A 91,562-nucleotide genomic window follows, 5' to 3' on the forward strand; every position below is an offset into this window, starting at 1 on the left:
GCTGGGGGGCTGGGTGGATGCGACCCGTGACCGTCCTGTCGTAGGGGGCAGTCGGGAGCGCGACGAGGTGTGAACGACCGAGTGCACAAGCTCGGGCCGCTCACGGCCGCGAAGGTGACACGAGACGTTCCCTGCAGCCGGCAGGGGCTCCGGCCCCGATCACGACGTGCGCGTACAGCTCCTCGGAGACGGCCAGTCGGGTGGTCAGGCCGGCGCGGATGAAGGCGTCGACGGCCGAGGGGGCCTGGCGCTCGCTCGTCTCGATCAGCAGGCAGCCGCCGGGCGCGAGCCACCGGACCGCCCCGGCGGCGACCCGGCGCAGCACCTCGAGTCCGTCGGCGCCCCCGTCGAGGGCGACCAGCGGCTCGTGGTCGCGGGCCTCGGCCGGCAGCAGGCCGACCTCGGCGGTGGGGACGTAGGGCACGTTGGCGGCGAGGATGTCGACGCGGCCTCGCAGCTCGCCGGGGAGGGCCTCGAACAGGTCGCCCTCATGGACCCGGCCGCCGTGACCGGCGATGTTGCGGCGGGCGCAGCGCACCGCGGCCGGGTCGATGTCGGCGGCGTGCAGTTCGACCCGGCCGAGAGCGGCGGCGAGGGCGGCGCCCACGGCGCCCGAGCCGCAGCACAGGTCGACGACGACGGCCGCGTCCGGAGCCTGGGCGACGGCCTGGTCGACGAGGAACTCGGTGCGGCGGCGGGGCACGAAGACGCCGGGTTCGACGGCGATCCGCAGCCCCTTGAACTCGGCCCAGCCCAGGACGAGTTCAAGGGGCAGTCCGGCACGGCGGCGGTCCACCATGGCGGCGGCCTCGGCCGGGGTGCGGGCGGCGCCGAGGATCAGCTCCGCTTCGTCCTCGGCGAAGACGCAGCCCGCGGCACGCAGCGCGGCGACGACGGAGGAACGGGAGGGGCGGGACGGCGAAGCGGAAGGAGGAGCGGGCATGAAGCCGAGAGCCTTTCGGAAGCCGAAGGGCGCTCTCACGGTCACCTAGAGCCGGTGATCCGCGCTGTCGTGAGGGGAGAGCACCCGACCTGACACAGCAGTAATGGGTCTCACCTCCTCGGCCTCGCAACGGCCGGGACCACCCACAGCCGGACGGCCACCCTACCCGAAGGGCCGGACGCTCACCGCGTACGGTGGTCCGCGTACACACCGATCACGCTCTACGGCGGGCCGCCGCGCAGGCGGCCTGGAGGCACCACCCGCATGAACGTCACCCGAGGCTTCACCGGGCGCCCGCGCGTCGACAACCCGGGGCTGCCGCCCGGGCAGTACGACGCGGGCGACGACTGGCCCGTCCTGTCCGCCGAGGTCACGCCCGACCTCACGGCCGCCGACTGGACCTTCCGCATCGACGGTCTCGTCGAGGAGCCGCTCACCTGGGACTGGGATGCGGCACACGCGCTGCCGGCGTCGGTGTACGAGGGCGACATCCACTGCGTGACCAGCTGGTCGAAGTTCGGGGTGCGGTTCGGGGGTGTGTCCCTGGACGCGTTCCTGGAGCAGGTGCGGCCGCTGCCGTCCGCCACCCACGCGGTGGCGTACGCGCACACCGGGTACACCACGAACCTCCCGCTCGCCGACCTCACCGGCTCACGTGCCTGGATCGCATGGGAGTACGACGGCCGGCCGCTCACGCCCGAGCACGGCGGTCCGGCGCGGCTGCTCGTGCCGCACCTGTATTTCTGGAAGAGCGCCAAGTGGATTGCGGGCCTGCGGCTGCTCGACCACGACGAGCCCGGCTTCTGGGAGCAGCACGGCTACCACGCGCGCGGCAACCCCTGGGAGGAGCAGCGGTACTCCGGTGACTGAGATCTTCACTCCCCCGACCCGGTTCGCCGTCCCCGGCCGCATCGCCGTCGGCGACGGGACCGCGAACCGCTGGCAGACCGCCACGCTCACCGAGATCCGCCGCGAGACCCCGCGTGCCGCCACCTTCCGGTTCGCGGTGCCCGCCTGGGCGGGGCACCTGCCGGGCCAGCACCTGATGCTGCGGCTGACCGCCGCGGACGGCTACACGGCCCAGCGCCACTACTCGATCGCGTCCGCGCCGGACGACTCGGGGCACATCGAGCTGACCTTGGACCATGTCGACGGCGGCGAGGTCTCCGGCTGGTTCCACGCCGAGGCCCGGCCGGGCGACCGGGTCGAGGTGCGCGGTCCGCTGAGCGGCTTCTTCGCCTGGCCGGGAGACCGGGCGGCGCTGCTGATCGGCGCGGGCTCCGGGGTCGTACCGCTGATGTCGATGGTGCGCCACCACCGGGCACGGGACCTGTCCGTGCCGCTGCGGCTGCTGGTGTCCGCGCGCGGTCCCGAGCAGCTCATCTACGCGGCGGAGTACGGCCCGGAGACGACGCCCGTGTTCACGCGGAGCGCCCCGCCGGGTCTGCCCGTGGGACGCCTGACGACCGCCCATGTGGCGCCGCTCCTGGCCGAGCGGCCTCCCGGTGGGTGGGAGGCCTATGTGTGCGGCTCCAACGCCTTCGCCGAGCATGCCTCGCGTCTGCTCGTCGCGGCCGGCCAGCCGGTGGACCGTATCCGGATCGAACGCTTCGGCTGAGCCCCGGCGCCCCGGCTCGTCCCGCACGGCGGCCGTTCCTCGTGAACGAAGTCCCCTGGACGGGGTACGAGATCCATGTGGCACTCGCACGCATACGTGGCGGCCCGAGGGAGCGAGGGTACGGCTCCCGGGGCCTCCGGTGACGGCGAGGAGGCGGGCATGGGAACCCGGGTGCGCGGCTGGCGCTGGCGACGCAATCCGCTGCGACGCCGCTCGGACGTCGTCGAGGCGTGGACGACGCTGGCCGTCGCCGTCCTGCTGTTGCTGGGCGCTCCACTGGCCGGGGCGGTCGCGGCCTGGTGGGCCCACGACGAGGCACGGTCGACCGCGGTGGCCCAGCGGGCCGAGCGCAGGCATGTCCGTGCCGAGGTCCTGGGCAGGAGTCCCGCCGGTGTGCCCGCCCTGGAGGGCGGCCGGGAGTACACGTACCGGGCGACCGTGCGGTGGACGGAGCCGGGCGACGGTCCCCGCACGGCCTCCGCACAGGTCCCGGCGGGCACGCGGCCCGGTGAGAAGGTCGACGTGTGGTTCGACACGCGGGGCCGCAGTGTGCCGCCGCCGCCGGACGACGCGACGGTCTGGCAGCACACCTTCGCCATCGGCATCTGCGCCACGGCCGGCACGGCCGGCGTGGTGCTCCTCGGCCGTGCGGTCGTACGCCGGGTGGCCACCGGTCACCGGATGGCCGAGTGGGAGCGCGAGTGGGCCCGTACGGAACCGGAGTGGACCGGGCGGCGGGCCTGACCGGGCGTTCATGAGTGCTCCGACCACCAGGCGGTCTGTCTCCCCTTCCCCGTCCATGCCCCGGTCGAGGACGAGAAGACCTGGCGAGTGGTCCGACCACCCGCGTACGGTGTGATCATCAACGTCCTCTTCACCCAAGGCGGTCCTACATGGCGCTGTTCGACCTCCCCCTCGACGAACTCCGCGAGTACCACAGCTCCTCCACCGAGCCCGAGGACTTCGACGCCTTCTGGTCCAAGACCCTGCAGGAGGCGCGCGAGTACGACCTGGACGCCCGGTTCGAACCGGTCGACACGGGACTGTCGACGGTGACGGTGTACGACGTGACCTTCGCCGGATTCGGCGGGCACCCGGTGAAGGGGTGGCTGACACTGCCCGCCGCGGCGGAGGAACCACTGCCGCTGGTCGTGGAGTTCATCGGCTACGGGGGCGGCCGCGGCCTGCCGCACGAGCACCTGCTGTGGGCGTCCACGGGCCGCGCGCACTTCGTGATGGACACCCGCGGCCAGGGCAGCGCCTGGGGCGGCGGTGGCGGCACCCCCGATCCGGTCGGCGGCGCGCCCGCGTACCCCGGTTTCATGACCCGCGGCATCGACGCGCCGGAGAACTACTACTACCGCCGGGTGTTCACGGACGCGGTGCGCGCCGTCGAGGCGGCCCGCTCGCATCCGCTCACCGATGCGGCCCGGACCATGGCGCTCGGCGCCAGCCAGGGCGGCGGGATCACCATCGCCGTCGGCGGTCTGGTCCCCGACCTGGTCGCGGTCGCGCCGGACGTGCCGTTCCTGTGCGACTACCCGCGGGCGGCGACGCTGACGGACCGTCACCCGTACCGCGAGATCGGCCTGTACCTCAAGACCCACCGCGGCCGCGGCGAGGACGCCCTGCGCACGCTCTCCTACTTCGACGGCGTGCACTTCGCCGCCCGCGGCCGGGCCCCCGCGCTGTTCTCGGCGGCGCTGGAGGACCAGACCTGCCCGCCGTCCACCGTCTTCGCCGCCTTCAACGCCTGGGCGCACGAGGACAAGGCGATCGAGGTGTACGAGTTCAACGACCACGAGGGCGGCGGCCCGTACCAGGAGGCCGCCAAGGTGCGCTGGCTGCGGTCGTACGCCTGAGCGGACCGCCACTTCCCTCCGGTCCGACCAGTCGGTACGTTCGGGGAGCCCGGGCCGCAGGGCCGCGGACCGGGCTTCCGACGGACGACGGAGGGGCCATGCCCGAGCGCACGCCAGACATCCACGGTCACTGCGACACCCGCTTCGCCGCGGTGCGGACGGCGTTCGAGGAGAACTTCCGGGAGCGGGGCGAGCTCGGCGCCGCGGTCGCCGTCTCGGTCGACGGCGTGAGCGTGGTCGACCTGTGGGGCGGCTGGGCCGACGCGGCCCGCACCCGGGGCTGGGAACGCGACACGCTGGTCAACGTCTGGTCGACGTCCAAGGGTCCGGTGGCGCTGTGCGCGCACATTCTCGCCGACCGGGGCCTGCTCGACCTCGACGCCCCGGTGGCCGCGTACTGGCCGGAGTTCGCCGCGGCCGGCAAGGAGGAGATCCTCGTACGGCATCTGCTGTCGCACCGCGCCGGACTCTCCGGCCCGCGCGAGCCGCACACCTTCGCCGATCTGTGCGACTGGGAGGTGACGACGGGCCGGCTGGCGGCGATGGAGCCGTGGTGGGAACCGGGGACGCGGTCCGGGTACCACGCGCTGACGTACGGCCACCTGGTCGGCGAGGTCGTCCGGCGGGTGTCGGGGCTGCTGCCGGGCGCGTTCCTGGAGCGTGAGGTGACCGGGCCGCTCGGGCTCGACTTCACCATCGGCCTGCCGGAGAAGGAGGCCGGGCGGGCGGCGGAGCTGGTGCATCCGCGGGTCGCGCCGAGCAGCGAACAGGCGGCGATCTTCAGCCAGTTGGCGCCCGCCGCGATTGCCGCGCTGACCAATCCCGCGGTGGGCGCGGCCGAGGCCAACACGCCCGAGTGGCGGGCCGCCGAGATCCCCGCCGCGAACGGCCACGGCACCGCGCGGGCCGTCGCCGCCCTGTACGGGATCTTCTCGGGCCGGGGTACGTACGACGGCCACCGAATCCTGTCCCCCGAGGCGGCCGAGCGGGTGCGCGAGGGTCAGGGCGCCTGCCGGGACCTGGTGCTGGGTGCCGGGTTCGACGGGGAGACGGAGGCCGGGCTGGGACTGTGGCTGAGCGGGCCGCACGGCTCGTACGGGCCCAATCCGCGGGCCTTCGGGCACGACGGTTTCGGCGGGTCCTGCGGGCTGGCGGATCCGGAGGCGGGAGTGTCGCTGGGCTACGTGATGAACCGCATGGGGCCGCACATCGCGAACGACCCACGCAAGATGGCGCTGGTCGACGCCTTGTACAGCGCCCTGTGACAGCCGCGTGACCCGTACTGCTCCGGTCGAACCGCCGGACCGGCATTCCCTGAGTTCACTCTTCCGGCGGCGGTCCGAGACCGGGCTCCCGGCCGGGCAGGTCCCGCCGCCGCTCCGGCGGGGTCACGCCGGGGTTCGAGGCCGACATGAAGATCACGGCCTGTCTCCGTAGGCTGGAGACCCTCTCAAGAGAGGCATTCTGCGCATGAGCATCCATAACGCCGCGCAGATCGACCGTGCCACAGGGAGCTCGACATGACCATGTTCACCACGTCCGACGGCACCGAGATCTTCTACAAGGACTGGGGCAGCGGCCGGCCCGTGGTGTTCAGCCACGGCTGGCCGCTCAACGCGGACGCCTGGGACGGGCAGGCCCGCCTCGTCGCCGACAACGGCTTCCGCGCGATCGCCCACGACCGCCGCGGCCACGGCCGCTCGGGGCAGCCCTGGCAGGGCAACCACATGGACCAGTACGCCGACGACCTGGCCGAGTTGATCGAGAAGCTCGACCTCAACGACGTGATCCTGGTCGGCCATTCGACCGGCGGCGGAGAAGTGGCCCGCTACCTCGGGCGGCACGGCAGCGGGCGGGTCGCCAAGGCCGTGCTGCTGGGTGCCGTCCCGCCGCTGATGCTCAGGACGGACACCAACCCGGAGGGTACGCCGCTGGAGGTCTTCGACGGGATCCGGGCCGGAGTCGAGGCGGATCGCTCGCAGTTCTACTGGGACCTGAGCGCGAGCTTCTACGGCTACAACCGGCCCGGCGCCACCGAGTCCGAGGGCGTGCGCCGCGCGTTCTGGATGTGGAGCATGCAGGCCGGCCTCAAGGGCGCGTACGACTGCATCGAGCAGTTCTCGGCGACCGACTTCACCCAGGACCTGCAGAGCATCGACGTACCGACGCTGGTCGCGCACGGCGACGACGACCAGATCGTGCCGATCGGCGCCGCCGCCCTGAAGACGGCCGAAATCGTCAAGGACGCCACCCTCAAGGTGTATCCGGGCGCCCCGCACGGCCTGGCCGGCGACTACGAGCGGACGTTCAACGCCGATCTGCTCGAGTTCATCCGGAGCTGAGCTCCTACCGGGGCCGTCCGGCCGCGACCATGCGGACGCGCGGACTGCCGTCGCCGCGCTGCCCGAACTCGGGCAGCGCATGGAGATCCACCCGGAAACCGGCACGGTCCAGCTCCCGCAGGACGTCACCGAACCGGACGGCCCGGTAGTACATGACGAAGGGCGGCCGCCACACGGCGTTGCGGACCCGCATCACCGCGTCGAAGCCCTCCAGCATCCAGTAGGCGGTGGATCCCGGGCGGGGCGGGGCGACGACGGGGAAGGCGAAGCACCCGCCCGGCCGCAGGACGGAGTGGACCTGCTCGAACAGTCCCGGCAGCTCGCCCGGGAGGAAGTGCCCGAACGCGCCGAAGCTGGCCACGAGGTCGAACGCGGGCCGGAACGGCAGGGCGCGGGCGTCGGCACGCACCCAGGAGACCCGCGGCCCGACGGCCCGGCCACGCTCCCGCGCGACGGCGAGCATGCCCGCACTGAAGTCGACCCCCGTGACACTCCGCCGGCACACACCCGTCAGCACATCCACGCCCGCGCCGGTGCCGCAGCACAGGTCGAGCCCGTCCTCGAACGGCCCGATCCGCCGCAGTGCCGCCGCGGTGGCCTCCAGCACCGCGTCCGGCGTGCGGAAGGGTGTGTGGTCGAACTTCGGGGCGAGCAGGTCGTAGCCGCGCTCGACGGAGGACAGCGCCTGTACGGCGAGTTCGCGGAGGCTGGGACCTTCGGGGCTGAACATCGACATCAGCTTAGTCACGCCTGGACAGCAGGAACGGCGTCGCCGGTATCAGGAGCCCGGCGAGGCCGTACCGCCAGGGCGCGAACCCGAGCGGGACCAGCATGAGCACGGCGAGCAGCGGCACGCCGATCCGGCCCTCGGCCGGGATACTGAGGCGTACGTCACAGTGGTAGTCGCGGATCGGGTGGTACGGTGCAGTGAGCACCTGTGTACGCCCCGATGTGGCGCCGGTGCAGTTTCCTTCCTCAGTCTGCCGAACCGCCCGCCGTAATCCCGGTCGGATCAGCGGCTTCTCAGCACCACCTCATCAGCAGACCTTGCGGTCCGTCGCCGAGGTGCTGTTCTCCGCCGCCCGGAGGCACGTACGTACGCCCTCCCCTGCGGCTCTCCCCTCCCTTGCTCCCGCTTGCCTGTGTCCCAGGCCCTCCGTCCGTGAAAGGACCGACCACCATGACCGCCACTCTCGAACACCCTCCCCTCCAGCAACAGGCCCAGGCCGTCACCGGTGTCGTCGACATCGACGCGGGCGGCAAGGCACACCTGCGCGCCGCGAACTGCCTTCCGACGTCCGCCGATCCGCAGGTCCCGGCCGCGCTGATCCGCCGGTACGGACTGCGCAAGGGCGACCTCGTCGAAGGCGTACACGGCTCCCAGCGCACCCTGACCGAGGTCGCGCACGTGAACGGCCGCACGCCCGAAGAGGTCCGCGGTCGCCGTCACTTCCGCGACCTCACGCCCCTCCACCCGCGCGAACGACTCCGCCTCGAACACCCGGCGTCCGGTCTCGCCGGACGCGTCGTCGACCTGCTCTCGCCCGTCGGCAAGGGGCAGCGCGGGCTCCTCGTGGCCCCGCCCAAGACCGGCAAGACTGTGCTGCTCCAGCAGATCGCGGCCGCCGTCGCCGGCAACCACCCCGAATGCCGGCTGATGGTGGTGCTGCTCGACGAACGCCCCGAGGAAGTCACGGACATGCGGCGCTCGGTGCGGGGCGAGGTGTACGCCTCGACCTTCGACCGGACGCCCAGGCAGCACATCGCGCTCGCCGAGCTGGTGATCGAGCGGGCCAAGCGGCTCGTCGAGGCCGGCGAGGACGTCGTGATCCTCCTCGACTCGCTGACCCGGCTGTGCCGGGCGCACAACAACGCGGCCGCCTCCGGTGGCCGCACCCTCAGCGGTGGCGTCGACGCGGCCGCGCTGCACGGCCCCAAGCGCTTCTTCGGCGCCGCGCGCCTGGCCGAGGAGGGCGGATCGCTGACCATCCTCGCCACCGCCCTGGTCGAGACCGGCTCCCGCGCCGACGACTACTTCTTCGAGGAGCTCAAGAGCACCGGCAACATGGAGCTCCGGCTGAGCCGCGAACCGGCCTCCCGCCGGGTCTTCCCGGCCGTCGACATCACGGGCTCCGGTACCCGCCGCGAGGAACTCCTCCTGTCCCCGCCCGAGTTGACCGCCGTGCACGGGCTGCGGCGCGCCCTGCGCACCCGCGACGGCGAGGCGAGCCTGGAGACCCTGCTGGAGCGGATGCGCGCGACCCCCGACAACGCGACGTTCCTGCGCCGGATCCAGCCGACGCTGCCCGCCCGCCGGGGAGACTGACGGCGGTTCACACGCGTCCCTCCGGTGCGGCATCCGGGTGCACGCCTGCCGCATTCGGCCCTGACAGCGCGGCGTGGCCAGGACTTCGTTCCTACGTTGATCATATGAAGATCGGATTCCCTTCCAGGGTGGCCGTGCCGACCTGCGGTCTCTGCGTCGCCGGCATCCTGGCGCTCGCCCCCGTCGCGGCGGCCGCTCCGACAGAGCCGGACCCCGGTGCACCGGGCGCGCCGCGGGGGACAGCCCCGGTGTCGACCCTGCTGTACCGCTCCGGCACGCAGGCGCTGCCGCGCCCCGGAGCACCGCAGGTCCCGGACGTCTCCGCCCTGTCGTGGCTGGTGGCCGACGCCGACACCGGCGAGGTGCTCGCCGCGCACGACGCCCACCGCAAACTGCCGCCCGCCAGCACCCTGAAGACCCTGTTCGCCCTCACGGTGCTGCCGGCGCTGCCCGGAGGGCTCCGGCACCGGGTCACGGACGAGGAGCTGGCGGGCATCGGGTCGGGCAGCAGCCTGGTCGGGGTCGAGGAGGGAGGCGCGTACCGCGTCACCGACCTGTGGCGCGGCGTGTTCCTCAGCTCCGGCAACGACGCCGTGCGTGTCCTGGCCGGGCTCAACGGGGGTTGGCACACCACGGCCGCGCGTATGGAGGCCAAGGCCCGCACCCTGGGTGCGCACGACACCCGTGTCCGGTCGCCCGACGGATACGACGCGCCCGGCCAGGTGTCGTCGGCCTACGACCTGGCCGTGTTCGGCCGCGCGGGGCTGCGCAACGCCGACTTCGCGCGGTACTGCGCGACGGCCGAGGCCAAGTTCCCGGAGGTCGACGGCTCGGTGTACGACATCCACAACACCAACCGGCTGCTCACCGGGGAGGACGGTGTGGCGCCCTACCCGGGCCTGATCGGCATCAAGAACGGCTACACCAGCAACGCCGGCCACACTCTGATCGCCGCCGCCCGCCGCGACGGACGCACCCTCGTCGTCTCGGTGATGAACCCTCAGTCGGGCGACGCCTTCACCGTCTACGAGGAGGCGCGGTCGTTGCTCGACTGGGGTTTCGAAGCCGCCGGCCGGGTCGATCCGGTGGGCTCGCTGGACGCCCTGCGCAGCAGACCGCGGCCCGGGCCTCCCGCCCTGCCCGTGGCCGCGCCGGACACACCGGACACCGGGCCGGGCTGGCCGGCGACGGCGGCGATCGCGGCCGCAGCCTGTCTGGGCGCGGGGGCGGTCGAGCTGGCGCTGCGGCTCATGGGCGTCCGCTCGGCGCCGGAGTGACCGACCGGCAGCCACACCAGCAGCCCGAGGGTGATCCAGGCATAGGTGTTGCTGCCGAGAAACCCGTCGACGCCGGACGCGTCGTCGAACCACAGCCACACCACGCTGGTGCACAGCACCGCGTACAGCGCGGCCGCGATCCGCGGCTGCCCGGCCCGGACCAGCACCACGAAGGACGGCAGCAGCCACACGAGGTGGTGCACCCAGGTGATCGGGCTGACCAGACACGCCGTCAGCCCGGTCAGGGCGAACGCGGCGTACCAGTCCCCCGCCGCCACGGCCTTGCGGGCACGCCAGGCCCACACGCCCATCACCAGCAGCACCACCACCGCCCAGACGGACTTGCCCTCCAGGTCGAGGCGGGCCAGGAGGCCCTGCAGGGACTGGTTCGAGACGTAGTCCAGCCGGCCCACCCGGGTGGTGTCCCACAGCGCATGCGTCCAGTAGAAACGCGACGCGTCCGGCGTCACCCACGCCGCCAGCCCCGTCGCCCCCGCGGCGACGACCGTCGCGACGGCCGCAGCCCGCCACCGCCGGGCGAGCAGCAGCAGCGCGATGAAGATCGCGGGCGTCAGCTTGATCGCCGCCGCGAGTCCGATGCCGACACCGGCCCAGCGTCCCCGCCCGGTGGCGAGCAACCAGGCGTCGACCAGCACGAGCGCCAGGAGCAGCAGGTTGACCTGGCCGAAGCTGAACGTGTCGCGGAGCGGTTCGTACAGCGCGAGCGCACCGGCGGCCAGGGAGCAGCCGTACCAGCCGTAGCGCCGCCATGCCTTGCCGGTCAGCACCCGCAGCGACACGCCCAGGGCGGTCAGATTGAGCAGCAGGGCGATCGCGACCGCGGTGTGCAGGCCGACGAGGGCCATCGGCAGCATCACGACCGCGGCGAACGGCGGATAGGTGAAGCCGTACGTGGTCCCCGGCACCCGGTAGTCGTAGATGCGTCCGCCGTCGTGGATCCAGCTGTGGATGGTCCCGTGGTAGACGCGCAGGTCGAACCAGTCCCGCAGCAGCGGCACCGTCGCGGTGAAGACGGTCACGGCGGCGGCGAGGACGAGCACGAGCAGCAGTCGCCCGCGGTCGGTGCGGGGCGCCCTCATGCCGTGCGTCCCAGGACCGGGGCCTGCGCGGCCTGGTGGGCCTGCCACAGCACGACCACCGCGAGGACCCCGCCGGAGACGGCCAGCAGCAGCTGCCCGAGGTCCGCCGGGCCGCCGCTGGGCAGTACGGCGAGCGCGAGGACGCAGGTGACGGCCGCCACCCGGTGCCGTACCCAGGTGGTGGGCGCCGCGGCGGCGATGAGGAACAGACCCCACAGCGCGTACCAGGGCCGGATCGCCGGGCCGAAGGCCGCGACCGCCGCCAGGCTGAGCCCCAGCGCGTACACCGGGCGGGGGCGCAGCCGCAGCCATATGACGAGCAGGGCGATCGCGGTGATCGCCAGGCCGGCCGCGTGCCACACCGGGACGGCGAGCGGCGCCAGATCGCTGCCCAGCCGTTCCAGCAGGGCGCCGGTGGCACGGCCGAGCAGGCTGGTGAGCGCCCAGTTGTGCGGCGAGACGGGCGTGTTGAGGGCGGCGATCCAGCCGTACCCGGTACCGGCCACGGCCGTCGCGGCGACCGTCGTGGCCGCGGACGCGGCGGCGGTCGTCAGCACCGCCCGCGCCGGGTGGCGGCCCGCGCGCATCTGCAGCACGACGACCGCGGCGAGTCCGAGCACGGCGGGCGCCTTCACCAGCGCGGCCAGGGTGATGAGTACGGCGCCCAGGACCGGCCTGCGGCCGAGTGCGGCGACCAGGCCGACGCCGAGCAGGCCGAGCATCATGGCGTCGTTGTGCGCGCCGGCCACGAGGTGCAGCAGTACCAGCGGGTTGAGGGCACCGAGCCACAGCGCGGCGGCCGGGTCGGCGCCGCTGTGCCGGGCGAGGCGGGGCAGCGCGGCCGCCATCAGGGCCACGCCCAGCAGCGCCAGGAGCCGCATCCCCATGAGGCCAGCGGGCAGTTCGCCACTGGTCAGGCCGGACAGCGCGGAGGCGGCGGCGAGGAACACCGGGCCGTAGGGTGCCGCGGTGTGCTGCCATACCGGGGACACCTCCTCGGCGAGCGGGCCGCCGAGACGGGACGGTCCGTGCGCGTACACGTCGATCTGGGCGTCCACCATGGCCCCTTGGGCGAGGTAGCTGTAGACGTCCCGGCTGAACAGCGGCGGGGCCAGCAGCAGCGGGGCCGCCCAGACGGCGAGGACCAGCAACAGCGCGCGCGGCGTGGGTGGTTCGGGACTGCGGATCAGCCGGCCGAGCAGGGCCCAGGCCGCGATCAGCAGGACGACGCCGAAGTACACGCCGACCAGCCCGAGAGCGGCGCCGGCCGAGGAGGGCGACAACAGCTCGCGGACGGGAAGGGCTCCGGCCGTCTCACCGCCCAGTGCGAGAAAGGCGGTACCGGCCAGGCCGAGTACCTGACAGCGGCGGAGATCGACGGAGGAAGCCATGGCCAACACTCGGTCAGCGTGTCAACGCCGGGTGGCCGGAAAACGACGTCCCCCCTTCCGGTGGGAGACCTGCGCATGACCTCCGTGTGATCAGAACACCGACAGTCCGGTGAGCGTCGTGAAACGGTCCAGGGCAGCGACCCCGGCGACCGAGTTGCCGCGCTCGTCCAGCCCCGGGCTCCACACGCACAACGTGCAGCGTCCCGGCACGACGGCGACGATTCCTCCGCCGACGCCGCTCTTGCCGGGCAGGCCGACGCGGTAGGCGAAGTCGCCGGCCGCGTCGTACGTTCCGCAAGTCAGCATCACCGCGTTGACCTGCTTGGCCTGGCTGCGCGTGAACAGCCGCGAGCCGTCGGCGCGGACGCCGTGCCGGGCCAGGAAGGCGGTGGCGAGGGCGAGGTCGGCGCAGGAGGCCCGGACGGAGCACTGCCTGAAGTACTGGTCGAGCAGCAGCGGCACCGGGTTGTCGATGTTGCCGTACGAGGCCATGAAGTGGGCCAGGGCGGCGTTGCGGTCGCCGTGCGCGGCTTCGGAGGCGGCGACCTCGTGGTCGAAGTCCAGGCCGGGGTTGCCGCTCTCGGTGCGCAGGAAGTCGAGGAGGGTGCCCGCCGCGTCGCCGGTACGGGTCTGGAGGCGGTCGGTGACGACCAGCGCACCGGCGTTGATGAACGGGTTGCGCGGAATTCCGTTCTCGTACTCCAACTGGACCAGGGAGTTGAAGGGGTTGCCGGACGGCTCGCGGCCGACGTGTTCCCAGAGTTCGTCGCCCTCGCGGGCCAGGTCGAGGGCGAGGGTGAAGACCTTGGTGACGGACTGCGTGGAGAACGGCTCACGCCAGTCCCCCACGCCGTACACCGTGCCGTCCAGCTCCGCGACGGCCATGCCGAAGCGGCGCGGGTCGCAGGCGGCGAGCGCCGGGATGTAGTCGGCGGGCCGGCCACGTCCGGGCGTGTGCTCGATCTCCTCGGCGATGCGCTTCAGGACCGGTTCGAAGGTCAGCGACGACGTCATGATCAACAGTGTGCCTCCGCGTCAGGTCCTGGCGCGCATCCGCAGTTCAGACGACGGGCGAGCCGCTGCCCGCGACGACCTCCGGCCGCAACAGCGCGGCCAGCCGTTCGGCCGGCAACAGGCCTCTCTCCAGGACGAGTTCGGCAACCCCGCGGCCGGTGGCCAGGGCCTCCTTGGCGATGTCGGTGGCGGCCGTGTACCCGATGTGCGGGTTGAGCGCGGTCACCAGGCCGATGGAGTTCTCCACGCTTGCGCGCAGCGCCTCGGTGTTGGCGGTGATGCCGTCCACGCAGCGCTCGGCGAGGGTGCGGCAGGCGCTCTCGAGATGGGTGATGCTCTCCGACAGGGAGTGCAGGATGACCGGCTCGAAGGCGTTCAGCTGAAGCTGTCCGGCCTCGGCGGCCATGGTGATGGTGACGTCGTTGCCGATCACCTCGAAGGCGACCTGGTTGACCACCTCGGGGATCACCGGGTTGACCTTGCCGGGCATGATGCTGGAACCGGCCTGCACGGGCGGCAGGTTGATCTCACCGAGGCCCGCGCGCGGCCCGGAGGACAGCAGGCGCAGGTCGTTGCAGCTCTTCGACAGCTTGACGGCGATCCGCTTGAGCACGCCGGACATCTGCACGAACGCGCCGCAGTCCTGGGTCGCCTCGACCAGGTTCGCGGCGGTGACCAGGGGCAGCCCGGTGATGTCGGCGAGATGGCGGCGGGCGGCTTCCGCGTACCCGGCGGGGGCGTTCAGCCCTGTCCCGATCGCGGTGGCGCCCAGGTTGATCTCGTGGATCAGCTCGACGGCCTCGGCGAGCCGGCTGCGGTCCTCGTCGAGCATGACGGCGTACGCGGAGAACTCCTGCCCCAGCGTCATGGGCACCGCGTCCTGCAGCTGGGTGCGCCCCATCTTGAGTACACCGCGGAACTCGACGGCCTTGCGGGCGAAGGCGTCCTGCAGCACGGACATCGCCTTGAGCAGACCGCGCACCGCGAACACCGTCGCGATCTTGACGGCGGTCGGATAGACGTCGTTGGTGGACTGGCCGAGGTTGACGTCCTCGTTGGGGTGCAGATACCGGTACCGGCCCCTGGCGTGGCCCAACAGCTCCAACGCCCGGTTGGCGACAACCTCGTTGGCGTTCATGTTGGTGGAGGTGCCGGCACCGCCCTGGATGACGTCGACGACGAACTGGTCGTGCAGCTTGCCGGAGCGTATCTCCCGGCAGGCGGCGACGATGGCGTCCGCCTTGTCCGAAGAGAGCAGGCCGAGTTCCTCGTTCGCGAGGGCGGCGGCCTCCTTGACGGCGGCGAGGGCGTCGATCAGGTGCGGGTAGGCGGAGATCGGCGTGCCCGTGATGGGGAAGTTCTCCGTGGCGCGCAGGGTGTGGATGCCCCAGTACGCCTCGGCGGGGACGTCGCGGTCTCCGAGCAGATCGTGTTCGCTGCGGGTGGCGGCGGTCATGAAGGTCCTCTGTGGTGTCGGAGGGGTGCGAGTCAGGCGTACGAGGCGGAGGGCAGCGGATCGAGCGCGCGCACCGGCCGGACGCTGCCGACCGGCTGTCCGCCGCCGAGCAGCGGCTCGCCCGCGAACTCGGCGAGCAGCGCCGGGTCGACGCCGGCCCGGGCCAGCGCCGCGGCGGCGACCGGGATGCGGGCGCGGTCGGCACCGTCGGCGATCTTCACGGCGACGGTCCGGCCGTCCGGGAGTGCGGCGACCTGCACGCCTTCGAAGCCGTCCTTGGCGAGCAGTCCGGGCACGGCCCGCATCAGCGCGGCCACGTCCCGGCCGGAGCCGGAGGCCATCTCGGCGTGCTCGCGCATCGCGTCGGCGACCCGCGCCTCGGGGGTGCCGGAAGCGGCGGTGGTGATACGGGCGGCGGCCCGCGCAAGGCCGTGCAGGGAAACGGCGAACAGGGGTGCGCCGCAGCCGTCGACGGTCACCCTGGCGATGCGCCGGCCGGTGAGGTCCTCGACGATCTCGGCGATGGCCTGCTGGAGGGGATGGGCGGGGTCGAGGTAGTCGTCGAGGGACCAGCCGTTGAGCTTGGCCGTGTAGAGCATGGCGGCGTGCTTGCCGGAGCAGTTCTGGGCGAGCCGGGAGGGCATACGGCCCTCACGCACCCAGGCGTCCCGGACGACCGGGCCGAACGGCAGGTCGGGGACGTTGCGCAGATCGTCCTCGGCGAGTCCGGCGATGTCGAGGATGCGCCGGGTGCCGGCGAGATGGCGCTCCTCCCCGGAGTGGCTGGCGGCGGCGAGCGAGAGCAGCTCGCCGTCGAGCGGAAGTCCGGCCCGCACCATGGCGACGGCCTGGACGGGCTTGAGTGCCGACCGGGGGTAGAAGGCGGCCTCGATGTCGCCGAGCTGGAGCTGGACCTCGCCGTCCGCACCGAGGACGACGACGGAGCCGTAGTGGATGCCTTCGACCATCCCGCCGCGTATGAGATGGGCGACGGGGGCGTGGAGGGGCTCACGGACCAAGGGGGCGTCCGCGACGGAACTGCTGTACATCACTGCCTGGTTCATCGGTGAGGTGTCGTCGGCCGGGGCGTGGTTCACGCGTCGGCCCTGGTGGAGGTGGTGCGTATCCGGCCGCGCATGCCGTCCCGGCCCGCGACCAGCGCCGCGACGATCAGCGGCAGGCACAGCACGTCTCCGGCATCGACACGGCCGGAACGTTTCTGCACAGCGTCGTGCAGGGACTGCTCGCTCACGCCTCGGGTCCGCCTTCCGTGGGGGTGTCCGTGCGCACGGAGCGCACGATGTCGGTGAGGGTGGTCTCGACCCGGTCGAGGTGGTGGGACATGGCCTCGAGCGCGTCGTGCTCGGAACCGTCGATCAGCGCCTCGACGATCGCCCGGTGCTCACGGTTGGACTGCTCCCGGCGTCCGCCCAGCTCGTTCAGGAACGCCGACTGGCGGGCCAGCGCGTCCCGGATCTCCTCGATGACCCGGCGGAACACCGGGTTCTGCGCGGCCTCGGCCACGGCCAGGTGGAAGAGGGTGTCCATCGCGACCCACGCGGTGGTGTCCGTCTCCCGCTCCATACGGTCCAGCAGGTGGGCGAGGTGGTCGAGGTTCTCCGGGGTGCGGCGCAGCGCCGCGTACCCGGCGACCGGGATCTCGACGTGCCGGCGCACCTCCAAGAGGTCGCCGGCCGAGTAGTCGCCGAACGTGGGCTCCTCGACGCTGCTCGCGACGACGAAGGTGCCCTTGCCGGTCTTGGCCACGGTCAGCCCCATCGTCTGCAGGGCACGCAGGGCCTCCCGCAGCACGGGCCGGGAGACCTCGAGCGTGCGGCAGAGCTCCGCCTCGGAGGGGAGCTTGTCGCCGATCGCGTACTCGCCGCGCTCGATGGCGCCGCGGAGGTGGGTGAGCACCGCTTCCATCGCGCTGACGCGCCGCGGGCCCACTCCACCTGTCTGGCTGTCTGACAGGTTCACAGGGGTGATACTCCGGGTGGCCGGCGGGTGATGTCAAGCGGGCCGAGCGCGCCGCAAACCGGTGGACCCCCCGTTCCGGCAGTGGGGCTACCCGCACCCCACCTGGGGGGAAGACGTCATTCTGCTGCCGGGAAATGGTTCACATACTGAAGCGCATGACCAATCCGATGGTGCTCCCGGGGAACTCGTCCACGCGCGAAGAACAAGGCGCACAGCAAAGGGGAAGCGACTTTTCCGAACTGTCGCGCCGCATAACCGAAGCCGGGCTTCTGCGGCGTCGGCCGTTGTATTACACCGTGCGTTTCGGGGCGGTGACCCTCGCTCTTGCGGGAGGCATCGGGGCGTTTCTCGCGCTGGGGGACAGCTGGAGCCAGCTGATCGTCGCCGCTTTCCTGGCCGTGATCTTCGGCCAGCTCGCGCTGGCGGCCCACGACCTCGCCCACCGGCAGGTCTTCTCCCGTCGGCGCCCCAGCGAGGCCGGCGGTCTGCTGGTCGCCGATCTGCTGCTGGGCATGAGCTACGGCTGGTGGATGAACAAACACACCCGGCACCATGCGAATCCGAATCACGAGGGAAAGGATCCCGACGTCTCTCCCGACATTCTGGTGTGGTCACAGCGGCAGGCACGCAAGGCAAAGGGGCTGCCCCGTTTCATCGGAAAGCACCAGGCCATGCTCTTCTTTCCACTGCTCACCCTGGAAGGGCTGAATCTGAGTTTCGCCAGCTTCAAGGCGCTGGGGAACGCGTCGATGAAACGGCCGGTGCTGGAGGGGACGCTGCTCGTCGTCCATTTCGTCGTGTACTTCGGTGCCCTGTTCACCGTGCTCTCCCCTGCCAGGGCGCTCGCCTTCGTCGCCGTCCACCAGGGCCTGTTCGGGATCTGTCTCGGCTCGGTGTTCGCCCCCAACCACAAGGGGATGCCGATGATCGAGGAGGGGATGCGGCTGGACTTCCTGCGTCGCCAGGTCCTCACCTCGCGCAACGTCAGGGGCGGTGCGCTCATCGATGTCTTCATGGGCGGGCTCAACTACCAGATCGAGCACCACCTCTTCCCCAGCATGCCGACGCCGGCGCTCCGCAGGGCCCAGGTCATCACCGAGCGGTACTGCGCCGAGCTGGGTATCCCGTACCACCAGACCGGGCTGCTCGCCTCGCACCGAGAGGCGCTGCGCCACCTCAGGAGCGTCGGAGAGCCGCTGCGGGACGCGGGCGACTGACTCGAAACCGCTGGGCGCCGGTGCCCGGGGCGGGGTCTTCGCACCCGCGCCCGTCACGACCACACGACCTCGGCGATCGACACCCCCGCGAACGCCGCGCCGAGGCCCGCGCTCACGCTGGCCACGACGTTGACGGCGGCATAGAGCCCGGCCCCCGTCTCGGCCAGCCGCAGTGTCTCGTACGAGAAGGTCGAGTACGTGGTCAGGGCGCCGCACAGGCCGGTGCCGAGCAGCAGCTGAAGGTGGGAGTCCGCGGCGCCCGCCGCTGCCGCGCCCGCCAGCAGGCCGAGGACCGCACAGCCGACGACGTTGACCGCGAAGGTGCCCCACGGGAAGACGGAGTCGTGCCGGGACTGCACCGCCCGGTCGGCGAGGTAGCGGAGCGGGGCGCCGATCATGGCGCCCGCGACGACCAGCAGCCAGTTCACGACGGCTTCTCCCCCTGCGTGCCCGATGCGCCCCGGCCGCCCTCCCGGCCGACGTACCTGATGACCTCGCAGCCCTCGAGGATCACGAGTCCCTCGGTGACCAGTTCGTCGAGCTGCGGCAGGAAGGCCCGGACACGCTCCTCGGTGTCGACGATCACGACAGCCACCGGCAGGTTCTCGCTCAGGGACAGCAGCCGGGAGGTGTGGATCACGGACGAGGCACCGAAGCCCTCGATGCCCTTGAAGATGCTGGCGCCCGCCAGCCCCGCCGCGCGGGCCCGGTGCACGATCTCGGAGCAGAGGGGTCTGTGGTGCCAGGTGTCGTTCTCACCGACGAAGACGGTCACGCGCGTGGCGTTGCCGGTCAGCCGGGTCATCGCTGCCTCCATGTCAGGAAACGGCGGATCGCGGTCGCGCCGAGCCACACCGCGGCGAGCGCCGCCGCCACGGTCGCGGCCAGATACGCCAGGGCGGTGCGCGGGTGGCCGGCGTCGACCAGCTGCTGAATGTCGACGGCGTACGTCGAGAAGGTCGTGAAGCCGCCGAGCACTCCGGTGCCGACGAAGGGGCGGACCAGACGGTGGGCGACCCGGACGTCGGTGATGATCACCATGAACACGCCGATCACGGCGCAGCCGATGACATTGACCCAGAAGGTCGGCCAGGGGAACCCGCCCGGCTGCGCGGGCCACCACACCGAGGCCGCATACCGGGCCGTCGCGCCGATCGCCCCGCCGACGGCGACCACCGCGACGACGGGCACCTGGGCGCGCCAGGCGCGCCGCCGTGGGGGACGCGTGTCCAGGGGGAGGCTCTCGGTCTCCGGGGCTGTCATGACGGTACGTCTCCTACTCGCCGGGGCCCTGACTGCGGGCGCCTGTCGTCGCAAGTAGGGACCGTTGGCGGCACCGACGCCGCGGTTCGGGTACGGCGGGCCCCACCGCCGCGCCGCGCGGGAACGCGGCTCACGCCAGACTAGCTCCGGGGCCGCGCACCCGTCACTTCGAGGCCGGTGCCTCGCACACCGCGACGCCGCGCTCCCGGACACTGCCCAGGATCAGCAGGTCGCCCCCTGCACAGACCCTGGTGATCATGCGGAAGCCGCGGCCGGAGGGCGGACGGGGGCGTGCCCCTCGGGTGGGTACCCGCCGCGGCCGCCTCCCTACCAGCCCTTCTCGAACATCCGGGCCACCTCGGCGATCCGGACCTCGTCGCGGCGGTAGTAGGTGCGGCGCCGGACACGCTTGGCGCGCAGCATGCCGAGGTCCGTGAGGAGGGTGAGGTGGGTGTGGGCCACCGCGCGGCGGACGCCAAGCTTCGCGGCGACGGCGTCGGCGGAGACCCCGTCCGCCACGAGGTCGGTGTGCCGTCGGCGGGGGAAGTGAGCGACCGGATCCTTCAGCCACTCCAGGATGCGCAGGCGGGTGTCGTTGGCGGGAGTCCTCAGCATCACGTCCCCCTTGGTCCGGGCCCTCTATGTGCGGCTTGCCCACTGTGGCGCCGGGCAAGCCACCGTGCTCGGCACACCGCCGGACTTGACCGGGATCGAACGGACCTTCGACTCAATGTCGCGGAACAGCGAGGACCCGGCCGTGGAGGTACGCCCTCGCACGGCCGGGTCCTCGGGTCCTGTGATCCGCCTGGGAGCAACGCGACGGGGGCCTCACCTCAGCCCAGCCGACCCCCTGGCGAATCCCCGCCGAATCCCCTCAGCGGTGGCTGAACCACGCCATCGCCGGCAGCGCCCTGTCGTCGTAGCCGAACAGGGCCTGGTTCTCCCAGCCGTTGCCGGAGGAGGCGTCGGTCGGGTCCCAGCCGTTGCCGTTGACGGCGGTCCAGGTCGCCTCCCAGTAGAAGACGCCGAGGCCGCGGCCGTTCGGGACGGCTTCCACGATGCTGGCGATGTCCTTCATCCACTGCGTCTGCCCGGCCGTCGAGGCCGCGTAACCGGACACGAGCTCGCCGGAGAGGTCGATGATGTTCTCGTGCGCGTCCTCGCTGTCCAGACGGAAGGGGTAGGCCGTCTCGGCGACGAAGACCGGCTTGCCGTAGCGGGACGCCGCGTCGTCCAGCGTGGTCTGGAAGTCGTGGAGCGTGCCGTGCCAGTAGCCGTAGTACGACAGACCGATGGCGTCGAACTTCACGCCATCGGCCACCGCGCTGTCGAACCACCAGCGGGTGCCGGACAGGTCACCGCCCTTGGCGAGATGAAGCGCGACGGTGGTGGACGAGTTGACCGCCTTGACGGCGTCGTATCCACTGTTGAGCAGCCCGGCGAGCTGCGTCCAGTTGTCGGTGGATCCCTCGTTCCACAGCATGCCACCGTTGATCTCATTGCCGACCTGGACCATGTCGGCGGTGGTGCCCTGTGCCTTCAATGCGTTCAACACGTCGTACGTGTGGTTGTACACGTCCGTCTTGAGCTGACTGTACGAGTGGCCCGCCCATGCCGCCGGCTTGCTCTGGGCGCCCGGGTCGGCCCAGGTGTCCGAGTAGTGGAAGTCCACCAGCAGCTTCATGCCCTGCGCCTTGACGCGCTTGGCCATCGCGAGCACGCGCGTCTTGTTGTTGTAGCCGTCGGCCGGGTTGACCCAGACCTTCAGGCGCGCGTAGTTCATGCCGGACGACTTGAGGATGGCGAGGGCGTCGCCGGTGGTGCCGGAGCTGTTCTTGTAGACCCCGCCCTTGGCCTCACTCTTGGCGAGGGACGAGACGTCGGCACCCTTGATCGACGTACCGGACGTGCCCGACGTGAAGGTCAGGTCGTCAACATTGATCCAGTTACCCGCGTTCGCGTCACTGTTGATGCTGATGGTGCACTGGTTGTTCGTCACATTGACCGGCACGACGATCCGGATCCACCCACTGGCGGACACCGGCAGATCCGTACGCTGCTCCGCGCTGCCGCAGTTCTTCAGGGCTATGTACGCGGATTTCTGCCCGCCGCCGGAGCGGACCCAGGCGGTCAGCTTGTAGTTGCCGTTGGCGAGCCCGGAGAGATACTGGTACGTCTCCACCTTGTAGGCGGTGGACGCCCAGTGGCTCAGCCGGTAACTGCCGCTGCGGCCACCGGCTTCGACGTACGAGGCGCCGGTCGAGCCGTACTCGGACCAGCCGCTCGGCGTGGCCGCGCCGGTGCCGTCGGCCTCGAACCCGCCGTTGGTGAGCGTGCTCGCCGCAGCCGCGGTCGGGGCGGGCAGGGCGGTGAGGGCGAGCCCGGCCGCGAGCGGCAACAGCAGGGCTCTGAGGGTGCGTCTGGGATGGAACTTCATCGTCCGTCGTCCCTTCGACGTGATGGGGATGGGGGGGTGCCCCTCTCGTGGGGATGAGGGGCCCCTCCGCCCGCGGCTCTCGTGGCACACACGGGCGGAGGGGAGTCGGCTCAGCCGTCGAGTCGTACGACCCGTACGGCTCCCGCCGGAACCGCCAGGCGGCCGGCGGCACGTTCGCCGGTCAGCAGCTCGGTTCCGGACGTGTCCAGCGGCACCTTGGTGTCGGCGGCGGTGTGGTTGACGGCGAACAGGAAGGTGCCCGACTCGCCGGTGCGGCGCACGACTTCGACATCGTGGGGCAGGTCGGTGCGCGGGGCGATGCGCGCGTCCTCGGCGGCCCGGCCCAGCACCGCGTCGAGGCCGTCGGTGCCGAGGCGGGTGGAGACGTACCAGGCGGTGCCCTCGCCGAGGCGGTGCCGGGTGACGGCGGGGCGGCCGGCGGTGAGGCCGTCGGCGTAGGTCCACACCGTCTCGGCGCCGCGCGGCACCACGAACTCCGTCCACACGTCGGCGCCGAGCTCGGCGCCGTCCGGGCCGGTGATCCGGACCTTCTCGCCCTTCAGGAGCGGCGAGAACTCCTCCACCGTCAGGCCGAGGACCTCCCGCAGCGGGCCCGGATAGGCGCCCTCGTGGACGGCGTCGTGCTCGTCGACGATGCCGGAGAAGTACGACACGACGAGGGTGCCGCCGTTCTCGACGTACTCCTTGAGGTTGAGCCCGGCCGCCTCCGTCATCAGATAGAGCGCGGGCACGACGACAAGGGGATACGCCGACAAGTCGGCTTCCGGATGGGCGAAGTCGACGGTGAGGTGGCGGTCGTAGAGCACCTCGTAGAAGGTGTCGGCGCGTTCGCGGGCGTCGTGGTCCTCGGTGGGGCGCCAGTCGAGGTTCTGCGCCCACCAGGAGTGCCAGTCCCACAGGACGGCCACGTCGGCCTGGGTGCGGGTGCCGCGGATCGGGCCCAACGTGTCGAGGGACGCACCGAGTTCGACGACCTCGCGCCACACGCGCGTGTCGGTGCCGCCGTGCGGCAGCATCGCCGAGTGGAACTTCTCCGCGCCGCGCCGGGACTGCCGCCACTGGAAGAACATGGCGCCCTCGGAGCCGCGCGCCACGTGCGCGAGGGAGTTGCGGGCCATCTGGCCGGGCGCCTTGGCGGGGTTGCGGGCCTGCCAGTTGACGCCCGAGGTGGAGTGCTCGAGGAGCAGCCAGGGGGCACCGCCGGCGACGGAGCGGGTGAGGTCGGCGGCCATCGCGAGGTTGACGTGGGTGCGGCGGCCGTCGGTGATCAGATAGTGGTCGTTGGTGACGAGGTCGACCTCGCGGCCCCAGGCCCAGTAGTCGATGGAGTCGCACTGGCTGAGCGCGGTCATGAAGTTGGTCGTGACCGGCACGCCCGGTGAGAGGCGATGCAGGATGTCCCGCTCCATGCAGAAGTTCTCGCGGATGGTGGCGTCGGCGAACCGCTTGTAGTCCAGTGCCTGCCCGGGGTTGCCGACGGTGGGGGTGAGGCGCGGCGGGTTGATCTGCTCGAAGTCGGTGTACCGCTGGCCCCAGAAGGCCGTGCCCCAAGCTTCGTTGACCGCGCCGACCGTCTCGTACGTGGCCCCCAGCCAGCGGCGGAAGTGCGCGGCACAGGAGTCGCAGTAGCAGGCGGAGACGGGGACGCCGTACTCGTTGTGCACGTGCCACATCGCGAGGGCGGGGTGGCTGCCGTAGCGCTCGGCGAGCCGGGTGGTGATGTTCGCGGCGGCCGCGCGGTAGTCGGCGTTGCTGTGACAGATGGCGCCGCGCGAGCCGAACTCGTAGCGGGTGCCGTCGGCGGTCACCGGCAGCGCCTCGGGGTGGGCCCGGTAGAACCACACCGGCGGCACCACGGTGGGCGTGCCGAGGTCGACGCGGATGCCGTTCTCGTGCAGCAGGTCGAGCAGGCGGTCGAGCCAGCCGAAGTCGTACACGCCGGGTTCGGGCTCCAACAGCGCCCAGGAGAAGATCCCGACACTCACCATGGAGACGCCGGCCTCCCGCATCAGCCGGACGTCCTCCTGCCAGACGGTTTCCGGCCACTGCTCGGGGTTGTAGTCCCCACCGAAGGCGAGCCTGGTGAGGCCCCTGGGGGTGGTCTCCGGCATGGATCTCTCCCGTTTAATCGATCATTTGGGAACGTGCACACACAGCTGGGGCGGTGCGAGCCCAACATAACCGCACAGCAACAACCATTGACAAGCGTCTGGGATGTTTCTCTACTGTGAACGCTCACAGAAGCATGACAGGGCCTCGCGACGGGCGAGGACCCAGGTCAGCAGGCATCTGCATGGCAGGTCTCCGCAGCGGGCGGGGACCCTGGTCAGGGGAGAGTTCCATGCCGAACACGAAGCGCCGTCGCCTCGTGGCAACCACCGTCGCCGTCACGCTCGGCGCCACCGCACTCGCCGCCTGCGGTTCCGAGGACGACGGCGACGCCCAGTCGGGCCCGGTCTCGCTGACGTACTGGACCTGGACGCCCGGCATGGACAAGGTCGTCGACCTGTGGAACAAGGGGCCGGGCAAGAAGGAACAGATCACCGTCACGGTGAAGAAGCAGGCGTCCGGCGACACGCTGGTCACCAAGATCCTCACCGCGCACAAGGCCGGCAAGGCGCCCGACCTGGTGCAGGCCGAGTACCAGGCGCTGCCGACGCTGGTCAGCAATGACGCGCTCGCCGACATATCGGGCGAGGTCGGGGACGCGAAGGGCAAGTTCGCCGAGGGCGTCTGGCAGCAGACGACGCTGGGCACGGACGCGGTCTACGCGGTGCCGCAGGACATCGGGCCGATGATGTTCTACTACCGCGAGGACCTCTTCAAGAAGTACGACCTGACGGTCCCGACGACCTGGGACGAGTTCGCCGAGACCGCGCGCAAGCTGAAGAAGGCGTCCCCGGACACCGACCTCACCACCTTCTCCGCCAACGACTCCGGCCTCTTCGCGGGCCTCGCGCAGCAGGCCGGCGCCAAGTGGTGGACCACCGAGGGCGAGAAGTGGAAGGTCGGCATCGACGACGCGGCGACACAGAAGGTCGCCAAGTTCTGGGGCGACCTCGTCGCGGAGGGCGCCGTCGACAACCAGCCGATGTACACGCCTGCCTGGAACAAGGCGCTCAACACCGGCAAGCAGATCGCCTGGGTCAGCGCCGTGTGGGCGCCGGGCACGCTGAGCACCGCCGCGCCCGACACCAAGGGCAAGTGGGCCATGGCCCCGCTCCCCCAGTGGTCCGGCAGCGAGAACGTCACCGGCAGCTGGGGCGGCTCCTCCACCGCGGTCACCACGGACTCCGGGAACAAGGAGGCCGCCGCGAAGTTCGCCGCCTGGCTGAACACCGACGGCGAGGCCCTGAACGCACTGGCCAAGGAGAGCGGCATCTACCCGGCCTCCACCTCCGCGCAGCTCAGCGGCGCCTTCACCACGCCGCCGGACTACTTCTCGAACCAGGCGGACTTCTACACCCAGGCCGCGCAGATCGCGAACACCACCGCGCCGTCCGCGTGGGGCCCGAACGTCAACGTCGCCTACACGTCCTTCAAGGACGCCTTCGGCGCCGCCGCCAAGAGCAAGTCGGACTTCACCGCCGCCCTGAAGACGATGCAGGACGACACGGTCGCCGACATGAAGAAGCAGGGCTTCGAGGTCGCCGAGTGACCAGCACGGCCCGCCGGAAGTCGTACGGGGTCAAGGGGGCCCCGTACGGCTTTCTGATCCCCGCATCGATCCTCTTCGTCCTGTTCTTCGCGCTGCCCATCGGGTACGCGATCTGGCTCAGCTTCCGCAAGGTGCAGGTCTCGGGCCTCGGCCTGGGCGCCGGTGCCCGTAAGGAGGTCTGGGCCGGGCTGGAGAACTACACCGACGCCCTCACCGACAGCGAGCTGCTGGACGGTGCGCTGCGCGTCCTCGGCTACGGCTGCATCGTCGTCCCGGTGATGCTCGGCCTCGCCCTGCTGTTCGCCCTGATGCTCGACTCCGAGAAGGTCAGGCTCGCACCCTTCACCCGCCTCGCGATCTTCCTGCCGTACGCCATCCCCGGCGTCGTGGCGGCGCTGCTGTGGGGCTTCCTGTACCTGCCGGACGTCAGTCCTTTCTACTTCGTGCTCGACAAGCTGGGCCTGCCGCAGCCGGATCTGCTGGACGGCGGTCCGCTGTTCCTCGCCCTGTCGAACATCGCGGTGTGGGGCGGCACCGGCTTCAACATGATCGTCATCTACACCTCGCTGCAGTCCATTCCGGGCGAGGTGTACGAGGCGGCGAAGCTGGACGGCGCCACGCCGCTGCAGATCGCACTGAAGATCAAGATTCCGATGGTGGCGCCCTCGCTGGTGCTGACCTTCTTCTTCTCGATCATCGCGACGCTCCAGGTGTTCAGCGAGCCGACCACCCTCAAGCCGCTCACCAACTCCGTGTCCACGACCTGGAGTCCGCTGATGAAGGTGTACCAGGACGCCTTCGGCAAGGGCGACATCCACGCCGCGGCGGCGCAGGCCACGATCATCGCGCTCGTCACGCTGCTGTTGTCCTTCGGCTTCCTGCGGGCCGCGAACCGTCGGAACAAGCAGGAGGCAACCCGATGAGTTCTCTTGCCGTCCGCAAGGCCGCCCCGGCGGCCGGCACGACCCCGGGCACCGCCCAGGGTCCGCCGCTGCGCCGCCGGATCGCGCTGGTCCCGACGATCACGCTGCTCATCGGCGCGATCTACTGTCTGCTGCCGGTCGCCTGGGTGGTGATCGCGTCCACCAAGTCCGGCAGCGAGCTGTTCTCCACGTTCACCTTCCTGCCGGGTACCGGCTTCGCCGAGAACCTGTCGGACCTCAGCGCCTATCGCGACGGGGTGTACTGGCAGTGGATGGGCAACTCGGCCCTCTACGCCGGTCTCGGCGCCCTGCTGTCGACGGTGGTGTCGTCGTTCAGCGGCTACGCACTGGCGATCTACCGCTTCCGGGGCCGCGAGGCGATCTTCAACGTGCTGCTCGCAGGCGTGCTGATGCCTCCGGTGATCCTCGCCATCCCGCAGTACCTGCTGCTGGCGAAGGTGGACCTCACGGACTCGTACCTGTCCGTGCTGCTGCCGCAGATCCTCTCCCCCTACGGCGTCTACCTCGCGCGGATCTACGCCGCCGCCGCGGTCCCCTCCGACGTGGTGGAGGCCGGGCGGATGGACGGGGCGAGCGAGTGGCGGATCTTCACCCGGATCGCGCTGCCGATGATGATCCCGGGGCTGGTCACGGTGTTCCTGTTCCAGTTCGTGGCCATCTGGAACAACTTCCTGCTGCCGTACATCATGCTCAGCGACGACGAGAAGTTCCCGATCACCCTGGGCCTGCACACGCTCCTGGAGCAGGGCGCCAACACCCCGGCGCTGTACACACTGGTGATCACGGGGGCGTTCCTCGCGGTGTTCCCGCTGGTCGCGCTGTTCCTGGTCATCCAGCGCTTCTGGAGCCTGGATCTGCTCTCCGGGGCCGTAAAGTCATGACCATGAGCAACACGGGGGGCCGACGCAGACCACCGACGATTCACGACGTGGCGCGCGAGGCGGGTGTCTCGCGCGGCACGGTCTCGCGCGTGCTCAACGGCGGCCACTACGTCAGCCCGGCGGCGCAGGAGGCGGTCAACGCCGCCATCCGCAGGACGGGGTACGTCGTGAACCGGCACGCCCGCTCGCTGATCACCGGGCGTTCGGACTCGATCGGCTTCCTGCTGACGGAGCCGCAGGAGCGGTTCTTCGAGGACCCGAACTTCAATGTCCTGTTGCGCGGCTGCACCCAGGCCCTCGCCCAGCACGACATCCCGCTGCTGCTGATGCTGGCCGGCACTCAGGACGAACGGCGGCGCATCACGCGGTACATCACCGCGGGCCACGTCGACGGGGTGCTCCTCGTCTCCAGCCACTCCGGGGATCCGGTGGCCCAGGAGCTGCGCGAGGCGGGGGTGCCGCTGGTCGCCTGCGGCAAGCCGATCGGGCTGGGCTCGAAGGTGAGTTACGTCGCCGCCGACGACCGGGACGGCGCGCGGGACATGGTCCGGCATCTGCTGTCCCTCGGCCGGCGGCGGATCGGCGTGGTCACCGGCCCGCTGGACACCCCGGGCGGTGTCGAGCGGCTCGCCGGGTACAAGGAGGTGCTCGGCGAGGCCGGCGTCGAGATCGACGAGCGGCTCATCGTGTCCGGCGACTACAGCCGGGCCAGCGGTGAGGCGGGCGCCGAGCGGCTGCTCGCGCAGGCCCCGGACATGGACGCGGTGTTCGTCGCCTCCGACCTGATGGCACAGGGCGTGCTGACGGCACTCCAGCGGGCGGGGCGCCGGGTGCCGCAGGACGTGGCGGTCGGCGGCTTCGACGACTCTCCCGCCGCCGTCGCGGCGAGCCCGGAGCTGACGACCATTCGACAGCCATGGGACCGGATCAGCGCCGAGATGGTGCGGGTCCTGCTCGCGCAGATCGGGGGCGAGGATCCGGCTGCCGTGATCCTGCCCACGGAGCTGGTGAAGCGGGAGTCCACGTAGCCGTTGCACGCACACTAGTTGCACACTCAACGAACGGCCGATTCGGTGTTACCGTGCGGATATGGCAGCGAACACGGCCCAGTCCGGCCTGGAGCAACGGTGGCGGGACATCCTGTCGGCGCATGCGCGGACGATGTGCGAGATCGACCGCGTGCTGCATCCGCACGGCCTGGGGGCGAGCGACTTCGAAGTGCTGGACATTCTCGCCACCGAGTCGCCGGAGGAGGGCGACCAGTGCCGGGTGCAGAACCTCGTGGGGCGGGTGCATCTGAGCCAGAGCGCCCTGTCCCGCCTCATCGGCCGGCTGGAGAAGGACGGCCTGGTCGAGCGCTCCGTCTGCGCCGAGGACCGGCGCGGCGTCTGGGTGGCCCTGACCCGCAAGGGCCGCGAGCTGCACGCCGAGGTCCTGCCCCTGCAACGGGCGGCCCTGGCCCGCACACTGCAGGGCTGACATGGGCGTTCACCCGGGGTGAACGCCCGTGGTCACCTCTGTGGCCGGGCCAGCAGGGTGCGTACCCCGTCCGAGGTGAGCGTCAGGCCGTGCGCCGAACTGCCGTCGATGGTGAGGGACAGATCGTCGGAGGGCCACTGCGAGGCGAGCGCGCCGAGCGGTACGAGGCGGTAGCGGGAGACGAACGGCAGCAGCTCGGCCATCTCCAGCTCCGAGGTGAAGACAGGCACCACCGGGCGCCCGTCCGGTTCCTCCAGCACGGGCAGCGCCACGGCGGTGGGATCGGCGGCCTCCTCCTCGAGGGCGTCGTCGGGCACGGGGACGAGCACCTCACTGCTCGCGAGCGTGTCCAGCGCCGCCGTGTCCTCGGTGTTCTCGGCGAGCACGTCGAGTGCCCGCTGGGCCGGGGTGGCGTTGTTGTCGTTCGCGGGTGTCTCCATGACAGATCCCCTGGTAGCGGTGGTCGTACGGCCCGCCCGGCACGAAGTCGCCCCGGCGCGGCATCCCACGCGTACCCGACCCGACGGAACCCAACCCTCCGCCCGCCGGGCGGTGCTCCGGCGCCGGAAAAGGAGGTGAGGCCGGGCCCGCCCGCTGGTTGTATGAGCGCCATGCTGCCCACCGACCGCCTGCTGGCCTTCGCGGCCATGTCCTTCGTGCTGATCATGATCCCCGGGCCGAGTGTGCTGTTCGTGATCGGCCGGGCGCTCGCGCAGGGCCGGCGCGCCGCGCTGACCACCGTCGTGGGGAACACGCTGGGCGCGTATGTGCTGGTCGTCGCCGTGGCGCTGGGGGTGGGGGCGGTGGTCGAGCGTTCCGTCCTGGTGTTCACCGTGCTGAAGCTGGCAGGCGCCGCGTATCTGGTCCACCTCGGGGTCAGGGCGTGGCGGCAGCGTGGCGCCCTGCAGGCCGCGTTCACCGCCGAGGAGGGTCACCGGGGTGGTCTGCGCACACTGTGGGAGGGGTTCGCGGTCGGGGTGGCCAACCCCAAGACCATCGTGTTCTTCGCCGCCGTGCTGCCCCAGTTCGTGGACCGCGCTCAGGGGCACGTCGTGGTGCAGATGCTGCTGCTCGGTCTGGTCTTCAACATCATCGCGGTGGTCTTCGACAGTCTGTGGGGGCTGACCGCGGCCACCGCCCGGGACTGGTTCGCCCGCTCCCCGCGGCGGCTCTCCCTGGTCGGCGGCGTCGGCGGCCTCACCATGATCGGCCTCGGCTTCACGGTCGCCGTGACGGGCCGCAAGGACTGAACCGCCGGGGCGGTGGCAGTCGCCCGCGACTGACCGCCCTCGGGGTTCCGACCTGCGGCTCGGCGGAGGCGGAGGCGGAGGCGTCCGGTGTCTTCCACGACGCCGCAGGCGTGTTCCACCGCGCCGGTACCGACAACCGGGTCCCCGGGCCCGACCCCGAACGCCGCAGCTACGCCTCCTTCGCCTCCTTCAGCGACCCCGACGGCAACGGCTGGATCCTGCAGGAGATCACCGAACGCCTTCCCGGCCGCTGAGGCTGCTGCTCCGCGGCTGCCGGCCGAGGCAGGTCGGCGGGGTCATGCCGGCCGGGCCGAGGACGACATCGCCGGGTTCCTCGGTCAGTGCCATGAACCGCTCCGCGTCCAGCTCGCTCTCCGGCGTGGCCAGGTGAAGGGGGTGCCGGCCCGGGCGACGAGCTCGGCGAATCCGGCCGGCGAGGAGTCGGCCTTCTTGCGGGTACCGGCGCACTGGTCGCACGGGGCCGGTGAACAGGCGAATCGCCAGGGGGCCGGCGCTCGGTCAGCGGCTGCGGGTGCGGCTGACCGAGTCGGAGCCGGAGGTGTCGCTGGTCCGGTCCATGCCGGCGGACGGACCGCCCGCCCTGAGCGCGGCGACGGCGGACGCGGGGTCGTCGCCTCGGCCACCCGGGCCGTCCCGGTCGTGCTGTCCTGCGCGCTCGTCGGTCACTCGGTGAGGGCGAGGAACTCCCGCACGGGCAGCGCCCGGTCGACGATCCGTGTGTCGCCGATCCAGCCGTAGAAGCCCTGCCCGAAGCGCGCGTCGAACTGGGTGGCGCCGAGGACGAAGGGCTTGCCGAGGGTGGCGATGCCGGTCGACGGCTGCGTGGGGTTGCGTGCGATCTTCGAGCCGTCCACGTACATCACCGTGCGGCGGCCGTCGTTGACGACGGCGATGTGCATCCAGCGGCCGACGGGGACGGCGTGGGACCACGATGTCGGGTCGGCGTCCTGCAGGTGCGGGTAGACGACGAACTGCAGGAACCTCTCCGGCGACAGGTTGAGACTGCAGGTGGGTTCCAGCGGTGACCAGCCGGTGGTCTTGCCCGCGTCGCCGTTGCGGCCCTCCCAGCTGAGGATGCCCATCCAGCTGTGGTCGCCCTCGAACGGCTCCGGCAGCCGGACGAAGGTCTCGATGGTGTAGCCGCGGGTGAACTTCTCGCTGTTCAACGGCGCCTGTGCGGCGGTCCGCAGGACGGCGCCGCGGTCGGGGCTCTTGCCGCCGTCGAAGCGGAGGCTGGCGTGCGCGGGCTGTCCGGGGTGGTGGTCCAGGGACCAGGTAAGCGCCTCGGGCCCGCTGGAGTGCAGTCGGCTCACCGTCAGGTCGTTGCCGTTGCCGGTGAGGTCACGTACGACCACGCCGTCGGCGACGGGGGCTCCGGGGGTGCCGGCCGCGGGGGTTCCGGACGCGTCGAACCGCCAGTAGGCGACCGTGCCGCGGGGCATCACCGCGGAGGCCGGGCGCGGCTCGGGCGGCACGACGGGGGCGAAGCCCTTGAACCGCTCGTCGAAGTCGATGGCGAGGCTGAACCGGTCGACGGGGCCGGTGAGTTCGATGGTCTCGGCCGCCAGCGGCGACCGCCGCTGCGGGTCCCGGGCGAGGAACCACGGCGAGAAGGTCTCGACGTCGATGACGCCGCGGACGAGGTCGAAGCCGTAGGTGCGGATCATCCCGGCGCCGCCGTAGTAGCGGTCCTGGTAGTTGGTGATGTGGACGTGGACATCGTTGTCGGCGTCGTTGGTCAGGACCGTGCGCCCAGGGGGCCAGTAGTGGCCGCCGAGCGCGAGGAAGATCTGGTCGTTGCCGCGGATGAGGCCGTTCCACAGGCGGGTGCCGTGGCCCGACAGCTGGGCCTTGCCGTCGTCGTCCGACCAGGCGATGTCGTGTGTGGTGAGGATCGCGGGCAGCGTGGGGTGGGCGTCGAGGACGCCCTGAGCCCACTGCAGTCCCTTGTCCGACACCCGCCAGTCCAGGGCGAGGACGATCCACTCCCGGCCCCCCGCCCTCAGGACGTGGTAGCTGTTGTAGCCGTCGGGCGAGGCACCCCGGAAGGTCGGCATGGCGGCGTAGCGGCGTGGTCCGAAGGCGGCGAGGTAGGCGGAGTCGCCACGCTGGTCGTCCGTCGACGACCGGATGTCGTGGTTGCCGGCCAGCACGCTGTAGGGCACCTTGCCGTGGAGGGTGCGGAAGGTGTCGGCGGCGAGTTCGATCTCGTCCTCGGTGCCGTGTTCGGTGACGTCGCCGAGGTGCGTCATGAAGGCGATGTTGGACGCGGACCGCTCGGCCACGAGGTAGCGGAAGGTCTCCCGCAGCGGGGTGGGGTCGGCGCTGTCGGCGTCGAAGAGGTACTGCGTGTCCGGCAGCACGGCCAGTGCGAAGCGCGGGCTCTCGGTGTCGAACCGGCCGCCGCCGGCGCGGTCCTCGGCGGCCGCGGCCGTCGTGGCATCCAGCCCCGCGACCGCCGCGCCGGCTGCCGGGACGGCGACCGCGGCGCGCAGCAGCGCGCGTCTGTGCAGGGGAGTTTGCTGTCTGTCTGCGCTCATCGATGCTCCACGGGAGAAAGCCGGATCGGGTCAGCCCGTACGCTGCTCACCCGCCCTGGCCACCCGGTGGCGTGGAGCTGAACACCGGCTGCATGGACGCCGCCGGTGCGTCCCTCTCACCGCAACCCGACGTTCAGCACGTCCGCGGCCCGCACCGCCCGCCCCGACACGAGGGACGCGTTCGCGGCCAGGCCCGTCACGAGGGACCGGGCGCCGGCCGTCGCGTCGGCCGCACGGCCCAGGGGGTCGGCGCCGACGTCGCCGAAGAGGTCGTCGAGCATGCGGACGTCGCCGCCGCCGTGGCCGCCCTCTCCCGTGGCGACCTTGATCTCGCGCGGGCGTTCCCAGAAGCGGCGCAGCAGCAGTTCGGTGCGGCCCGCGTCCTCGCCGGTCTCGGCGCCGTGCAGGGCGGTCTGCGTGCCGGGGCGTGACCAGGTCGTCTCCTCGACGAGGAGTTCCAGTCGTCCCTCGCTGCCGTTGAAGGCGATGCGGTAGCCCTCCCAGGGCGCGTATGCCGTCAGGTGGTACGTCAGCGTGGCGCCGGAGTCGTAGCGCACCAGTACGGCCATGTCGTCCTCGATGGTCACGCCGGGGGCGAAGACGTTCTGGTCGCGGTGGTAGCCGTCCTCCGACTCGGCGTCCAGGTAGAGCGACTTGAGGATCGGCTCGTCGGCCAGACGCAGGGCGTACGGGTCGTCGTCGGCCGCCGGGGAGCCGTGTGCGCGGGTGTAGTCGCGGGCCAGGCCCCGGCGTCGGCCGGCCTCGTCGCCGTAGAAGAAGAGGCCGCCCTGTGCGAAGACGGTGTGCGGCGTGGCGTCCAGCCACCAGTTGACCAGGTCGAAGTGGTGGGTCGACTTGTGGACGAGGAGTCCGCCGGAGTCGGCCTTGTCGCGGTGCCAGCGGCGGAAGTAGTCCGCGCCGTGCCGCAGGTCGAGGAGCCATTCGAAGTGCACCGAGCCGACCTCGCCGATCTCGCCGCCCGCGAGGAGTTCCCGTACGGCCGAGTGCACCGGGTTGTAGCGGTAGTTGAACGCCACCCGCACCGAGCGTCCGGTCCGCCGCCGTGCGTCGAGGATGCGCCGGGCGCGCTCGGCGTCCGTCGTCATCGGTTTCTCGGTGACCACGTCGCAGCCCGCCTCGAGGGCGCGCACGATGTAGTCGTCGTGGGTCCGGTCCACGGTGCACACCACCACGAGGCCGACCCGCTCGCGGCGCAGCATCTCGTCGAAGTCCTCGGCCCCGTACGTGGGTACGGGCACGCGGTCCGGGTGCACGGACGCGATCCAGTCGTTGTGGACGTCCATGCGGTGCGCGTTGACATCGCAGAAGCCCACAAGATCTACTCGGTCCGCGTAGGGACCGGCCAGTGCCTGCGTGTAGAGCCGGGCGCGGGCGCCCAACCCCACCACGGCACAACGACGTCGGGGCGCGGTGTCGAAGGTCATGCGGAGCCTTTCGTTCCGATGAGGCGGTGCAGGGGTCTTGTCGTGACATCCGGACGTCTCTAGGGTCGCAGAACGGTGCAAGCGCTTTCTAGTGCCTGGAGAGAGGTGACTCCGCATGCCCGGAATGCCCGGAGGCAGGACGACGAGGTCCTGGCTCACGGCCGCCGTGCTCGTGCTGTGCGCGGCGCTGACCGGCTGCTCCGGTTCCGCCGGGACGAGCGGCTCGTCCGGCAAGGTCGTGCTCCGCTACACCTGGTGGGGCAATCCGGACAGGGCGGCCAGGACGGAGCAGGCGATCGAGCTCTTCGAGAAGGAGCACCCGGACATCGAGGTGCAGACCTCCTTCTCCGGATACGACAGCTACAAGCAGAAGCTCGCCACCCAGGCCGCCGGCGGCGACGCCCCCGATGTGATGCAGCTCGACTACCGCATGATCGAGCAGTACGCGTCCGGCGGTGTCCTCTACGACCTCGGCCGGCAGAAGTCCGTGCTGCGGACGGACGAGATCGACGCCGGCCTGCTCGCCACCGGTGCCGTCGACGGCAAGCAGTACGCCGTACCGCAGGGGCGTGGCACCGAGGCCGTCGTGTACGACGCAAAGGCGTGGCGGGCCACCGGCGTTCCCCTGCCGAGCGGGGACTGGACCTGGAGCGAGTGGGCCGACACCATGCGCACCCTCGCGCAGAAGACCGGCCGGCCGGCGGCCACCGACCCGGGCCAGAGCGAGGACGCCTTCGAGGTGTGGCTGCGCGGCCGGGGCAAGTCCCTGTACACCGAGGACGGCGGACTCGGCTTCACCGCCGACGACCTCACCCGCTGGTGGACGTTCACCGATGAGCTCCGCCGCGAGGGCACCGTCTCGCCCGCCGAGCAGACCACCCAGCTCGACGGCACCGTCGAGAACACCCCGCTCGGCCGTGGCAAGGCCATCGCCGACCTCAACTGGGACGCGCCGGCCAGCGGTTTCGTCCCGCTCGTCGGCGAGGGCGTCACGCTCGCACCGATGCCGTCCGGCGAGGACGGCACACCCGGCCAGTACTTCAAGCCGTCGATGTTCATGGGCGTCTCCGCCGACTCCGGGCATCCCGAAGAGGGCGCGCTGCTGATCGACTTCATGCTCAACGACCCCGGCGCCGCGAAGATCCTCGGCGCGACCCGCAGCATCCCGGTGAACGAGACCCTCCGCGAGGAGACCGCCGGGTCCCTCACGGACTTCGACCGGACCATCCACGACTTCCAGACCACCCTCGAAGGCGAGCTCAACGATCCGCCCCAGGCGCCCCCGTCGGGTGACAGCGCGTTGCAGACCACCTTCCAGCGGGACTACGACCAGGTCTCGTACGAGCGGATGTCACCCCGCGAAGCGGCCGAGAACTACATCACCGAGGCGAAGGCGGAGCTGAGGTCATGACCACCACGCAGATACCAACCGCGGTACGCCCGAAGGGCGTTGCCCCGGCACACAAACCCCCGCGCCGCCGACGCGAGGGCGCCGCCTGGGTGTTCCTCTCCCCCTGGGTGCTCGGTGCCTGCGTCCTGACGCTGCTGCCGATGGCCGTCTCGCTCTACCTCTCCTTCACCGACTACGACCTGTTCAACCCGCCGAGCTGGGTGGGGCTGCGCAACTACACGCAGATGTTCACCGAGGACCCGCGCTACTGGCGCTCGGTGGTCGCGACCCTGACGTACGTCGTCATCGCCGTGCCCCTCCAACTCGGGCTCGCACTCGTCGTGGCGCTCGCCCTGAAGGGCATGAAGCGGGGCAAGGGCTTCTACCGCTCGGCGTTCTACGCGCCCTCGCTGCTCGGCGCCTCGATGTCCGTCGCCCTGGTGTGGCGGGCGATCTTCAACGACGGCGGCACGGTCGACAACCTCTTCGGCACCGGCGGCTGGGTGAACAAGCCCGGCTGGGCACTGCTCGCGGTGGCCCTGCTGACGGTGTGGCAGTTCGGGGCGCCGATGGTGATCTTCCTGGCCGGACTCCAGCAGATCCCCGGGGAGTTGTACGAGGCCGCGGAGGTCGACGGGGCGGGGCGGTGGCGGCAGTTCCTGTCCATCACCGTGCCGATGCTGTCCCCGGTGATCTTCTTCAACCTGGTGCTCCAGACGATCCAGGCCTTCCAGGTCTTCACCCCGGCCTTCGCGGTCAGCGCGGGCAAGGGCGGGCCGGCCGACTCGACGCTCTTCTACACGCTCTACCTCTACGACCGTGGCTTCGTCGCCTCCCACATGGGCTACGCCTCCGCCATGGCCTGGGTGCTGCTGATCGTCATCGGCGCGGTGACCGCCGTGCTGTTTCGCACCTCGCGCTCCTGGGTCTTCTACGCCTCCGACACCGATGGAGGAGCCCGATGACCACGGCAACTCCCACTGTCCGCAAGCCCGTTGCCTGGCGACGGGTCGCCCTGCACGCCGGCTGTCTGGCCGCACTGCTGGTGATGCTGTACCCGCTGGCCTGGCTGGTGGCGACCTCGCTCAAGCCCGCCGACGAGGTGATCGCCAGCCTTCAGCTGCTGCCGAGCCGCCTGGAGTGGTCGAACTACTCCACCGCCCTGGACGGTGTGAACGACGTCTCCGTGGGCCGGCTGCTCACCAACTCCCTGCTGATCGCGGGCGGCGCGGTCGTCGGCAACGTCCTGTCGTGCTCGCTGGCCGCGTACGCCTTCGCGCGACTGCGGTTCCGCTTCCGGGGCCCGCTGTTCGCCTTCATGATCGCCACGATCATGCTGCCGCACCACGCGGTGCTGATCCCGCAGTACATCATCTTCAACCAGCTCGGCATGGTGAACACCTACTGGCCGCTGATCCTGCCCAAGTTCCTCGCCACCGAGGCGTTCTTCGTCTTCCTCATCGTGCAGTTCATGCGCGGGCTGCCGCGTGAGCTGGAGGAGGCGGCGCGCATCGACGGCTGCGGGCCGTTCCGCAGCTTCTTCCTGGTCATCCTGCCGCTCACCCGCCCCGCGTTGATCACCACCGCGATCTTCACGTTCATCTGGACGTGGAACGACTTCTTCACCCAGCTGATCTATCTCTTCTCGCCCGAGAAGTTCACGCTGACGCTGGCCCTGCGGGCGTTCGTGGACGCCTCCAGCCAGTCGTCGTTCGGTCCGATGTTCGCGATGTCGGTGATCGCCCTGCTGCCGATCGTGCTGTTCTTCCTCGCCTTCCAGCGGTTCCTCGTGGAGGGCATGGCCAGTTCGGGGGTCAAGGGATGAGCGCCCGCACGCGTACGACCCGTGAGCCGGGCGAGATCTTCGGCCCTCGCGCGACCCTCTTCGCGGACATGCTCAGCGTCGGCCTCGTCACGGCCGTGGTCTGTCTGCCGTTGGTGACCGTGCCGGCCGCGTTCTCCACGGCGTGCGCCGTCCTGCGCGGCGTACGCGAGGACCGGCCCGCGACCGCGGGGCGGTATCTCACCCTGCTGCGGCAGCGGCTGCGCACAGGTGACCTGGCGGCCGGTGCGGTGCTCCTCGTGGGCGTGCTGCTGCTGGTCGCGGACCTGGCCCTCGCGGGGGCGGGGCTGCCCGGAGCGCGGCTGTTCGCCGTGGCGGCGGGCGCGATCGGCGCGTGCGCGGCGGTCGTCGGACTGCGTGCGTGCGCCCGCCCCGAGTCACTCACCGACTGGCCCGCGGCCATGCGTACGGCGGCCCGGGACGCCGTACGGGATCCGGGCGGCAGCGGCCTGGTCCTGCTCGCCCTCGTGGCGGCCGCGCTGTGCGGCTGGATGCTGCTGCCGCTGGCCTTTCTCGCACCGGGGCCGCTGGCCCTGGCTCTGACGTCCGTGGACGTACGACTGGAGAGCATGTGATCGCCCGCAGAACGTTCCTCGCCACGACCGCCACGACCGCCACGGCCGCCGCGGCCACCGGGATCAGCGGCACGCCCGCCGCGGCCGAACCGCACACGGACGCCGGCTTCCTCGCCCTGCTGACCGAGGCTGCCGACCAGCGCGTCACCGGGCTGCTCACGACGTACGGCGAAACCATCACCGACCTGCGCGACCGGGGCCGGGCGCGGGCCGCGGCCCGCGCGCTGCGCACGTTCACCTCGGTCTATGTGCACAAGGAGTCGGCGTACCACCACTCCCCCGACCTGCTCGGCCCGCTCCGCGAACTCGCCGGCACTCTTGCCGAGGAGCAGCACGACGACGGCCTGTACGACCAGGGCGCCGTGCACTCGCCACCGGACACCGCCTTCTCCGTCGTCGACCTGAATCTGGCGTACGCCCTGCTGGACCGCGACGGGCACCGGCCGACTGAAGCCGTGCGCAGCATCGTCGAGCAGGTCCTGGACAAGGCAGGCCCGGGTCTTGCGACCGGTGGTGTGCACACCGCCAACCACCGCTGGCTGGTGTGCGCCGCGCTCGCCCGGATCCACCGCCGCCGACCCGACCCGGCGTACGCCCGCCGCATCGACGCATGGCTGGCCGAGGGCATCGACCTGCTGCCCGGCGGCGAGTACAGCGAACGCAGCCCCACCTACTCGGCCGTCGTCACCAACCCCGCCCTGCTCACCCTGGCCCGCCACTACGGCCGTACGGATCTGTATGCCCCCGTACGCGCCAATCTCAAGGCCACCCTCTACGTCATCGAGCCCAACGGCGAGGTGGAGTCGGTGCATTCGCGGCGCCAGGACCAGACGGCGCTGCGCCACCTGCCCGAATTCTGGCTCCAGTACCGGGAGTTGGCGATCCACGACGGCGACGCCCGCTTCGCCGCCGTGGCCGCCCTGCTGCAGGAGCGCGGCACGGACCAGACCTTCGGCGAGACACCGCTGGGCGACCGGCTCGCGGAGGTCCTGGACCGCCCGGAGCTGGCTCGTCCGCTGCCGTCACAGGCACCGCTTCCCGAGAACTTTGTGCACCACGACCCCGACTGCCGCCTGGTTCGCGTACGCCGGGGCACCCGCACCGCGACCGTCTTCGCCGGCACGGACTTCCCCGAGGTGCGGGCCATTTCCTCGGGCCTGTCCACCAACCCCACGTTCTTCAAGATGCGCAAGGGCGCGGCGATCCTGGACTCGCTGCGCCTGTCGCCGCAGTTCTTCTCCCTCGGCCACTTCCGTGCCGAAGGGCTCGAGCAGGTCGACGGCGGCTGGCGGCTGCACGCCGAGGTACGGGCCGCGTTCCACCAGCCCCTGCCGCCACAGCACCGCCGGCCCGACGGCGACTATCCGCTCAGCAACGACGGACGCTTCTGGTCCGCGATGGACTTCCCGCACCGCCCCAAGGAGTGGCGGACCCTGCGCACCGAGGTGCTGGTGCGTCAAGTACGCGACGGCGGCTGGGAGCTGGACTTCGACGTCTCCCGGTCCGCGGTACCCCTCGCACTGGAGCTGTGCTTCCGCCGCGGCGGCACCTTGACCGGTGACGGGCTCGAACCCGTTGCGGGCCAGACCGACACTTACCAGCTCGTCAGCGGCGAGGCCGCGTACACCGTCGGCGACGACCGGATCGAGTTCGGCCCCGGCAACGGCAAGGGCGGCAAGCAGCCGCCGGTGGTCGAGCCGGGCGAACGCTACTCGTGGATGAACGGCTCCCTCACACCGGACGGCATCCGCGTGCTGATCACCGGCAGGTCACCGCTGACGTACCGGCTCACGCTGAGGTGATCGGCGGGCTCACCGGCGGCGGCCCCGGCCGTCCGGACGATGCCAGGAGTCGATATCGACCTCGGCGATGCCAAGGCCACCGCGGTGCGAATTCAGTGGCGTCAGTGCCGGGGTGGGTTCCTGCGCGGGGTGATCGTGGCGTTCGGCAGGGTGGGGGCGGGCAGGCGGTCGCCGTCGTACCCCTTGACGGTGCCGAAGCGTTCGGAAGCGTGCTGCCAGTCGTCCCGGGCCCGGACGATGTCGTCATGGCTGCGGCCGATGAAGTTCCACCACATGACGATCTCCTCCTCGAAGGGAGTCCCGCCGAGCAGGACGGTGCGGGCCCTGGCGTCCGACTCGTTCGTCAGCGTCAGGGCGCCGATGCCGGGGTGGGCGTAGCCCATGTCCGCCGGGCTCAGCAGGGTGTCGGCCATGCGGACGTCGCCGTGGTCGACGAGGAGGCCGTGCTCGTAACCGGGGTCCACGGCGAGCGTGATCGATGCGCGCGGTTCGAGGACGATCTCGGCGCCGAGCAGCGGCGTGAAGGTCCGCACCGGCGAGACGGAGCCCGCGAGCGAGCCGAGGAAGACCCTGATCTCGGCTCCGTCGATGTGCACCGGCTCGGGTACGTGGTGCTGGAAGTCCCTTTCGGTGTGCCGGTGTTCATCGGGCAGGGCCACCCACAGTTGCACACCGTGCAGGATCGTGGTCCGCGGCGTCGAAACCTCGGTGTGGGCGATGCCGTGTCCGCCGGTCATGAGGTTGAGTTCGCCCGGCCGTACGAAAGCATGGCTGCCGAGCGTGTCGCGGTGCTCGATCTCCCCGCTGAACAGCCAGCTGACCGTCTGCAGTCCGGTGTGCGGATGCGGGGCGACATCCATGCCACCGGTGGTGGAGACGTCGTCGGGGCCGTAGTGATCGGCGAAGCACCACGCTCCGATCAGCGTCCGGGCCCGCTGCGGCAGCGTGCGCCGTACGGTCATCGCCCGCGGCCCGCCCAGCGGCACCTCGCGCGGAGAGATCACCTCGACGCGCGGCTTCTCCGCCCCTCTTTCGGTGTCCGCTCCGCACAGCATCTCCACGGGGTCCGTTTCCATGTTGCTCACCGGATGCCGCCTCTCGCCCACCCCAAGGGGTTTGTTTAAAATGGAACAACTTGTCCCGAGTATACGGAGCCCACGACCGCGTACACCACGCACCACGTGGACGGGGCGCCATCACAGAAGGAGTCCCGGGTTGAGCAGCAGCACGACGGAACCGGCGGTTCAGCGGATCTTCATCGACAAGCAGAGCCCAAAGGCCTACGACGCCCTTGTCCAGACGTCCGAGGCGGTCCGTGCCGTCGCTGCCGACGCCGGACTCGACCGCACCCTCGTAGAGCTGATCAACCTGCGCGTCTCGCAGATCAACAGCTGCGCCTTCTGCCTCCACACGCACACTCGGGCCGCCCTGCGCGCAGGCGACACCCCCCAGCGGCTGGGGGTCCTGGCGGCCTGGCGGGACACCGAACTGTTCACGCCCGCGGAACGAGCCGCACTCGCTCTGGCGGAGACCGTCACCAGCCCCGCCGACGCCACGGCACAGGAATCCGCCTACGCTTCGGCGCGCGAGACACTCACCGAGGACCAGATCTCCGCGGTGATCTGGGTGGCGATCACCATCAACTCGTTCAACCGGGTCTCGATCATGAGCAAGCACCCGGTACGGAGCAGCTCCCGACCGTGATCGGCCCGCCTTCAGACCGTGCGAGGCGCCGCCCCGGATCGCCCCGGGGGCGCCACGCCGTCATCCTGGAACGGTGGGGGAGTCTCCTCGCTGCCGGAAGGAGCCCCGATGAAGGCCGTGCGAACCCACGACCGTGATGCCGCCATGGACGGCCTGGTGGTGGAGGAGGCACCGTACCCGTACGCGGGCGAGGGCGACGTGATCGTAAAGGTGCACGCGGCCTGCTTCACCCCGGACGAGCTGTCCTGGCCGGCCACCTGGGTCGACCGGGGCGGCCGGGACCGAGCGCCCGTCATTCCGGGACACGAGGTGTCGGGTGAGGTCGCCGAGGTCGCGGTGGGCACGACCGGGCTGTCGGCCGGTCAGCGTGTCGTCGGGCTGACCGACTGGAACCGGGACGGCACTCTCGCCGAGTACGTGGCGGTGGAAGCGCGCAACCTGGCGCCGCTGCCCTCGGGAATCGACCACGTCCAGGCGGCGGCTCTGCCGATGCCGGGCCTCACCGCCTGGCAGGGCCTGTTCCTGCACGGAAGGCTGGAGGCCGGGCAGAGCGTGCTGGTGCACGGAGCGGGAGGGGGCGTGGGAATGGCCGCGACACAGCTTGCCCGTGAAGCCGGGGCGCGCGTGATCGGAACGGGGCGCGAGAGCAGCCGGGAGCAGGTACTGGAGCTCGGCGCAGAGGTTTTCCTCGACCTTCAACAGCCGGCGTGGGAGGAGGCTGTGGGCCACGTCGACCTCGTTTTCGACGCCATCGGCGGGCAGGTCCTCGCCCGCTCGGCCGCCGTGGTCAGGCCCGGCGGCACCCTGGTGACCATCGCCCATCCCCCGAAGGTGCGGCCCGAGGACGGCCGGGCAATGTACTTCATCGTCGAACCCGACCGCAGTCATCTCCTCGAGATCATCGGTCGGCACCGGGAGGGCCGGCTGCGCCCGCTGGTGGGTGCCGTCCTTCCTCTGGACCGGGCGCCGGAGGCGTTCCGCGCGAAGAAGGGAACAGTCGGCAAGACGGTCATCCAAGTTGCGTGAGCTAGTCGGAGGGGTTTTCGCGACGGAGGCTCTCGACGAACGCTGCCTCGTCCTGTGCGACGCGGTTGGCCTCCTCGAACACGCTGAGGACCTGTGCAGCGGGGATGACGGCAGCGCCGGACGCGTCCGCGAAGACGTAATCACCCGGGCGGACGGTCACGCCGGACACGACGACCGGCCGGTTCGCCTCGAACGGCGTCACCACATCGCCGCCCCATTTGCTCGTCTCCCCCAGGCAGTAGGCGGCGAAGTCGTACGTCGCGATGTCGACGAAGTCCCGGAGACGACCGTCGGCCAGGACCCCGGCAAGACCATGTACTGCCACCAGCGAGAGCTTTGTTCCGCCGCCGAGCGATGCATCGGTGGGGCCGTTGCCGGCCAGGACCAGCACCCGCCCCTGTGCGCCCTGTCCGATGGCGTCATGGAACAGCCGGGTGAAACTGAATTGCTCGAGCGGGAGTGCTTCGTCACATGCAGGGAGAAACGAGATCGTCACCGCGGGGCCCAGGAGGACACGGCCCGGGGTCGGGCTCACCAGGTCGTTGATGTGACACCGGTGGCGGTGCATCCGTCCCATGGCATCGACGACATCGGGGGTACGTACTCGCGAGGCGAGATCCTGCAGGCGGTCGTTCTCGCGGGCAGTCATGCCGGTGTGGGGATCTTGAGGTAGTCCAGTCCGCCGGTGTCGAGCCACATCTCGGTGGGAGCGTGAACCAGGCGAAGCAGAACGCTGTCGCAGCCGGGACAGCGCAGCACCATCCCGGGACCATCGAGGTAAGCGTGCGTCTGGGCAAGCACCATCTGTTCACTGCAGCCGCGGCATCGTCCAGAAGCCATGGTCATATCGGTTCCGAACAGGGCTTCGAGGTCCCCGGCGGCGGCATTGCCGTCAAGGAAGTCCGGCGTCAGGGTCATGGAGATTCAGCTCCTCATCCGCTGGGTCCAAAACGTTCGGTGCGGATACGGCCGGGCTGGTGGCCGAGGGCCACCAGCAGACCGGCGGCCGTTTCGACGAAGCCGGTGGAACCGCAGACGTAGCAAGTGGGTTCAAAGTCCGGTGGCCACCCGGCGTTCGACAACTCCGAAGCGGTGAACCGCCCGGGGGGCCGCGGCCACTCGGCCGGGGTGGAGCGGGTATAGAGGTACGTCTTGTCGAGGCCCGGATCGTCCCCTCTCAACTCGGGTACGAAGAGCTGGTACTCAGGGCTGCGCACGACGTACACCAACCGGAAGGGCGTACGGCTGCCGACCGCACGGCGCATGCGGATCATCGCCATCAGCGGCACCAGGCCGGAGCCGCCGCCCACCAGCAGAATCGGCTCCTTCTGCTCGGGCCGCCACACAAACCAGCCGCCGACCGGTCCGCGCAGTTCCACCGCGTCGCCCACTGCGAGTTCGTCCGTCAGGTACGGGGAGACCTCGCCGTCATCGACACGCTGCACGGTCAGCTCGACGCTCTCGCCGTCGGGTGCCGACGCCAGTGAGTAACTGCGCTGTGTGCTGTAGCCGTCCTCCGCCGTGAGCCGCACATCGACATGCTGCCCCGCCAGATGACCCGGCCAGCCGGGCACCTCGAAGACGAGGGTGCGCGCAACGTCGGACTCGATACGCCGATCGGTCAGGCGGGCTGTCGTCCAGCGCAGCCGGTCCCCTAGTCGCCTTGATACCGCTGCTCGCGCCATGGGTCCCCATAATCGTGGTAGCCGATGTTCTCCCAGAAGCCCCGTTCGTCCTCGTCGAGCAGCTGGATGCGCTGCACCCACTTGGCGGACTTCCAGAAGTACAGGTGCGGAATCAGCAGCCTGGCGGGGCCGCCGTGCTCCGGCGCGAGTTCCTCGCCGTCGTAGCGGTAGGCGATCCATGCCTTCCCGTCGAGGAGGTCCTCCAGGGGCACGTTGGTGGTGTAATCGCCGTAGGAGTGAACAAGTGCGTAGTCGGCACTGGTCTCCACGTCCTCCAGAAGGACGTCCAAGGACACTCCCTGCCACTCCGTGTCGAACTTCGACCACTTGGTGACACAGTGCAGGTCAACGGTCGGAGTCTGGCTGGGCAACGCAGTGAATTCCGCCCAGTTCCAGCTGTGCCGTGTGCCCGTCTCTGTGCGGATGGTGAACTCCCATTCGTCAGGGTTCACCCTGGGGGTGGGTCCTGCGGACAGAACGGGGAAGCCGGTGGTCTCGTACTGCCCAGGAGGCAGTCTGTGCCGGGTATCCCGCGCTCGGCCGTGGAATCCGCGCGAAACGATGGGCATGTCGTGCCCCCATTCTCCGAAGCGGGCGGTTTCCATTCTCCAGGACATCGCACAGCACAGCATCTCGGCAGAAGAAGGCTCCGGAGTGGTATGGCTTCGGAACCACGTCATGGATCACATCACTGAAAAACGGAGGAGCCCGTGAAGCTGGTACGCGACGCCATGACCACCGACCTCGTCACGGTTGAGCCCTACACCTCGCTGACCGCGGTGGCAGCCTGCATGCGGGAGGCCGACGTCGGCTGCGTTCTGGTCATCAGCGACGACGCCCTCCATGGGCTGGTCACCGACCGCGACATCGCGGTCCGCGTCATCGCCGAAGGTCTGATTGCCGGCAGCGTCACAGCGCTGGAGGCCGCATCCGGGGACCTCGTCACCGTCGCCCCCGACACCTCACTGTGTGATGCGAGCGTGCTCATGCGTGATCACGCATTGCGCCGGCTGCCCGTCGTGGACGAGGGCCGCATCGTGGGTCTGCTCTCGCTGGGCGACATCGCCTCCACCCCGCACGCGCAGGAGGTACTGATCGCGCTCAACAATGCACCGGCCAACCACTGACATCCGAGCACTGCCTGTCCGGTACTTGGGCTGTGCCGGCCCGCTGCGCTTCCGGCTCATCGCGGAAGGAGGGACAATATCCGGGTACCGCAGAACCCAGAAGTCGTCTCCTGCCGATTACCGCAGTCCGTTCGGAAACGACGACGACACAAACGCGGAGGACCGAGATGACAGGACAGACACAGAGGGCCGTTCTGGCAGGCGGATGTTTCTGGGGAATGCAGGACCTGATTCGGCGCCTGCCCGGAGTCACGTCGACCCGCGTCGGCTACACCGGCGGTGACGTGCCCAACGCCACGTACCGCAACCACGGCACACACGCCGAGGCGATCGAGATCACATTCGACCCCGACAAGACCGACTTCCGCACGCTCCTGGAGTTCTTCTTCCAGATACACGATCCGACGACGAAGAACCGCCAGGGTAACGACGTCGGTCTCAGCTACCGCTCGGCCATCTACTACGTGGACGAGGAGCAGCGGAAAGTGGCGGAGGACACCGCCGCCGACGTCGACGCTTCTGGCCTGTGGCCCGGCAAGGTTGTGACAGAAATCGAACCTGTCGGACCCTTCTGGGAGGCCGAGCCCGAGCACCAGGACTACTTGGAGCGCTATCCCAACGGGTACACCTGCCACTTTGTCCGCCCAGGCTGGCGGCTTCCCACCCGCGCAAGGGATTGACGGCGGCGAACCGCACAGGCGCCTGGACTCTACAACCTGTCAGGCGGGGCCCCACACGCTCGGCTTGAGGTGACGTGCGCCCGAGGGCTGCCCACCGACGGCCGCCGGAGTCACGATGTCGTACGACAATCTGGTCATCGTCCTCGCGGTGTCCGCCGGTGTCCCGTTCCTCCTCGCGGTGATGCCCCGCGTCCCTCTTCCGGGCCCGGTCCTCGAGATCGTGGCCGGGATCGTCCTTGGCCCGGCGGTGCTGAACGTGGTGCAACCGGACGCCATCGTTCAGGCCTTGTCGATCATCGGCCTGAGCTTCCTGCTGTTCCTTGCCGGGCTCGAGATCGACTTCCAGCAGCTACGCGGGCCGTGGGCACGGCTCGTCGGTACGGGTCTGGCGGGCACACTTGCGCTGGCCGCGACCGTCGGCTGGGGGCTGCACATCGCCGGGCTGGTCGAGAGCCCGCTGCTGATCGGAACCGCGCTGGTGGCCACGTCTCTGGGTCTTCTGGTCCCGATCCTGAAGGACGCCGACGCGGTCGACCGGCCGGTCGGCCAACTGACCATCGGTGGCGGCTCGGCAGGAGAGATCAGCGCCGTGGTGTTGCTGTCGCTGTTCTTCTCCGAGCATGCGTCGGGCCCGGCCTCCAGGCTGCTTCTCCTGCTCGGCCTTGCTTGTCTGGTGGCGCTCATCGTGGTGGCCTCGATGCGTGCAGGACGCTCCATGTGGCTGTCCGGGGCCGTGGTGAAGCTGGCGGACACAAGCGCCCAAGTCCGGGTCCGCTTGACAATGGCTCTGATTGTCGGCCTGTCCGCGGTCGCCCTGCACCTGGGATTCGAGGCCATTCTGGGTGCCTTCATCGCGGGGGCCGTACTACGGCTGGTCGACCCCGACGCCGAACGGACACACCCGCAGTTCCACGTCAAACTGGAGGGCCTCGGCTATGGATTCCTCGTCCCGGTGTTCTTCGTGACGAGCGGTATCCAGTTCGACGCAGGAGCCCTGTTCGCGGACGCTGAGACGGTGCTGCGGGTACCGATGTTCCTTGCCGCGCTGCTCCTCGTTCGGGGACTGCCCGCATTGGCCTACCGCAGCGCCGGCCTCTCGCGCGCGGAGATCATGGCCAGCGGACTCCTGCAGGCCACCTCCCTCCCCGTCATCGTGGCCGCGACAACGATCGGCTTGAAGCTGGACGCGATCCGGCCGGCCAACGCCGCCGCGCTGGTGGCGGCAGGCCTGCTGTCGGTGGTCGTGTTTCCTCTGACGGCCCTGCCCTTGCTGAACCGTTCACGAGCATCCGCAGGCTCGGGGCCCGGAAAGGACCCGGATTGACCCCGAGAACGGCTCCCGCCGTCACTTGGCAGACGCAGGCGTACCGCAACGGCGGCAGGGGATGCCGGCAGGCTGGGAACGTGGTCCGGAGCGGAGACGTTTTCGTCTGGGAGCGGGCGGGCCGGCCCGCCCCGCCGACGAGGGGAACGAGGACGTCAAGATGAGCGACAAGGCCCGGAAGCTGTTCGAGGCACTCGACCTCGACCAGAACGGGACCCTGACCCGCGAAGAGGTGATCACCGCCCTGCGCACGAAGGGCCCGTCTCTTGCCGCGTCGGGGGATCTGCCGTTTTGGGGCGTGGGCGACGCCGATGCCTCCTCCGCGCTGTTCGACGCCGCTGACCAGAACGGGGACGCGGTACTGACCCTGGAGGAGTTCGCGGCATTGGTCGACCGCCGTTTCGGCTGGCACTGACACCGGACCGGCCTCCGCTGGAGGCGTGCCGGCGCGACACGCGATACGGGGCGCGAGTGGGGCCGGCCGCGTGCATGAACCGTACGTCGCACCGGGTCCCCTCTTGTCTCCGACGGCATGGCACCCGTACGCTCACCACCCATACCGACTGGATGGTATGTCCCGAAGGAGCCGCCGGAGATGAGCAGCATCAACCGCCAGGTGCGCCTGGCCGCACGCCCCGTGGGAGAGCCGCGGCCGACCGACTGGGAGCACGTCGAGGAGCCGACCGGGCAGCCGGGCGACGGGGAATTCCTGGTGCAGGTGCTCTGTCTGTCGATCGACCCGGCGATGCGCGGCTGGATGAACGCGGGCAGGTCCTACATCCGCCCGGTGGAGATCGGCGAGGTGATGCGCGCCGGCGCGGTGGGAAGGGTGATCGCCTCCCGGCACTCCGGGTTCGCGGTCGGCGACCATGTGTCGGGCTCGTTCGGCGTGCAGGAGTACTGCGTGTCGGACGGGCTCGGCGTGACCAAGGTCGACCCGGCGGTGGCCCCCTTGCCGACGTATCTCGGTGCTCTCGGCATGTCGGGCCTGACGGCCTACTTCGGCCTGATCGACATCGGGCGTCCCGAGCCCGGCCAGACCGTCGTCGTCTCCGGAGCGGCGGGGGCGGTCGGCAGTGTCGTCGGGCAGATCGCCAAGATCCTGGGCTGCCGGGTCATCGGCATCGCCGGCGGCGAGGCCAAGTGCCGGCTGGTGGTCGACGAGTTCGGGTTCGACGCCGCGATCGACTACCAGAACGAGGACGTGCGCAAGGCGCTGCGCGAGCACGCCCCCGACGGCGTCGACGTGTACTTCGACAACGTCGGCGGTGACGTTCTGGACGCCGTGCTGCTGCGACTGGCGCGCGGTGCCCGTGTCGTCGTCTGCGGTGCGATCTCCCAGTACAACAGCACCAAGCCGCAAGGCCCCGCCAACTACCTGTCGCTGCTGGTGAACCGCGCCTCCATGACGGGCATGGTGGTGTTCGACTACGCCGACCGGTACGCCGAGGGCGTCGCCCAGTTGGCCACGTGGCGGGCGGAGGGCCGGCTGAAGTCCCTTGAGGACGTGGTGTCCGGTGGAGTGGCGGCGTTCCCCGACACCCTGATGCGGCTCTTCCGTGGTGAGAACCACGGCAAGCTGGTCCTGAAGATCGCGGACTGACGGGCGGAAGGGGGGGAATCCGGTGAAGGCACTGACCTACCACGGCCGTCATGACATCCGCTACGGGGAGGTCCCCGACCCGGCCGTCTCCAGGCCCACCGACGCGGTCGTCCAGGTCACCACGGCCGGCATCTGCGGCAGTGACCTGCACATCTACGGTGGCAACCCGTTCAGCCCGGAACTGGGCTACACGCCGGGACACGAGTGCGTCGGTGTGGTGGCGGACACCGGCGGCCAGGTCACCCGCTTCAAGCCCGGCGACCGGGTTCTGGTGCCCGCCTCGGCCGGCTGCACCCTGTGCCGGTCGTGCGCGGCCGGGTTCACCGCCCGGTGCGAGCGCGCCAAGTCCAGCACGGACCTCTGCTACGGAGTCAGCCCGCAGCTTCCGGGCAGCCAGGCCCAGGCCCTGGCGGTGCCGTACGCCGATGTCAATCTGGTGCACCTGCCCGAGGACATCTCCGACGAGGCCGCCGTCGTCCTGACGGACAACGCGCCCACGGCCTGGTACGGCTGCCGCCGTGCCCGTATCCAGCCCGGTGAGACCGTCCTGGTCATCGGCCTCGGCCCGGTCGGTCTCATGGCCGCCCAGTCCGCCTTCGCGATGGGCGCCGCGCGAGTGCTGGGCACGGACCTGGTCGCGGAGCGCCGCGCCTTCGCCGCCACCCTGGGGGTCGAGCCGGTCGAGGGCGAGGACGCACGGACGGCCGTACGGGACATGACCGGCGGACGCGGACCGGACGCCGTGGTGGAGGCCGTGGGCTCGGACGCCACCATCGATCTCGCCCTCAAGACCGTCCGGCAGGCCGGCCGGGTCAGCGTCATCGGGGTCAGCCACAGCAAGGCGTTCCCTTTCCACATGGGATTGGCACAGGTCAAGGAACTGGAGTTCGCCATCGGGCTCTGCTCGATCCACTACGAACTCCCTCCCCTGATCGCCCTCACCCGGGCCGGCCGGATCAAGCCCGAGGTCGTGGTCTCCCACCGCTTCGCCCTCTCCGAAGGCCCGGCAGCGTACGAACTGTTCGCAGGCCGCTCCGACGGCGTCCGCAAGATCCTTCTCGACCCCACCCGCTGATTCTCCTGCGCAGGCCGCCTCGGCCGCCCCCGCTGCGGCCGGCCCAGGTGACCTTGGCCCGCCCCTCCTCCGTGCCTACGGCTGCGCGGTGCCGCTGCTCGAACAACTCCACAGGTATGGACGTGGCCAGGGCCCCCGCGACCTTTCCCCCCGTGAGCCGGGGCAGTCCCTGCTGCCGCAGGTGGTCACGACGCCGCTCGGCCGGCAACGACGACAGCATGACCTTGCCGAAAGCCGTGGCGTGGGGGACCTGGTGGAGCACACTGAGCACCCGGGAGTCACTTTCCGGGTGCGGGCGGCCTGCCGGTCACCGGCCGGCGCCATAGGATCTGGTCGCCACGGTCCTGGTCGCCGGGCACGAGTCGGCCACCGCCTGTTCGACGGCCGGCGTCGCTCGTGTGCCATTGCCGCCCCGCTCGACCGCACCGCCGGGCCTGCCGGACCGGCCGCACGTGCCGACCGCCGTCACCTGCTGCAGGCCCGCAGCCGGTCGACATACGTCCATGGAGAGAGTCTGATGATCTTCATCACCGCCAAGTTCCGAGTCCGTCCCGAGCATGCCGACCAGTGGCCGGAGATCACCGCCGACTTCACCGAAGCCACGCGCCGGGAGCCCGGCTGCCTCTGGTTCGACTGGTCGCGAAGCGTGACGGACCCCACGGAGTACGTCCTGGTCGAGGCCTTCCGCGATGACGAAGCAGGCGCTGCTCACGTGCAGTCGGCGCACTTCAAGGCCGCGCAGCAGACGCTGCCGCCGCATCTGGTCGAGACCCCTCGCATCGTGAACGCGAACGTTCCGCAGGACGACTGGTCACTGCTGGGCGAGATGGCCGTTCCCGAGCAGGAGTAGCACGAGTGGAGCGCACTCCCCCGGGCGGCTCACGGCACTGCGTACCGACGCACGCCCCCGCGGAGCCGGTACGACGAAGCGCGCGGCGCCCGCACGGCCGATACTGAGGATGAGCCGCTGCAAGCCCAGGCACGCGGGGACGGGTGGGAGCGCCCGGCGCACCGCGCTACGAGTCCCTCGAACGGTGCGAGGTTGATGGGGCGATGGACGACACATCCCTGACGACGCTCAGCGAGAGCCCGGAGGACCCCTTCTCGATCTACCAGTCGGCGTCCGCCGTCCTGGACGACCACGGGCGGGTCGTCGCCTGGAGCGAGCAGGCCACGAGCCTCCTCGGGCATCGGGCCGACGAGGTGCTGGGCCGGCCGCTGCGCGAGGTCCTGGTCGCCGACGGAGACGAGGCCCTGATCGCCGAGGCGGTCGCCGCGTGCCTGCGGGAGCGCGGCTGGTTCGGGCTGCTGCCGGTCCGGCATCGCGCGGGCCACCGCGTGTACGTGGGGTTCCGCGCCCGGAGGGTGCAGCGCCTGGACTCCACCGTCGAGTGGCTGCTCGTGGGCTCACGCGCCGAGGACGTCGTCCAGTGGGAGGTCGACCGGGCCGTGCTGGACGGCTTCTTCCGCCGGTCCCCGGTCGGTGTCGCGGTTCTCGGCCCGGACCTGCGTCTGCTGCGGGTGAACCGGGCGATCGCCCGGTTCGGCGGGCTGCCGGCCGAGGCCTACGCCGGGCGTCGTACCTCCGACTTCCTGCTCGGTCCGGACGCGCAGCTGGTCGAGGAACGGCTCCGGTCGGTCCTGGAGACGGGCCGGCCCGTGATCTTCGCCGAGCAGCCCTGCCGGCTGCAGCGGGATCCTCAGAAGGAACTGTTCGTCTCCGTCTCCGCCTTCCGGATGCAGGACCCGTCCGGCCAGGTGCTCGGCGTCACCGAGATCATCGAGGATGTCACCGACCGCCACCGGGCCCGCCGGCGCCTCGCGCTGCTCAACGAGGCCGGCACCAGAATCGGGAGCACCCTGGATGTGGCCAGGACGGCGCGTGAGCTGGCCGAGGCGGCGGTACCCGCGCTGGCCGACGCGCTCTCGGTGGATCTGCTGGAACCCGTGACCCATGGGGAGGAACCCGCCCCCGACGCCGTGGGCCCGCTGCGCAGGACGGCGGTCCGCAGCGTCCGGCCCGAGGCGCTGCAGGTGATGTACCCGCTGGGCCATCTGTTCTCCTTCCCCGAACAGACCGCGCAGGGACGCTGCCTGGCCGAGCGTCGTTCGGTCCTTCAGCCCGCCGTGGAGGTCGACCGCGAATGGTTCCTGGTCGACCCCGAGCGGGCCGACAGGATGATCGCGCTGGGTATCCACTCGCTGATGGTGGTGCCGCTGGTCGCGCGCGGTGTCGTCCTCGGCCTGGTCTGTATCTGGCGGTTGCAGCGGCCCGAGCCGTTCGAGGAGGACGACCTCACCCTGGCGGAGGAGTTCGCCGCCCGGGCCGCGCTCTGCATCGACAACGCCCGCCGCTACACCCAGGAGCACCAGGCGGCCGTGGCCCTCCAGCGCAGCCTGCTGCCGAGCGAGGTACCCGAGCACCCGGCGGTCGACACCGCCCACCGCTATCTGCCCGCGCAGGCCTCCACCGGTGTCGGCGGCGACTGGTTCGACGTCATCCCGCTGTCGGGACTGCGCGTCGCGCTGGTCGTCGGCGACGTCGTCGGCCACGGCATGCACGCGTCGGCGACCATGGGACGGCTGCGCGCCGCCGTGCACACCCTGGCCCATCTCGACCTGGCTCCGGACGAGGTCCTCGCCCGGCTCGACGACCTGGTGGATCATCTGGCCACCGAACAGCGGCAGGCCGACGCAGGCGCCCCCCAGATCGTCGGTGCCACCTGCCTGTACGCGATCTACGATCCGGTCTCCCGGCACTGCGCCATGGCCCGCGCGGGGCACCCGCCGCCGACCGTGCTGGGGCCGGACGGCCGGGTACGCCTGATCGACCTGCCCGCCGGGCTGCCGCTGGGTGTGGGCGGGCTGCCGTTCGAGACCGCCGACCTCGAACTGGACGAGGGCAGTCTGCTCGCCCTGTGCAGCGACGGGCTGCTCCTGGCCGACCACCGGGACATCGACCAGGGCTTGACACTGCTGCGCACCGTACTGGCCGGTCCGGCCCGTTCGTTGGAGCACACGTGCAAGGCGGTGGAGGACGCGATGCTGCCCGACCGGCCCGCCGATGACGTCACGCTGCTGCTGGGCCGCACGCGGGTGCTGGCGGCGGAGAAGGTGGCCACGTGGGAGCTGTCGGCCGACCCCACTGCCGCCGGCCGGGCCCGGGCGCTGGTGACGGACCAGCTGACCGAGTGGGGGCTGGAGGAGCTGGCCTTCGTCACCGAACTGATCGTGAGCGAACTGGTCACCAACGCGTACCGGTACGCCGGTGGCCCGGTGCTGCTGCGACTGATCCGGCACAGTCATCTCATCTGCGAGGTCTCGGACACCAGCAGCACCTCCCCCCACCTGCGCCAGGCCCGAAGCACCGACGAGGGCGGACGTGGCCTGTTCCTGGTGGCCCAGCTGTCCGAACGGTGGGGCACCCGCTACGGCCGCAACGGAAAGACCATCTGGGCCGAGCAACCACTGTCCACCGCCGCTCCGAACGCGCGTAACGGTGAAACCAGGCCTTCCTGACCTGCGCCGCCACGCTCCGCGAAGAGCACTGAGCGGCGTCGAGGATCCGCTGCCGGCTCGCTTGTCGCGCACGGCGCCGCCGAGAGCGGCCGGAGCTCCTGGCTGGGGGAAGCACTGTCCGAACGCTGCAGGGTCCACCCCGTCCTGGACGGCGCAACGCCCGGCGCCGGGCACGGCAGCAAGGGTGCCGCACAGACGTGCGAGTGCGGCGGGGCGGCGGATTGAGACGACGCTGCGCGGAGTGCGTATCGCTTCACGACGGATGTCGCCCAAGGAGGACTGCCGATGGGAATCCCCGACGCCGAACTGCGGCACGGCCTCACGCCCGGGGGCGGTCCCGCGCAGGAAATCCGGGACTCCTTCCAGGCCGTTCTGGACGCCCTGGACGCCGCACGGACCGACCTACGCACGCTGGACCAGCAGCACCGTCGCCTCGGCGACACGCCCGAGGACAGTGCCGGTGCCGGGAACCTGCGCCGGATTCCGCAGGAAGCCGTGGTGGGGCCGCTGTGGTCACGCGGCACGCGACCGACTGCGGACCGCAGAACCGGCCCACCTGCGGACACTCCCCGCTCCGCCGTCCCGCAACCGTGGGATGCGCCTCCGGCCCCGCTCGTCGCCCCGCCCTCCGATGCGCCCGTGCCCCCGGAAGTCGTCCGCGCGCCCGAGCGGCAAGGAAACGAAGGACTCCGACGACGCCGAGGACCTGGCCGCTTCATCGACCGGCGGCGCACCCGGGTCGCCGGAGCCCTCGGACTGGGCACCGTGAGCGGATTGATCATCGCCTCGGCCCTGCTCGACAACGAGCACACCGCACCGGCGGAACCTCCCGCAGCCATGGAGCAACCGGACCGGCCGCTTCCCGGCAGTTCCGCGCTCCCCCAGGTCCCGGGCACCGGCGTGCTGCGCGAGGCGGACAGCGGCCACGGGGTGTACGAGTTGCAGGTGCGTCTGCTGCAGATCCCGAACATCTACGACGGCGGCGCCGTCGACGGCCGCTACGACGCGGAAGTCCGGCAGGCCGTAGCCCGGTTCCAGGAGTGGTACGGCATCCGCGGGGACGAGAGCGGCGTCTACGGGGACAACACCCGCCACGCCCTCATGCTGCGCACGAAGTAGTCATCGAGCTAGCGGCCGAGGCCTTCGACCGCCACGGTGGCGGCCTTGGCGAGCAGGGCGTCGCGGCGCTCGGCGTCCTTCTTGTCACGGGTGGACAGGACCGCCATGACGATGGGGTTGCCGCCGTCGTCGGGCCACACCACGGCGATGTCGTTGCGTCCCCCGTATCCGGCGGTGCCGCTCTTGTCGGCCACGTCCCAGTCGTCGGGGACGCCCGCCCTGATGAGCGTCCGACCGGTCATGTTCGTCGTCATCCACTGCCGCAGAAGCTCGCGTTCGTCCCGCTTCAAGGCGTCACCGAGCAGGAACGCCCGCAGGCTCCCCGCCATCGCTCGCGGGGTGCTCGTGTCGCGGATGTCGCCCGGAGTGCCCTCGCTCATCTCCGTCTCGTACCGGTCCATCTCGGTGACGTCGTCGCCGAACTCCTCCAGCACCTTCTCCAGGCCCTCGGGCCCGCCGAGTTCGTCGAGGAGCAGGTTGACCGCCGTGTTGTCGCTGTACCAGAGGGTGGCGGCACACAGCCCCCGCAGGCTCATGCCGGTCTCGACAAAGTTCTCGGACACGGGCGAGTTCTCGACCAGGTCGTCGCGCGAGTACCTCACCACCTTGTCGATGCCGTCCGTCCCGTACTTCCGGAGGACGGCACCCGCCGCCAGCGCCTTGAACGTGGAGGCGTACGCGAACCGGTCGTCCGCCCGGTGGCCGACCGACCGGCCCGTGCCGGTGTCCAGGGCGTAGACACCGAGCCGCGCGTCGAACTCCCGCTCCAGTGCCCGGAACTCGGCAGTGGTGGGCTTCGTGCCCGCCGGTGACGCGGACGGTGCCGCGCCGGCAGGTGAGCCGGCCCCGGACGCGGTGTGCTGACCGCACGCCGGAAGTGCGGCGAGCGCGAGCAGACCGGCCGCCGCCCAGGCGGCGCCCCGGCGGATGCGAAGCGGATGCGTCATGGAATGGACCTCCGAGCCGTCGAACGACATGGGGAACCTGCGAGCCCGGGGAAAGCCCTGGGCGTCGACCACTCTCCGGCCGGTGGGGTGCCGAGGTCCAAGACGCGAACGTTCGACTCCATGCTGTTTTGGCATAGTTGGGCTCATGGATCTTGTCGCGGCATGCCGGGCGTTCGTCAGTGTGAGCGAGCACGGCAGCTTCACGGTGGGCGCGGCGGCGGCCCGGACGGCCCAGTCCGTGGTGAGCCGCCGCGTCGCCGCGCTGGAACAACGCCTCGGCGAGCGGCTGCTCGACCGGTCCTCGCGGGCGGTGACGCTGACGCCCTTCGGCCGGGACATGCTGCCGACGGCGAAGCAACTCGTGCGGCTCGCCGACCGGTTCGAGCACGAGGCGGAGGCCGCGCGACGCCGGCCGCTACGGCTCGCCGTACCCGCCGTCTGCCCGACCGGTGCCCTCGCCCGCCTCATCGCCGAGGCGCACGAGCAGCACGTCCTCCTCGACCCGTTTCCCGCCGGGCCGGCCGAGCGGGCCGACCTCGTCACGTCCCGGCAGGTGCGCGCGGCGCTGCTCGCGGTGGCTCCCACCGAGGCGACCTGGACGGTGCCGCTGGGCCTGGCGGTCGCGCACGCCCCGGGCGGCGGGCCGATCTATCTGGACACCCTGCGCCCCGGCCGGGCCGACCGCGACCAGCGGCCCCGGCGCGTGTGGCTCCAGCTGGAGGACGACGTGCCGCACGTCCGGGACCGACTCGCCCGGCTGCGCGACGCCGTCGGGCTGCTCCCGGCCCAGCTGGCCGTCGCACCGGCCGTGGCCGCCGCCGCGGCGGACGTGCTCAGTCAGGGCGACGCACTGCTGTGCTCGGCCGCGCAGGCCCGCGAACTCCGCCTCCACTGGCGGCCCGTCGGCGAGCTGGGCCCCGGCTTCGCGCGGGGGTTCTCCCTGGCCGTGGCGGATGAGGCGGACGTCGACGCGGTCCGCATACGCCGGGCGTGCGCGGACGGTATCAGCCGGTGCCTCGGCGCGACGGAGCGCTCGGAGGCAGCCGCATGACCACCGGTACCGAGAGACTGCTCGGGGATCTGCGCCGGGCCCTGCGCGACGGCGGGCTGTACGGCTCGTTCCTCGTCCGGGACCTGGAGACGGGTGACGAGATCGGTATCGACCCCGACATCGAGTTGCCCGTCGCGTCCCTGGTGAAGATTCCGCTCGCCCTGGTGACGCTGGAACGCATCCGGCGCGGGGAACTCGACGGCGCCACGGTGATCGAGGTGCCGCCGGGGCGGATCACCACTCCCGGTCCGACCGGCCTGAGCCGGTTCCGTCACGCCGCCCACATCGCCGTGGAGGACCTGCTCTACCTCACCCTCTGCATCAGTGACAACAGCGCCGCCGACGCTCTCTTCGAACTCACGCCGCCCGACCGGGTCGGGGCGGTGCTGCACGAGTTGGGGCTGCGCGGCATCGCAGTCCGGCACACCATGCGCGAGCTGATGGAAACCCCGGTGGAGCGTTTCGACCCGGCGGACGTGCACCTCGCGCACGCCCTCGCGATCGACGCCGGCACCCCGGGGCGCGGCCACCGGGTGCCGCAGCTCGACATCTCGCACGCCAACACCGGGATGGCACGGGCCTTCGTCGACCTCCTCCAGGCCCTCTGGCGGTCGCGGCCCGGAACCGAGAGCGCCGGGCCCCCGACGATGCCCTCGGCGATCCACCCCGACGTCGCGGCACGGGTACGCGGCTTCATGGCCAACAACCTCGTGCGCAACCGCCTCGCCCCGGACTTCGACTCCGACGCCTCCACCTGGTCGTCCAAGACCGGCATGCTGCTCAACCTGCGCCACGAGGTGGGCGTCGTCGAACACGCCGACGGCCAGAGCTACGCGATAGCCGTCCTGACCGAGTCGCGGGTGGCCGCCGGCCGACAGCCTGGTGCCGACGCCCTCATGGGCCAAGTCGCCCGGCGGCTGCGCGACGAGCTCCGTTCGAGGTGGGGCTAGGGCCTGTCCGGCGGATCAGGCCGCAGGAAATCGACGGCGCCCTGTCAGCGCTGGTGAGCGGGGTCTGGTGCGTCCAGCTGCAAGGCGGAGGAGGGCGTCGACGCGGAGCGTCGGCAACCGACGACAACGCCGCAGATGGGCGTGCCAGAACCCGCGTCTGCGGCATGATTCGCCGGACAGGCCCTAGGGTGTTCTGTCCACGGAGGTCGGTGCCGGTGACGCCGTTGCGGGTTCGGGCGGGCAGAACTCGGCCGAGACGACGTTCTTGCCGCCACCGACCCAGTCGCCGTTGAAGTTCAGAGCGATCATGTGCCGGCCGTCCTTGGTGCCGAAGGCCTGTGTCGAGGAGCCGTGGATACCGCCGGAGTGGCCCCAGACCTTGATCCCGCAGGGCGTCTCGTACTCGATGAGGCCCAGGCCGTAGCGCTGGCGCGGCAGGTTGCCCTCGGTCGAGACCGTGGTCGTCATCTGCCGGAGCTGGGCGGGGCGCAGCAGCCTGCCGCCGAAGAGGGCGGTGTAGAAGCGGTTGAGGTCGGCGGAGTTGGTGACCATCTCGCCCGCCGCCCAGGCCCAGGACGGGTTGAGTTCGGTGACGTCGTAGGTCTTCCCCGGGTCCTCCGTGAAGGTGGAGTAGTGCCGGGTGGGCGCGGGGACATACGGGTCGGTGCCGGGGAAGTACGTGGCGCGCATCGCGAGCGGCCTGGTGATGCGCCGCTCGATCTCCTCGGCGTAGGGCCTGCCGGTCAGCTTCTCGATGATCAGCCCCAGCAGGAGGTAGTTGGTGTTGGAGTACTTCCAGGAGGTGCCGGGTTCGAACTGGGGCGGGTTCTGCAGGGCGAGGGCGATGACCTGCTGCGGAGTCCAGTCGTCGTAGCGGGACTCGAGGAACTCGATGCCCAGCACCTTCTTCGAGAACGCGGCGTCCTCGGTGAAGTTGAAGATGCCGCTGGTGTGGTTCATCAGCTGACGGACGGTGATCTTCGTGCCGTCGTGGCCGTTCCCCCGCACCAGGCCGGGGAGGTAGTGGTCGACCGTGGCATCGAGATCGGCCTTCCCTTCCGCCTGGAGCTGGAGCAGGACGGTAGCCACCAGCGTCTTGGTGACGCTTCCCGCGCGGAACCGGTCGCCGTTGCCGCGGGGCTGCTGTGTGGAGAGGTCGGCGACGCCCGAGGTGCCCTTCCATCCCCCGCGGGTGTCGCGTACTTCGGCCACGACACCCGGCACGCCCGCGGCGACGGCCGCATCCATGGCGGCCTGGGTGGCAGCGTGCCGGGACTCCCGCGTCTCCGCGGCGGTCACCGTGCCGCCGGCCGCGGCCGCAGGCGTCGTCAGCAGGGCCGAACCTGCTGCTGCGATCGCTGTCACGCCCAGCAGCGTCCTCCGTGTCCGGCGTGTCGACATGTGCACCAACCCTCTCTCGGCCTGCGGGACACGCATCGTGCCGACCACCCCTAACCGGCCACCAACACCCCGCCAACGGCGATGATGTGACGTTGAACCAAGCCCATCACTGAACGAAGATGATGTTCTTCGATCGATGCCGGACGCCGAACGTTCGGTGTCCGGCGTCCGACGCGGGGGAGGGCCGGTGAGGTTCGCAGTACTGGGATCGCTGACGACCGTCGACGACGACGGCGTGGCCGTCGCCCTCGGCGGATCGAAGCCCCGCTCGTTGCTCGCCGTACTGCTGCTGGAGCCGAACCGCACGGTGCCGCTGGACACGGTGATGGCGGTGTTGTGGGGCGAGGAGCCACCGCCGACGGCCACCGCCTCGCTGCACAACCACGTCGCCCGGCTGCGGCGAAGCCTCCACGACGTCGGCGGCACACGGCTGCGCACCATGCCCCACGGGCTCGAAATGCGCGTCGGCGAGGGTGAGTTGGACCGCGACGTGTTCGAACGGCGGGTACGCCGAGCGCAGGAGGCCCGCAACCGGGAGGACTGGGAGGTGGTGGAGCGGAACGCCGGTGCCGCCCTGGCGCTGTGGCGGGGCGCACCGTTCGCCGATGTGCCCGCCGTCGCCGGCCACCCCGTGGTGACGTTCCTCCAGGAGCAGCGGTTGCAGGCGCTCGAATGCCGCTTCGAGGCTCTCCTGCACCTCGACCGCCTCGACGGGCTCGCCGCCGAACTGGGTGTCCTGGTCAAGGAGCATCCGTTCCGGGAGACGCTGCACCGCCAGCTGATGCTCGTCCTCGGCCGCACGGACCGCCGGGCCGAAGCGCTGGCACTCTTCCGGTCGCTGCGCCGGAGCCTGGTCGAAGAACTCGGAGTGGAGCCCGGCCCCGCCGTCCAGGACGCCCACCGGGAGGTGCTGCTCCGCAGCGCGGCCGTCCCGCACCGCGCATCACCCGCCCCTCCGGCGGCCGGCCCGCGGCCCCCGTCGGCAGGGCCGCCCCCGCGGCTGGCGCAGCTTCCCGCGCCGCCCGGTGAGTTCGTCGGCCGTGCCGAGCACACGGCCGAGATCCGTACGGCGCTGGAGTCCGGTCGCAGCCGCACTGCACTCGCCGTGATCAGCGGAATGCCGGGCGTGGGCAAGACGGGCCTCGCCCTGCACATCGCGGAACAGCTCCGGCACGCGTTCCCCGACGGCCAGCTGTATCTCAACCTCCACGGAGCCACACCCGGCGTGGCCCCCCTCGAACCCGCCGACGCCCTCGCCGTTCTCCTGCACGGCCTCGGGATGGACGCCCGGCGGATCCCATGCGATGTGGAGGCCGCCTCCGCCCTGCTGCGCTCCGCGCTCGCCCCCACCCGCACGCTGCTCGTCCTCGACGACGCGGCCTCGGTGAGCCAGATACGTCCGCTGCTGCCGGCCGGCGCCGGCTGCGCCGTACTGCTGACCAGCAGACGGCCGCTGGCCACCCTGGGAGCCGCCACGCATGTCCGGCTCGAACCGCTCTCACCGCCGGACAGCGCCCTCCTGCTGGAGCGGGCCTCGGGCCGGTCCTGGGCCGCGTCCGACGCCGAACCGGTCGCCCGGCTCGTGGCTCTGTGCGGCCACCTGCCCCTGGCGCTGCAGGTCTCCGCAGCCCGTCTGCGGAGCCGGCGGACCCTTCCGGTGGAGAAACTGGTCGAACGCCTCGCCCGGCAGGAGGACCGCCTGGACCATCTCGAACTGGAGGACCTCAGCGTGCGCCGATCCCTGATGGCGGCCCATGAGGCGCTTCTGGGCTCGGACGATCCGCGCGACGGTGACGCCGCCGCGGCCCTGGTCCTCATCGGTGCGCTGGACCTGCCCGAGTACGGGGCACCGCTGATGGCCACCGCCATGGACTGCACGGAGCGCAGCGCCGAGAGGACCCTGGACCGTCTGGCGGAGGTGGCGCTGCTCCAGGAAGTGGGCTGGGGCCGCTACGCCCCGCACGACCTGGTCCGCGACTTCGCCCGGGAACTCGCCGGCCGGCCGGGTGAGCAGGCCCGGAACACCGAAGCCGTCGAACGGTCCCTGCGCTGGTACCAGGAACGGCTCGCACACTGCGCCGCGGCCCTGCGGCCGGGGACCGGGCGAGCGCCCGAGCACGCCGGGGGCCGGACCGGCACGGTCTTCGCCGATACGGCGGCGGCACTCGCCTGGGGTGCCGCGGAAGCGCCGAACCTGCTGGTTCTGGCCGGCTCCGGTGCGCACGGACGCCTGGGCCCGACCCGCACCCTGGACCTGATCAATGCCTTGTTCCCCTACCTGCACGACCGCGGCCGGGTGCAGGATCTCGAACGGCTGACGCGGCACGCCATCACCCTTGCCCGGTCCAGCGGCAACACCGCGGCCGAAGGCCGGGCGCTGGGCCACCTCGCCTCCGCGCACTACTCGGCCGGACGCGTCCGACAGGCACTGCTGCTTCTGGACGAAGCCGTGGAGCTCAGCGAGCACCTCGCCGACGACGTGGCCCGGATGCGTCACCTCGGCAACCGGGCCGCGCTGCTGCGCGAACTCGACCAGGGCGCCGACGCCCGAGCGACGTTGGCACGGTGTCTCGCACTGCGCCCCGACCACCTCACCCCCGGCGAGGAAGCGATGCTCCTCGGGCACCAGGGGTACGTGGCCGAACTCACCGACCTGCGCTCGGCCCTCTCGTACCACCTGCGCAGCAGGGAACGTGCCCGGGAGGCCGGCAGCGCCGTGATCGAGCAGGTCGCCCTGTGCAACATGGGCCGCACCCACCTGGGCCTCGGCGAGCCCGCCCGGGCCCTGCAGAGCTTCGAAGAGGCGCTGCGCGTCATGGCGGCCGACGGGGCGCACTGGAACGCGGAGCGGGAGACGCGCCTGGGCCAGGCCCAGGCCCTGCGGGCGCTGGGCCGACTCGGAGAAGCAGGGGAAGTGTGCACGGCGCTGCTCCAGGAAGCCGCCACGCGCGGCGACTCCTACGGTCGGGGCCTCGCCGAGTACGAGTTCGGGCACGTCCTGAGAGCACTCGGGGACGAACGGGCGGCCCTGAGCCGATGGGGCAGCGCACTGTCCGCCCTGGAAGGAACGGACGCGCAGGTACTCGCCGACCTGCGTGCCCTCACGTCTGCCCCGACGGTCGCTGCCGACGGCTGACCGCTCGTCGGCGCGTTCCCAGGCGGCTCCGTACGCACGAAGGGCGCAGTCAGCGGGTCGGGGTGATCCGTACGGTCTCGGCCCAGTCGGGGGGCTGAGGGGCGTCCTCACCGATCAGGGCGACGATCAGACGGCAGGAGACAGGTTCCGGGGGCCACGGGGTGTACCCGTCGGTGAGCACGACGACGATGTTCGGCGGTTCGGGTGCGGCGAGCGCATTCCGGATGCCGACGGTCATGTCCGTCCCGCCGCCGCCGGCCAGTTCGACCTGGTCGACGGCGGTCACCCTGGCGACGGCGTGGACGTCGGCGTCGCAGGCGAGGACGGCGACCCGGTTACCTCCGACACCCACCTCGCGCAGCACGCCGGACACCTCGGCGAGCGCGGCCGCGAGATCGTCCTCGCCCATCGAGCCGGAGGTGTCGACGACGATCGCCACGCGTGGCAGCGGTCGGCGCAGGCTGGGCAGCACCACCCGGCCGCCGAGGGCCGGGGTGCGGCGCGAGGGGCGCCGGTAGGTGTAGTCGACCGCACCGCCCGCCCACGCTGCGGCCTCGCGGACGGCGCCGGTGAGCGCCTTGCGCCAGTCGACGGTGGGTTCCAGGACCTCCTCCGCCCAGCGCCGCCAGCCCGCCGGCACCGAACCCCGGGAGCGTCGGTGGGCGCGGACGGCCTGGGCGGTCTGGCGGCGCAGGGCCTCGGCCTCCACGGGGCCGAGGCCGGCCACGCCTTCGCCGCCCTTCTCCCCCAGGTCCCAGGGCGCCGGTACGCCGTGCGCGCCGGACCCGCAGTCCACCGGGTGGAGGGACGTCGCCGGAATGCCGGGCAGGTACTCCTCGAAGAGTCCGCCCTCGGGCAGACCGAACATGCGGGGTTCCATGCGCCCTTCGGGCAGTCGCAGCCCGTCGGAGACCAGGTCGTCGTTGATCTCGCAGTCCTGGGCGATGTTGACCCGCAGGCGGTCGCGCTGGTCGGCCGCGGGCAGCCGGTCGGCCCGGCCGTGGTGGTCGCGCAGGAGGTGCGCCGCCTCGTGGATCCACACCCCGGCCAGTTCCTCGACGTCGGTCCTCTCGACGAAGTCGGGTGCGACGTAGCAGCGCCAGTACCGGTCGACGGCCATGGTGCGCACCTGCTGCGAGGCGACGACTGTCAGGGCGTACAGGGCGGAGGCCAGGTACGGGCGTGCCTCGGCCGCTTTGTAGCGCGCGGCCAGCAGCTTGGCGCGGTCCAGCCCGTCGGCCGGGCCCCCGGTGACAGCCATGGGGCCGGTCAGCGCGCGCCCGGCAGGGCGCCGGCGAGCTGGAGCAGTTCCAGGAAGGCGTCGATCCCGGGCGGGATCGGCCAGTCGGGCTCGCGCATCGCGGCGAGGTCGCGAGCGGCCCGCGCGGCCACGTCGGGCACTCCGGCGTCCACGGCCTTGGCGAGGACGTCCCAGCCCGCCTCCCAGCGGGGGCGAGTGGGTTCGCTCTGCACGGCGGCGACCACGGCGATGAGGAACGCCAGCTGGCGGTCGCCGCGGTCGGGGAGCGCGAAGGCCGACGGGTCGGCGAGCACCCGGTCGGGGTCGGGCAGGTCCAGGTTCTCCAGGTACGACAGCAGCTCGATGCCGGCCGCCTCGCCGACGGCGCCCATCACGGCGGCGGCCTGCGCCTCGCGTCCGGCGCCGGACGCGTACCCGGCGGCGAGCAGGCGCAGCGCCATCTCCCAGGTGCGCGGGGAGGGCCAGGCGCGGCCGCGGCCCTCGGCCTCTTTCGGCATGTGGTGGACCAGGCCGGGCCGGGCGGTCAGGAAACCGCTGATCACGCCTCGGGCGCGGGCGACCGCGCCGGGCACGCGGCCGGGTTCCACCGCGGGGAGGACCGTCTCGGGCCAGGTGCCGGCCATGCCGCGGGCCACGGTGCGCGGGTCGTGCGTCCAGTCGAGGTGGACGAAGCGGTTGGCGAGCGGGGGGCTGAGGTGCCAGCCGTCGGCGGCGCTGGAGGGCGGGTTGGCGGCGGCGACGATCCGCACCGACTCCGGCAGGGCCAGGCTGCCGACCCGGCGTTCGAGGACCACCCGCAGCAGGGCGGCCTGCACGGCCGGTGGCGCCGAGGACAGTTCGTCGAAGAACAGCAGCCCGTGCCCGGTGCGCGCGAGCCGGACGGCCCAGTCCGGCGGGGCCATCGGCACGCCCGAGGCCGCCGGGTCTTCGCCGACGATCGGCAGCCCGGCGAAGTCGGACGGCTCGTGGACGCTGGCGACGACCGTCTCCAGGTGCACGCCGAGGGCGGCAGCGAGCTGTTCCATGCCGGCCGACTTGCCTATGCCGGGCTCGCCCCACAGCAGAACGGGCTGATTCGCCGTCACGGCCAGGGCGAGAGCCTCCAGTTGGGGGTTGCCGGCCGGTTCGGTGCGGGTGACGCGTATGCGGGCGTTGAGGGCGTCGGCCGCCGCGAGAGCGGCGGGAACGGGAAGGGAACCGGTCATGCGTGGATGTCCTCGTCCTGTGCGGGCAGCTCTTCGTCCTCGTCCCAGTCGGGCTCGGAGTCCTGCTCGCTCATGTATTCGTCCCACCACTCGGAGCCGATGCCGGGGTGCTCCTGCAGCACGCGGCGGCGCAGGAACATCAGGTCGGTCCGTTCGTAACGGCGGATCACCTGGGCGAGGGAGAGCTCCATCTCGTCGATCACGTCGATCCTGGCGCCGGCGTCGAGGAGGTCCCTGACCAGGGCGGCGGACCCTCCGTAGTGGACGGCGCTCTGGAGCGGGGTGCGGTGCGCCTTGTCCTGCGCCTCCAGGTCCAGCCCGGCGGCGAGCAGTCGCGGCAGCAGTTCCCGGTGGTCGAGCAGTTGGAGGACGTGCAGCAGGCTGCGCCCTCTGCGGTCGCGGACGTGCGGGTCCGTTCCGGCGTCGAGCAGCGCCAGCACGGCGGGGGTGTCGCCGTGCTGGACATGCTGGAACAGCTCGCGCCGCTGGTCCCGCAGGGCGCGCGGCAGCCGTCCCTCGCCACTGGTCCAGGCGTGCTGGGTGGCGAAGCAGCCGGACACGGAGCCGCCGAAGGCGCGCAGGGCGAGTTCGCGCTGCCGCTCCTGCTCGGTGTGCGGGATGTCGAGCACGCCGTTCCTGGACACGACCTCGTGCCACACGCCGCCGCAGCGGACGCGGACCGGCGCGGGCGTCGTCGGGCCGGGCGGGCCGGCAGCGGGTCCGGCCTGCGGGAACAGCGCGGCGGCGACCAGCGGGTGCAGGTCCTCGGGCCGGATCCGGCCGGCGCGCAGCAGGCCGATGTCGGGCAGTCGCTGCCAGGCGTACGAGGGCAGGCGGGGGACGTCCTCCTCCTGGCCGCGGTCCCTGCCGACGACCTGGGGCGGGGCCCCGTCGGCGGCCGCGAGGGTGACCCGAAGGCAGCCGCGCCAGTCGACGGGGATACGGAAACACGTGCCGCGTCCGGCGCGCTCCAGCAGACGCATCTCGGGGGCGATGCGGGTGAGGTCGGGTGCGAAGTACGTGATGAGCTGGGCGACGTCGAGCTGCCGGTAGGAGCGCGGGCCCTGCGGTGGAGGGGTGAGGTCGAGGTCGAGTCCGGCGGCGGCGTACGCCTCGATGTGGGCGCCACGGCCCTGCAGGACGGCGACCCACTCGGCGCGGGCGGCCGGGTCGGCGGGGCCCGGGTCCTCGGCGGGCAGCTCCCCGACGGCGAGCGGGGTGCCGTCCGGGTGGAGGAACGGCAGACGGCCGGAGTCGGCGGGGCCCGCGCTGTGGCGCAGTTCGCCGGTGCGGCGGACGTCCCAGAAGCGGCGGGCGGCGGTCCAGTCCTCGGTGACGTACGTCAGGCCGTGGAGCCGGTCGCGCGCGGGCGCGATGGCGGGGCCCAAGTGCAGCCGGAGCCGCTGCGGTCCTTCCAGCATCGGGGAGTTCGTCAGCGACAGGACGGGGCCGGAGCCCCCGTATGCGGCGAGGACGACCCGTCGGCCGGGGGTGAGCGTGGTGTGGCCGCTGAGCGTGCGCGGCAGGTGCCAGCGCAGCAGGTCCGGTGCCAGGTGGCGCAGGTCGTCGGTCACCCGGGCTGCCACATCCGGGCCGTACCGGTCGGCGATCCGCTCCGGGTCGAGGTCGTCCGGGACGTCCACCGCGGCCACGGCACAGGCGGCCCGCCAGTCACCTGCCAGGCGTGCTTCCGTGGCGCGTTCGATCATCCAGCCGGGGACGGCGTAGCGGCGGATGCGGGCCCAGGCGGAGGCGTCCTCCGGCGACAGGGCCGCGGGGGGCAGCGGACGCCGGCTCATCGGTACACGCTGCCGATCGCACGCAGGTCGGGGTGGGTCGGCCGGACGGGGCGCAGCCGCTCGGCGAAGGACCGCTTGACGCGACGGGGCAGGCCGGGGCCGAGGCCCACGTACTCGAGGCGGTGCCGCTCGGGCAGCGCGGCGAGCAGGCTCTTCGCGCCGCGGCCGGTGATGCCGGTGTGGCGCAGTTCGAGGCGGCGCAGCGGGCTGCCGGGCAGGGCGGCGGCCAGGGCCCGGGCGCCGTCGTCACCGGTGGCGTTGCCGGTGGAGCCGAGGCTGCGTTCGGACATGGCCCGGCCGAGATCGAGGGTCTCGATGCCGTCGAGGGCGTCGGCGAGAGCGCGGGCGCCCGCGGGGCCGATGTCGTTGCCGCCGAGGCCGAGCCGGACGGGCCTTGCGGGGTCGGTCGCGGCGGCCAGGACGGCGGTGCCCTCGTCGCCGAGGTGGTTCGCCGTCAGATAGAGCTCACGGACGCCGGCGTCACGGACGAGGGCGGCGAGCAGCGGGGCGTCGGCGGCGGTCAGGCCGTTGCCGCCCAGGAAGAGCCGTTCGAGCGGGGCCTCCCGGTCCAGGAGGGCGTCGAGGAGCACCCGTACGCCCGCGGGGCCGATGCCGGAGTTGACGAGATCGAGGGTGCGCAGGGTGGTGTTGCGGCGCAGCAGCCCCGCGAGAGTGCGGGCACCGGTCTCCCGGACGGGATTCCGCTTGAGCCACAGGGCGCGGAGCGTGGTGTCGTCGGCGAGTGCCGCGGCGAGGGCGGTCACGCCGTCCGGGCCGATGCGGTTGCAACCGAGGTAGAGGGTGTGGATCCCGTGGGAGGCGCCGGCGTCCCGCGCGGCGACCAGGGCGTCGGCGACCGACCGGACTCCGTTGTCGCCGAGGGAGTTGGTGCCGAGGAGCAGATGGGCGGCGTGCGGGGAGGCGGCGGCGACGGGCAGCAGCCGGGCGGCGCCGTCGGCGCCGAGTCCCTGCTTGCACAGGTCCACCCGACCGTCGGCGCGCAGGGTGCCGAGCGGGAAGGTCTCGTCGTCGGCAACGGGCCGCGCGTCGGCGAGGCGGGCCATCAGCGGCCCGAGCTCCTCGGGGTCGGCGAGCGGCAGATCGGGGTGCTCGATCGCGGGGCAGCGCACGGGCGTTGTCGGCTGGGTCATCACCACTCCACCGGTCTTCGCCGGGGCCCGGCGTCCGCGTCGACATCAAGTAGGCGCAAGACCGGTCGGATTCGAACCGACGTCCTCCAGCTCGATGCGTGGGCGCGACGACCTCTGCGCTACGGCCTTGCTGCGCACGATCATAGCCACACTCCGCACCTGTTTTCGATCACCAGTGTGATGCGATTGCGCCAGGCGGCGCGGCCGAATATATGCGTACGGTCGGCGGGGCACGGACGCCCCGACACCAACTCCATGGTGGAAACGCGCACTCCAACACCCAAAACTATGATCATTTACGCGGCGCTCGGCGGTATGAGAGGCACCGCGCTCGTTCAGATGGTCAAGATCGTCTTCCTGCTCGCCACCAGCGCGGTCGTCGCCGCCCTGGTGCTGAACCGCTTCGACCGGAGTCCCGGCGACGTGCTCAGAGCCGCCCAGCAGGGCAGCGGCGCGGGCCCCGCCTTCCTCCAGCAGGACCTTCAGCTGGGCACCTCGGCCGGTGAGCGGCTGGACTTCATCGGGTTCCAGATCACCGTGGTTCTCGGCGTGGCCTGCCTGCCCCACATCACGATGCGTCTGTACTCCGCGCAGGACGTACCGGCCGTGCGTCGCTCCATGTCGTGGGCGGTCGGCACGGTCACCACGTTCTGCCTGCTCGTGATCATCATGGGTACGGGCGCGGGCGCTGGTGGGATCGCAGTCCATCACCGCGGCTGACCCACACGGCAGGACGTCGGTGCTCATGCTGTCGCAGGTGCTCGGCGGGGCCCCCGGCTCCACGGCCACGACAATTCTCTACTCGGCCGTGGCGGGCATGGTGCTCACCACCCTGCTGTCCTCGGTCGCGGGGATGACCCTGGCCGCGGCCTCGTCGCCGGCCCACGACCTGTTCGCCCATGTGGCGCGGCGGGGGCAGGCGGAGCCGCGTACGGAGATGACGGTGGCGGTGTGGACGAGCGTGGGCGTGGGAACCGTTGCCATCGGGCTCGCCACCCTGGTCCAGGGCTGGAACGTCGGCGTGCTGACCACTCTGGCCATCTGCATCGGGGCATCGGCGGTGGCACCCGCGCTCACCTACTCCCTGTTCTGGCGGGGATTCACGCGCACCGGCCTGCTCGCCACCCTCTACGGCGGCGCGGCCTGCGCGCTGGTGCTGACGGTCTTCTCCAAGGCCGTTTCGGGCACGCCGTCCGCCGTCTTCCCGGACGCCGACTTCGCCCTGTTCCCGATGCAGTCCACCGGACTGGTCTCCGTCCCGTTCGGCTACCTGGCGGGCTGGCTGGGCAGCCGTCTGGACCACTGGCGCCGCGCCGCCGACAGCCTCGAGAACCGGCGGCTGTACGAGGAGAGCGAGGCACGGCTGCTCGCCGCCGCCGAATGACCGCGGCTGCGCGGGCGGGCTACGCAAGCGGCTTCAGTACCCCGCGTAGTCCGCCCAGCGGCCCAGGTCCCGTCGTCTCCGTGCGGTGTACGCGCCCCGACGGCGACATCGAGCAGCGCCGCACGCCACGGCTGCCCGACGCCCCCGGAGGCAGCCCGTCAGGTCAGACTCGACGGAACGATGCCGTAACGGCGCATCTTGCGGTACATCGTGGCGCGGGAGATACCGAGGTCCTGGGCAGTGCGCTGGACGTTGGAGTTGTGGTCCATCAACCCGCGCAGGATGGCGTCGCGTTCGAGCGCCTCGATGGTGGTCAGGACCCTGTGCGAGGACACCCGGCATTCCGGCGGCAGGTCCTCGGCATGGATCATCGGGCCGGCAGGCCGCCGCGCCAGCCCGCGCATCACGGACTCGAGCTGCCGGACGTTCTCCGGCCAGGGGCATCGCTGCAGCATGGTCAGGGCATCCGGGGAGAACCTGCTCTCACCGCTCGGCCGGTACTTGCGCAGGAAGAACCGCGCCAGGTACTCGATGTCCCCGGGGCGATGACGCAGGGGCGGCACCTCCACCAAGGCACCGCAGAGCTGGTCGAGCTGGTCATCGGTGCCGACCATCGACGGCTGGCTGGTCAGGACCAGTTGCCCGGTGGCGGGGCCGTCCAGGTGCGTCAGCAGGTTCCTCAGTCGCTGCCGCAGCTGGTCGCCCAACAGGTGAACGTCGCGCAGGACAAGCACGTTGGACGGCACGGCGAGCAGCTCTCCGATGTCATGCAGCCAGCCCTCGGTGACGGCAGGCGCATCGGACAGCGGCGGCTGCGTCATCTCCAGCCGGCGTCCGGCGCCGTGGGCCCGGTGCAGGGTCTCGACCAGCGTCCTCTTGCCGACGCCGGCTTCGCCCAGGAGATGCAGCGACGTCCCGGCCACGAACGCCGCCTGACTGTCGGCGACCGCGCGCAGCCAGGGCGGGGACGAGCCCACCAGTCCCAGGTCGGACCGGGCAGGCGCGGCGGAAACCGCGGGTCCCTGCTGCGGGCGTCCGATCAGCCGGACTCTGAAGACGGCGCCCGCGTCGCTGTCCTCGCGCCGACAGCGACTGACCCTGAGTTCGGCGACCCGTCCGGAGGGCAGGGCGATGCTGCGCGTCCCCTCCGTCCGGGGGCTGTCGGCGATCTCACGGGCGTGGTCGAGCAGCGCGTAGTGATCCGGCCCGGTCACCGCCGTGCTGAGCTGCTCGTTCATCATGACGACATCGCGGTTCAGGGCCAGCACGGGGCCCGGACGTACCGAGGAGCACGCCTCCATGTAGTCATGGAACAGAGCCCGCTCGCGCCGCGAGGTGATCGCCGCGATCTCACCCTCGATCTGGGCCGCGACCGAGCGGGCGAAGGCCATCAGCATGCCGTCGGAGCCCTGACGGATGGTGGTGAGGTTGAAGGCCCCCAGCAGGGTGCGCCGGGTGGGATGCAGGATCGGTACGGCCGCGCAGTGGAAGTCCCGCAGCGCCTCGACGTAGTGCTCCATTCCGGCGATCATGACCGGACGGCCGCTGGCCAGCGCGGTCCCGATGCCGTTGGTGCCCACGTAGCGCTCGGCGAACACATGGCCCGGGGCCAGCTGCACGCGGTTGAGGTTCGTCGTCAGCCCCTCGTGGGACACCTTCCGGGAGAGCACCACGCCGTTCCGGTCCGTGATCATGATGGACACCGGGTCGTCGGCGAGCTGCTCGTGCAGCCTGTCCAGGATCGGCAGCGCCGCCCTGGCGAGGGGGCTGTCGAGGTTGGGGTTGTCCAGGTACGGAGCGTCGAGGCTGCCCGACTCCACCTTGTGCTCCATCGAGCGCTGCCACGAGGCCACGACAAGCGGCCGGGCGCTTGGATCCTTGGTGACTTCCAGGTAGAGCTCTCTGGCTGCTCTCAGCGAGCTTCCGGGCTGGTGGCGGGGCATTAACACTCCCGTACTGCGCGCGTCACATTCCCTCGATGCAGTGATTGGACCAGCCCGACGGCGTGGCGCCTACGGCGTGTATCACATTGAGACATCCGCGGACGACTTCTGAGACATCGACCTGCGAGCGACGGCCTGTGTAATCGGCGCACCACCCACCCGCCGACCCACAGGGAGCCGCCATGAAGGCCGTGCAGGTGATCGAGTACGACGAGCCGCCCGTGCTCGTGGACGTGCCCGATCCGCAGATCACCGGTCCGCTGGATGTGATCGTGAAGATCGGGGGCGCCGGAGTCTGCCGGACCGATCTGCACATCCTCGAAGGACAGTGGAAGGACAAGAGCGGGGTCACCCTGCCGTACACGATCGGTCACGAGAACGCCGGCTGGGTCGCGGAGGTCGGGCAGTCCGTCACCCACGTCAAGGTCGGTGACCCGGTCATCCTGCACCCGCTGGTGACTTGCGGTCTGTGCCGCGCCTGCCGGGCCGGCGACGACGTGCACTGCATGAACTCGGCCTTCCCCGGCATCGACGCCGACGGGGGCTACGCCGAGTACCTGAAGACCAACGCCCGCTCGGTCGTGCCGCTCGCTCCGTCCCTCGAGCCGGCCTCGGTGGCGGCCCTGGCCGACGCCGGGCTCACGGCGTACCACGCTGTCGCCAAGGCGGCCCGGGTACTGCGGCCCGGTGACAGGGTCGTGGTCATCGGTGCCGGCGGGCTCGGGCACATCGGGATTCAGGTGCTGCGGGCCCTGTCGCCGGTCGAGATGATCGTCATCGACCGCAGCCCGGAGGCCCTGGCGCTGGCCGAGGAACTGGGCGCCGACCACACGCTCGTCGCGGACGGAAGCGAGGCCGACCGCGTGCGGGGCCTCACCTCGGGGCACGGGGCGGAGGCCGTCCTGGACTTCGTCGGTGAGGGGGGTGCCGTCGAGACGGGCGTGGCCTGCCTGCGCCGCAACGGCAACTACTACGTCATCGGCTACGGCGGCCACCTCCACGTTCCGACGATCGACGTCATCTCCACGGAGATCAACTTCATCGGGAACCTCGTGGGGTCCTACAACGACCTCTCCGAGCTGATGGTCCTGGCGGCCCGCGGCAAGGTCACCCTGCACACCCGGCGCTACCCCCTCGCCTCCTTCCAGCAGGCCCTCGACGACCTGGACTCCGGGGCCGTGCGCGGCCGAGCGATCTTGATCCCCTGACACCGCAGGAGCAGCCCCATGCGCAGCAGACCGTACCCGGCCCTGGTCGCCGTCGCGGCCGTCGCGGCCCTGACCGCCACCGCGTGCACCGCCCAGAGCCAGGAACAGCAAAAGCCCAAGGAAAAGGCCGCGCTCTTCAAGCCCGGCTCGGAGATCAGCTACCAGAAGTACGGCAAGGACTACCCGGCCACGAAGGTCAAGGACGTCCCCGGACCCTGCAGCTACGAAGCGATCAGCCGCAAGGACTACTCCGGACAGACACTGAAGATCATCAGCCACGCCGTTCCCGTCATCGGTGAGCCGACTCAGCTGCACGCCAAGCAGTTCGAGGACATCACCGGCGGGAAGATCGAGGTCGTCAACGTCCCCTTCGGCGAGCTGCACCAGAAGATTCTCACGCCCCTTCAGGCGGGCCAGCCGGCGTACGACGTCATGTTCTACCCGTCCCTGTGGATCGGCGACATGGCCCCCTATCTGGCACCGGTACCGAAGAAGTACCTGAACACCCCCGGCATGAAGGACGTCACCAAGGCTTACATGGACGTGGCGACCTGGGACGAGAAGGTCGTGCAGTACCCGGTGGACGGTGACCGGCACTACCTCAAGGTCCGCACCGATGTGCTGAAGGACCCCAAGCGGCAGGCGGAGTACAAGAAGGCCACGGGCACGGACCTGAAGGTCCCCACGACGTGGGCCGAGTACCAGCAGATAGCCGAGTTCTTCAGCGGCAAGGACTTCGACGGCGACGGCAAGCGCAACTACGGCAGTGCCGAGGTGACCAAGCGCGACGACCTGACGTTCTCCGCGTTCATCAGCCGGGCGGCGCCCTATGTGAAGAACGCGGACGTCGAGGGCGGTGTCTTCTTCGACGTCGAGACCATGCAGCCGCTGATCAACACGCCCGGCTTCGTCCGCGCCCTGGAGGACATGGTCAAGGCCAAGTCCACGTGGGCACCCGGCGGCGCCAACTTCGGTCTGGGAGACGAGATCTTCTCCTTCGGCGGCGGGCAGACGCTGATGTCGTACTCGTGGGACGACGCCTTCATCCAGGCCCAGCAGCCGGACAGCAGGATCCGCAACAAGGTCGAGGTGGCGCCGCTGCCGGGCTCCACTGAGGTCTACAACCGCACCACGAAGTCGTGGGACAAGAATGCCAACCAGGCGCCCTACTTCACCTGGGGATGGACCTCGGCGGTGGCCAAGTCCTCGAGCCACCAGCAGATGGCCTTCGACTACCTGTGCTTCTTCAGCAACGAAGCCAACACCGCCCTCGACCTGACCATCGGCCGGTTCGGTGTCAACCCCTACCGCAACGCCCATTTCCACCCGGCGTTCTGGCAGAAGCAGGGCTGGGACAAGGACGCCGCAGAATCGTACGTCCGAACACTCTCCGGCATGGAGAAGAACCCCAACCGCATGTTCGACCTGCGTGTTCCCGGCGTCAACCAGTACATGTCCGCGCTGGCCAACGGCGTCGCCGCGGCTCTGGCGGGCCAGCAGTCCCCGCAGCGGGCACTGGACGACGTGGCCCAGGAATGGTTCGAGATCACCGACCAGATCGGCAAGGACAAGGTCCAGAGCGCCTATCGCAACGTGGTCGCGCTCGAGGACAACTCCTGATCCGACCGCAGGATGCCCCGGGTGGCCGGACCGGACCGGCCACCCGGGGGCGCCCGCCCCCTTCCGCAAGGAGAACCATGGACGGCCTGCGCCGACACAAGAGCATGTTCCTGTTGCCCGGACTGCTCACGCTCTTTCTGATCATCATCTTCCCGCTTCTGTTCACCATCCGCGTCAGCTTCTCCGGCTGGAACGTCAGCAACCCCTACATGGACTTCATCGGAGGGGCCAACTACACCGCCGTGCTGCACGACAGCCGCTTCTGGGCGTCCATCACCCGGCTGATCCTGCTGGCCGGCGGCACGGTCCTGATCCAGTACGTCATCGGGTTCGGCATGGCCCTGCTGGTCTGGCGCGAGGTACGCGGCCGCAGATTCTGGCGCGTGCTGTTCCTCGTCCCGATGATGACCACGCCCGTGGTGATGGCCGCCATCTGGCAGACGATCTTCCATGAGTCGCTGGGACCGGCGAACGATCTGCTGGACATGCTGGACCTGACCAGGATTCCCTGGCTCACCGAGTCCGGGCCCGCACTGGTCGCGCTGATGACCGTCGAGGTCTGGCAGTGGACCCCCTTCATGTTCCTCCTGCTGCTGGCCGGCCTGCTGAGCCTTCCCAAGGAGCCGTTCATGGCCGCCGCGATCGACGGCGCGGGCACCTGGCGCACCTTCTGGAAGGTGACCTTCCCGCTGATGGCTCCGGTGTCGGTCGCGGCGGTCGTCATCCGGCTGATCGAGGCGTCCAAGCTCTCCGACAGCGTCTACGTACTGACCTCCGGCGGGCCGGGCTCCTCCACGGAGACCCCGGGTTACTACCTCTACATCCAGGGGCTCAGGGACCAGCAGACCGGGTACAGCGGCGCGATGTCCCTGATCTACCTGGTGCTGATGAGCGTCACGCTCACGGTCGTCGCCGCCCTGCTCACCAGGGCCTTCAAGCTGAAGGGGGACTCATGAGGTCACGCCTTTATCCCGTATTCAAATACACCGTGATCGCGCTGTGGGCCTGCTTCGTCGCGGGACCGTTCTTCTGGGCGATGACGACCAGTTTCAAGAACGCCAACGCGGTCCAGGGCGGTCCCACCTACATCCCCTGGGCGCAGTACCAACCGACCCTCACTGGCTGGCGCAACATCTTCGGCGGAACCGGCGGTGTCGATGTGATCCAGCCCTTCGTCAACAGCGCGATCGTCACCATCACCGCGTCGGCCATCAGCCTGGCCCTGGGGTCCCTGGCCGCCTACGCACTGTCCCGCTACCGGTTCAGGCTGGGCTTCATCAAGAACGGCGACATCGTCTTCTTCTTCGTCTCACAACGAATCATGCCGCCGGTCGTCCTGGTGATCCCCTTCTTCTACCTCCTGCAGTGGGGCGGCCTCCTGGACAGCATCCCCGGCCTGGTCATCGTGACGGTCGCACTGCTGCTGCCCATCGCGGTCTGGGTGATGGTGGACTTCTTCAACGGCATTCCGCGGGAGATCGACGAGATGGCGATGCTGGACGGCTGCGGCCCGTTCCAGACCTTCGTACGGGCGATCCTGCCGAACTCCCTGCCCGGCCTGACCGTGGCGGCGATGTTCTGCGCCGTGTTCGGCTGGAACGACTTCTTCTTCGCCTTCCGGCTGACCTTCACCGAGGTCCAGACCCTGCCCCAGGCGGTCGTCGCCCTCAACTCCTCCATTCCGCCGTGGTGGACGCTGTCCGCCGCCGCGCTCTTCGGCGTGACACCGCTGATCCTGCTCGCCATCCGGGTGGAGCGCTATCTGTCCAAGGGGAACCTGTCGGGAGCGGTCCGATGAACCTGAACGCCACTGATCTGTGCCTGACCGTCGACGGCGTCGACCACCTCAGGAACGTGACCGCAACCTTCCGGCCGGGACGGCTCCACACCGTCATCGGCCGGACGATGGCCGGAAAGACGACGCTGCTGCGGGTCCTGGCCGGCCTGCAGAAAGTGGATTCCGGCTCCCTGACCCGGGCGGGAGCGGACTTCCTGAAGACGCCGGTGTGGCGGCGCGACACCGCCATGGTCTACCAGCAGTTCATCAACTACCCGCACCTCAATGTGTTCCACAATGTGGCCTTCCCGCTGAAGCGGGCCGGGCTGTCACAGGAGGAGATCCAGCGTCGGGTCCGGCAGAGCCTGACGAGTGTCGGGCTTTCGGATTTCGAGGCACGCAAGCCGTCCCAGCTCTCCGGCGGCCAGCAGCAGCGCGTCGCGATGGCCCGAGCCCTGGCACGCGCCACCGGCATCCTCCTGCTCGACGAGCCGCTGGCGAACCTGGACTACAAGTTGCGCGAACAACTGCGCGACGAATTCAAGACCCTCTTCTCGGATCGGGGGGACACGATCGTCATCTACACGACCACCGAACCCGCCGAGGCGATGATGCTCGGTGATGTGGTGCTGGTCATGCACGAAGGGCGGATCCTCCAAACCGGCACCCCGCAGGAGGTCTTCGAACGCCCGGCGACCACCACGGTGGCGTCCATCATCAACGACCCGCCCATGAACATCTTCGCGGGCCGGATCGAGGGCGGCCAGGTCACGGTGGCCGGCTTCCAGGCCACACATGTCTCCTCGCACCTGGCCGATCTTCCCGGCGGCGCCTACCAGTTCGGACTGCGCGCCACGGACGTCGGCCTGGCCTCCAGCGGGGTCGAAGGCGAAGTCACCTTCGTGGAGATCTCCGGTTCCGAGACCTTCGTCCACGCGGTCGTCGGCGAGAGCCCCTTCGTCGTACAGATCGAGGGCATCCACGACGTCGCCCTCGGCGACCTGGTCAAACTGCGGCTCCGTCCCGACCGGCTGTTCGCCTTCGACGAGCAGGGAACGCTCGTGCGGACACCTTCATACGATCTCGCTTCAGTGGAAGGGCGTTGACATGGCGCAGTTGGACATCGTCGACGTCGGGCACGCGTACGCGCCGGGTGTCGAAGAGGAACGGTGGGCTCTCAAACCGCTGAACCTGACCTTCGAGTCCGGCACGACGTATGCACTGGTCGGCCCCTCGGGCTGCGGCAAGACGACGCTGCTGAACATCCTGTCCGGCCTGGTCAGACCGTCCCAGGGACAGGTGCTGTTCGACGGCGTCGACGTCACCGCCCTGCCCACGAAGGCCCGCAACATCGCCCAGGTCTTCCAGTTCCCCGTCATCTACAAGTCGATGACGGTCTACGAGAACCTCGCCTTCCCGCTGCAGTGCCGACGTTGGGACAGGGCGAGGATCGACGCCAAGGTCCGGCAGGTCGCCGAGGCCCTGGACCTGCACGGTCGGCTGAGGCAGCCCGCCCGCGGGCTCACCGCCGACGACAAGCAGCTGATCTCACTCGGCCGCGGCCTGGTCCGGGACGACGTTGCGGCCGTACTGATGGACGAGCCGCTCACCGTCATCGACCCGCAGCTGAAGCACCTGCTGCGGCGCAAGATCCGTGCGATCACCGAGCAGTTCAGGCCCACCGTGATCTACGTGACGCACGACCAGTACGAGGCGATGAGCTTCGCGCAGGAAGTGCTGGTGATGAAGGACGGCCGTGCCGTGCAGCAGGGCACGCCTGAGCAGCTCTTCGAGGCGCCCTCGTCCACCTACGTCGGCTACTTCATCGGCTCACCGGCGATGAACTTCCTGACCGTGGACCGGGGCAACGGAAGCCTCGCGCTGGGTGGCCGGGCGCTGTCCGCCGCCTGGGACATCCCGCACAGTACGACCGAGGTCCAGGTGGGCGTCCGGCCCGAGTACGTCAAGATCGTCACGGACCCCGGCCCCAACACCTTCCCCGGCAGACTGCGGAGCGTCACGGACCACGGCGCGCAGCGCGTGCTCGAGGTCGAGGTGGCCGGGCAGCTCGTAAGGACCAAGACACTGCGGGAGGAGGGGGTGCCGGCGGGCGAGGAGATCCTGGTCCATCTGCCGCGCGCCAAGGTACTTCCGTACGCAGACGATCAGTTGGTACTCCAGCCGTCATGACCCGCCGGGCACGCCCGCGCCACCCTCCCCTCCCCCGCGCCGCCGCACGCGGCGGAAACGACGCCAAGACATCCAAGACATCAGCGAAGGAATCCCATGATCTTCATCACCGCCAAGTTCCGGGTCCGTCCCGAGCACGCCGACCGCTGGCCCGAGATCGCTGCTGACTTCGCCCAGGCCACGCGCGCCGAGCCCGGCTGCCTGTGGTTCGAGTGGTCGCGCAGTGTGGAGGACCCGACGGAATACGTTCTGGTGGAGGCTTTCCGCGACGACGAGGCCGGGGTCGCGCATGTGCGGTCCGCGCACTTCAAGGCTGCGCAGCAGACGCTGCCGCCCCATCTGGCCGAGACGCCGCGCATCGTCAACATGACCGTTCCGCAGCACGACTGGTCGCTGCTCGGGGAGATGGCGGTCCCCGGCCAGGAGTAGCGGTCCCGTCGCCGGGTGCGGCCGCTGCCGTCCTCGGCGGATCCGGGGCCGCCCGGCGAGGCCCGAGACGGTCAGGTGAACATGCCGGCCAGTGGTTGTTCGGTCCACACGGTCTTGCCCTCGCGGCTGTAGCGGGTGCCCCAGCGTTCGGCCATCTGGGCCACCAGGAACAGGCCGCGCCCGCCCTCGTCGGTGGTACGGGCGCGGCGCAGGTGGGGTGAGGTGTGGCTGGTGTCGCTGACCTCGCACACCAGACACCGTTCACGGATCAGCCGCAGGGTTGCGGGGCCACTGGCGTAGCGGTAGACGTTGGTGACCAGTTCACTGGCGATCAACTCGGTCGTGAACGCCAAGTGCCCCAGGCCCCATTCGCTCAGCTTGGCCGAGGTCAATGCCCGGGCCCGGGCGGCGCTGGCAGGCTCCAGCGGCAGACGCCAGGAGGCGACATCGTCCGCCGGCAGCATGCGGGTGCGGGCGATCAGCAACGCGACGTCGTCGCTGGGGCGCGCGGGCACGAGTGAGTCGACCACCGCTTGGCAGGTCCGTTCCAGCGGGTCCGCAGGGCGGGTGAGCGCGGCGCACAGCTTGGTCAGGCCGACGTCGGCATCGATATGACGCTCGCCGATGAGTCCGTTGGTGTACAGGCTCAGCAGGCTTCCCTCGGCCAGTTCGACCTCCCGGGCCTCGAACGGCAGGCCGCCGAGGCCGAGCGGTGGGCCGGCGGGCAGGTCGAGCAGGGCCACCTCTCCGTCCGGAGCGGTCACCACCGGTGGCGGGTGGCCGGCACGGGCCGCGGAGCACCGCCCGGAGACCGGGTCGTACACGGCGTACAGGCAGGTGGCGCCGACGACCTGCTCGCCCACGGGGCGTTCGCCGACTGCTTCCTGTTCGGCCGCCAGCAGAAGGACCAGATCGTCCAGGCGGGAGAGGACCTCGTCCGGCTCCAGGTCGAGGCTGGCGAGCGTGTGTACGGCGGTACGCAGCCGACCCATGGTGGCGGCAGCGTGGATGCCGCGTCCCACCACGTCGCCGACGACGAGGGCGATCCGGGCGCCGGACAGAGGAATGACATCGAACCAGTCGCCGCCCAGGCCAGGTGCCGCGCTGGCCGGCAGGTACCGCAGGGCCACCTCGACGGCCGACTGGTCCGGAACCGCCCGGGGTAGCAGGCTGCTCTGCAAGGTGAACGCGGTCTGCTGCTGCTGGGTGAAGCGCCGGGCGTTGTCGATGGCGACGGCGGCGCGTGAGGCGAGTTCCTGGGCGAGGGTGAGATCGTCGGCCTCGAAGGGATCGGGGCGGCGCGAACGCCACAGGGTCATCACGCCCAGCACCAGGCCACGGGCGGCAACAGGGACCGCGATCAGCGAGTGGGCGCCCAGGTCCGGAGCGTGGTCCCCCTGGCGGCCGTCCCTGGAGAACCAGTCGGGCGGGAGAACCGGTTCCAGGACGGGCCGTCCTTCGGCCAGGCATCTGGCCTGGGGTGCGTCGGGCCCGAACTCCACCGGCTCGCCCTGGGGGTGGGGCGGGCCGGGTTGCTGGGCACCGACGCTGCAGGCCCCCACTCGTACTACGGGCCCCGCCAGGGCCTGCGTCAGTTCCTCACCGCGCGTCACCGGCTGAAGCAGGTCCACTGACGCATGGTCGGCGAGGTGGGGCACCATCACCTCGGCGAGTTCCCGGGCGGTCTCTGCCACGTCGAGCGTGGTTCCGATACGGCTGCCGGCCTGGTCGAGGAGCGCGAGCCGACGCTGGGCTCGATGGCGTGCGGTGATGTCCTCGATCATCTCGGCCACACCCAGGATGCGGCCGGAGGGATCCTCCATCGGGAAGGACGAGACCATCGCGACCTGCTCTCGTGCCGGATCCAGCTCCAGGCGAACGAACTGCTCGGAGTAGAGCATCGGCCTTCCGGTCTCGATCACCTGGCGCACACGGTCCACGGCCCTGCGCGCGTCATCGGGGAGGAGGAAAGAGCCTGTGGGCAGCCCACGAAAGTCCGCTGCCGGGACGCCGCTGAAGCGTTCGATGGCCCGGTTGACCCGGAGAATCCTCAGGTCGGGGCCGTGGACGACCAGGCCGATCGGGCACCGGCGGTACAACCCGTCCAGGACCGCCCGGTCCCTTTGCCACTCCAGGACGTCCACCGCGAGGGCCCCGGCAAGAACCCACTCACGGACCCGGCCATCGCGTGAGAGCGCATGGGCCCTGAGCCCCATCTCCACGAGCCGCCCGTCGCGGTGCCGTACATTGAGCAGCCCGAACCAGCCGCCGGCTCTCCTGCACCTCGCCGCGGCCCTCCTGACCGCCGGCAGATCGGGAGGATCGACAAAGACCTCGAAAGCCGGACGACCGAGCACGGCTGTGTCCGGATAGCCGAGTAGTTCCTGGGCCCGCCGGTTCCATCCGGCCACGGCTCCCCGGTCGTCGAGCACCGCCAAGGCGGCAAGGTGCAGGGCGAACGGATCGTCATGGATCTCGCTGAACTCCGTCATCCGCTTCTCCACCGCTGGACACCACCTTGTACTCCGGGTCGGTGGCCAGGCGTTCCTGAATGCCCCGCTGACCTGCTGTTGCATGGCAAGCCTAGTGAACCCGGTGCGGCCGCGGCCTCGCCCACGGCGCGGCACGCCGTGGCGGGCACGAGGGATTACGGCAGGCAGTGACCCTCTTGCGCTGGCGGGACTCGCGCAGCAGCCACAGCCTCCGCGGCCGACACTCTGTCCCTTCGCGCCGCGAGCAGCGGAGAAGGCATCGATCAGCCTGGAAGTAGTCTCCTCCGTGGCTCTCAGCGAGTTCCCCCGCCAATGACACGACCAGCGTGCCATCGCACTTGCGGCCCGCTGTCCCGGTCCGATTGGCTTGCCTGAGTGAATGAGCGACTGCGTTCCGCGCTTGTGCAACGCGGCCTGAGGTGGAGGAGTTGACCGAAGCCTGCTCCGTGGACCCCAAGACCGCCAGCCGGTGGGTTGGTGGCCGGGTCCCCCACCGCCGGCACCGTTGGACGGTCGCGAACCTGCTGCGCGTAGACGAGACATACCTGTGGCCGGAGAACGGCCAGGGAGCTCAACGGCCCGGTACGGCCCGCTCGGAACTCGTTGACACCTGTCCCAACCGGGCGAGCGTCTCCCCGGCGATGTGTGGCTCTCCCTGCTTCTGGGCGCCATGAAGCAGGTGGACGTGCTCGTTTTCTCCGGGACCTTCTTCGCACAGACGAACCCGCACATCGCGAGGATGCTCCAGGAAAGGACGCAGGCAGGAGTTCGCGTGCGGCTGTGCTTCGGCGATCCGGACGGGGAGGCAGTCCGCATCAGAGGCAGGGAGGAGGGCGTCGGAGACACGCTCGCGGCCAAGATCAAGGCGTCCCTCACGTACTACCGCGACCTCGTCGGCTACCCGGGCAGTGAGGTGCGCCTTCACGACACGTCTACAACTCGATCTTCCGATACGACGACCACCTCATGGTCAACCCGCACACCTGGGGCCAGCCGGCCAGCGCCAACCCGCTACTCCAGCTCCGCAACACAGACGGCGGGGAGTGGTTCCAGCGGTACAGCGACAGCTTCGAGGCCGTGTGGGCATCCGCGCGCCCCTGGACGCCCGACAGGCGGGAGTAGCACCACCGTGGGCAGGACCGAGTACTACTACGACCTCAAGGCCCCCAAGGCCCCCAAGGCCCCCAAAGCCAACACTCTCATCCCCGCCAGCAACCTGCTCGTGGTCAACGACGAAGGCGCCATCCTCCTCCAGCGACGCCGCGACACCGGCCAGTGGGCGCTGCCCGGCGGGGCCCAGGTCGTTCGTACAGTGGCGCGCTCCACCTGGACGCCATGAACCACGCCTGCTCCACGGTGTGTGGGTCGACGGCGTACGGGATGCGAGCCGGGGAGAGTGTGGGTAGAGGCAGGGAGCGGGTGCGGTACGAAGCGGCCTAGGAGCGGCGCGTACAAGCGTCGCCGAGCCGGTTGCGGCACCACGGCGCCCGGAGCCAGTCTGTGGGAGCCGGGTCGAGGGAGGCTGAGGGCACGGCGAGGGTTTGCAGGATGTGTCATTCATGCTGCTCCTCAAGCGAGCCGGGGATTGCAGTAGGCCCCCGAGACCACAGAAGCGAACACGTGAACGATCAGCCTCCCGGCTCGAGATGCTGCGCTTCCTCGAACGAGTCCAGCAGCAAGACCTCGAGCGCACCCGACGGTGGATCGCGGCAGCCCAGCAGCGAGAGGCGCAGCGCCAGCGCGCCATCCAAGCCCGTCCCCCGGCGCCGGACTGGCTCATCGAGCAGAGCCTGAGCCGCGACGTGCCAGCCGCCTACGTCCACCAAGGCGACTGCCACATGACAGGCAAACGGTCCAGAGGCGTCGCCCGCGACCAGGCGCTGCGGGCGCTCACCGACGGCATCGCCCCGTGCCCGCACTGCCGGCCGGACACCGAGCTGGGGATTCTCGACTAGGCGCTGCGAGACTTCCGCGCCCCAACCAGCCTCCGAGCGGCACACGCGCCCCGCAGCAGACATAACACCTCAAACAGGATGAATAGCGGCACATGCCGGGGGCACTCCGACCCTTAACCCCCACAGAACGGAGTCACCCCATGGTCATCCAAAAGATGCATGAAATGGGCATCCGCAGTGAGCACGCCTACATGGCCGGCATGGCATCCATCGGCCTCGCCGTCGCCGCCTGGGTCACCAGCCTCAACGCCGAGCCCGGCGCAGGGGTCGCCCGCGCCGACAGGTGGGGAATCTTCGTCGGCGAATGGGCCCCCACCTTCTTCGGCCTCGGCCTCGCCCTGTCCCACTACGAACAGAACGACGGCACCCTCACCGCCAGCGTCCACGAAATTCGGGAGCAGCAGAAGGCCGGCTGACCACACCACACTGCGGCGTCCGCCTCTGGACCAAGGGGCGGGCGTCCATCCACCGCCCAACGTGCAGCACAGACCCGACACCCACACCCTGGACCCATGGCCACCGCACGCGTCGTCATCTACCCGCCCGACGAGGACGGCGGCCGGCGCGTGCGCATCGACGGGGAGATCCTCGGGCGGGCGTACAGCGTCCGCGACATTGCCGCGCTCATGCAGAACGCCGGCCTGCAAGGCTTCCACGAGATGGACGTCGTGCGGGCTACGGGCATCGAATGGCGCGGCGGCGGACCCGACAGCTGGACGCACTGAAGAAGGCCGCGCGTCACGAAAAGGCGACCCCTCCACGAGAAAAGCACAAGTCCTCCACCAAACCGCTACTCTCAGCCCTCCCAGGATCAATCAGGGGGGCGACATGACCAACCCGTACACCACCACGCCGCGGCCAGCGCCGAAATGGGCGCGGAAGCGCTACGTACTGCCCGCACTCGGCCTTACCTTCTTCCTCGGCATCGGGGCCGGCGCCAGCGACTCGCAGCCGACGGACGACGCGAAGCCGGCCACGGCCAAGGCGCAGCCCACCGCGACCGTCACCGCCACCATGACCGCCGCCGCCAAGCCGAAGCCTGCGCCCACCGTGACGGAAACCGTGGAGGTTGAGGTCACGGAGACTGTCACCGCCGAGTCCGCCTCCGACACCGGCAGCGACAGCGGTGGGGGCAGCGTCTACTACGAGAACTGCGCCGCGGCCCGGGCCGCCGGAGCCGCACCCGTCCACCAGGGCGAGCCCGGCTACGGCAGCCACCTCGACCGCGACGGCGACGGCACGGGCTGCGACTGGGGCTGACACACAGGAGCCCGCTGGGACGGGGGAGCCTGGCGGGCCTGCGGCCTGTGTGGCACGGGGTGGCCAGGAGAGCCGGTCGAAGCTCAGGAACAGCCGGATGAGCTCCGGGAGAAGGGCATACGTGCCCTCCGCGTGCCCGAGGGAACAGCGACGCTCGGAAACAACGGGGAATCTCGGTGAGGACGCCGAAAAATACCAGGTCAGCGGCTTGCTAGGTCAGCACGCATCCACATACGAGATCTTCCAAACAGGTGCTCCGAGACCCTCGATGCGCCGGGCTTGGCCGGAACATCGAGCCCCATCACCCGCGCGGGTCCCTGACTCACTCGCTCGGCTCTTGGGGCACGAGCACGCTCAACCGATAGGTGGTCGGGTGCTTCAGCCGCCCGCACAAGGTGTCGATTCGCACTCGGGAAGGATCAGTATCAGGTCGCTCCTCCTGGAGGTTACGCAGCCGCGCCCGGAGCTGGTCGGAGTCCTCCGTTTCACAGATGACTTCCCAGCACCATCCAACCGCCAGGGCCGCGGAAGCTCGCTGATGTTCCTCGCGTGCTTGCCGCTTCCTTTTCCTCTGGCCAGGCATGGGCATCACCATGACGGCTGCCAACTCCCCTGACAACAGCGACGGCGTCATCGCATCCGGCCTGAGTGTCTGACTGCGTGACAACGCCGACGTACAGCGACGGACATGGGCGCACACCTGCGGACCATGGCGGCAGGTGAGGGGCACCCTGGCCCATGGTCGGGGGCTCAGAAGAGTTGCTTCGGGACGAAGAGGTCATCTGGTCAAGGGTTCGAGGTTGCAGAACGTCGGAGCCGCAGGCGGGATCGGTCGTGGTCTCCTACGGTGGAAAGGGACGCCAGAAAGGCCAGCGCAGGACAGCAGGTGAGCGGCTGTGAGCGACCCCACGGGCCCCGGTAGCGACACGATCATGAATGAGCTGGTGCAGGCCTTTCACGAGCTGGCTCCCGAGGATCTGCCGGAGCTGTTGCGGCGGCACTACTCGGCTCTGGGGATCACCGGGCTGACCGCCTACTGCGCCGATCTACGGCAGGAGTACCTGATCGCCCTTCCCGACAGCCGCGGCGATTCCTCGCAGCGTCTGCCCATCGACTCCAGCTTGGCGGGCTGGGCATACCGGACCGTCTCGGCTCGGATCGCCGAGAGCGACTCCGGCGCGTTGACCCTCTGGCTGCCCGTGATAGACGGCCTCGAACGGATCGGCGTCCTGGGGGTCCAAGTGCCGGACCTCAACGCCGCCATCCTGAACCGCTGCCGGGCGCTGGCCTCCCTCATCGCCTTCGTCCTGATCAGTAAGGGAACCCACAGTGACAGCTACGCCAACCTGCAGCGCAGGCAGTCCATGAAGTTGCCGGCGGAGATGGTCTGGGCGTTCCTGCCGCCCAAGTCCATAGGCACGCCGTACGTCACTTCCAGCGCCATCCTGGAACCGGCCTACGACCTGGGGGGCGATGCCTTCGACCATGCCCTCTTGGGCGACGTCCTGCATGCTGCGGTCATCGACGCCATGGGTCATGACCTGTACGCGGGACTGACCTCCTCCGTCGCCCTGGCCGCCTGCCGCAATGCCCGCCGCAGCGGCGGGGAGCTACCCCGCATCATCGACACCATCGACCACACAATCCACGAGGCGTTCCCCGACCGCTATGCGACCGGCGTGTTCCTGCACCTGCACCGCACCACTGGACAGCTCAGCTGGGCCAATTGCGGCCATCCCCCGCCCATCCTGCTGCGTCGCCGCGATGTCATCCCTGGCGCTTTCGACAGTCCTCCCGAGCTGCCTCTCGGGTTGGGACCCACACGCCCGGACATCCCTCGGCGCATCCACTCCGCGCAGCTGGAACCCGGAGATCGCGTTCTGTGCTACACCGACGGCGTCGTCGACGCCCGGTCCTCAGACGGCGAACTTTTCGGGGAGGAGCGCTTCGTCGACTTCATCCTCCGCGCCACCGCCGCCGGTGAACCCGCATTCGAAGTCTTGCGCCGTCTCGTGCACGCCATCCTTGACCACCAGCAGCACCACCTCACGGACGACGCCACCGTCCTGCTCTTCGAATGGCATCCCACAGGGGCCCTTACGTCCACCACCGGACGGTGAAGCGACATTCGTCCCGGTCCGCCTGGCCGGCAGCGCCTACTACCCGGGGGATCGTTCCCGGGCCGTCCCTGGGCCGTGCGAGGGCGCCCGAGGGCACTCAATGGCGACCGACAGTGACAGACGAGCTACCGCCGCCAGCAGTGAAACCCCAGGTCAGAGGGGACCGGCCATACAGGTTTCCGCTCAGGGGTGGCGTTCAGGCAAGAGGGGGTGTGTCGTGCCGCTCCGGCACGCATTTCCCCGGCTTGGCCTCCGGACGACTGCTCTACGTAGGCATGGCCCCGCGCCACATGTCGAACCGGACCAGCATCCAGAACCTGAGGAAGCGTGTCCGCTACCACTACCGGGGCAACGCGGCTGGGTCAACGCTTCGGCTCACCCTCGGCTGCCTACTCGGCCTGGAGCTGCGCCGTGTGGGCAGCGGAACCCGCCTGACGTTCGGTAAGGCCGGAGAAGCCAGGCTCAGTCAGTGGATGGCGGGCAACGCGCAGGTGTGCTGGCTGGAGCACGAGGAACCGTGGACCATGGAGTCGGAGCTCATCTCCCAACTCGATCTGCCGCTGAACCTCGACCAGAACCGGCGCAACGGCTTCCATGACCGTCTCAAGGAGCTACGCGCCAAAGCACGCGAGCGGCCAAGGGCTCTGCCCATCAGCGCATAGACCGTCAGGCTGACATCACCAGCTGACATCAACGATGCTGAACGAGGGCGCACACCAGCGTCTCTAGCCGGTGTGCGGGACAGCTAAGAGGGGCCATTGCGAGAGGTCGCTCAATGCGGTGATCGAACTCCTAAAGCGGCGGTCAGAGCGAGTGCTGTACAGCAAGGAAGTACAGCAACCACCGCAACCACTCCCGACCACCGGCGGCCTCAAGCGACCGTCTGACGTGCTTGGCAGACATCAGCGACCGTCGCGCCCATAGTTCGCATCGAGAGGATCAGCCCGTGCCACAGCCGTGCCAGAAGGAGCGGGGAATCACGGGGACTCTGGAAGACTGGCGGCTCCTCAGGCCGGCACCAGCACGAGCACGGATCCCGCAGGTCAGCCACCATGCGGCCCAACCTCGCTCCTAAAGCGGAGGTCAGCACGGTTCCAGCCTCAGCACGCGGGTAGGCATTTCACCGGGCGGTGGTCCGCCTTACGGCCAGCGGGGCACGTTGTCGCTCCCGTTTCAGCTGGGCGAGGAGCGAGGCTGCGGTTGCATCCGTGATCGGCCACTGGTTGTCATCCCAATCCGGTTCAAAGTAGGGCTCAAGTGCCGCGAGTTGCTGGCGCATCTCGTGCATGGCATCTGCCAATCGCTCAAACCCTCGGATGGCGAGCTGCGCGTTGAAGTCGTCTGCCCGTTGCCGATCGGGACCCAGTTCACCTGGGTCGACATGCCGCGGGTAGTGCGGGCCAAGTCTGCTGCCTTGACGGCAGCAATGGCTCGATCGAAGGCCTCACGACGTGAGGTCTGCCAGGACTGACGACGAGTTCCCCAAGGGTTTAGGAAGGCGCCGACCGCCACGCCGACGAGCGCGAACGTTGGCGCGATCCAGGGTATGAGCCCGGCCAAGTGACCCTCCGATAGTCCGAGTGGGCAGGTGGAGGGTAGCCCTAGCTGGGCCGTCTCTAGGCCGTTCGAGGCCGCTCAACAGTGGCCAAGGACAACCAACGACGACCGCTTAAGTCCCCGCGACCACCGCCCCGACCAGCGAAAAAGCAGCTCATCAAGATCAGAGACAAAGCCCAGGGCAAGAAGAAGCCGAGGCCGCAACAGCAATCGGCTGGCCAGGACATCTCGCCGCCCCCACGATGGGCGCATGGACCGGTTGCAGCACAGCGCTTGGCAGTACGTGGCGGAGGTACTCCCTCCCGAGGAACTCCCAATGCTCGCTGCGCATGCGCTCGTCGACGGGCGTGATTCCCCTGCCCTGCGCGAACTAGCCGGCCTGCCGCGCAGGAGCGACGAGACCGAGATCCGTGAACTGTACGTCCAAGCCCTGCACGAACTCGGCATACCCCTTCCCGACGAGGAGACAGCCGGCCGATGCCTCCTCGTGAGCCTCGCATTCGGTCTCGCGAAAGGCGAGCTGAGCCCCAAGGACGTGGCCGACCGGCTGTCGATGACGGTCGCAGCCCGCACCCGGGAGGAGACACGGTTCCTCTCCGTCGCAGCGGACTACAGCGAATGGATCGACCCCGACGAGCTCCCGGAATGGGAGAACGATCTGAGAACCGCGGCCCACTCGTTGACCGCCTCCGACCTCGGCCCCGGCATGCCAGGTTCGCGGCGCGACTGACTAACCCGCCTGAACGCGCTCCCGTGCCAGATACTGCGGGGAACCACAGGGAACAGCGGTCACCCACCCAGCACGCCCTCAGGTCATGACGCCGCTCCGCAGCAGGTCAGCAAGCCTATCGACCCCGTAGAACCCGAGCTTCCCAAGCTCAGGGCTTCGGCCTCCGGATAAGCGGTGGCCACCTGGCACGTGGTTCTGTACCTTCCCTCCCATGACCGACAACCGAAGGGGCAATGCCGCGTAGGCGCCCGTCAGCCCTGCGGGGCGACCTCCCTGTCCGGCCCCTGAGGCGACGACGGTACCCGTTGATTGATCGCCTTTCCGGATCTTGCACCGCTGACCTGCGTCGGCTGGAGCGGACCCGCTTCTGGCCCGAAGCCACGGAAGAAGCGTTCTGGCACTGGAAGGCCCTTGCCCACGGCCCTCTCAGGCACCTTGTAGACCCACTCACCGGTCCTGATTGCGGCATCCCTGAGTGCGGGTGCTACGGCGCCGACTTCCGCGGGCACCTCGAAGCCGTGCTTCACACACTGCCCAGGAAGAGCGCGCGTGAGTTGCGCGCCCTCGTGTATGCCCTCGATGAGAAGATCCTTGCGAGGGCCAAGATCATCTCGGCTGCCAGCCTGGACGTGCCATGGTGGCGAGGCCAGTTCTAGGACCTTGGGCGGCCGTCTCAGTTTCCGTCTCATTCAGCCCAGTTCACGGCCGTTCAGGGCAGACCCGAAACGGTCCCCGCGTCGGCGGCCAACCGCCCATGAACGCAGGTGAACGCCCCTGCACCCGCCCCAACACCCCACCAACACAGTTGGAAAGCGTGTTGCTGGTGAGCACTATCGCGCCTTGTATACGGCGTTTCAGCGACTGCGCGCGGCTCGGTCGTCACTCAGATCCAGACTCGCCCGCAGTCCTCACGCATCGCGGCTGCGCATGTGATGTCCACGTGGCGCGTCCGATTCGCGTTCTACCCACATGCTCCAGCCAATTGCACGCTGAGCCCTAGCGGAGCGTTACTACCGTAGGGGGAGGTATGGCGAAGCGTCGAAGGCCGCAGCCTAGTACTCCAGCCGTAGATCGTGATCTTCCCTGGTTGTCTGTTTTCGGCTGATCGCGAACGTTGGTGTCACTGCGCCAGGTCGTTGGCAGGGTGAAGGCCATGAGGATCACCAAGTTCGGTCACGCTTGCGTGCGGTTGGAGAGGAACGGCCAGGCGATCGTCATCGACCCGGGTGTGATGACTCCCGAGCCCGATGCGTTGGCGGGGGCCGAGGCTGTCCTCATCACGCATGAACACTTTGACCACTTCGATCCGGATCGCCTGCGCGGATTTCAGTCGGACATCTACACCTGCGCTGGGGTTGTCCGGCACCTGAGCGGGCTTGGCGAGCGCGTGCATGTGGTCCGCGACGGCGACCACTTCTCTGTCGCGGGCTTCCAGGTGTCGGTGTCGGGCGACAAGCATCACTTCAGTCATCCAGATGTGCCTCCGGTCGACAATGTCGGCTTCCTGATCGACGGAGAGGTCTTCCACCCGGGTGACGCACTGACGGTGGTCAACGTGCCGACGCTCTTGTTGCCTGGTCAGGCGCCGTGGCTGACGGTGCCTGACATGATCGGCTACCTGCGCCGGATGACACCGCGCCGTGCTTATGCCATTCACGACGGGCTCATCAACGAGTGGGGTCTGAAGGTCCTGGACGATGTCCTCGCCATGGAGGCTGAGCGGACGGGTGCCGAGATCCGGCGGCTCCGCCCCGGCGAGAGCGTCGAACTGTGAGAGGGCGGCAGTCGGCCAGTGGAGTACTGCACCACCGTTCGTGATCTTCATGGCTGATTCGCGGCTTGTCGGCGGTAATGGCTGGCCTGGGCTCGGGCCTGGTGGCGGCGCCGCCAGGCAGACCAGCGGAGCCGGTGGACCACGTCGTGCACGGGCTGGACGACAAGCGTCGTGAACAGTCGCTGGATCTCGTTGCAGGTGAGCGGGATCAGCCCGTTGGGGGCGGGATGGCGGACGTGTTCGTCGGCGCGGACGACGGCGAGGAAGGCGTGAGCGAGCATGGCCAAAGTGACCCAGCGAGACCACGAGGTGAAGCGGCGGAGTTGGTGCTCGTCCAGTCCGGCCAGGCCCTTTCCGGCCTGGAAGGTCTCCTCCACCCGCCACCGTGATCCGGCGACGCGTACCAACGTGGCCAGGGGCACCGCGGTCGGCGACCAACAGCGGTAATAGGCGAGTTCACCGGTGGTGCGGTTGCGGCGGATCAGCAGCCGGTGGCTGCCGGGCCGCACTTCGACCAGGTCGATGACGGCCCAGTCGTAGAAGCGGTGCCCCTTGGCGCCGGCCCCTGCCGACAGCTTCTGCCAGGCCCGCCTGGGCACCTTCGCGGCCAGGACATCCGCGCGGAACTTCCCCGCATCGATGGTGACTTCAGCCGAGCAGGCGACAGCGAGCACGTAGCCGACCCCGCGCTCTTCCAACGCGGACCGCAGCTTCGGGTTGCCGCCGTAGACCTCGTCCCCCGCGACCCAGCCCACGCGGTGACCGGCGTCGAGGAACCGGCCGATCATGCGGGCGGCCAGTTCCGGCTTGGTCGCGAAGACGGTGTCCTCGCCCAGCCCCGCTGCCCGGCAGCGGTCCGGGTCGCACGTCCAGGAGCGCGGGATGTACAGCTCGCGGTCCACCGCCGCGTGTCCCCGGACGCCGGCGTAGACGAGGTAGACCGCGACCCGGGAGTTCTCGATCCGTCCGGGGGCCCGTATTTCAATAACTGTCAGCGATGGGTTTCCGCGGGGGTTGTTCGGGCGTGTAGCTGTTCCAAGGTGCGGGCGGGCGATCCGGGGATCGGCGTGACGAGGATCCGGTGCAGGTCCAGGAGCCGTTTTGCGTCCTGGTACTGGATGGACAGGTTGGTGCGGTTGACGCCCAGTAGTTGGGCCAGGAAAGTCATGGTCACCGCTCTGCGGCGGCGAAGGATGGCTGCCAGGAGCCGGTGGGTGTGGTCCACGCTGCTGATCTGTGGGTGGCGGTAGCTGCGCGGGCGGTGGAAGCGTCGCTGGAATGCTGC

84 protein-coding genes and 7 pseudogenes are annotated in these 91,562 nt (G+C 70.4%); 54 read left to right on the plus strand and 37 right to left on the minus strand.

Features of this window, described 5'->3' with window-relative positions; translation table 11 throughout:
* Nucleotides 1–100: 100 nt before the first annotated feature.
* Nucleotides 101–943 (minus strand): putative protein N(5)-glutamine methyltransferase, encoded by an 843-nt coding sequence (locus tag ACFV7R_RS35585; RefSeq protein ID WP_385271171.1) that lies wholly within the window; start codon nucleotides 941–943, stop codon nucleotides 101–103.
* 264 nt (nucleotides 944–1,207) lie between these two features.
* Here ACFV7R_RS35585 and ACFV7R_RS35590 point away from each other — a divergent pair, with 264 nt between their 5' ends.
* The 6 genes from ACFV7R_RS35590 (at nucleotide 1,208) to ACFV7R_RS35615 (ending at nucleotide 6,765) form a co-directional block, all read left to right on the plus strand.
* Nucleotides 1,208–1,813: a sulfite oxidase-like oxidoreductase gene (locus ACFV7R_RS35590; protein WP_385271174.1), complete on the plus strand. Its 606-nt coding sequence runs from the start codon at nucleotides 1,208–1,210 to the stop codon at nucleotides 1,811–1,813.
* Complete coding sequence (locus tag ACFV7R_RS35595) at nucleotides 1,806–2,561, plus strand: ferredoxin reductase (protein WP_385271177.1); 756 nt, start codon at nucleotides 1,806–1,808, stop codon at nucleotides 2,559–2,561. Before ACFV7R_RS35590 ends, ACFV7R_RS35595 begins: the two co-directional genes overlap by 8 nt.
* A gap of 159 nt (nucleotides 2,562–2,720) precedes the next feature.
* Entirely contained in the window at nucleotides 2,721–3,305 is a 585-nt protein-coding gene (locus ACFV7R_RS35600) for a hypothetical protein (RefSeq protein WP_385271180.1), read from the plus strand.
* A 149-nt stretch (nucleotides 3,306–3,454) separates the two neighbouring features.
* Nucleotides 3,455–4,423, plus strand: coding sequence for an acetylxylan esterase (locus ACFV7R_RS35605; protein ID WP_385271183.1), 969 nt, complete (start codon nucleotides 3,455–3,457; stop codon nucleotides 4,421–4,423).
* 98 nt (nucleotides 4,424–4,521) lie between these two features.
* Nucleotides 4,522–5,688, plus strand: a complete 1,167-nt coding sequence (locus ACFV7R_RS35610) for a serine hydrolase domain-containing protein (protein WP_385271186.1) — start codon at nucleotides 4,522–4,524, stop codon at nucleotides 5,686–5,688.
* 255 nt (nucleotides 5,689–5,943) lie between these two features.
* Nucleotides 5,944–6,765, plus strand: a complete 822-nt coding sequence (locus tag ACFV7R_RS35615) for an alpha/beta fold hydrolase (RefSeq protein WP_385271190.1) — start codon at nucleotides 5,944–5,946, stop codon at nucleotides 6,763–6,765.
* 4 nt (nucleotides 6,766–6,769) lie between these two features.
* Here the strand turns inward: ACFV7R_RS35615 and ACFV7R_RS35620 are convergent, their stop codons facing one another.
* The gene (locus tag ACFV7R_RS35620) at nucleotides 6,770–7,495 is read right to left on the minus strand and encodes a class I SAM-dependent methyltransferase (protein WP_385271388.1); all 726 of its coding nucleotides are present in this window, start codon (nucleotides 7,493–7,495) and stop codon (nucleotides 6,770–6,772) included.
* A 10-nt stretch (nucleotides 7,496–7,505) separates the two neighbouring features.
* Nucleotides 7,506–7,700: a hypothetical protein gene (locus tag ACFV7R_RS35625; protein WP_385271193.1), complete on the minus strand. Its 195-nt coding sequence runs from the start codon at nucleotides 7,698–7,700 to the stop codon at nucleotides 7,506–7,508.
* A 245-nt stretch (nucleotides 7,701–7,945) separates the two neighbouring features.
* Here ACFV7R_RS35625 and rho point away from each other — a divergent pair, with 245 nt between their 5' ends.
* Together rho and ACFV7R_RS35635 are read left to right on the plus strand one after the other, a co-directional pair.
* Nucleotides 7,946–9,091, plus strand: coding sequence for a transcription termination factor Rho (rho, locus tag ACFV7R_RS35630; protein WP_385271196.1), 1,146 nt, complete (start codon nucleotides 7,946–7,948; stop codon nucleotides 9,089–9,091).
* Between the two features lie 104 nt (nucleotides 9,092–9,195).
* Nucleotides 9,196–10,032, plus strand: a pseudogene (locus ACFV7R_RS35635) (D-alanyl-D-alanine carboxypeptidase family protein); the annotation flags it as partial.
* A gap of 83 nt (nucleotides 10,033–10,115) precedes the next feature.
* On the opposite strand, the gene ACFV7R_RS35640 reads toward ACFV7R_RS35635, so the two are convergent.
* The 7 genes from ACFV7R_RS35640 to ACFV7R_RS35670 all read right to left on the minus strand — a co-directional run bounded on the left by ACFV7R_RS35640 (nucleotide 10,116) and on the right by ACFV7R_RS35670 (nucleotide 17,255).
* Nucleotides 10,116–11,468, minus strand: a complete 1,353-nt coding sequence (locus tag ACFV7R_RS35640) for a glycosyltransferase 87 family protein (protein WP_385271199.1) — start codon at nucleotides 11,466–11,468, stop codon at nucleotides 10,116–10,118.
* The gene (gene mptB, locus ACFV7R_RS35645; RefSeq protein WP_385271202.1) at nucleotides 11,465–12,859 is read right to left on the minus strand and encodes a polyprenol phosphomannose-dependent alpha 1,6 mannosyltransferase MptB; all 1,395 of its coding nucleotides are present in this window, start codon (nucleotides 12,857–12,859) and stop codon (nucleotides 11,465–11,467) included. The genes ACFV7R_RS35640 and mptB overlap by 4 nt, the downstream gene beginning before the upstream one ends.
* Nucleotides 12,860–12,949: 90 nt before the next feature.
* Nucleotides 12,950–13,873 (minus strand): glutaminase, encoded by a 924-nt coding sequence (locus ACFV7R_RS35650; protein ID WP_385271204.1) that lies wholly within the window; start codon nucleotides 13,871–13,873, stop codon nucleotides 12,950–12,952.
* Nucleotides 13,874–13,919: 46 nt separating this feature from the next.
* The gene (gene aspA / locus ACFV7R_RS35655) at nucleotides 13,920–15,329 is read right to left on the minus strand and encodes an aspartate ammonia-lyase (protein ID WP_385271207.1); all 1,410 of its coding nucleotides are present in this window, start codon (nucleotides 15,327–15,329) and stop codon (nucleotides 13,920–13,922) included.
* A gap of 32 nt (nucleotides 15,330–15,361) precedes the next feature.
* On the minus strand, nucleotides 15,362–16,378 hold the full coding sequence (locus ACFV7R_RS35660) for an asparaginase (RefSeq protein ID WP_385271391.1): 1,017 nt from the start codon (nucleotides 16,376–16,378) through the stop codon (nucleotides 15,362–15,364).
* A gap of 44 nt (nucleotides 16,379–16,422) precedes the next feature.
* Nucleotides 16,423–16,581, minus strand: coding sequence for a hypothetical protein (locus ACFV7R_RS35665; RefSeq protein WP_385271210.1), 159 nt, complete (start codon nucleotides 16,579–16,581; stop codon nucleotides 16,423–16,425).
* Nucleotides 16,578–17,255, minus strand: a complete 678-nt coding sequence (locus tag ACFV7R_RS35670) for a FadR/GntR family transcriptional regulator (RefSeq protein WP_385271394.1) — start codon at nucleotides 17,253–17,255, stop codon at nucleotides 16,578–16,580. The genes ACFV7R_RS35665 and ACFV7R_RS35670 overlap by 4 nt, the downstream gene beginning before the upstream one ends.
* A gap of 209 nt (nucleotides 17,256–17,464) precedes the next feature.
* On the opposite strand from ACFV7R_RS35670, the gene ACFV7R_RS35675 reads away from it, so the two are divergent.
* On the plus strand, nucleotides 17,465–18,526 hold the full coding sequence (locus ACFV7R_RS35675; protein ID WP_385271213.1) for a fatty acid desaturase family protein: 1,062 nt from the start codon (nucleotides 17,465–17,467) through the stop codon (nucleotides 18,524–18,526).
* Between the two features lie 53 nt (nucleotides 18,527–18,579).
* Here the strand turns inward: ACFV7R_RS35675 and crcB (ACFV7R_RS35680) are convergent, their stop codons facing one another.
* The 6 genes from crcB (ACFV7R_RS35680) to ACFV7R_RS35705 form a co-directional block, all read right to left on the minus strand.
* Nucleotides 18,580–18,954: a fluoride efflux transporter CrcB gene (gene crcB, locus ACFV7R_RS35680; protein ID WP_385271216.1), complete on the minus strand. Its 375-nt coding sequence runs from the start codon at nucleotides 18,952–18,954 to the stop codon at nucleotides 18,580–18,582.
* On the minus strand, nucleotides 18,951–19,331 hold the full coding sequence (locus ACFV7R_RS35685; protein ID WP_385271219.1) for a DUF190 domain-containing protein: 381 nt from the start codon (nucleotides 19,329–19,331) through the stop codon (nucleotides 18,951–18,953). Before ACFV7R_RS35685 ends, crcB (ACFV7R_RS35680) begins: the two co-directional genes overlap by 4 nt.
* Nucleotides 19,328–19,789, minus strand: coding sequence for a fluoride efflux transporter CrcB (gene crcB / locus ACFV7R_RS35690; protein WP_385271222.1), 462 nt, complete (start codon nucleotides 19,787–19,789; stop codon nucleotides 19,328–19,330). The genes ACFV7R_RS35685 and crcB (ACFV7R_RS35690) overlap by 4 nt, the downstream gene beginning before the upstream one ends.
* 327 nt (nucleotides 19,790–20,116) lie before the next feature.
* Nucleotides 20,117–20,404, minus strand: coding sequence for an ArsR family transcriptional regulator (locus ACFV7R_RS35695; RefSeq protein WP_385271225.1), 288 nt, complete (start codon nucleotides 20,402–20,404; stop codon nucleotides 20,117–20,119).
* Between the two features lie 259 nt (nucleotides 20,405–20,663).
* Nucleotides 20,664–22,226 carry an arabinogalactan endo-beta-1,4-galactanase gene (locus tag ACFV7R_RS35700; protein WP_385271228.1) on the minus strand — a complete coding sequence of 521 codons (1,563 nt, stop codon included), beginning with the start codon at nucleotides 22,224–22,226 and terminating at the stop codon, nucleotides 20,664–20,666.
* 110 nt (nucleotides 22,227–22,336) lie between these two features.
* Complete coding sequence (locus ACFV7R_RS35705) at nucleotides 22,337–24,358, minus strand: beta-galactosidase (protein ID WP_385271231.1); 2,022 nt, start codon at nucleotides 24,356–24,358, stop codon at nucleotides 22,337–22,339.
* Nucleotides 24,359–24,588: 230 nt separating this feature from the next.
* Between ACFV7R_RS35705 and ACFV7R_RS35710 the strand changes: the two genes are divergently transcribed.
* The 5 genes from ACFV7R_RS35710 (at nucleotide 24,589) to ACFV7R_RS35730 (ending at nucleotide 29,209) form a co-directional block, all read left to right on the plus strand.
* The gene (locus ACFV7R_RS35710; RefSeq protein WP_385271234.1) at nucleotides 24,589–25,905 is read left to right on the plus strand and encodes an ABC transporter substrate-binding protein; all 1,317 of its coding nucleotides are present in this window, start codon (nucleotides 24,589–24,591) and stop codon (nucleotides 25,903–25,905) included.
* Nucleotides 25,902–26,828: a carbohydrate ABC transporter permease gene (locus ACFV7R_RS35715; protein ID WP_385271237.1), complete on the plus strand. Its 927-nt coding sequence runs from the start codon at nucleotides 25,902–25,904 to the stop codon at nucleotides 26,826–26,828. Before ACFV7R_RS35710 ends, ACFV7R_RS35715 begins: the two co-directional genes overlap by 4 nt.
* Nucleotides 26,825–27,730, plus strand: a complete 906-nt coding sequence (locus ACFV7R_RS35720; protein ID WP_224740419.1) for a carbohydrate ABC transporter permease — start codon at nucleotides 26,825–26,827, stop codon at nucleotides 27,728–27,730. Before ACFV7R_RS35715 ends, ACFV7R_RS35720 begins: the two co-directional genes overlap by 4 nt.
* Nucleotides 27,727–28,758 (plus strand): LacI family DNA-binding transcriptional regulator, encoded by a 1,032-nt coding sequence (locus tag ACFV7R_RS35725; protein WP_385271241.1) that lies wholly within the window; start codon nucleotides 27,727–27,729, stop codon nucleotides 28,756–28,758. The genes ACFV7R_RS35720 and ACFV7R_RS35725 overlap by 4 nt, the downstream gene beginning before the upstream one ends.
* 61 nt (nucleotides 28,759–28,819) lie before the next feature.
* Complete coding sequence (locus tag ACFV7R_RS35730; RefSeq protein ID WP_385271244.1) at nucleotides 28,820–29,209, plus strand: MarR family winged helix-turn-helix transcriptional regulator; 390 nt, start codon at nucleotides 28,820–28,822, stop codon at nucleotides 29,207–29,209.
* A gap of 32 nt (nucleotides 29,210–29,241) precedes the next feature.
* Here ACFV7R_RS35730 and ACFV7R_RS35735 read toward each other — a convergent pair whose 3' ends face one another.
* Nucleotides 29,242–29,649, minus strand: a complete 408-nt coding sequence (locus tag ACFV7R_RS35735) for an SseB family protein (RefSeq protein WP_385271247.1) — start codon at nucleotides 29,647–29,649, stop codon at nucleotides 29,242–29,244.
* Between the two features lie 171 nt (nucleotides 29,650–29,820).
* Between ACFV7R_RS35735 and ACFV7R_RS35740 the strand changes: the two genes are divergently transcribed.
* Nucleotides 29,821–30,459, plus strand: coding sequence for a LysE family translocator (locus tag ACFV7R_RS35740; RefSeq protein WP_385271397.1), 639 nt, complete (start codon nucleotides 29,821–29,823; stop codon nucleotides 30,457–30,459).
* Between the two features lie 77 nt (nucleotides 30,460–30,536).
* Nucleotides 30,537–30,713 (plus strand): annotated as a pseudogene (locus tag ACFV7R_RS35745) (glyoxalase); the annotation flags it as partial.
* Between the two features lie 265 nt (nucleotides 30,714–30,978).
* On the opposite strand, the gene ACFV7R_RS35750 reads toward ACFV7R_RS35745, so the two are convergent.
* The 3 genes and pseudogenes from ACFV7R_RS35750 to ACFV7R_RS35760 form a co-directional block, all read right to left on the minus strand.
* Nucleotides 30,979–31,146, minus strand: coding sequence for a hypothetical protein (locus ACFV7R_RS35750; protein WP_385271250.1), 168 nt, complete (start codon nucleotides 31,144–31,146; stop codon nucleotides 30,979–30,981).
* Nucleotides 31,143–33,020 (minus strand): LamG-like jellyroll fold domain-containing protein, encoded by a 1,878-nt coding sequence (locus ACFV7R_RS35755; RefSeq protein ID WP_385271253.1) that lies wholly within the window; start codon nucleotides 33,018–33,020, stop codon nucleotides 31,143–31,145. The genes ACFV7R_RS35750 and ACFV7R_RS35755 overlap by 4 nt, the downstream gene beginning before the upstream one ends.
* Before the next feature lie 116 nt (nucleotides 33,021–33,136).
* Nucleotides 33,137–34,514 (minus strand): annotated as a pseudogene (locus ACFV7R_RS35760) (Gfo/Idh/MocA family protein).
* A 75-nt stretch (nucleotides 34,515–34,589) separates the two neighbouring features.
* Here ACFV7R_RS35760 and ACFV7R_RS35765 point away from each other — a divergent pair.
* The 5 genes from ACFV7R_RS35765 to ACFV7R_RS35785 are packed head-to-tail and all read left to right on the plus strand — an operon-like array spanning nucleotide 34,590 to nucleotide 40,075.
* On the plus strand, nucleotides 34,590–35,876 hold the full coding sequence (locus ACFV7R_RS35765) for an ABC transporter substrate-binding protein (protein WP_385271400.1): 1,287 nt from the start codon (nucleotides 34,590–34,592) through the stop codon (nucleotides 35,874–35,876).
* Nucleotides 35,873–36,820, plus strand: a complete 948-nt coding sequence (locus ACFV7R_RS35770) for a carbohydrate ABC transporter permease (RefSeq protein ID WP_385271256.1) — start codon at nucleotides 35,873–35,875, stop codon at nucleotides 36,818–36,820. Before ACFV7R_RS35765 ends, ACFV7R_RS35770 begins: the two co-directional genes overlap by 4 nt.
* The gene (locus ACFV7R_RS35775) at nucleotides 36,817–37,680 is read left to right on the plus strand and encodes a carbohydrate ABC transporter permease (protein WP_385271259.1); all 864 of its coding nucleotides are present in this window, start codon (nucleotides 36,817–36,819) and stop codon (nucleotides 37,678–37,680) included. Before ACFV7R_RS35770 ends, ACFV7R_RS35775 begins: the two co-directional genes overlap by 4 nt.
* Nucleotides 37,677–38,273 carry a hypothetical protein gene (locus ACFV7R_RS35780; protein ID WP_385271262.1) on the plus strand — a complete coding sequence of 199 codons (597 nt, stop codon included), beginning with the start codon at nucleotides 37,677–37,679 and terminating at the stop codon, nucleotides 38,271–38,273. The genes ACFV7R_RS35775 and ACFV7R_RS35780 overlap by 4 nt, the downstream gene beginning before the upstream one ends.
* On the plus strand, nucleotides 38,270–40,075 hold the full coding sequence (locus tag ACFV7R_RS35785; protein ID WP_385271265.1) for a hypothetical protein: 1,806 nt from the start codon (nucleotides 38,270–38,272) through the stop codon (nucleotides 40,073–40,075). The genes ACFV7R_RS35780 and ACFV7R_RS35785 overlap by 4 nt, the downstream gene beginning before the upstream one ends.
* Nucleotides 40,076–40,176: 101 nt before the next feature.
* On the opposite strand, the gene ACFV7R_RS35790 is transcribed toward ACFV7R_RS35785, so the two are convergent.
* Complete coding sequence (locus ACFV7R_RS35790) at nucleotides 40,177–41,160, minus strand: pirin family protein (protein ID WP_385271268.1); 984 nt, start codon at nucleotides 41,158–41,160, stop codon at nucleotides 40,177–40,179.
* A gap of 130 nt (nucleotides 41,161–41,290) precedes the next feature.
* Between ACFV7R_RS35790 and ACFV7R_RS35795 the strand changes: the two genes are divergently transcribed.
* Together ACFV7R_RS35795 and ACFV7R_RS35800 are read left to right on the plus strand one after the other, a co-directional pair.
* A complete protein-coding gene (locus tag ACFV7R_RS35795) occupies nucleotides 41,291–41,779 on the plus strand; it encodes a carboxymuconolactone decarboxylase family protein (RefSeq protein WP_385271271.1) in 489 nt (162 codons plus the stop codon).
* Nucleotides 41,780–41,887: 108 nt separating this feature from the next.
* Nucleotides 41,888–42,805 (plus strand): NADP-dependent oxidoreductase, encoded by a 918-nt coding sequence (locus tag ACFV7R_RS35800; protein WP_385271274.1) that lies wholly within the window; start codon nucleotides 41,888–41,890, stop codon nucleotides 42,803–42,805.
* A gap of 1 nt (nucleotide 42,806) precedes the next feature.
* Here ACFV7R_RS35800 and ACFV7R_RS35805 read toward each other — a convergent pair whose 3' ends face one another.
* The 4 genes from ACFV7R_RS35805 to ACFV7R_RS35820 are packed head-to-tail and all read right to left on the minus strand — an operon-like array spanning nucleotide 42,807 to nucleotide 45,059.
* Nucleotides 42,807–43,454, minus strand: coding sequence for an RraA family protein (locus ACFV7R_RS35805; RefSeq protein WP_385271277.1), 648 nt, complete (start codon nucleotides 43,452–43,454; stop codon nucleotides 42,807–42,809).
* The gene (locus ACFV7R_RS35810; protein ID WP_385271280.1) at nucleotides 43,451–43,723 is read right to left on the minus strand and encodes a DUF6510 family protein; all 273 of its coding nucleotides are present in this window, start codon (nucleotides 43,721–43,723) and stop codon (nucleotides 43,451–43,453) included. The genes ACFV7R_RS35805 and ACFV7R_RS35810 overlap by 4 nt, the downstream gene beginning before the upstream one ends.
* Nucleotides 43,724–43,737: 14 nt before the next feature.
* Entirely contained in the window at nucleotides 43,738–44,490 is a 753-nt protein-coding gene (locus tag ACFV7R_RS35815; RefSeq protein ID WP_385271283.1) for a ferredoxin reductase, read from the minus strand.
* Entirely contained in the window at nucleotides 44,460–45,059 is a 600-nt protein-coding gene (locus tag ACFV7R_RS35820) for a sulfite oxidase-like oxidoreductase (RefSeq protein ID WP_385271286.1), read from the minus strand. The genes ACFV7R_RS35815 and ACFV7R_RS35820 overlap by 31 nt, the downstream gene beginning before the upstream one ends.
* Nucleotides 45,060–45,200: 141 nt before the next feature.
* Here ACFV7R_RS35820 and ACFV7R_RS35825 point away from each other — a divergent pair, with 141 nt between their 5' ends.
* From ACFV7R_RS35825 to ACFV7R_RS35865, 9 genes are all read left to right on the plus strand, one after another.
* Entirely contained in the window at nucleotides 45,201–45,617 is a 417-nt protein-coding gene (locus ACFV7R_RS35825; RefSeq protein WP_385271289.1) for a CBS domain-containing protein, read from the plus strand.
* Nucleotides 45,618–45,784: 167 nt separating this feature from the next.
* Complete coding sequence (gene msrA / locus ACFV7R_RS35830; RefSeq protein ID WP_385271292.1) at nucleotides 45,785–46,297, plus strand: peptide-methionine (S)-S-oxide reductase MsrA; 513 nt, start codon at nucleotides 45,785–45,787, stop codon at nucleotides 46,295–46,297.
* A 115-nt stretch (nucleotides 46,298–46,412) separates the two neighbouring features.
* A complete protein-coding gene (locus tag ACFV7R_RS35835) occupies nucleotides 46,413–47,621 on the plus strand; it encodes a cation:proton antiporter (RefSeq protein WP_385271295.1) in 1,209 nt (402 codons plus the stop codon).
* A 160-nt stretch (nucleotides 47,622–47,781) separates the two neighbouring features.
* Nucleotides 47,782–48,036 carry an EF-hand domain-containing protein gene (locus ACFV7R_RS35840; RefSeq protein WP_129796391.1) on the plus strand — a complete coding sequence of 85 codons (255 nt, stop codon included), beginning with the start codon at nucleotides 47,782–47,784 and terminating at the stop codon, nucleotides 48,034–48,036.
* 180 nt (nucleotides 48,037–48,216) lie between these two features.
* Nucleotides 48,217–49,224: an NADP-dependent oxidoreductase gene (locus ACFV7R_RS35845; RefSeq protein ID WP_385271298.1), complete on the plus strand. Its 1,008-nt coding sequence runs from the start codon at nucleotides 48,217–48,219 to the stop codon at nucleotides 49,222–49,224.
* 22 nt (nucleotides 49,225–49,246) lie between these two features.
* On the plus strand, nucleotides 49,247–50,299 hold the full coding sequence (locus ACFV7R_RS35850) for an alcohol dehydrogenase catalytic domain-containing protein (protein WP_385271301.1): 1,053 nt from the start codon (nucleotides 49,247–49,249) through the stop codon (nucleotides 50,297–50,299).
* A 517-nt stretch (nucleotides 50,300–50,816) separates the two neighbouring features.
* Complete coding sequence (locus ACFV7R_RS35855) at nucleotides 50,817–51,149, plus strand: putative quinol monooxygenase (RefSeq protein WP_129796392.1); 333 nt, start codon at nucleotides 50,817–50,819, stop codon at nucleotides 51,147–51,149.
* 203 nt (nucleotides 51,150–51,352) lie between these two features.
* Nucleotides 51,353–53,818, plus strand: coding sequence for a SpoIIE family protein phosphatase (locus ACFV7R_RS35860; protein WP_385271304.1), 2,466 nt, complete (start codon nucleotides 51,353–51,355; stop codon nucleotides 53,816–53,818).
* Nucleotides 53,819–54,103: 285 nt separating this feature from the next.
* Nucleotides 54,104–54,937: a peptidoglycan-binding protein gene (locus ACFV7R_RS35865; RefSeq protein WP_385271307.1), complete on the plus strand. Its 834-nt coding sequence runs from the start codon at nucleotides 54,104–54,106 to the stop codon at nucleotides 54,935–54,937.
* A gap of 8 nt (nucleotides 54,938–54,945) precedes the next feature.
* On the opposite strand, the gene bla is transcribed toward ACFV7R_RS35865, so the two are convergent.
* Complete coding sequence (bla, locus tag ACFV7R_RS35870; RefSeq protein WP_385271310.1) at nucleotides 54,946–55,884, minus strand: class A beta-lactamase; 939 nt, start codon at nucleotides 55,882–55,884, stop codon at nucleotides 54,946–54,948.
* A 145-nt stretch (nucleotides 55,885–56,029) separates the two neighbouring features.
* On the opposite strand from bla, the gene ACFV7R_RS35875 reads away from it, so the two are divergent.
* Nucleotides 56,030–56,935, plus strand: coding sequence for a LysR family transcriptional regulator (locus tag ACFV7R_RS35875; protein ID WP_385271313.1), 906 nt, complete (start codon nucleotides 56,030–56,032; stop codon nucleotides 56,933–56,935).
* On the plus strand, nucleotides 56,932–57,885 hold the full coding sequence (locus ACFV7R_RS35880; protein ID WP_385271316.1) for a serine hydrolase: 954 nt from the start codon (nucleotides 56,932–56,934) through the stop codon (nucleotides 57,883–57,885). The genes ACFV7R_RS35875 and ACFV7R_RS35880 overlap by 4 nt, the downstream gene beginning before the upstream one ends.
* A 183-nt stretch (nucleotides 57,886–58,068) precedes the next feature.
* On the opposite strand, the gene ACFV7R_RS35885 is transcribed toward ACFV7R_RS35880, so the two are convergent.
* Complete coding sequence (locus ACFV7R_RS35885) at nucleotides 58,069–59,286, minus strand: serine hydrolase domain-containing protein (protein ID WP_385271319.1); 1,218 nt, start codon at nucleotides 59,284–59,286, stop codon at nucleotides 58,069–58,071.
* A 187-nt stretch (nucleotides 59,287–59,473) separates the two neighbouring features.
* Here ACFV7R_RS35885 and ACFV7R_RS35890 point away from each other — a divergent pair, with 187 nt between their 5' ends.
* Nucleotides 59,474–62,422, plus strand: coding sequence for a BTAD domain-containing putative transcriptional regulator (locus tag ACFV7R_RS35890; protein WP_385271321.1), 2,949 nt, complete (start codon nucleotides 59,474–59,476; stop codon nucleotides 62,420–62,422).
* A gap of 49 nt (nucleotides 62,423–62,471) precedes the next feature.
* Here ACFV7R_RS35890 and ACFV7R_RS35895 read toward each other — a convergent pair whose 3' ends face one another.
* From ACFV7R_RS35895 to ACFV7R_RS35915, 5 genes and pseudogenes are all read right to left on the minus strand, one after another.
* On the minus strand, nucleotides 62,472–63,683 hold the full coding sequence (locus ACFV7R_RS35895) for a VWA-like domain-containing protein (protein ID WP_385271324.1): 1,212 nt from the start codon (nucleotides 63,681–63,683) through the stop codon (nucleotides 62,472–62,474).
* Between the two features lie 8 nt (nucleotides 63,684–63,691).
* On the minus strand, nucleotides 63,692–64,888 hold the full coding sequence (locus tag ACFV7R_RS35900) for an AAA family ATPase (RefSeq protein ID WP_385271327.1): 1,197 nt from the start codon (nucleotides 64,886–64,888) through the stop codon (nucleotides 63,692–63,694).
* Nucleotides 64,885–66,687, minus strand: a complete 1,803-nt coding sequence (locus ACFV7R_RS35905) for an ankyrin repeat domain-containing protein (protein ID WP_385271330.1) — start codon at nucleotides 66,685–66,687, stop codon at nucleotides 64,885–64,887. The genes ACFV7R_RS35900 and ACFV7R_RS35905 overlap by 4 nt, the downstream gene beginning before the upstream one ends.
* The gene (locus ACFV7R_RS35910; RefSeq protein WP_385271333.1) at nucleotides 66,684–67,838 is read right to left on the minus strand and encodes a gala protein; all 1,155 of its coding nucleotides are present in this window, start codon (nucleotides 67,836–67,838) and stop codon (nucleotides 66,684–66,686) included. The genes ACFV7R_RS35905 and ACFV7R_RS35910 overlap by 4 nt, the downstream gene beginning before the upstream one ends.
* Nucleotides 67,839–67,894: 56 nt before the next feature.
* Nucleotides 67,895–67,967, minus strand: a pseudogene (locus ACFV7R_RS35915).
* A gap of 159 nt (nucleotides 67,968–68,126) precedes the next feature.
* On the opposite strand from ACFV7R_RS35915, the gene ACFV7R_RS35920 reads away from it, so the two are divergent.
* Nucleotides 68,127–68,558: a hypothetical protein gene (locus tag ACFV7R_RS35920; protein ID WP_385271336.1), complete on the plus strand. Its 432-nt coding sequence runs from the start codon at nucleotides 68,127–68,129 to the stop codon at nucleotides 68,556–68,558.
* A gap of 25 nt (nucleotides 68,559–68,583) precedes the next feature.
* Nucleotides 68,584–69,222: a hypothetical protein gene (locus ACFV7R_RS35925; protein ID WP_385271339.1), complete on the plus strand. Its 639-nt coding sequence runs from the start codon at nucleotides 68,584–68,586 to the stop codon at nucleotides 69,220–69,222.
* Between the two features lie 158 nt (nucleotides 69,223–69,380).
* Here the strand turns inward: ACFV7R_RS35925 and ACFV7R_RS35930 are convergent, their stop codons facing one another.
* Nucleotides 69,381–71,165 (minus strand): sigma-54-dependent Fis family transcriptional regulator, encoded by a 1,785-nt coding sequence (locus ACFV7R_RS35930; RefSeq protein WP_385271342.1) that lies wholly within the window; start codon nucleotides 71,163–71,165, stop codon nucleotides 69,381–69,383.
* A 182-nt stretch (nucleotides 71,166–71,347) separates the two neighbouring features.
* Between ACFV7R_RS35930 and ACFV7R_RS35935 the strand changes: the two genes are divergently transcribed.
* From ACFV7R_RS35935 to ACFV7R_RS35965, 7 genes are all read left to right on the plus strand, one after another.
* The gene (locus tag ACFV7R_RS35935; RefSeq protein WP_385271344.1) at nucleotides 71,348–72,373 is read left to right on the plus strand and encodes an NAD(P)-dependent alcohol dehydrogenase; all 1,026 of its coding nucleotides are present in this window, start codon (nucleotides 71,348–71,350) and stop codon (nucleotides 72,371–72,373) included.
* Nucleotides 72,374–72,391: 18 nt separating this feature from the next.
* Entirely contained in the window at nucleotides 72,392–73,993 is a 1,602-nt protein-coding gene (locus ACFV7R_RS35940; RefSeq protein WP_385271346.1) for an extracellular solute-binding protein, read from the plus strand.
* 77 nt (nucleotides 73,994–74,070) lie between these two features.
* Nucleotides 74,071–74,949, plus strand: a complete 879-nt coding sequence (locus ACFV7R_RS35945) for a carbohydrate ABC transporter permease (protein ID WP_385271349.1) — start codon at nucleotides 74,071–74,073, stop codon at nucleotides 74,947–74,949.
* Entirely contained in the window at nucleotides 74,946–75,791 is an 846-nt protein-coding gene (locus ACFV7R_RS35950; protein ID WP_385271352.1) for a carbohydrate ABC transporter permease, read from the plus strand. The genes ACFV7R_RS35945 and ACFV7R_RS35950 overlap by 4 nt, the downstream gene beginning before the upstream one ends.
* Entirely contained in the window at nucleotides 75,788–76,876 is a 1,089-nt protein-coding gene (locus tag ACFV7R_RS35955; protein WP_385271355.1) for an ABC transporter ATP-binding protein, read from the plus strand. Before ACFV7R_RS35950 ends, ACFV7R_RS35955 begins: the two co-directional genes overlap by 4 nt.
* 1 nt (nucleotide 76,877) lies before the next feature.
* Entirely contained in the window at nucleotides 76,878–77,960 is a 1,083-nt protein-coding gene (locus ACFV7R_RS35960; protein ID WP_385271358.1) for an ABC transporter ATP-binding protein, read from the plus strand.
* A gap of 96 nt (nucleotides 77,961–78,056) precedes the next feature.
* Nucleotides 78,057–78,389 carry a putative quinol monooxygenase gene (locus ACFV7R_RS35965; protein WP_385271361.1) on the plus strand — a complete coding sequence of 111 codons (333 nt, stop codon included), beginning with the start codon at nucleotides 78,057–78,059 and terminating at the stop codon, nucleotides 78,387–78,389.
* 71 nt (nucleotides 78,390–78,460) lie between these two features.
* On the opposite strand, the gene ACFV7R_RS35970 is transcribed toward ACFV7R_RS35965, so the two are convergent.
* Nucleotides 78,461–80,881, minus strand: coding sequence for a SpoIIE family protein phosphatase (locus tag ACFV7R_RS35970; protein ID WP_385271364.1), 2,421 nt, complete (start codon nucleotides 80,879–80,881; stop codon nucleotides 78,461–78,463).
* Between the two features lie 966 nt (nucleotides 80,882–81,847).
* On the opposite strand from ACFV7R_RS35970, the gene ACFV7R_RS35975 reads away from it, so the two are divergent.
* Both ACFV7R_RS35975 and ACFV7R_RS35980 read left to right on the plus strand, forming a co-directional pair.
* Nucleotides 81,848–82,003, plus strand: coding sequence for a hypothetical protein (locus ACFV7R_RS35975; protein ID WP_385271367.1), 156 nt, complete (start codon nucleotides 81,848–81,850; stop codon nucleotides 82,001–82,003).
* A 7-nt stretch (nucleotides 82,004–82,010) separates the two neighbouring features.
* Nucleotides 82,011–82,199: pseudogene (locus ACFV7R_RS35980) on the plus strand (NUDIX hydrolase); the annotation flags it as partial.
* A 310-nt stretch (nucleotides 82,200–82,509) separates the two neighbouring features.
* On the opposite strand, the gene ACFV7R_RS35985 reads toward ACFV7R_RS35980, so the two are convergent.
* Nucleotides 82,510–82,632 (minus strand): hypothetical protein, encoded by a 123-nt coding sequence (locus tag ACFV7R_RS35985; protein WP_385271406.1) that lies wholly within the window; start codon nucleotides 82,630–82,632, stop codon nucleotides 82,510–82,512.
* A gap of 27 nt (nucleotides 82,633–82,659) precedes the next feature.
* Between ACFV7R_RS35985 and ACFV7R_RS35990 the strand changes: the two genes are divergently transcribed.
* The 8 genes from ACFV7R_RS35990 to ACFV7R_RS36025 all read left to right on the plus strand — a co-directional run bounded on the left by ACFV7R_RS35990 (nucleotide 82,660) and on the right by ACFV7R_RS36025 (nucleotide 90,277).
* Complete coding sequence (locus ACFV7R_RS35990) at nucleotides 82,660–82,836, plus strand: DUF6233 domain-containing protein (protein ID WP_385271403.1); 177 nt, start codon at nucleotides 82,660–82,662, stop codon at nucleotides 82,834–82,836.
* Nucleotides 82,837–82,976: 140 nt separating this feature from the next.
* Complete coding sequence (locus ACFV7R_RS35995) at nucleotides 82,977–83,252, plus strand: hypothetical protein (protein ID WP_385271370.1); 276 nt, start codon at nucleotides 82,977–82,979, stop codon at nucleotides 83,250–83,252.
* A gap of 96 nt (nucleotides 83,253–83,348) precedes the next feature.
* Nucleotides 83,349–83,561 (plus strand): hypothetical protein, encoded by a 213-nt coding sequence (locus ACFV7R_RS36000; RefSeq protein ID WP_385271373.1) that lies wholly within the window; start codon nucleotides 83,349–83,351, stop codon nucleotides 83,559–83,561.
* Nucleotides 83,562–83,664: 103 nt separating this feature from the next.
* Nucleotides 83,665–84,096, plus strand: a complete 432-nt coding sequence (locus tag ACFV7R_RS36005; protein WP_129797603.1) for an excalibur calcium-binding domain-containing protein — start codon at nucleotides 83,665–83,667, stop codon at nucleotides 84,094–84,096.
* A gap of 932 nt (nucleotides 84,097–85,028) precedes the next feature.
* Nucleotides 85,029–86,216, plus strand: a complete 1,188-nt coding sequence (locus ACFV7R_RS36010) for a PP2C family protein-serine/threonine phosphatase (protein WP_385271376.1) — start codon at nucleotides 85,029–85,031, stop codon at nucleotides 86,214–86,216.
* Nucleotides 86,174–86,878, plus strand: a complete 705-nt coding sequence (locus tag ACFV7R_RS36015) for a GIY-YIG nuclease family protein (RefSeq protein WP_385271379.1) — start codon at nucleotides 86,174–86,176, stop codon at nucleotides 86,876–86,878. Before ACFV7R_RS36010 ends, ACFV7R_RS36015 begins: the two co-directional genes overlap by 43 nt.
* A 1,211-nt stretch (nucleotides 86,879–88,089) precedes the next feature.
* Nucleotides 88,090–88,503: a hypothetical protein gene (locus ACFV7R_RS36020; RefSeq protein ID WP_385271382.1), complete on the plus strand. Its 414-nt coding sequence runs from the start codon at nucleotides 88,090–88,092 to the stop codon at nucleotides 88,501–88,503.
* A gap of 1,153 nt (nucleotides 88,504–89,656) precedes the next feature.
* A complete protein-coding gene (locus ACFV7R_RS36025) occupies nucleotides 89,657–90,277 on the plus strand; it encodes an MBL fold metallo-hydrolase (RefSeq protein ID WP_385271385.1) in 621 nt (206 codons plus the stop codon).
* Nucleotides 90,278–90,324: 47 nt separating this feature from the next.
* Here the strand turns inward: ACFV7R_RS36025 and ACFV7R_RS36030 are convergent.
* A pseudogene (locus tag ACFV7R_RS36030) lies at nucleotides 90,325–91,245 on the minus strand (IS701 family transposase); the annotation flags it as partial.
* Between the two features lie 3 nt (nucleotides 91,246–91,248).
* Nucleotides 91,249–91,562, minus strand: a pseudogene (locus ACFV7R_RS36035) (ISAzo13 family transposase); the annotation flags it as partial.

Source organism: Streptomyces sp. NPDC059866 (genome assembly GCF_042731325.1).
GTDB classification, from domain to species: Bacteria; Actinomycetota; Actinomycetes; order Streptomycetales; family Streptomycetaceae; genus Streptomyces; species Streptomyces flavusporus.

Excerpts from the sequence above, each read along its gene's own strand:
- ACFV7R_RS35605 (WP_385271183.1), top strand. The coding sequence starts at position 3,455 with ATGGCGCTGTTCGACCTCCCCCTCGACGAACTCCGCGAGTACCACAGC.
- ACFV7R_RS35815 (WP_385271283.1), bottom strand. The coding sequence starts at position 44,490 with ATGGCGCGAGCAGCGGTATCAAGGCGACTAGGGGACCGGCTGCGCTGG.
- ACFV7R_RS35765 (WP_385271400.1), top strand. The coding sequence starts at position 34,590 with ATGCCCGGAGGCAGGACGACGAGGTCCTGGCTCACGGCCGCCGTGCTC.
- ACFV7R_RS35905 (WP_385271330.1), bottom strand. The coding sequence starts at position 66,687 with ATGAGCCGGCGTCCGCTGCCCCCCGCGGCCCTGTCGCCGGAGGACGCC.
- ACFV7R_RS35675 (WP_385271213.1), top strand. The coding sequence starts at position 17,465 with ATGACCAATCCGATGGTGCTCCCGGGGAACTCGTCCACGCGCGAAGAA.
- ACFV7R_RS35930 (WP_385271342.1), bottom strand. The coding sequence starts at position 71,165 with ATGCCCCGCCACCAGCCCGGAAGCTCGCTGAGAGCAGCCAGAGAGCTC.
- crcB (WP_385271222.1), bottom strand. The coding sequence starts at position 19,789 with ATGACAGCCCCGGAGACCGAGAGCCTCCCCCTGGACACGCGTCCCCCA.
- ACFV7R_RS36010 (WP_385271376.1), top strand. The coding sequence starts at position 85,029 with ATGAATGAGCTGGTGCAGGCCTTTCACGAGCTGGCTCCCGAGGATCTG.
- ACFV7R_RS35855 (WP_129796392.1), top strand. The coding sequence starts at position 50,817 with ATGATCTTCATCACCGCCAAGTTCCGAGTCCGTCCCGAGCATGCCGAC.
- ACFV7R_RS35820 (WP_385271286.1), bottom strand. The coding sequence starts at position 45,059 with ATGCCCATCGTTTCGCGCGGATTCCACGGCCGAGCGCGGGATACCCGG.
- ACFV7R_RS35670 (WP_385271394.1), bottom strand. The coding sequence starts at position 17,255 with ATGGAAGCGGTGCTCACCCACCTCCGCGGCGCCATCGAGCGCGGCGAG.
- ACFV7R_RS35735 (WP_385271247.1), bottom strand. The coding sequence starts at position 29,649 with ATGGAGACACCCGCGAACGACAACAACGCCACCCCGGCCCAGCGGGCA.
- ACFV7R_RS35720 (WP_224740419.1), top strand. The coding sequence starts at position 26,825 with ATGAGTTCTCTTGCCGTCCGCAAGGCCGCCCCGGCGGCCGGCACGACC.
- ACFV7R_RS35900 (WP_385271327.1), bottom strand. The coding sequence starts at position 64,888 with ATGACCGGTTCCCTTCCCGTTCCCGCCGCTCTCGCGGCGGCCGACGCC.
- ACFV7R_RS35910 (WP_385271333.1), bottom strand. The coding sequence starts at position 67,838 with ATGACCCAGCCGACAACGCCCGTGCGCTGCCCCGCGATCGAGCACCCC.
- ACFV7R_RS35955 (WP_385271355.1), top strand. The coding sequence starts at position 75,788 with ATGAACCTGAACGCCACTGATCTGTGCCTGACCGTCGACGGCGTCGAC.
- rho (WP_385271196.1), top strand. The coding sequence starts at position 7,946 with ATGACCGCCACTCTCGAACACCCTCCCCTCCAGCAACAGGCCCAGGCC.
- ACFV7R_RS35705 (WP_385271231.1), bottom strand. The coding sequence starts at position 24,358 with ATGCCGGAGACCACCCCCAGGGGCCTCACCAGGCTCGCCTTCGGTGGG.
- ACFV7R_RS35925 (WP_385271339.1), top strand. The coding sequence starts at position 68,584 with ATGCTGTCGCAGGTGCTCGGCGGGGCCCCCGGCTCCACGGCCACGACA.
- ACFV7R_RS35895 (WP_385271324.1), bottom strand. The coding sequence starts at position 63,683 with ATGGCTGTCACCGGGGGCCCGGCCGACGGGCTGGACCGCGCCAAGCTG.
- ACFV7R_RS35710 (WP_385271234.1), top strand. The coding sequence starts at position 24,589 with ATGCCGAACACGAAGCGCCGTCGCCTCGTGGCAACCACCGTCGCCGTC.
- ACFV7R_RS35695 (WP_385271225.1), bottom strand. The coding sequence starts at position 20,404 with ATGCTGAGGACTCCCGCCAACGACACCCGCCTGCGCATCCTGGAGTGG.
- ACFV7R_RS35740 (WP_385271397.1), top strand. The coding sequence starts at position 29,821 with ATGCTGCCCACCGACCGCCTGCTGGCCTTCGCGGCCATGTCCTTCGTG.
- ACFV7R_RS35585 (WP_385271171.1), bottom strand. The coding sequence starts at position 943 with ATGCCCGCTCCTCCTTCCGCTTCGCCGTCCCGCCCCTCCCGTTCCTCC.
- ACFV7R_RS35845 (WP_385271298.1), top strand. The coding sequence starts at position 48,217 with ATGAGCAGCATCAACCGCCAGGTGCGCCTGGCCGCACGCCCCGTGGGA.
- ACFV7R_RS35885 (WP_385271319.1), bottom strand. The coding sequence starts at position 59,286 with ATGTCGACACGCCGGACACGGAGGACGCTGCTGGGCGTGACAGCGATC.
- ACFV7R_RS35620 (WP_385271388.1), bottom strand. The coding sequence starts at position 7,495 with ATGTTCAGCCCCGAAGGTCCCAGCCTCCGCGAACTCGCCGTACAGGCG.
- ACFV7R_RS35840 (WP_129796391.1), top strand. The coding sequence starts at position 47,782 with ATGAGCGACAAGGCCCGGAAGCTGTTCGAGGCACTCGACCTCGACCAG.
- ACFV7R_RS35775 (WP_385271259.1), top strand. The coding sequence starts at position 36,817 with ATGACCACGGCAACTCCCACTGTCCGCAAGCCCGTTGCCTGGCGACGG.
- ACFV7R_RS35940 (WP_385271346.1), top strand. The coding sequence starts at position 72,392 with ATGCGCAGCAGACCGTACCCGGCCCTGGTCGCCGTCGCGGCCGTCGCG.
- ACFV7R_RS35725 (WP_385271241.1), top strand. The coding sequence starts at position 27,727 with ATGACCATGAGCAACACGGGGGGCCGACGCAGACCACCGACGATTCAC.
- ACFV7R_RS35650 (WP_385271204.1), bottom strand. The coding sequence starts at position 13,873 with ATGACGTCGTCGCTGACCTTCGAACCGGTCCTGAAGCGCATCGCCGAG.
- ACFV7R_RS35600 (WP_385271180.1), top strand. The coding sequence starts at position 2,721 with ATGGGAACCCGGGTGCGCGGCTGGCGCTGGCGACGCAATCCGCTGCGA.
- ACFV7R_RS35975 (WP_385271367.1), top strand. The coding sequence starts at position 81,848 with ATGGTCAACCCGCACACCTGGGGCCAGCCGGCCAGCGCCAACCCGCTA.
- ACFV7R_RS35590 (WP_385271174.1), top strand. The coding sequence starts at position 1,208 with ATGAACGTCACCCGAGGCTTCACCGGGCGCCCGCGCGTCGACAACCCG.
- ACFV7R_RS35945 (WP_385271349.1), top strand. The coding sequence starts at position 74,071 with ATGGACGGCCTGCGCCGACACAAGAGCATGTTCCTGTTGCCCGGACTG.
- ACFV7R_RS35730 (WP_385271244.1), top strand. The coding sequence starts at position 28,820 with ATGGCAGCGAACACGGCCCAGTCCGGCCTGGAGCAACGGTGGCGGGAC.
- ACFV7R_RS36025 (WP_385271385.1), top strand. The coding sequence starts at position 89,657 with ATGAGGATCACCAAGTTCGGTCACGCTTGCGTGCGGTTGGAGAGGAAC.
- ACFV7R_RS35610 (WP_385271186.1), top strand. The coding sequence starts at position 4,522 with ATGCCCGAGCGCACGCCAGACATCCACGGTCACTGCGACACCCGCTTC.
- ACFV7R_RS35920 (WP_385271336.1), top strand. The coding sequence starts at position 68,127 with ATGATCATTTACGCGGCGCTCGGCGGTATGAGAGGCACCGCGCTCGTT.
- ACFV7R_RS35700 (WP_385271228.1), bottom strand. The coding sequence starts at position 22,226 with ATGAAGTTCCATCCCAGACGCACCCTCAGAGCCCTGCTGTTGCCGCTC.
- mptB (WP_385271202.1), bottom strand. The coding sequence starts at position 12,859 with ATGGCTTCCTCCGTCGATCTCCGCCGCTGTCAGGTACTCGGCCTGGCC.
- ACFV7R_RS35835 (WP_385271295.1), top strand. The coding sequence starts at position 46,413 with ATGTCGTACGACAATCTGGTCATCGTCCTCGCGGTGTCCGCCGGTGTC.
- ACFV7R_RS35660 (WP_385271391.1), bottom strand. The coding sequence starts at position 16,378 with ATGTACAGCAGTTCCGTCGCGGACGCCCCCTTGGTCCGTGAGCCCCTC.
- ACFV7R_RS35805 (WP_385271277.1), bottom strand. The coding sequence starts at position 43,454 with ATGACTGCCCGCGAGAACGACCGCCTGCAGGATCTCGCCTCGCGAGTA.
- ACFV7R_RS35970 (WP_385271364.1), bottom strand. The coding sequence starts at position 80,881 with ATGACGGAGTTCAGCGAGATCCATGACGATCCGTTCGCCCTGCACCTT.
- ACFV7R_RS35860 (WP_385271304.1), top strand. The coding sequence starts at position 51,353 with ATGGACGACACATCCCTGACGACGCTCAGCGAGAGCCCGGAGGACCCC.
- ACFV7R_RS35880 (WP_385271316.1), top strand. The coding sequence starts at position 56,932 with ATGACCACCGGTACCGAGAGACTGCTCGGGGATCTGCGCCGGGCCCTG.
- ACFV7R_RS35755 (WP_385271253.1), bottom strand. The coding sequence starts at position 33,020 with ATGAGCGCAGACAGACAGCAAACTCCCCTGCACAGACGCGCGCTGCTG.
- ACFV7R_RS35810 (WP_385271280.1), bottom strand. The coding sequence starts at position 43,723 with ATGACCCTGACGCCGGACTTCCTTGACGGCAATGCCGCCGCCGGGGAC.
- ACFV7R_RS35865 (WP_385271307.1), top strand. The coding sequence starts at position 54,104 with ATGGGAATCCCCGACGCCGAACTGCGGCACGGCCTCACGCCCGGGGGC.
- ACFV7R_RS35875 (WP_385271313.1), top strand. The coding sequence starts at position 56,030 with ATGGATCTTGTCGCGGCATGCCGGGCGTTCGTCAGTGTGAGCGAGCAC.
- ACFV7R_RS35960 (WP_385271358.1), top strand. The coding sequence starts at position 76,878 with ATGGCGCAGTTGGACATCGTCGACGTCGGGCACGCGTACGCGCCGGGT.
- ACFV7R_RS36005 (WP_129797603.1), top strand. The coding sequence starts at position 83,665 with ATGACCAACCCGTACACCACCACGCCGCGGCCAGCGCCGAAATGGGCG.
- ACFV7R_RS35770 (WP_385271256.1), top strand. The coding sequence starts at position 35,873 with ATGACCACCACGCAGATACCAACCGCGGTACGCCCGAAGGGCGTTGCC.
- ACFV7R_RS35950 (WP_385271352.1), top strand. The coding sequence starts at position 74,946 with ATGAGGTCACGCCTTTATCCCGTATTCAAATACACCGTGATCGCGCTG.
- ACFV7R_RS35965 (WP_385271361.1), top strand. The coding sequence starts at position 78,057 with ATGATCTTCATCACCGCCAAGTTCCGGGTCCGTCCCGAGCACGCCGAC.
- ACFV7R_RS36000 (WP_385271373.1), top strand. The coding sequence starts at position 83,349 with ATGGCCACCGCACGCGTCGTCATCTACCCGCCCGACGAGGACGGCGGC.
- ACFV7R_RS36015 (WP_385271379.1), top strand. The coding sequence starts at position 86,174 with ATGGCATCCCACAGGGGCCCTTACGTCCACCACCGGACGGTGAAGCGA.
- ACFV7R_RS35615 (WP_385271190.1), top strand. The coding sequence starts at position 5,944 with ATGACCATGTTCACCACGTCCGACGGCACCGAGATCTTCTACAAGGAC.
- ACFV7R_RS35780 (WP_385271262.1), top strand. The coding sequence starts at position 37,677 with ATGAGCGCCCGCACGCGTACGACCCGTGAGCCGGGCGAGATCTTCGGC.
- msrA (WP_385271292.1), top strand. The coding sequence starts at position 45,785 with ATGACAGGACAGACACAGAGGGCCGTTCTGGCAGGCGGATGTTTCTGG.
- ACFV7R_RS35995 (WP_385271370.1), top strand. The coding sequence starts at position 82,977 with ATGGTCATCCAAAAGATGCATGAAATGGGCATCCGCAGTGAGCACGCC.
- ACFV7R_RS36020 (WP_385271382.1), top strand. The coding sequence starts at position 88,090 with ATGCTCGCTGCGCATGCGCTCGTCGACGGGCGTGATTCCCCTGCCCTG.
- ACFV7R_RS35935 (WP_385271344.1), top strand. The coding sequence starts at position 71,348 with ATGAAGGCCGTGCAGGTGATCGAGTACGACGAGCCGCCCGTGCTCGTG.
- ACFV7R_RS35685 (WP_385271219.1), bottom strand. The coding sequence starts at position 19,331 with ATGACCCGGCTGACCGGCAACGCCACGCGCGTGACCGTCTTCGTCGGT.
- aspA (WP_385271207.1), bottom strand. The coding sequence starts at position 15,329 with ATGACCGCCGCCACCCGCAGCGAACACGATCTGCTCGGAGACCGCGAC.
- bla (WP_385271310.1), bottom strand. The coding sequence starts at position 55,884 with ATGACGCATCCGCTTCGCATCCGCCGGGGCGCCGCCTGGGCGGCGGCC.
- ACFV7R_RS35800 (WP_385271274.1), top strand. The coding sequence starts at position 41,888 with ATGAAGGCCGTGCGAACCCACGACCGTGATGCCGCCATGGACGGCCTG.
- ACFV7R_RS35640 (WP_385271199.1), bottom strand. The coding sequence starts at position 11,468 with ATGAGGGCGCCCCGCACCGACCGCGGGCGACTGCTGCTCGTGCTCGTC.